This is a genomic window from Saccharomonospora piscinae, from assembly GCF_005862235.1.
GTDB lineage: Bacteria > Actinomycetota > Actinomycetes > Mycobacteriales > Pseudonocardiaceae > Saccharomonospora > Saccharomonospora piscinae.
Genome location: NZ_VCEK01000001.1, coordinates 1 through 113,761, shown reverse-complemented (window position 1 = coordinate 113,761; position 113,761 = coordinate 1). Strand labels below are relative to the sequence as shown.

Here is a 113,761-nt window from a genome sequence, read left to right as displayed (position 1 = left end):
GCCGGGTGTCCGCCTCGGCGGCCTGCGGGGTGCCCGCCTCGGCGTCGCCGTCCTGGCCGGACTTGCGCATGTCCTTGGTCTCGGCCTTGAAGATCTTCATCGACTTGCCGACCGACCTCGCCGCGTCGGGCAGGCGCTTGGCACCGAACAGCAGGACCACGACAAGAACCAGAATGATCAAATGCCACGGCTGCAACGCGTTCATCGCCTGGCCTCCTTACTCGTTCACGGTCGATCGTACTGTGCTGCGTGGCCGTCGCGTCGGTGACGGCGACGTCCGGCGATCGCGACCCGAAGCGCCGCGAACCGAGCCCGCAGCAACCCGACCCGGTCGCCGGTGCGAGCCGTCACCATGCTCGCTGTCGAGCGGTAGGTGCGCAAGAGCTTCAGCACGCGAAACAGGACGAGTCCGAAACCGGCGATCGCGAGCACGACCAGTGCGATGCTCACCACGGAGAACACTCGCCCACCCTAACCAGCCGAGGTTGCGGCGAGGTGACGAGATCGTGCCAGCGCCTCGGCCGCGCGCTGGCGGACCGTGTCGGCCACGTGCGGCGGGTACTCCACCTCGGCCTCGCCCCGCAAGCGCAACACCAGCCTGACCAGCCACGACTCGTCGCCGTAGCGCAGCCTGACCCGCAGCCTGCCGCCCGGCAGTTCGGCCAGTTCCTCACACGGGTAGTACTCGGCGACCCAGCGGGCGTCGGGGTCCAGCACCAGCACGGCCTCGGGAAACTCGGCCGCTCGGGGGAACACTCCCTGGGAGAGGTCCTTGGGCGTCGCGGCCTCCGGCGGCGCGGCGGGCTCGTCGAGCACGGTGAGCTCGTCGATCCGGTCCAGGCGGAACAGCCGCACGGATTCGGCCTTGCGGCACCACGCCTCCAGGTAGCCGATGCCCTGCACGATCGGCAGCCGCATCGGGTCCACGGTGCGCTCGGTCACGGTGTCCTTGGAGGCCGCGTAGTAGCGCAGCCGCAGCGCCCTGCGAGCCTGGATCGCCTCCCGCACCCGCTCCCGGGTCCTGGCGGTGCCCGCGGCCTCCCGCATCCCGTGGTGGACCACCACACCGGACGGCCGGGCGTCGCCGGACGCCGACTCGATCTTGCCGATCGCCCGGTGTACCGCGTCGGCGTCCACCACCCCGGGGGTCTCCGCCAGCGCCCGCAGCGCGATCACGAGAGCGCTGGCCTCCGCACCGGTGAGCCGCAGCGGTCTGCGCATCCCGGCGTCGAAGGTCACCGACACCGTGTCGCCGTCGAACGACAGATCGATGAGGTCACCGGGCCCGTATCCGGGCAGCCCGCACATCCACAGCAGTTCGAGGTCCTTGCGCAGCTGCCTCGGCGTGACGTCGAAGTCGCGCGCCGCCTCGTCGATCCGGATACCGGGGCGCGCCAGCAGGTACGGCACCAGCGCCAGCAGCCGGGGCAACCGGTCTCCCGACCCGCTCACAGCGACACCTCCTGCGCCACGCGTTCCCACCGGTCGGCGACCGCCTTGGCCAGCACGTCCGGTTCCAGCACCAGTGCGTCGGGGCCGTGCGCGGCGATCCAGTCCGCCGCACTCTCCGGAACCCACAGGTCCAGCTCGACCACGTCACCGTCGACGTCGGCGACCGTCCGGCGGCCCACCACGGTGGCCTGCCTGCGGATACCCGCCGCGCGCCCCTCCGCGAGCCACAGCCGGGCCCGCATCGCCGGTACGGGATCCCGGCCCGCGCCACCGGCTCCCGCCACGAACTCGATCAGGTTCACGTCGGGTGGCCGCGTCACCGCGCCCGAAGGGCCCACGGGCCGGACGGGACCGGTGATGCGGGACAGCCGGAAGCAGCGCGGGGCGCCGCGATCCCGGTCGTGGCCGACCAGGTACCACCGCGCCCGCCACGAGACCACACCCCACGGTTCCACCGTGCGGGCGCGCCGCTCCGGCGAGTGCGAGCGGCGGTAGTCGAAGCGCACCACCCGGCCCAGCTGCACCGCCGCGAGCAGCGGCGCGAACGACGGTTCCGCGTGCACTCGCGGCTCGACCGGGGTCGTCGCGCTCTCGTCCACGTCGACACCCGCGGCGCGCAACTTCACCAGCGCCTTCTGCGCCTGCCCCGTCAGCTCCGGCGAGTCCCACAGCCGCACCGCCAGCGCGACCGCCGCCGCCTCGTCCGGCGCCAGCTCGATCGCACCCAGCTCGTAGTCGCGGCGCGCGATGCGGTAGCCCTCGACCGGGTCGAACACCGAGTTGCGGCCGGTCTCCAGCGGGATACCGAGTTCACGCAACTCCGCCTTGTCCCGCTCGAACATGCGGGCGAACGCCTCGTCGCTGGTCGCGTCGACGTAGCCGGGCACGATGGTCCTGACCCGGTCGGCGGCCAGGTACTGCCGGGTCGACAGAAGAGCGAGCACCAGATTGACGAGGCGCTCGGCGCGAGCGGTGGACACCCTCGTAACCATATCGCCCACCACACCCGGCCCGCGCAGGCCAGGGGCCGTCCGGGCCCCGGCCGCGCCGGGCGGTCACAACGAACTGATCAACCGCTCCACCCGCTCGTCCACGGACCGGAACGGGTCCTTGCACAGCACCGTGCGCTGCGCCTGGTCGTTCAGCTTCAGATGCACCCAGTCGACGGTGAAGTCGCGCCCCGCCTGCTGCGCCGCCGCGATGAAGTCACCCCGCAGCTTCGCCCTCGTGGTCTGCGGCGGGGTGTCCTTGGCCAGCTCGACCTCGCCGTCGTCGGTGACCCGCTGTACGAGCCCCTTGCGCTGCAGCAGGTCGAACACTCCCCGCCCCCGGCGGATGTCGTGGTAGGCGAGGTCCAGCTGCGCCACCCTCGGGTCGGACAGCGTGAGGTCGTGCTTGCTGCGGTACCGCTCCACCAGCCGGTGCTTGATCGCCCAGTCGATCTCGGTGTCGATGTCCGAGAAGTCCTGCTGCTCCACCGCGTCCAGCGCCCGGCCCCACAGGTCGACAACGGCCTCCGCCGAGGGCGAGGCCGCCCCCGAGGCGACGTGCTGCACCGCCCGCGCGTAGTACTCCCGCTGGATCTCCAGCGCCGAGGCCTCCCTGCCCCCGGCGAGGCGAACCTGCCTGCGACCGGTCAGATCGTGGCTGATCTCCCGGATCGCCCTGATCGGGTTGTCGAGCGTGAAGTCGCGGAACTGCACGCCCTCCTCGATCATCTCCAGCACGAGGTTCACGGAACCGACCTTCAGCAGCGTCGTCGGCTCCGCCATGTTCGAGTCGCCGACGATCACGTGCAGCCTGCGGTAGCGCTCGGCGTCGGCGTGTGGCTCGTCGCGCGTGTTGATGATCGGCCGCGAGCGCGTCGTCGCGCTCGACACGCCCTCCCAGATGTGCTCCGCGCGCTGCGACAGGCAGTACACGGCTCCCCGGGGAGTCTGCAGCACCTTTCCCGCCCCGCAGATCAGCTGCCGCGTCACGAGGAACGGCAACAGCACGTCCGCGACCCGGGAGAACTCACCCGCCCGAGTGACCAGGTAGTTCTCGTGGCAGCCGTAGGAGTTGCCCGCCGAGTCGGTGTTGTTCTTGAACAGGAAGATGTCGCCGCCGATGCCCTCGTCGGCGAGCCTGCGCTCCGCGTCGACCAGCAGGTCCTCCAGGATGCGCTCGCCCGCCTTGTCGTGGGTCACCAGCTGCGTGAGGTCGTCACACTCGGCGGTCGCGTACTCCGGATGCGACCCGACGTCGAGGTACAGGCGGGAGCCGTTGGACAGGAAGACGTTCGACGACCGGCCCCACGACACCACCCGCCGGAACAGGTAGCGCGCCACTTCGTCGGGGGACAATCTGCGCTGACCGTGGAAGGTGCAGGTGACCCCGAACTCGGTTTCGATCCCAAAGATCCGCCGCTGCATCCTTCAAGGGTAGGCGCTTTTCGCCACGGTACGGTGAACGAAACGGATTCCGGACCGAGGTGGCCTAATCATCGACCCCGTGCTCGTCCACCTGGCCCGGCGCCTGCGCCACGTCAGCGCCGCCGACCGCGCCGCCATGCGGTACAGCGCCACCCTGCCCCACTCCCCCGCCGACACCGCGCTGGCCCGCCTCACCCGCGCCGCCGACAAGGGCCGCCTCTGGTGGGCCATCGCCGCCGCGCTCGCGACCCGCAAGGGCCCCACCCGGCGCGCCGCCCTGCGGGGGCTGACCGCGCTCGCGGGCTCGAGTGTCGCCGCCAACCTCATCGGCAAGCCACTGCTGCCGCGCCGCAGGCCCGCCGCGGAGGTCGTGCCCCCGGCCCGCCGGCTCGAAGCGCGGCCCACGTCCTCGTCGTTTCCCTCCGGGCACGCCGCCTCGGCCGCCGCCTTCGTCACCGGCGCCGCACTGGAGTCCCCCCGGCTCGGGGCCGCGCTCGCCCCGCTGGGCGCCGCCGTCGCCTACTCCCGTGTCCACACCGGTGTCCACTGGCCGAGCGACATCGGCGCGGGCACGGTCCTGGGAGTGTTCGCCGCGCTCGCGACCCGGCACTGGTGGCCGCTGCACCCGGACTCGCGCGCCCACACCACCCACCCCGCCGACGCCCCCACCCTGTGCGGCGGCGAGCACCTGATCACGGTCGTCAATCCCAGTTCGGGCAGCGCCGAGGACCCCACCGACGAGGTGAAGCGCCTCTGGCCGCACGCCGTGATCGTGTATCCGGCGGCCGGCACGGACCTGCGCAGCCAGCTCACCACGGCGTTGCACACGCACGGCGGGCACGTGCGGGCGCTCGGTGTCGCGGGCGGGGACGGCACCGCCGCCGCCGTGGCCTCCGTCGCCGCCGACACCGGCCTCCCGCTCGCGCTGGTCCCCACCGGCACGCTCAACCACTTCGCCCGCGACCTGGGTATCGGCTACCTCGCCGACACCGACCGGGCGCTGCGCGCCGGCAGTGCCGTCGGGATCGACCTGGGCGAGGTCGAGGTGGACGGTGCCTCCGGTGCGCAGGGCCCGGCACGCCGCTGGTTTCTCAACACCGCCAGCCTCGGCGGCTATCCCGAGATGGTGCGGTTGCGCGAGACCATCCAGCGGCGCCACCCCAAGTGGCCGTCGGCCGCCATCGCGGTCGTCCGCACCCTGCGCCACGCCCGGCCACTGCACGTCGTGCTCAACGGCAGGCACATGCGCGTCTGGATGCTGTTCGTCGGCAACGGCACCTACGCACCACGGGGACTCATCCCCTCACACCGGCCCGCGCTCGACACGGGCCTGCTGGACGTGCGGTACCTGCGCGCCGACAGGCCCTACTCCCGCACCCGGTTCCTGCTCGCGGCCCTGACCAACACCCTCGGCACCAGCCACGTCTACGCGCAACGGGACCTCGCCCAGGTGGAGGTCACGATCCTCGACGGCAACCGGCGCATCGCCACCGACGGCGAGGTGGGGCCGCTCGGCCGTCGCTTCCGGTTCCGATCGCGGCCCAGTGCGCTGGCCGTGTACCGGCCGCGGAACCCGGCACCCTGACCACCCGGGTCAGGCCGTGGCCCAGTCCCGCACCCGGAACTCGTCACCGACCGAGACCTTGCCCGCCCGCACGACCGAGAACTTCGCACCCAGCGCCACGCCACCCGGTCGCCGCCGGAAGCCCGCCAGCGTCCGCAGCGGTTCCGGACCGGACCGCCGGCCTGTCCGCTGGTCGACGGTGGTGACCGCGCACCGGATCGCGAGCTTGGTGAAGCCGAGTTCCGCCTGGCCGACCTCGATCCGCCGCGCCCGGTCCTCGGCGTACGGTTCGTCCCAGCCCGACACGACGACGTTCGGCCGGAACCTGTCCATCGGCACGGCGTCGCCGCCGCCGTCGGCGATCCGCGCGTTAAGATCCGCCACGCTGCCGGTCGCGACCACCAGCACGGCGCTGCTGTCGGCGTAGCCGGACGTGCCGGGCGTCTCGCCGTCGGTCACGCGGTCGTGCTCGGGCGGCACGCGAACCAGCCGGCACGCCCGGCCCAGCAGCGAGGAGAACCACTCGGCCGCGCCGTCGCCCTGGTCGGCGCCGCTGAAATCCTTGCCGTGCAACCGCACGGGCCGCCGCGGCCCGGCGGGGTCGACGGCGAGCGCCAGCGACTCCACTCCGGGCGCCGCCAGCGTCAACCGGTCGCCGCTGTCGTCGAGCGCGGGCCGCACCACGGCCAGCCCCGGGGTCCGGCGCTGGCTCAGGAATCCGCCCTCGGCATCGACCACCATGAACGCGCGGTCGGCGGCGAGCCCCGCGAGCCCCAGGTGTCCCTCATTCACCTCGACCGCGGCGCAGCCCTTGATCGGATAATGGAACAGCCCGGCGACGCGAGCCATCGCGCTCAGTCCCCGTCTTCGGAGGACCCGGACTCACCCGTCTGCGCCTGAGGGGATTCCTCGGCCGAGTCCGCCGATCCCGTGGCGGGCATCAGGGCGTCCAGCGCCGCACCCGTGATGCGGCGGAAGGTCCGTCCCGGGCGTTCGCGGTCCAGCACCGCGACCTCCAGCTTGCCCGGCTCCGCGTCACCGTTGCCCGGCGTGCCCTGCCCCGGCGTCGTCGCCCGCAGCGCCTCCACCGCCACCGCGAGCGCGGCACCCAGCTCCATGCCGTCGGCGAAGGTCTCCTTGAGCTTCGTGTTGATCGCGTCGGTCTGCCCGCCCATGACGACGAACTTGGGCTCGTCCATGACGATCGAGCCGTCGTAGGTCAGGCGGTACAGCTCGTCCTCGTCGGAGTTGCCGCCGACCTGCGCCACACAGATCTCCACCTCGAACGGTTTGAGCTGCTCGGTGAAGATCGTGCTCAGGGTCTGCGCGTACACGTTGGCCAGCGCGCGGGCGTTGACGTCGCGCCGGTCGTACATGAAGCCCTGCAGGTCCACGTGCCGGATGCCGCCGCGACGCAGGCTCTCGAACTCGCTGTACCGGCCCACGGCGGCGAAGCCGATACGGTCGTAGATCTCCGAGACCTTGTGCAGGGTCGGTGACGGGTTCTCCGCCACGAACAGCACTCCGCCCCGGTACTTGAGCACGACGACGCTCCGTCCCCGTGCAATGCCCTTGCGCGCGAGTTCGGAACGCTCGCGCATCAACTGCTCGGGTGAGGCGTACAGCGGCATCGTCACTGGCGTTGGCTCCGCTCTGCTCGATCGACTACAGGACTCAGGGTGAACAACGACGGCGGAAGCCTCAACCGAGGCGCCCTGGCCGTTCCGACCGCTCCCGCACCACGGCCTGTGCGATGGCGGCGGTCTCGGCACTCGGCAGCGACACCGCCCCGTGCTCGGCCGTCACCGTGACCACCGTCGGGTAGATGTGGCGCACCAGGTCGGGCCCGCCGGTGGCGGTGTCGTCGTCGGCGGCGTCGTAGAGCGCCTCCACGGCGGCACGCACCGCGGTTTCGGAGTCGGCGTCGGGGTCGTAGAGCTTCTTCAGCGACGACTTGGCGTACACCGAGCCCGAGCCGATGGCGTGGAACCCGGCGTTCTCCTCGTACCGGCCGCCCGTCACGTCGAACGAGACGATGCGCCCTGCGCGTTTGGGGTCGCTGGCGTCGATGTCGTAGCCCACGAACAGCGGCAGCACCGCGAGCCCGGCCATCGCCACCTCGAGATGGCCCTTGACCATGTTGGCGAGTTTGTTGGTCTTACCGTCGAGTGACAGCGAGACGCCCTCGATCTTCTCGTAGTGGGCCAGCTCGACCGTGTAGAGCCGCACCAGTTCGAGTGCGATCCCCGCGGTTCCGGCGATGCCCACCGCCGAGTAGGTGTCGGTGACGTACACCTTCTCCAGGTCCCGGCTCGCGATCGTGTTGCCCGCGGTCGCCCTGCGGTCACCGGCGATCAGCACCCCGCCGTTGAAGGTGGAGGCCACGATCGTGGTGCCGTGCGGCGGCGCGAAGCCCGACCCGCCGGGTGAGGTGGGCGAGACACCGGCTCCGGAGCCGCTGCCCGGCACGGCGCCGGCGCGGGGCAGCAGCTCCGGGGCCTGGGCCCTGAGGAAGTCGGTGAACGACGACGACGTCGACGACAGGTACGCGGCGGGCAGCGTGAAGCCCGGATTGCGCGGCGTGTGTTCCATGCGTGCTCGTGGTTCCCCTCGCCGAGATGAACAGGACACGGTGCTCATCGACCGATCACATGATCGACAAGCCTAGGAGATCGGCCGACGTTCGCCTACTGGCCGCCCTTCTGCACGTACGCCCGCACGAAGTCCTCCGCGTTCTCCTCCAGCACGTCGTCGATCTCGTCGAGGATCGTGTCCACGTCCTCGCCGACCTTCTCGCGCTGTTCCTGGCCTGCGGGGGCACCGGTCTCGACGTCGTCGTCGGAATCCCCGCCGCCGTGCTTCTCGATGCGTTCCTGAGCCATATTCGCCTCCCGGTGTGGCGCTTGCCTCCAGCCTACCCAGAGTCGCCGACTTTCGGGGCTGCGTGATGGCGTCCGTGATCACCTCACGGCGCGATCACGTCGCCGACGTCAGCGCCTCCACGAGTTCCTCCGCCGTGTTCGCCTCGTCCAGCAGCCGCCCGACGTGCGCCTTCGTGCCACGCAGGGGCTCCAGGGTGGGAATGCGCACCAGCGACTCGCGGCCGACGTCGAAGATGACCGAGTCCCAGGATGCCGCCGCGATCGAACTCGCGTACTTCTCCAGCGTCCTGCCCCGGAAGTACGCCCGCGTGTCGGACGGCGGCGTCGTCATCGCGGCGCGCGCCTCGTCCTCGGTGACCAGGCGCTTCATGGAGCCCCGCGTCACGAGCCGGTTGTACAGGCCCTTGTCGAGCCGGACGTCCGAGTACTGCAGGTCGACCAGGTGCAGGCGCGGCGCCGCCCACCCCAGCGAGTCCCGGTCCCGGTACGCCTCCAGCAGCCGCAGCTTGGCCGGCCAGTCGAGCCGGTCGGCGCACTCCTGCGGGTCGCGGGCCAGCGCGTCGAGCACCTCACCCCAGACGCGCAGGACCTCCTTGGACTGCTCGTCGGCACCCTGACGTTCCAGGTGCCCGCTCGCCATCTCGTGGTAGGCGAACTGGAGGTCGAGCCCCGTGTAGTGCCGCCCGTTCGCCAGCTCGACGGTGGCGCGCAGCGTGGGGTCGTGGCTGATCTGGTGGACCGCGCGCACCGGCTCGGCCAGCTTGAGGTCGTCGAAGCGGACCCCCTGCTCGATCATGTCGATGACCAGCGCGGCCGTGCCGAGTTTGAGGAACGTGGCGTACTCCGCCAGGTTCGCGTCGCCGATGATGACGTGCAGGCGGCGGTACTTGTCGGCGTCGGCGTGCGGCTCGTCGCGGGTGTTGATGATTCCCCGCTTGAGCGTGGTCTCCAGCCCGACCTCGACCTCGACGTAGTCCGCGCGCTGCGAGAGCTGGAACCCGGCCTGCTCGCCCTGCGGCCCGAGACCGACCCGGCCGGACCCTGTGATCACCTGCCGGGACACGAAGAACGGCGTCAGCCCCGCGATCACCGCCGTGAACGGCGTGGCGCGGGCCATGAGGTAGTTCTCGTGGGTGCCGTAGCTGGCGCCCTTGCCGTCGACGTTGTTCTTGTAGAGCTGGAGCGGGGGCTGGCCCGGAACGGTCGCCGCTCGCCGCGCGGCCTCCTCCATGACCCGCTCTCCCGCCTTGTCCCAGATCACCGCGTCCCTGGCGTTGGTCACCTCGGGCGCGGAGTACTCGGGGTGGGCGTGGTCGACGTAGAGGCGGGCACCGTTGGTCAGGATGACGTTCGCCGCCCCGAGGTCCTCCACGTCGGTGTCCTGACCCGGCTGCGACGGGCCCGCGAGATCGAAGCCCCGCGCGTCGCGCAGCGGCGACTCGACCTCGTAGTCCCAGCGGGCCCGGCGGGCCCGGGGTATGTCGGCGGCCGCCGCGTAGGCCAGCACCACCTGAGTGGACGTCAGCACCGGGTTCGCCGTCGCGTCACCCGGCACCGCGATCCCGTACTCGACCTCGGTTCCCATGATCCGGCGCATGACCCAAGCCTACGGGTCCCCGGCGCGAAACCCCCGGCGAAATCCCGGCCGGAGTGAGGAACTCGTTCGCCCCGCCCGGCCGCCTCACCCCCAGGCGAGCGCGGAGCGCCGCGCCCAGTAGTCCGCGGGGTCGGTCGCCAGAGCGGACAGTGCCGCGCGCTGCTGTCCGGTGAGCGGGCTGCCCACCGCCGCGAGATTGGATCGGAACTGCTCGGGGCTGGCGGGCCCGACCAGCACCACGTCCGCCCACGGCTGGGCATGGCAGGCGGCCACCGCCACCGCGTCGGGCTCCACCCCGAGTTCCCGCGCCACCCGCGCCAGCTCCGTGGGCGGGTCCACGGCGAGCCGTCCGTTGGCCAGGGTCTCCTTGAGCTGCACCAGCACACCGGCCTCGTGCGCCTCGCGCAGCGCGGGCCCCGCCGAACGCTCCAGCACGTTCCAGGTCGACTGCACCGCCGAGAACACCGGCCTGCCCGATATCCGCAGCGCCAGTGCCCTGCGGATGGTCTCGGCCTGCGCGGGCCCCGACGTCGTGAATCCGACCCGGACCCCGTCCTCGGTCAACGACGCCAGCGCCGCCAGCAGGTCCTCGTCGCCGAACAGCGGGCTGTCGGGCGTCAGCGAATGCACCTGGTAGAGCGACACGCGCCCGGCCAGCAGCGACCGCGTGTGCTCCCACTGGGCACGAAACCTCGGCAACGAGTGTTCCTTGACCTCGTGGACCTCCGCGTCGCGCCGCCACCGCCCCACGTACTCGTAGCCCCACTTGCTCGACACGACCACGTCGGAGTGGCCCCGCTCGGCGAGCCAGTCCGCGAGGAACTCCTCCGCGCGGCCGTAGGAGCGCGCGACGTCGACCCGCCGCACTCCCCCGGCGTAGGCCGCGTCGAGCACCGCGTAAGTCACCTCTCGCAACTCCGGCACCGCGCGGCCGGGCGGCAGGACCGCCGAGCGTCCGAGGTTGATGTAAGCGGGCCTGCCCACCGCCGCGAGCCCCACGGCGGTCCGCGCGAGTGGGTCCATGAACGTCACGGTAGGCCGTGTTCCACGCGGGCGCCGGACCGGTCGCGCCTCAGGCGTCCTCGGCTCGGCGGCGCATCAGCTCCAGGAACTGCTCTGCCGTCAGCACCTCGCGGTGGAGCTTCTCCAGCCGCGCGGCCGGCGCCCTGACGTAGCCCTTGCCGAACACGGGCGCGAGCTGCCGCAGGCTCGCCCCGGCCTCCCTGGCGGCGAGCAGGGTCCAGTCCGAGGCGTTGGCACACGCGGTCGACGCCTGCCGCAACTGCCCGAGCAGTTCGATCAGCTCCTCCGCGGTGAGTTCCCCCTCGCGCACGGCGGACGCCGTCCGTTCCAGCCACTCCAGCACCTCGGCCGCCGTCAGGGGTGCGCGGACCCGCGTGTCCCGCTCCGCCGCCGTGTCTTCCGTCATAGGACGAAGCGTATAGGACGTTATACGGATTTCGCCATACGCAGGGGCTCCCGCGAGCGTTGCCGCGAGAGCCCCTGCGACGGTGTCCTCAGAGGTACTGGCCGGTGTTGGTGGCCGTGTCGATCACCCGTCCCGACTCCTGGTTCTTGCCCGTGACCAGAGTGCGGATGTAGACGATGCGCTCGCCCTTCTTGCCCGAGATGCGCGCCCAGTCGTCCGGGTTGGTCGTGTTGGGCAGATCCTCGTTCTCGGCGAACTCGTCCACGATCGCGTCCAGCAGGTGCTGCACCCGCAGCCCCGGCTGGTTGGTCTCCAGCACCGACTTGATCGCCGACTTCTTCGCCCGGTCGACGATGTTCTGGATCATCGCGCCGGAGTTGAAGTCGCGGAAGTACAGGACCTCCTTGTCGCCGTTGGCGTAGGTGACCTCGAGGAACCGGTTCTCGTCGGTTTCCTCGTACATCCGCTCGACCGTGTGCTGGATCATCGCGTCGAGCGTGGCCTGCCGGTCGTCACCGAACTCCCGCAGGTCGTCGCCGTGGATCGGCAGCTCGGCGGTCAGGTACTTCGAGAAGATGTCCTTGGCGCCCTCGGCGTCCGGCCGCTCGATCTTGATCTTCACGTCGAGCCTGCCCGGCCGCAGGATCGCGGGGTCGATCATGTCCTCCCGGTTGGAGGCACCGATGACGATGACGTTCTCCAGCCCCTCAACACCATCGATCTCCGAGAGCAGCTGGGGCACGATCGTCGTCTCCACGTCCGACGACACCCCGCTGCCCCGGGTGCGGAAGATGGATTCCATCTCGTCGAAGAACACGATCACCGGAGTTCCGTCGGACGCCTTCTCCCTCGCCCGCTGGAAAATCATCCTGATGTGCCGCTCGGTCTCACCGACGAACTTGTTGAGCAGCTCGGGGCCCTTGATGTTGAGGAAGAACGACTTCGCGTCCGCAGCACCCCTCGCCTCGGCGACCTGCTTGGCCAGGGAGTTGGCCACCGCCTTGGCGATCAGCGTCTTTCCGCATCCCGGCGGGCCGTAGAGCAGCACGCCCTTGGGTGGACGGAGCTGGTACTGCGTGTAGAGGTCCGCGTGGAGGAACGGCAGCTCGACCGCGTCCCTGATCTGCTCGATCTGCCGGAACAGCCCGCCGATGTCCTCGTAGCGGACGTCCGGCACCTCCTCCAGCACCAGGTCCTCGACCTCGGCCTTGGGCACCCGCTCGTAGGCGTAGCCCGCCTTGGAGTCCACGAGGACCGAATCGCCTGACTTGATCGTCTGCTCGGCCAGCGGTTCGGCCAGCCACACGACACGTTCTTCGTCGGCGTGCCCGACGACCAGCGCGCGGGAACTGCCGCCCTCGACCTCGGGGGCGAGCATCTCCCGCAACGTGCAGACCTCACCCGTGCTCTCGAAGCCGCCGCCCTCGACCACGGTCAGGGCCTCGTTGAGCCGGACACTCTGTCCTCGGCGTAGTTCACCGATCTCCACCGAGGGCGACACGGCGACCCGCATCTTGCGGCCCGACGTGAAGACGTCCACGGTGCTGTCGTCGTAGGCGGCGACGAACACGCCGTAGCCGCTCGGAGGTTGCGCGAGTCGATCGACCTCCTCCCGGAGCGCCAACAGCTGGCTGCGCGCCTCACGCAGGGTTTCGACCAGCTTGTTGTTACGCTCGGTGAGCTGGCTCACGCGCTCGTTGGCCTCGGCGAGCCGCTGCTCCAGAACGCGGTTCTGCCGTGGCGAGTCGGTGAGCTTGCGGCGGAGCAGGGCTACCTCCTCCTCGAGGAAGCGGATCTGACGCTCCTGCTCGCTCGACGGGGTGTCGGTGGCTCCGGCTCCGCTCGTGTCTGAAGAGTCGGCCTCATCGTGCCGACCTCCGGGAAGGTCGTGTTGCATTTCGGCACCTCCTCGGAATGCATTTCTTCCCACGGTACCGGCGATCACCGACATGAAAAGCCCTATCTGCGTGACAGAATCGGCGCGTCGCCCGGTTGCGGCGGAGTACCCGCTGAGACTCCCCCCGACTCCGGGACGCCGCGTTCATCCGCATGCCACAGTGTTTGGTGACGGTGCGTGACGAGTCACCGGGTTCACTGTGCGGCACACGGGCCCGCCGCCACCCGAGAGGGTGCGATACACGCGCCCCGACTCCCTCTACGATCACTCCGTTCGACGGCGGGAACCGGACGACGTGCTCCGGAGTCGAACACCACAGGCGCGCCGAGGAAGGGGAGAACCATGACGTACCCACCACAACCGGGCCAACCGGGCCAGCCCGGGCAGCCGGGCCCGTACGGTCAGCAGCCGCAGGGCTGGGGCCAGCAGCCGCACCATCCCCAGCAGCCCCAGCAACCCCATCCCGGGTACGCGGGCTCGGGCCCGCTGCCCCAGCAGCCCTATCCGCAGCAACCCCAGCAGCCGGGCGCATACCCGGGTGGGCCAGGAGCGCCGGGTGCGGGACAGTACGGTCAGCCCGGCTTCGGGGGCCCGGGCGCGCCACCGCCCAAGAAGAAGACGGGACTGATCGTCGGCATCGCCATCGGGGCCGTGGTCCTCATCGGTGGTGCCGTGGCACTCGTCCTGTTCCTCACCAGCGGCGGTAGCGACAAGGATCAGGTGGAGCAGCTCGCGGACGATTTCGTCACCGCCGTCACCAACCGCGACCCCGATCTCGCGGCCGAGGTGACCTGCACAGACGGCCAGGGGCAACAGCTCGATCCCACGGACATTCCCGAGGGCTTCGAGGTCAGCAGGGATGGTGAGGTGACCGTCGACGGCGACTCCGGCACCATCCCGATCAAGGTCACGCAGGGGGCGCAGGGCAGCCAGTCCGCCACTCTTCCCGCCAGGAAGCAGGACGGGTCCTGGTGCGTCGGACCTCCCCAGACGTGATCCCGGCCACGACGCCGGACCGACCACCGCAGCCCACGACAGAAACCGAGGTCACCGATGACAACGGAACCACCCGCTGACCCGAACCGGCAGCAGGACCAGGCGGCCCAGCCACCCACGTCCGGCCACGAGACCACCACGGGACGGAAGCGGACCAAACTGTTTCTCGGTCTCGGCATCGCCGCCGCGGTGGTGGTCGGCGGCGTCGTCACCCTGACCCTGACACTCGGTGGCGGCGACGACGAGGATCAGGTCGCCGAACTCGCCGACACGGCCGTCACCGCCCTCAACGACCGGGACGCGACCGCGCTGGCCGATGTGTCCTGCGGCGACATCGACGGGGAGGTGGACCCCGGCGAGACCGGCGACATGACGATGGAGCGGGCGGGCGAGGTCACCATCGACGACGACACCGCGCGGATCCCGGTGACCATGAAGATGATGGGCCAGGAGGCGCCGTTCGACCTCGTCGCCGAGAACGCGGGCGGCGACTGGTGCATCAGGACACTGGAGCCCCAGCGGGGCTGAGGCTCCAACCGGCGTCAGCCCCGGCTCGGCCTGCGCTGCGGCCGGGGCGGCGTCACCCCGTCGGCGAGCCTGCGCGTGGTGACGAGAAACGCCGTGTGCCCGATCATCCGGTGCTCGGGCCGCACGGCCAGTCCCACCGCGTGCCACGGCCGCACGAGCGTCTCCCACGCCTCCGGCTCGGTCCAGCACTTCTGCGCACGCAGCGCCTCGACGAAGGTCGACAGCTGGGTCGCGGTCGCGACGTAGCCCACCAGGACCCCACCGGGGACCAGCGCCTCGGCCACGGTGGGCAGCACCTCCCAGGGCGTCAGCATGTCGAGCACCGCCCGGTCGACCTCGCCGGTGTGGGAGGCGAGGTCCGCGACGGTCAGCGTCCAGTTCGGAGGCGCCTCGCCGAAGAACTTCGTCACGTTGCGGACCGCGTGCTCGGCGTGGTCCTCGCGCACCTCGTAGGAGGTCACGCTGCCCTCGGGCCCGGCGGCGCGCAGCAGCGAGCAGGTCAGCGCGCCGGACCCCGCACCGGCCTCGAGAACCCTGGCTCCGGGGAAGATATCGCCCCACATGACGATCTGCGCGGCGTCCTTGGGATAGATGACCTGCGCGCCCCTCGGCATGGACAGCACGTAGTCGGGCAACAGCGGGCGGAGTGCGAGGTACGACGTGCCCTGGGTCGAGGTCACGACACTCCCTTCGGGACTGCCGATCAGAGCGTCGTGCTCAACCGCGCCCCGGTGGGTGTGGTACTCCTGCCCCTCGGCGAGCACGATCGTGTAGTGCCGCCCCTTCGGATCGGTCAACTGCACCCGGTCACCCGCGCGAAACGGCCCTGCTGACACCGCACCTCCAGTCCACGCTCGTCCGCCGTGCGCGAGACGAGACCGCACGGAATCGTCGCAGACCCGCTCGCGACACCACTCACCCGGTCCGGTCGCTCGCGCCGTGACCGCCGCGCGGCAGTGGCTCCGCGAGCGCGGCGCGCAGATCCTCCCTCAGCAGCACCCCAATGGGCCTGCCGTCGGTGTCCACGACGAGGAACTGCGCGGTGGGCACCTCGCCCACGTGCTCGGCGATCTCGTCGGCCGAGTCGGACGTGAGCAGCACGGTCTCGGCGCGGATCGGCTCGGCGGCCTGCTCGGCCGGTGCCTGCGGCGACGAGGCCGCGAGCCGGGTGGCGGAGGCCGGGTCCAGCAGTCCGGCGGCCACACCGTCGGCGCGCACCAGCACCACACCGCGCCCGGCCGAGGCCGTGAGAGCGGCCGAGACCGGGCTTTCGGCGGGCAACTGCAACACGGGCCGCACGAGGTCGGTCACCCGTAGCCCCTCCGGCCAGGGGCGGCGGCCGTCCGCCGCGAACTCCGTGGTGGCGCCCATGGCCACGAACCAGGCCGTGACGAGGCACACCCCGAGCCGCAACCACCGGTCGTCACTGCCCTGTGCCACTCCCCACAGCGCCCAGCCCAGCAGTGCGACGGCCACCAGGCCGCCCCCCGCCACCGCCACCCTGGTGCCCACGGAGCGCGTGCCGAGCAGGGCCCACACACCGGAGCGCAACAGCCGGCCACCGTCGAGCGGCAGCCCGGGAAGCAGATTGAACACTCCGACGGCCAGGTTGGCGACCGCGCACTGCGCCACCAGCAGCCACACGGGCCCCTCGGTGGGCACCGCCAGCAGGAGCAACCAGCACACGAACGCGAGCGCCAGCGACACCACCGGGCCCGCGACCGCGATCAGTGCCTCCTGCCCCGGGCGGCGCGGCGACCGGACGACCTCCGACAACCCGCCGAGCAGGAACAACCGCACCCGCCGCACCGGGACGCCGAGCCGGAGCGCGACGAGGCAGTGCCCGAGCTCGTGCGCCAGCACCGAGCCGCCGAGCAGGACGGCGAAGGCACCGGCCAGAACGGCCGAAAGGCCCAGGTCCGCACCGGGCAGCAACCCACTCACCAGCGGGGTGTAGAGCGCCACGACGAGCAGCGAGCCGATCCACCACGACGGGGCCAGCTGCACCGGCACCCCGCCGACGCGAAAGAGCAGCAACCCGCCGTCCGCGGAGCCGGAACTCCGGGACCAGTCGTGGTGGTACTCGCCGGCCGCGTGCACCCGTCGAGGGTAGAACGTGCCGTGTCAGAAGCCCGTGACCTCCCGCGTGCCCGTGTGTCGACCGCGGCCGGGCCCGCGACGGGGACGCGGGGACGACGTCGGCCGACACACCGCCCGCCACGGGCCGCACCGAGCTGTCGTGGGATGCCGTTACGCTGCCCGGCATGGCGAACGGCAGCACGACCACCGGCACCGCGCCCGCCCCCCGGCCGACCGGCGGGGCGACGCGCCGCCCGGCGCTGTCCCCGTCGCGGGCCAGCGACTTCAAGCAGTGCCCGCTGCTCTACCGGTTCCGCGCCGTGGACCGGCTGCCCGAGACGCCCACGCGAGCGCAGGTACGCGGCACGCTCGTCCACTCGGTGCTGGAGCGGGTGTTCGCGCTGGACCGGGCCGAGCGCACGCCCGACCGCGCCAGGGATCTGCTGCGGCCCACCTGGTCCCAGCTCTCCGAGGAGTGTCCGGAGTGGATGGAGCTGTTCGACGACGCGGGATCGGGCGACGAACTCGCGGAGTGGTTCCGCTCCGCCGAGACACTCCTCGACTCGTACTTCGCGCTGGAGGACCCGCGCAGGCTCGACCCGGAGGCGTGCGAACTGCATGTGGAGACCGAACTGGGCTCGGGCGTGCTGCTGCGCGGCTACATCGACCGCCTCGACGTCGCGCCCACCGGCGAGATCCGGGTCGTGGACTACAAGACCGGGGCGGCGCCGAGACAGATCGGCGAGGCCAAGGCCCTGTTCCAGATGAAGTTCTACGCCGTGGTGCTGTGGCGGCTTCGCGGCATCGTGCCCCGCCAGCTCAAGCTGCTTTACCTGAGGGACGGTCAGGAGCTGGCCTATACACCGGACGAGCCTGAGCTCGCTCGCTTCGAGCGCACGCTGGAGGCCATCTGGCAGGCCATTCTGAAGGCGGGCCGCACCGGTGACTTCCGGCCCAGCCCGAGCAAGTTGTGCGGCTGGTGCTCCCACCAGGCGCTGTGCCCGTCGTTCGGAGGAACCCCGCCCGAGTATCCGGGCTGGCCCGAGCCCGACCCGGGCGAGGAGTCGCTGTTGGACCGTGCCGACTGAGCGCGCGGTGGAAGGAGTGCAGGACACGGTGACTGAGTCGTTGGCGGCATCGTCGGCATCGTCGGCGTTTCCGGCGTTCTACCAGTCCCGCGGGCCAGGCCGGTACCTGCCCACGCACCACACCGCCGGTCCGTGGTCGCCCGACGCCCAGCACTTCGGGCCGCCGTCGGCCCTGCTGGTGCGGGAGCTGGAGCGGCTGGCCGACGGCGGCAAGCGACTCGCCAGGGTGACGGTGGAGATCCTCGGCCCCGCCCCGCTGACCGAACTGACCGTGTCGGCGCAGGTCTCGCGTCCCGGCCGGTCGGTGGAGCTGGTGTCGGCCCGGCTCGCGGCCGGTGACCGCACCGTGGCCGTCGCGTCGGCGTGGCGCCTGGCCGGCACGGACACCCGGGAGGCCGCCACGGCCGACGGACCGTCGGGGCCGACGGCCGACGAGTGCCCCCGGGCCTCTTGGCCCGAGGCGTGGCTCGGCGGCTACCTCGACGCCGTCGAGTGGCGCGTGGCGCGCGGCGACGTGGCGGGGCCCGGCCCCAGCGCCGTGTGGGCCAGGCAGCGGGTCGCGCTCGTCGACGACGAGGTGCCGAGCCCGTGGCAGCGGCTGTTCGCGATCGCGGACTCGGGCAGCGGCGTGTCGAACGTGCTCGATCCCACCCGGTGGCTGTTCATCAACTCGGAACTCACCGTGCATCTGCTGCGGGAGCCCGAGGGCGAGTGGATCGGCATGGCCGCCGAGACCTCCGTCGGTCCGCGCGGCGTGGGCACGGCACGGAGCACGCTGTCGGACGCCGGGGGCACGGTGGCCTTCGGCACGCAGGCGCTGCTCGTGCGACCCCGGTGAGCCGGTCCTTCCCGCGCTGGTCACGCCGATGCGCGTCCGACTCGCGACGAGACCGTGACTGACGCGGCGTCGTTGATCCACTACCCTGCTCGCAAACCACGAGACGGGAGCTGGGCACTGTGCAGATCACCTCGGTGGTCAACCAGAAGGGCGGGGTCGGCAAGACGGCGCTGAGCGTGGGTGCCGCCGCCGCCCTGGCCGAGCGGGGCCGGAGGGTGCTCCTCATCGACCTCGACCCGCAGGGACACGCCACGACCGAGATGCTGGGGCTGCCCGAACCGCCGCCCGAGGCGCCGAGCCTCGCGAAGGCGCTGACCAAGGCGTGGCGCGGTCCGGTGGAGGAACTGGTGGTCTCGCACCCGAGGTGCAACGTGGGACGGGGTGGTGCGTTCGACGTGCTGCCGACCTCGCCGGGGATGTTCGACCTGGTGCGGCGGTTGGACCAGTTCCGGGTGCCGGGATGGCAGCTCGCGCGGGTGATCCAGTTCGCGGGCTACGACCACGTGGTCATCGACTGCCCGCCCGCGCTGGACGTGCTGACCAACAACGCGCTGGTGGCGAGCCACGGAGTGCTGATCCCGGTGCAGCCGGACCGCACGAGCATCCGCGCGCTGCGGCTGATGCGCGAGCAGATCAGCTACCTGGAGTCGGCGGTGGGACGGCCACCGGTCACCTACTACGGGCTCGTGCCCGGGCTCTACCGGCGCCCACTCTCCGCCTACGCCGCGGCGGCGCTGCGGGAGCTACAGAACATGGGCATCCCCGTGCTCGCCCACGTCCCGCTCGGGGTGGTCGTCAACGAGGCGGGCTCCCGGGGCGTGCCCGTCACCACGTTCGCCCCCGAGACGGCACAGGCGGCGGCGTTCCACGAGATCGCGCGGGTGCTCGACACCGCGACGGCCGCCGAGGCGACTCCGCCGAACCCGCCCGAGCAGGACTTCGTGTTTGAGGACTTCATCGCTGACGTGTCGAGCGCCCGCTCGGCCAACGACAGCGGCTCCCGCCGCAGGCTCTACGACCTGCTGCCGAAACGCCACCGCCCGAACTGAGCCCGCGCCCACCTCAGAGCCGGCAGGAACGGATGTCGGAGGCCAGCACCGCTCGCGCTCCGACGGCGGCCAGCTCGTCCATGACCGCGTTGACCTGCTTGCGTGACACCATCGCGCGCACGGCCACCCAGTCGTCGTGGGCCAGCGGCGCGACCGTCGGCGACTCGAGACCGGGCGTGATGGCGATGGCCTTCTGCAACAGCTCTCGTGGGCAGTCGTAGTCGAGCATCATGTACTGCTGCGCGAACACGACACCCTGCAACCGCGCCGCGAGCTGGTCCCTCGGCCGCGAGGGCTGCGAGCCGGCCCGGTGGACGAGTACCGCCTCGGACACGCAGATGGGATCGCCGAACGCGACGAGGTCGTGCTGACGCAGCGTGCGCCCCGAGCCCACCACGTCGGCGATGGCGTCGGCCACCCCGAGCTGTACCGAGATCTCCACGGCACCGTCCAGCCGGATGACCTCGGCCTCGACGCCGTGCCGTGCCAGGTCGTCGCGCACGAGTCTCGGGTACGACGTCGCCAGCCGCCTGCCCCGCAGGTCGCCCACCGTCCAGTCCCGGCCCTTCGGTGCGGCGTAGCGGAACGTGGAGCCGCCGAACCCGAGGGACAGCGTCTCCTCCACCGGCGCCCCGGAGTCCAGCGCGAGATCGCGCCCGGTGATGCCGAGGTCCAGCTCCCCCGACCCCACGTAGATCGGGATGTCCTTGGGCCGCAGGAAGAAGAACTCGACCTCGTTGACCTGGTCGAGCACCGTGAGGTCGCGCTGTTCATGTCGCTGCCGGTAGCCCGCCTCACCGAGCATGTCCGACGACGGTCCCGCCAGCGCACCCTTGTTGGGCACCGCGACCCGCAGCATGGTGATGTCCTTCCTCACGTGGCAGTGTGGCAGTGTGGAATTGGTGCGTCCGGGACCCGCGTCCCGCGCACCGTTCACTTCACCGGTTTCCGGCGCGCGGCGCCACCCGGTTTCACGAGATGGCACTCACAGGTGCCGGTAGACGTCGTCGAGCGTGACGCCCCGGCCCAGCATCAGCACCTGAATCCGGTACAGCAGTTGGGAGATCTCCTCGGCCAGCCGCTCGTCCGACTCGTGCTCGGCGGCGATCCACACCTCGCCCGCCTCTTCCAGGACCTTCTTGCCCTGGGCATGAACTCCGGCCGCCAGCGCCTCGACGGTTCCCGACCCCTCGGGTCGGGTGCGGGCCCGCTCGGTCAGCTCGGCGTACAGCTCGTCGAAGGTCTTCACGACACCGATCCTCGCATCCGGTGGCCCTTTCCCGTCGGGCGGCCCGGCCCCGGCGCGGAACAACACCACACTCGTCGCGGTTGACTTCGGTGACGGAATCCACTGTGCTGAATTCCGATCCTTCGGCACGCGGCAACAGAAAGGTCGTGGTATGGAAAACGGTGGGTTACCGAACGGCGACGTGGCCTCCCGGCCCGTGCGGCTGCACCGTGACGTGCGGCTGCCGGACGACGTGGAGCACATCGACCAGGACGCCGAGTACTGTTCCGTGTTCGCCGACGGGGCATGGCAACGCATTCGGTTCCACGACTACCGGCGCATTTTCTCCATTCCGGGGTTGTACGAGCATCTTTTCCACGATCTTCTCGACTGCCGTTCTCCCGACGTGGTCGCCAAGTTGCTGAAAGAGGAACTCCAGCGCGACGGTGTCGCAGCGCACTCGCTGCGGGTGCTCGACCTCGGCGCGGGCAACGGCCTCGTCGGCGAGCAGCTCCGCACGGTCGGAGCCGGGGAGCTGGTCGGCGTGGACATCCTCCCCGAAGCCAGGGCCGCGGCCCTGCGGGACCGGCCCGAGGTCTACGACGCCTACCACGTCGTGGACATGACCGCCCTCGCCGAGCCGGAGCGGGCGGCGCTGGCCGCGCCACGGTTCACCGCGCTGGCCTGCGTGGCCGCACTCGGCTACGGCGACATCCCGCCCTCGGCCTTCCGCGCGGCCTTCAACCTCGTCGCCGAGGGCGGCTGGATCGCGTTCACCATCAAGGACCGGTTCCTCTCGGAGGCCGACACCTCGGGCTTCGCGCGGCTCGTCTCGCGCTGCACCGAGGCCGGGCTGTTGCGCGTTCGCACCTCACAGCGCTACCGGCACCGGCTCGACGTCCGCGGCGAGCCGCTGAACTACGTGGCGCTCGTGGGCACGAAGCGGGCGGACATCCCCGAGGACCTCCTCGGCTGAGCGCGCGTCACCCTGCCCGCGCCAGCTCCGCCAGCGCGGGCAGGTCGAAGCCCACCAGCGAATCGCGAAACGACCGGCGCGGCCCCCCGGGCACGGAGACGTCGTTGGGGACGACGAGCACGGTGCACCCCGCCGCGGTGGCGGAGTCCGCGCCCACCGGGGAGTCCTCCACGGCGACGCACTGCCGAGGGTCGACTCCCAGCAGCCGCGCGGCCCGGAGGTAGGGCTCGGGGTGTGGTTTGTTCAGACCGTCCACCTCGTCGCCACAGACGGTGATGTCGAACATCTCGTGCCCGATCGTGCGCAGCGCGAGGTCGGTCAGCTCCCGCTCGGTGGAGGTCACCAGCGCTGACGGCACACCGGCGGTACGTACGGCCACGAGCGCGTCGCGCGCGCCGTCGCGCCACGGGAGCGCGTCGGCGAACAGGGTGGCCGTGCGCGCGCGGATCCACCCGGCGACCTCGGCGATGTCGCCCTCCCCCGCGGTGCTTCCGGTCAGCTCCAGCAGGAAACGGCAGGTGACCGCCATGTTGGAGCCGACAAGCGTCGCGCGCTGAGCCGGGCTCAGGGTGCCACCCAGCCGCTCCACCGCCTCGTGCAGAGCGATGTCCCACAACTTCTCGGAATCGACGAGCGTGCCGTCCATGTCCCAGAGCACGGCGGCGACTCCGTCCACAGCGGACGGTCTTCCCACGACTTCTCCTCGCTACTCGACTCGACCGGACTCGCCCGGCCCCGGCACCGCCACACCGCACGCCGACGTCGTGGCGGCACGGGGCGGGCGCCCCGGACAGCCTACGGTGACACCGTCCCGGCGGGCCCGGGCCGGGCGTGGGGGCAGGACGGATTCCCTGAGCGACCGCATCGCGCCGTACGCTGGTGACCGTGAGCACGCCCTTCGACGAGACGACACGGGACACCTCGGAGCCGAAGCCGGTGATGATCCTGGCTTTCGAGGGCTGGAACGACGCAGGTGACGCGGCCACCACGGCCGTCGAGCACCTCCAGCTGAACTGGGACGCCACACCCCTGACCGAGATCGACCCGGACGACTACTACGACTTCCAGGTGAGCCGCCCCACGGTACGGCTGGTCGACGGCGTGACCAGACGGGTCGAATGGCCCACGACGAGACTGGTGGTGTGCCGGCCGGAAGGCTACGACCGCGACATCGTGCTCGTGCACGGACCGGAGCCGAACATGCGCTGGCGGGCGTTCTGCGACGAGCTGCTGACCCAGGTGGACCAGCTCGGTGTCGCCACGGTGGTCACGCTGGGTGCGCTCATGGCCGACACGGCGCACACCCGGCCGGTTCCGGTCACCGGTACCGCCTACGACGCCGACGCCGCCGCCCGGTTCGGCCTCGAACGCAGCCGGTACGAGGGCCCGACGGGGATCGTGGGGGTGTTCCAGGACGCCTGTGTCAGGGCCGGGGTGCCCGCCGTGTCGCTGTGGGCCGCCGTGCCGCACTACGTGTCGCACCCGCCCTCGCCCAAGGCCACGCTCGCGCTGCTGCGCAAGCTGGAGGACGTCCTCGACGTCCGCATCCCGCTGGGCGCGCTGCCCGAGCAGGCCGAGGAGTGGCAGCAGACGGTCACCGACATGGCCGACGAGGACGACGAGGTCAGCGAGTACGTGCGCAGCCTGGAGGAACGCGGTGACGCGGAGATCGTGCTCGACGAGGACAGCGGAGACAAGCTCGCGGCGGAGTTCGAGCGCTACCTGCGCAGGCACCGGCCGGACGGCGGCGCGGGCCCGGCACGCTGAGCGTTCGCCCGCGCGCCCCCGGCGTCACAGCAGCCGCCGCACCGGCACCGCTCCCCGCGCACGGCGGCTCCACTCACGGGGATAGCCGAGCGAGACCTCCTCGAAGCGCACGCCGTCCTGGTGGGTGGTGCGTGGGATGTGCAGGTGCCCGTACACGGCGACCTCGGCCCGGAAGCGCCGATGCCAGTCCGCGGTCTCCTCGGTGCCGCACCACATCGCGAACTCGGGGTAGTAGAGCGGCGCCGTGGGGTGACGGTGCAGCGGCCAGTGCGACACGAGCACCGTGCCGTGGTCGTCGGGGATGTCGGCGAGTCGCTTCTCGCTGATCTCCAGCCTGCGCGCGCACCAGTCCCGCCTGCTCGGGTGCGGGTCGGGGTGCAGCAGGTACTCGTCGGTACAGACCACCCCGGCCTCCCGGGCCTGCCGCATCGCCTCCGCCAGCGGCGCTCCCGTCGCGGCGGGTGTGCGCCAGCTGTAGTCGTAGAGCACGAACAAGGGCGCCACCGTGAGCGGCCGTTCGCCGTGTGGCCACACCGCGAACTCGTCCTCCGGGGTCAGCACGTCCACGGCCCGGCACCGGCGCACGAGTTCCTCGTAGCGATCCTGCCCGCGTCGCTGGTCGGGATCGTTCGCGGTCGTCCACAACTCGTGGTTGCCGGGAACCCACACGACGGTCGCGAACCGTTCCCGCAGCCTCGCGAGGGTGTCGGCGACGACGTCGACGCGCTCGGCCACGTCACCGGCGACAATCAGCCAGTCCTCGGGGCTCTCGGGGGAGATCGCGTCGACGAAGCCCTCGTTTCCCCGATGCGTCACGTGCAGGTCGCTGGTGGCGTAGAGGTTCGGCACGGGCTCCACGGTAATCGCGCGACCGGGGCGAGGTCGACACAATGCGGTGGCACGCGTCCGGCGCCCTCGCTAGACTGGTGTGCACCATGAAGAACTGACGCCAGTCCGCACCCGCGCCCGAGGTGGCTTCCGAGCCGATGCCCGGCGGGTGATCTCCCCGAACTCCGGGCCGGTGATCAGTTGTGTCTTCTTCCCTGTCACTGCACGTGCGTGACCTGGCTTTCTCCTACCGCGACAAGGTCGTGTTCGACGGCATCGATCTCACGCTCTCCGCCGGTCGCCGGGTCGGGCTCGTCGGCGAGAACGGCGCGGGCAAGTCCACGCTGCTGCGGCTGCTCGCGCGGGTGGAGGACCCTTCGGGCGGCCACGTGAGCGGCGGGGGTGATCTTGGTTACCTGCGCCAGGAACTGCCCTTCCCCGGCACCGCGACGCTGTCCGACGTCCTCGACGACGCGCTGGCCGAGACCCGCCGTGCCGCCGTCCGGCTCGACGAGCTCGGCGCGCTGCTCGCGGACCGGCCGGACGACGCCGCCCTGCTGGCGGAGTACGGGCATCTGCTGGAGTGGGCGCAGGCCCACGACCTGTGGGACGCCGACCGCCGCGCCAGCATCGTGTGCGCCGGGCTCGGGCTCGCCGGTATCGCACCCGGCCGCGCCCTCGACACGCTCTCCGGCGGACAGCGGTGCAGGCTGGCACTGGCGGCACTGCTGATCCGGGCGCCCGAGACGCTGCTGCTGGACGAGCCGACGAACCATCTCGACGATCCGGCACTGGACTTCGTGCAGGAGCGGCTGGCGCGGCACCCCGGGATCGTCGTGCTGTCCTCCCACGACCGCGAGTTCCTCGATGCCGTCTGCACCGACATCGTGGACCTCGATCCCGCGCTCGGTGGTCCCACCCGCTACGGCGGCGCGTACACCGAGTACCGGGCGGCCAAGCACGCCGAGCGCGCGCGGTGGGAGCAGCGCTGGTCGGAGGAACAGCAGGAGTTGCGCGAGCTGCGGCACTCGGTGACGGTGACGGCGCGGCAGGTGGCCCACGGCCGCCCGCCTCGCGACGGCGCCAAGCTGAACTACGACTTCAGCGGCGCCCGCGTGGAACGGCAGGTGTCGCGCAGGGTGCGGGCGGCCCGGCAGCGGCTGTCCGAACTCGAATCGGCCCAGGTACGCAAACCGCCGGAACCGTTGCGGTTCGCGGCCACGCTCACGGCGGCGGCCGACGCGCAGCGGCGGACGGCACTGTCGGCGCGTGACCTGGCGGTCGCGGGCAGGCTGGAGCCGGTGTCCGAGCTGGACGTCCACATCGGTGGTACCGGGCCGACGCGGCTGCTCGTGTCCGGCGGTAACGGGACGGGCAAGTCGACCCTGCTCGGGCTGCTCGCCGGCCACCTCGAACCGACCCACGGCACGCTCCGGCGGGCGCCGGAAGTGCGGGTCGGCCTGCTCGAGCAGGACGTCCGGTTCGCCGAGCCGAAGCGCACACCGCGGCAGCTCTACGACGCGGCCACCGCGGGGCGGGCGGTACCGTCGCTGCACACGCTGGGGCTGGTGGCGCCGGGCGACGAGCATCGTCCCGTGGCGGCGTTGTCGGTGGGGCAACGCCGGAGGCTGGCGCTCGCTCTGCTCGTCGCCGACCCGCCCGAGGTGCTCCTGCTCGACGAGCCGACCAACCACCTCTCCCCCGCGCTGGCCGACGAGCTGTCCGAGGCGCTCGACTCCGCACCGGGCGCGGTGGTGCTGGCCTCGCACGACCGGTGGTTACGGCGCCGCTGGGGGCACGCGGAGCTGCGGTTGTCCTCCGTGTGAGGCGGATCGACCGGTGTCCTTCGCAGATCGGCAAGATCCGGCGGAACCGTGGCCCTCGCCGTTGCGTCTGGCTGAGTAGTGGCGTAGTGGCGACCGCACGCGAAGACGAGTAAGGGGCATGGGGCAATGGCGGGATTCGATGCGGTTCCGGACGAGCTGCGGGAGACGGCGGGCAGGATCGGGGACGCCGTCGGCGGCGTCGCGGGCCTGATGTGGCAGGGACCGAGCGGCGACTACGGCCACTCCGGCGTCCAGGCCGCGTGGGGCGCCTTCATCGAACAGCTGCGGGCCCAGGTCGAGGCGCTGCGCGACAAGGCGGATGAGTTCGGCGGCGAACTCGGCCAGGCGGCGAACCGGTACCTGGACACCGAGGCCGAGACCAATTCGACACTGGCGGGGCTGGGTGGCCTGCTGGAGCAGCAGAGCGGCGCGCTCGGCGCCGCGGCGGGCGGCGTGGCCGGCGGGGCGCTGGGTGGCGGCATCGGCGCGGCTCTGGGCGGCGCCGCTGGCGGCGCGCTCGGCGGCTCGATCGGCAACGCGCTTGATACCGGCGCCCCGTCGTCCGCCCCTGGTGGCAGCGAGCACGGAGGAACCGAGAACTGATGGCTGAACTGGGGCAGACCAACGATCCGAGGGCTTTGGTACCGGGCGAACCGGAGGTGATCTCCGGCGATCTGCGGGTCCTCATCGACACGATCACCGCGACGGACGAGATCGGGGCCGGGCTCGGCAGGATCGACCCGGTGGGCTGGGCCGGTGCGGCGAGCAACGCGTTCCGCAGCGCGTTCGGCGAGGAACCGCCGAGGTGGGCGCGGGCGGTGGAGCTGGCGGGGCAGGGCGGGCAGCAGCTCAGCGACTTCGCCGACGTCCTGAACTGGGGGCAGGGCGAGGCACAACGCGCCATCGAGCTGTATCACCAGGCACAGGCCGCGAGCCGCGCCGCCGCCGCCGAGTACGACGCGGTCGCGATGCTCGCGCAGGCGGCGGGGCAGCTGCTCGCGCCGTTCACCGACCCCGGCCAGGGCGTCGCACAGGAGGCGCAGGCCGTCCTGGACGCCGCTCGGCAGGAGGTCGAGCGGGCCGGAGGCGCGGTGGCGATGGCGTTCGGCTTTCAGCCCGACGAGGAGGGCACGTTCAGCCGCCCCTTCGGGGAGTCGGAGTTCGGTGCCGACCAGCGGCAGACCCAGCGGCAGTGGGACCCGGCGACGGGCCAGTGGGTCGACGTGGACCCCGGCGGCTGGCAGGACACGCCGCTCGGCCGCAGCTACCAGCGCGAATGGGGCAGCCAGGCCGACGGGCTGATGCACGACAAGGTGCGGGACACGCTCGCGGACTTCGGCATCGAAATCCCGTTCGCCGAGACGCTCGGTCTGACGCCGGACAAGGGCGAGACCGGGACCGGCACGGAGTGGCTCGGCGGTTCGACCGACGGTGAGTTCTCGGCGGGCGACGTCTCCGGGCGGGGTGCCGCCGAAGGGTCGCTGCTCGGCGCCAACGCGGGCTCCCACTACGAGATCACGCCGGACGGCATCACCGCGGGCGCCAACGCGGAGGCGTACCTCGCGCGGGGCAGCGCCGAGGGCGAGCTCGACCTCGGGCACGGGGTCACCGCGAACGGCCGCGCCGAGGGCATGGTCGGCGCGTCAGCGGGCGCCGAAGGCAGTGTGGACGCGTTCGGTGCCCAGGGCAGCGCCGAGGCGTTCGTCGGGGCTCGGGGCGACATCTCCGGGGGGATGGAGTTCGGCGACCACGCCTCGGTGTCGGCGAACGGTGACGCGATGGCGGGGGCGGAAGCGGGCGTCGACGGCAGCATCGGCCCCACCGGGGGTCAGGTCAGCGGCGAGGCCTTCGCCGGTGGCCGGGCCGGGGGCGACGTCGGCGCGGAGGTCGCCGGGGTCGGCGCCGGTGTCAACGGCGAGGTCTGGGCCGGGGCCGGCATCGCGGGTGACGCCCAGTTCGGAATGGGCGACGACGGCAAGTTCCACGTCGGCGCCTCGGGTGGTGTCGCACTCGGCGTGGGTGGCAAGGTCGGCTTCGACGTGGCGGTCGACCCGGGCGGGGTCACCGACGCCGTGGGTGACGCCGCCTCGGCGGTCGGTGGCGCCGCGAGCGCGGTCGGTGGCGCGGCAAGCACCGTCGGCAACGTGCTCGGCTTCTGAACGCGGACCGACAGCGAGTGACGAGAGAGGCGAGACATGGCCACGACGATTCCCGTGCCGATCCAGTTCTCCCTGCCGGACGGGTGGAGATCCGTGGACCCGGACGAGCTCGGCACACCGGAGGCGGCGTTCGTCGCGCTGCGTCCCGGTTCGCGCGGTGAGGGCTTCACCCCGAACATCACCATCAGCGGCGATCTCCGGCCCAGCGACGTGCCACTGAGCACGATCGCGGAGGAGTCGGTCGAGCGGCTGCGGCGCGGGTCGACCGAGGTGAGCCTCGGCCGCACGACCGAGGGCGGCACAACCGAGAACCCCGTACGGACCCAGGCGGTGCGGGTGGAGGTCGAACTGGCCGGCCAGCGGCGCTACCTGGTGCAGTACCAGGTGTTCATGGCGTTCGCCAACGCGGCCGATCCGCGCACCCGTCCCGTACTGCGCGTCGTGCTCACCTCCACAATGGAGCAGTTCCCGGAGGTGGTCGACGACTTCCAGGCGTTCCTCGACACGATCACACCCGAGCAGGGCACACCGGAACCGGGAGAGCGGCGATGAGTGAGACGGCGAAGCGGCTGCTGCGCCGCGTCGAGCAGATCGACACCGCGGCCGGGGACAACCGCGCGCGGGCGGAGAGCTACCAGCGGATGACCGAGGAACTCGTCGCCGTCACGGGCACCGCGAGTTCGCCGGACGGTGTGGTGACCGTGGTCGCGGGACCGGACGGCGCCGTCAAGGAGATCACCTTCTCCGACCGGGTGCGCGAGGCCCAGCCCTCGGCGCTGTCGGCGACCGTGCTGCACACGATCGCGCAGGCCCGGGTCATCGCCGCCAGGGCACAGGCGGACGTGGTGCGACGGGGGCTCGGCGACACCGACCTGCTGGACAAGGTCCTGGCCGAGGAATCCCAGCTCTTCGGTGACCGGCCCCCAGCCGACCCCGGCCCCGCGCCGGTGTCCGCCCTGCCGTCGGGCGGTGAGCACGCCGCTCGCCCCGCCCGCCGCCCCGGACCCGCCGACGACGAGGGCTTCGGCGACTTCCGGATCATGCGCCGGTGACCGTGTTCCCGGACGGCGGAGGCGGACGATGAGTACCGCGATCGTGCTCACCATCGTGATCGGCGGCACCGTGCTGCTGCTGGGTGCGGTGCTGGCGTTCGTGCTGTGGATCAGACGCCGGGTGGCGCGCACGGCCCCCGCGACTCCGCTCGGCCTTGCCGGGGAGGCGGCCCGTCGTGGGTGGACGGTCGTGGAGCGGGACGATTCCCTGATCCCGCTCTACGACCGGCAGTACGACCGGCGCAGCCGGTGGGAGCCGCTGACCCACCCACCGCGGGCGACGGCGGCGCGTGACGTCATCACCGGAAGCCACCGGGGCCGCGAGTTCGTGGCCGCGACCTTCGACACCGTCCACCAGGGACGTCACCAGCCGGAGCGGGCGATCTGGGTCGCGGCCCCCGCCGCGCACCCGATGCTCGGTATCCGGCCGTCCGCCGCGGCGTCGAACGCGATCAACCGCGCGATCGGGCTCGGCGGGATACGGACCGGCAACCCGGAGTTCGACGCCCGGTTCGAGGTGCTCGCCGAGGACGAACGGTTCGCGGAAGCGGTGGTGACCCCGGCGCTGGTCGAGTTCCTGCTCCACGACAGCCGCCCGTGGCGCGCCGTGTCCCTGCGGGGCGAGTACCTGGACGTCGCCGACCCGGTGCGCGACCACCGCGACCCGGCCGAACTCGTGGCCGCACTGGACCTGCGCTGCGACATCCTGGACCGCATGCCCACCTGGGCGTGACCGACCCGAGCCCCGCCGAGCTCTACGGGCCCTACAGCACCACGCCCAGCAGCGAGTCGACGGCCGACCGCACGAGCGCGGGAGCGGACTCGCTGCCGGTGCCGCCGGTGCGGTGCCGCAACGCCTCGTCGACCCAGGCGTCCACGGCCATGAGGGCGCCGGGCGTGTCCAGATCGTCGGCCAGGTGCTCCCGCAGCCGGCCGACGGTGTCCTCGGCCTCGGGCCCGGTCGGCAGCGCCACGGCCTCGCGCCAGCGCTCCAGGCGCCGCTCGGCCCCGCTCAGCAGCTCGGTGGTCCACGCGCGGTCGGTCCGGTAGTGGCCCGAGAACAGGGCCAGCCGCACCGCCGAGGGGTCCACGCCGTCGGCGCGCAGCCGCGAGACGAACACCAGGTTCCCCTTGGACTTCGACATCTTCTCGCCGTCGAGCCCGATCATTCCCGCGTGGACGTAGTGCCGGGCGAACGGGTGCTCGCCCGCGAACGCCTCCGCGTGGGCGGCGCTGAACTCGTGGTGCGGGAAGGCGAGGTCCGAACCACCGCCCTGGACGTCGAAGCCCATGCCGAGCCGCTGACACGCGATGGCGCTGCACTCGATGTGCCAGCCGGGGCGTCCCGAACCCAGCGGTGACTCCCAGCATGGTTCCCCCGGGCGCGCCATGCGCCACAGCAGGGCGTCGAGCGGGTCGCGCTTGCCGGGCCGTTCCGGGTCGCCGCCGCGGTCGCCGAAGACCGCGTGCATGGCCGCTTCGTCGTAGTTCGACTCGTACCCGAAACGGCCCGTGTACGAGCGATCGAAGTACACGTCGGGGTACTCGGGGTCGTCGACGCGGTAGGCGGCGCCGCTCGCCAGCAGCTTCTCGATGACCTCGACGATCTCGGGCACCGATTCGACGGCGCCCACGAAGTCGCGGGGCGGCAGCACCCGCAACGCCTCCATGTCCTCGCGGAACAGGGCGGTCTCGCGCAGGCCCAGCACCACCCAGTCGTCGGAGTCGCGGGCCGCGCGCTCCAGCAGTGGTTCGTCGATGTCGGTGACGTTCTGGACGTAGTGCACCTCGTGCCCGGCATCGAGCCACAACCGGTACACCAGGTCGAAGGCGAGGTACGTGGCCGCGTGCCCGAGATGGGTCGCGTCGTACGGCGTGATCCCGCACACGTACATCCTGGCCACGCGACCCGGTGCCGTGGGCCGGAGCTGCGCGGTCGCCGTGTCGTACAGCCGCAGCGGAGGCGCGGTTCCGGGGACACGGGGCACGGCTACCGATGACCAAGTCTGCATGCCTCAACCCTATGCGCGATCGCGGTTCACCGTTCCGAGTGGTGGGACGGTCCCCACACGGCCGTGACCCCCGCACGGAGATCGTCTCCGGTGGGTGCGCCCTCAGGGTCGAGCACCCACTGCACCGCGAGCCCGTCACACACGGCGATGACGAAACTGGCGACCGCGCGGGCCTCGGGGTCACCGGGCTCCGTGCCGAGGGAGCGCGCGACGAGTTCGCTCACCCGTTCCCGGCAGCGGCGGTACTGGGCGGCGAACTGTTCCCGCAGCGCGGGCGTTCTCTCGGCCTGCGCGAGCGCTTCCAGGTACGAGACCACGAACTCGTGCTCGCCCGCGAGCCCGTCGAGCATCGCCGACCACGCCGAGTGACCACGCTCGGCCGGCGAGGCGGCCGGGTCGGCCATCGCGACCCGGACCAGCTGCTCGGTCCACTCGTCCACGGCCTCGCCGATGGCCTCGTTGAGCAGCCCGGCCTTCGATCCGAAGTGGTAGCCGATGGAGGCCAGATTCGTCCCCGACTCCGCCACGAGGTCCCGAGCCGTGATGTGCGCGTACCCCTTGGTCCGCAGCAGGTGCCGCGCGGCCGCGAGCAGATCTTCCCGATGGCCCACACCGGTGAGGGTACGGCACCACCCTGGACAGCCGATTTATACGCGCGTATAAAACGTGGTCATGGCGACCGAGATCACCGCACCGGCCGTACGGATCGACGACGTCACCGCGACCGGACTTCCGCCGGGGCCGCGCCTGCCGATGCTCGCGCAGACGGTGCTCTACGGGTTGTTCCGCCAGCACTGGCTGCCGCGGCTGCGCCGCCGCCACGGCGACGTCGTCCGGCTGCGCGTCTACCCCGAACGCGCGATCGTGGCGCTCGCCGACACCGACCACATCCGCGCGGTGTTCGCCGGTCCCGCCTCGGTGTTCCACGCGGGTGAGGGCAACGTCATCCTCAAACCCGCGATGGGCTCGCACTCGGTCCTGCTCACCGACGAGGACGTCCACCTGCGGGCCCGCAAACTGCTGATGCCCGCCTTCAACGGCGCCTCGCTGCGCGGCTACCGCGACATGATCACGGAACTGGCGGAGGCCGAGGTCGAGCGCTGGCCCGCCCGGCGGCCGTTCTCCGCCCACCGGCGGATGCAGACGCTGACACTGGAGGTCATCCTCCGCGTGGTGTTCGGCGTCGCCGAGGGACCACGGCTCGACGAACTGCGGCACCTGCTGCGCCGGGTGGTCGACGTCGGCCCGGTCGAGCTGATCGGCTGGTACAACCCCAAACTCCAGGGCGTCGGGCCGTGGCGGCGCTACACGCTCGCGCAGCGCCGCGTCGACCAGCTCCTGTACGCCGAGATCGCCGACCGCCGCCGTGCGAGCGACCTCGACCAGCGCCACGACGTGCTGTCGCGGCTGCTCACCACGACCGACCCGGACGGCGGCGACGCGGCGCTCACCGATGCCGAACTGCGCGACCAGCTCGTGACGCTGCTGCTCGCGGGCCACGAGACGACCGCCACCGGGCTCGCCTGGGCGCTGCACGACCTCGCCAGGGACCCCGCGCGGCTCGACCGCGCCACCCGCGCGGCCGACGAGAACGACGAGAAGTACCTCGAAGCGGTGACCAAGGAGGCCCTGCGCCTGCACCCCGTGATCTCGGAGGTGGCGCGCCGGCTGACCACGGACATCCAGATCGGCGAGTTCCGCATCCCGGCGGGACACACGCTGATGCCCTCGATCGCGATGGTCCACGGCGATCCCGCACACCACCCCGACCCCCGGAGCTTCGCGCCCGAACGCTTTCTGGACTCCGGCCCCGCGAGCTCGACGTGGTTCCCGTTCGGCGGCGGGGTGCGGCGCTGCCTCGGCGCGGGCTTCTCGCTGCTGGAGTCGGTCATCATGCTGCGTGCGATCCTGACCCGCCAGCACGTCGCCGCCGACCGGCCACGGCGGGAGCGGACGAAGCCACGCAACATCACGACCGTGCCCGCCAGGGGCGCACGGATCGTGACCACCCCGCGCACCCCGGCGCCGCAGCGCTGATCGCCGGGCTGAGCCGATGTCCAGACGCGGACACGGTGAATCCTGTGGAGGCGAGGATCGTCGTCAGGTATGCTGGCCGCAGGAGGAAACTCCTGTGAGCCTTAGACCCCGCCTCGTGCGGGGTCTTCGTGCGTCTAGGGTCGGTCGGATGGTGTCCAGACGTGGACGCGGTGAATCCTGTCGGCCAAACGTTCCCACAGTCGCGTGTTCGCACGGATAGCTCGTGGGTCGCCGTCAGTCTTGGTCGAGATACGGTGACACAAGAAGGCGACGAGATCGCTGGCCTGCACCAGGCGGCTGGAAGCCGACGGAGCGAAGTGCAGTGTATCGACGACCCGTGAGATGACCCGTGGGCGCCACCCACCGGTACCGTACTGTCGAAAGCCGGTGAGGTCGGCACGGTATTCACTCTGCTGGGAGTTCTGGCCGGGCTCGTCCGCGATGACCAATGCGTACTCGTCTCGATCGCCCGCGTACTCGTCGATCTCTTCCAAGATCCAGCGCATCAGTAGCGCGTGCGGATGCTGCGTGCGGAGTCTCTCGACTGGGTGAATCCCGCGCACCACGACCGCGACCTCGTGTTCGGCCAGCACCCGCAGCGCCTGGTCATAGACCTGGATGCGGGCGCGCGGCATCTTCCGCAGTGGCTCCCAGTCGTTTTTACCTTGGAAGATATCGTAGCCGTGCAGTTCAGCAGCCGTACTGATCGCCGGATACGTGACTGTGGCCCGCCGCACCACCCTGTCGAGCGCGACGCCCAGCGACAGCGCCTGCCTGTCGGGACACAACAGCGCCGCGATGTAGTAGTGGTCGCGACTGAAGCTTTCGTCCACATAGCACAGCAGCACGCTGAACCGCCCCCATCCTCCAGTTTCGTCACGCGGACTCATCACAACGGAGGATGCGCCCACGATATCTCGACGTCGCGACATTATTATGCCGTGTTACTGCACGTGCATCGGCACGTGCAGCGAGATAACGATGGATGCCCTGGGCCGGACCGACGACCCGCCACAATTCACGCAGATTACCCTCAGTCACCAGTCAACCATCACAGGGTAACGACAACGTGACCTTTCTCACCTAGGCTGGAGCAGTCCCGTCCGGCCGGGCGAGGCACCGAGCGAGCCGGGAGGTGCGTCATGACCAGGAGCGACGGCAGCCGCGAGGCAGGCGAGGAGACCGGCCGCTACCTGGTGCTCCTGCGGGAGGACGCCACCGCGTCGGCGATGCGGACGATGACCCGGGTGGCCGGGCTGAACGCGGCCAGCACGGCCGACGTCTCCATCGCGGACGCGCCCGACGCCTTCCGGGTCGCCGACGGGCTGCTCCTGCACGACCTCGGCGTCGCGGTGGTCACGGCCGCCCCGGACCAGGCCGACGCCCTCGTCGCGGCCAGCGCCGAACGCGGCCCGCTGGCCAGGATCGAACCCGAACGGGTCGTTCGCGCCTACACCGCTCCCACCGCGGACCGGAGGCCGGCCGACGCGGAGTCGCTCACGTGGGGACTGCGGGCGCTGGGGGTCGACGACAACACCGTGACGGGCGCCGGCATCAGGGTGGCCGTCCTCGACACCGGGTTCGCCACCGACCACCCCGACTTCACCGACCGCGACGTCGAGGCCCGTTCGTTCGTCTCGGGCGAGGACGCGGTCGACGGGCACGGCCACGGAACCCACTGCATCGGGACGGCGTGCGGTCCGCGTGAGCCCGGCCAGGGGCCCGGCTACGGTGTGGCGCCCGGGGCCGAGATCTACGCGGGCAAGGTGCTCGGCAACGCGGGTACCGGCACCGACGGCGACATCCTGTCGGGCATCCAGTGGGCGGTCAGCAACGGGTGCGCCGTCGTGTCACTGTCGCTGGGCGCCCCGACCCGGCCGGGCGATCCGCACTCCGAGACCTTCGAGACCATCGCCCGGCGGGCCCTGCGGCGGGGCACTCTCATCGTGGCGGCCGCGGGCAACGAGAGCGACCGCGCCGCCGGGGTGATCGCCCCGGTCAGCCACCCCGCCAACTGTCCGTCGATCCTCTCCGTCGGCGCCGTCGACGCCGAGGGAGCGATCGCCGACTTCTCCTGCGGCACGGTCGATCCGGAGCGCGCCGTGGACGTCGTCGGACCCGGTGTGGACGTGTACTCCGCCTGGCCCCTGCCCGATCGCTACCACACCATCAGCGGCACCAGCATGGCCACGCCGCATGTCGCGGGCGTGGCCGCGCTGGTCGCCGAACGGCACGGAGCACGGGCGTGGGAGCTGTGGGCCCGCCTCGGCCAGACCGCACGGCGCCTGCCGCTGCCCTCCACCGACGTGGGCTCAGGACTCGTGCAGGCGCCGTAGCCGACCCTCAGTCCTGTGGGGCCGCCGCCGCGACGGCGGCCGAGATCACGCGTTCGGCCTCGGCCCGGTCCAAACCGAGCGCAGCCAGCACGCCGTGGCCATCCTCGTGTTCGAACAGGGCCAGCAGGATGTGCTCGGTCCCCACATACTCGTGCCCCAACCGCAATGCCTGCCGGAAGGTCAGCTCCAGCACCTTGCGCGCCTGCTGGTCGTACGGGATGAGGTCGCCGACCTCACCCGAAGCCGCGGGCAGCGTCGCGGTGACGCGATCGCGCACGGCCTCCAGGCTCACGCCTTGCGCGGTGACGGCCCTGGCTGCCAGTGCCTCGGGTTCGCTGAGCAAACCGAGCGCCAGATGTTCAGGTGTGATCGTACGGTTTCCCGCCGCGCGGGCCTCCTCCTGCGCCGCCATCACCGTGTTCCTCGCCCGCCGCGTGAACCGGTGAAACCCCTGGGAGGCATCCAGCGGTACCGGTTCCTCCTTGGTGACGAACCGCTTCTGCGCGGCCTGCTTGCTGACGCCCATGCTCCGTCCGATGTCGGTCCAGGACGCGCCCGACCGCCGGGCCTGGTCCACGAAGTGGCCGATCAGGTGGTCGGCCACCTCCCCGAGGTGCTCCGCCGCCAGCACGGCGTCGGAGAGCTGTTCCAGAGCATTCTCGCGGGAGTTCCTGATCGCGTTGATGAGATCGTCGAGCCGGATGTTCGGTCCCGTGTTCGCCATGCGTCAACCATAAGTTGACGCCAGCTTCGCGTCAACCCAAGGTTGACACTTTCAGTCGTGTCCGCAGCTCCCGTAGCCGTGTCCGCAGCCTGCGTAGCCGTGTCCGCAGCTCGCGTAGCCGGCGTGGCCCCGGCTCAGCGACGGCGGCGGTGCCGGAGGTAGTCACCCACCACGGCGGCACCGAGCCCGTCGAGCTCGGGGGCCACGACCCGGCCTCCGCCCCGGCGCGCGAGCAGGTCCACGAACGACGCCAGGCTCGGGTCGTCGCCGAGCCGGAACACCGTGAGCGCGGCGCCGATCCTGGCGAGACGGTCCACTGCGGACAACGTCGTGCCGAGCGTGCGCGGGCTCGGCGGGTAGTCGAACTCGGCGACACCGTCGGACTCCAGATGAGCCGTCGGCTCACCGTCGGTGACCAGCAGCACCACCGGCTGCGCGTCCGGGTGCCGCCGCAGATGCCGCTCCGCGAGCAGCAGCGCGTGGTGGGCGTTGGTGCCCTGCTCCCAGGTGCCCTCCATGCCGATGAGCTCTCCCAGCTCGACGGGTCGGGCGTAGCGGCCGAAGGTCACCAGGTGCAGCGCGTCGCCCCGGAACCGGGTCGAGACCAGCTGGTGCAGCGCGAGCGCGGTGCGTTTCATGGGCAGCCATCGCCCTTCGGCGACCATCGACCACGACGTGTCCACGCACAGGGCGACCGCGGCCCGCGCGCGGTGCTCGGTCTCGGCGACCGCCACGTCGGTGACGTCGAGGCGCACCCCGCCACCGCCCCGGGCGGCCGTGCGGAGCACGGCGTTGCGCACGGTCTGCGAGACCGCCCACGGTTCGGTGTCACCGAAGTGCCAGGCACGGGTGGACCCGGTGGGCTCACCGGCGGCACCCGCCGACGTCGTGTCCCGACGTCCGGTGCGGCCGCGCAGCGACCGCAGCACGTCCGCGAGTGCCGTCTCCCCCAGCCTGCGCAACGCCGTGGGCGTGAGCCGCAGCGATCCGTCCGGGCCTCGTTCCACCAGGCCCCGTCCCCGCAACTCGCGCTCCAGTTCGGACAGTCGCCGCGCCGCGACGGCGGCGTCGGGCCCGAGCTGACGTTCCAGCGCGCCGAGGTCGATGTCCTCCAGGCGCGCACCGGGGTAGGACTGGGACAGCTGTTCGGCCAGTTCGTCGAGCTCCGACAACTGCGTCATCGCGCGCACCCCGTCGGCCAGGCCCAGGGGATCGTCGCCCCGGAACCGCGCCGAGGAGGTCCAGTCCTGTCCGGGCCGCAGGGCCCGCAACCGGTCGTCCAGCTCCCCGAGCCGCTGGGCGAGCCGGGGGTCCCCGAAGGCCTGACCCGACAACTCGGCGAGTTCCCGCCGCTGCTCCGGCGTCATCGAGTTCAGCATCCGCTGCGCGGCGGCGGCGCGGGCGGCCAAAACGTCGATCAGTTCGTCGATCGTCCTCGGCCGTTCGGGGAAGAACTCACCATGGCGGCGCAGGAACTCGGCGAGGCGCCGGTCGATGTCGCCGAATCCCTGGGCGTGGGCGGCGAGCAGCGCATTGAGATCGGCCAGCATGCGTTCGACCCGCTCGGCGTCCGCGCGCGAGGTGGACCGCAGCGCCTCCTTCATGCCCTCGAACCGCGACTGGAGCAGTTGCCGCCCCAGCAGTTCCCGGATGCGCTCGTAGTTCTCGCGACCCGTGTCGGTGGTCCAATCGTAGTCGGCGAGCTCGCTCACCGCCGAGGCCGTTCCCGACGGCAGGGCGTCCAGCACGGCCTCGCGGAACCGGGCGTCCTCCGACGGGTCGGCGAACGCGGCGCGCCGCTCGGCGGCGACCGCCTCGTCGAGCAGCCTGCGCACCTCCTGGAGTGTCCCGTCGAGCCGGTGCCTGCGCTGGATCTCCGCCCGCCGCTGCCACAGCCTGCGGGTCAGCTCGTCCAGCCCCGGTGCCGAACGGGTTCCGCGCCGCAGCAGCTCGTCGAGCGCCGAACGCGGTGATGCGCCGGACATGACGTCCCTGCCGAGCTCGTCGACGGCCTCGCGCAGGTCGGTCGGCGGAGCGAGCGGGTCGGGACCTCCGTGGTAGGGGCCGTAGGAGTAGGAACCGGGCAGGCTCATGGGCGCCCTCGCTTTCTCACGGGCCGTAGACGGTGGTGGTGCCGTCGGCGTCCTTGGCGAGGCGCCGCGCGAGATACAGGGACTCCAGGGCCAGTTCGACGACGGCCGCGATGCGCGGCGGCGGCTCGTCGGCCGCGACACCCGCGCGCTGAGCGAGCTCGTGCAGCACGGGCAGCTCCGGCAGTGCCGACAGCAACTCCGTGCCCGGCACCCGTTCGCCCGTCGCCACCAGTGCCCCGTCGGCCACCGTGTCGCCGAGGGGTCGCAGGTCGATCCCGGCGAACAGTTCGGTCGCGGCCTCGGCGACCGAACGGCGCAGCAGGTGGGTCAGGTGCTCGGTCTCACGCCCCTCCTCCCCCGGTTCGAACTCGACCTTGCCGCGCAACACCCCGGGCACGGCGTCGAGGTCCACCGGGCGTGCCACGGCAGGCCGTTCCCCGGTGAGGGCGGAACGCCGCAGAGCCGCGGCGGCGACGGTCTCGGCGGCGGCGACGGCGAACCGCGCCGACACCCCCGAGCGCTGGTCGACCACCGCCGACTCCCGCAGGTGCCGCACGAAACGGGCGAGCACGGACAGCAGCGGCTCGCCCACCTCGGCCACGAGCCGGGCCTCCTGCCGGACGACGTCGACCTCGGCGGCCACGTCGAGCGGATAGTGCGTGCGGACCTCGGCGCCGAACCGGTCCTTGAGCGGTGTGATGATGCGTCCCCGGTTCGTGTAGTCCTCGGGGTTGGCGGTGGCGACGAGCAGCACGTCCAGCGGCAGGCGCAGCGTGTAGCCGCGGATCTGGATGTCGCGCTCCTCCATGACGTTGAGCAGCGCCACCTGAATCCGCTCGGCGAGGTCGGGCAGCTCGTTGACGGCCACGATGCCGCGATGGGACCGGGGAACCAACCCGTAGTGGATCGTCTCCGGATCGCCGAGGCTGCGGCCCTCCGCGACCTTCACGGGATCGACGTCGCCGATCAGATCACCCACGGAGGTGTCCGGTGTGGCGAGCTTCTCGGCGTAGCGTGCGGAGCGATGCAGCCAGGCGACCGGCAACTCGGCACCGAGTTCGGCGGCCCGCCTGCGGGACTCCGGCGTGATCGGCGCCAGGGGATGCTCGGCCAGGTCGGCGCCCTCGATCACCGGCGTCCACTCGTCGAGCAACCCGGCCAGTGTCCGCAGCACGCGGGTCTTGCCCTGCCCGCGTTCGCCGAGCAGCACGACGTCGTGCCCGGCGAGCAGCGCGCGCTCCAGTTGCGGCAGCACGGTGCGCTCGAAGCCCACGATGCCGGGCCACGGATCCCGCCCGGCGCGCAACGCGGCGAGAAGGTTGTCGTGGATCTCGGCGCGCACACCACGCGGCCGGTGTCCCGCCGCGCGCAGTTCCCCCGCGGTGCGGGGCAGGTCAGCCGGAGGCGCGGGGGGAGGCGAGAACGGAGCCGTCGGAAGGGTCACAGCCACGACGCTACTGCGGGTTTCGCCGTGCGTCGAAGCGGACGTCGCAGGGTAGGCTCGACTCCCGTGTGCTGTCCCAGTGCGACTTTCGCCGTGTGGTCCTCGGCCTGGCTGTCCGGGGCCGCCGCCTCCGACGACGTGCTCGACGCCCTCGACGTGTGGGGCGAGGCCCACGAGGTGGTGGCCTCCGGCGACGCTACCGCCACGCTGTTCGACCTGCCGGTGACCGGTGCGGTCCCGGCCTCGCCCGCGCGCCTGCTGGCGGCCCTGCGGGCACTCGGAGCGGCCGGGGGCAGGCTCGCGCTGCCCGTCGCGGGCGACGTGCGGGGCCTCGGCGGCGGCGGGCCGCTGACCGAGGCGGCGTTGCGCGCCGGGGAGGCGTTGCTGCTTCCCGACCTCCGCGCCGGTGTGGTTCCGCAGCCGATCGCCGAGGGGCTGGTGCGCTGGACCGTGTTCGCCACCGCGGGTCCGGGCCCGGCACCCGAGTACGTTTCGCTCGGTGAGGCCGAGCACGGCCTCACCGACGCGGTGCGCGACAGCGCGGGCGCGTTGGCGGAACTCGACGTGGCCCGCGACCGCCCCGGCGTGCGCGGGGAGCTGTCGGCGGCCCTGCGCTCCAGCCCGGCACCCACGTGGCCACCGGGGATGCCGGGCCGCGCGTTGCGGGTGTTGCAGCGTGCCGAGGAGGTCGGCGCCATCCTGCACCTCGCCAGGGCGGACGAGCCGGGCGGCGCCATGTCGGCCTCGGCGGCCACTCGCCGCGCCGACGCGCTGCGCCCGCTCGACAACGCCGTCCGGCGCGCCCGGTGCGCGGCCGTCGACGAGGCCGTGCGCGTGTTCGCGCGGACCTCGGAACCGTCCTGATCCCGGCGAGGTCAGCTGCGTCGCTGCCGCGACGCCTATCGTGGTCGCTCGTCCAGGAGAGTCGCGCACGAGCTGGTCTTCTCGAGATAGCTGCTCAGGTCATCTGAGATCGGTCCGTCACACCAGCGCGGGCGGGTCGAGCTGGAGGCGCACGGGATCGGCGGCCTTGCGCGCGTCGCGGGTCGCCCTGACGGCGCGCACGGCGTCCGCCAGCGCTCTGCCGTCGGCGCGGGGCACCCGCAGCAGTGCGCGTTCACGCTCGGCGCGGCCCTGCTCGTCCATCGCACCGAGTGGTACCGGGCCCAGGATCTCCGCCGAGTCCGGCAGCACGATCTCGTCGAGCAGCGCGGCCACCGCGTCGGGAGTCCCTTCGGCACTCGCCATGCGCACGTGGGGCGGGAACCCGAGTTCGCCGCGCTCCGCGAGTTCCCGCGCCGCGTGCCACTCCGGGTCCCACCGCACGAGCGCCTGCACGGCGGGGATTCCCGCTTCCGCCCCGACGACGACCCTGCCGCCGTCGCGGGCGGGCCGGACGAGGGTCGCCGCCGCCATCCACCGGCGCAGGGTCTCCTCGGCGGCGCGCAGGTCCTGCCTGCCCAGCAGTGCCCAGCCGTCGAGCAGCAACGCCGCGCCGTAGCCGTCCTCGGCCACCGGTTCCGCACCGGGCGTGGCCACGACGAGCGCGGGCGCGGCGGGGACGCCGGAGAGCACGTCGCCGCCGCCCGAGGTGCGCACGGTCGTTCCGGGAAACGCCCGGCCCAGTTCCTCGGCCGTCCTGGCCGCTCCGACCACCACCGCCCGCAACCGGCTCGCGGCACAGGCGGGGCAGCGGTAGGCGGCGTCGGCCACGCCGCACCAGCGGCAGCGCGGCACCCCCGCCTCGCCGCCTCCGGGCAGCAGCAGCGGGCCCGCACAGCGGCGGCAGCGGGCGGGTGTGCGGCACCGCGCGCACGCCAGCCCCGGGACGTAGCCGCGCCGGGGCACCTGCACGAGCACCGGCGCCCCCGCCCGCAGACTCGCCCGCGCCGCCTCGAACGCGACGGCGGGCAGCCGGGCCGCCCTGGCGGCCTCGTCGCGGGCGACGTCGAAGTCCTCCCCGGTGGGTGTGACGCGCGGGGCCCGCGCGCGCAGGTCGTCCCGGCCCGCCGTCACCGGATGCGCCCAGCCGGTGTCCACCAGCAACTGGGCCTCCGCGGTGCGCGAGTGACCCGCGACGAGCAGCGACGCGGAATCCAGGTGCGCCCGCAGCATCAGCACATCCCGCACCTGCGGATACGGCGCGTGGGGATCGATGTGCAGGTCGTCGCCGTCGTCCCACACCACGTACAGGGCGGGGTCGGCGACCGGGGCGAACATCGCCGCGCGGGTTCCCACCACGATCCGCACCGCGCCGCGCGACACCGCGAGCCAGCGCCGGTACCGCTCGGCGGGCCCGAGGTCGGCCGACAACGCGACGACGGCGTCACCGCCCGCCAGCTCCGCGCACGCCTCGTGCAGGCGCGTCACGTCGCGGTGGTCCGGCACCACCAGCACGGCGCCGCGACCCCGCGCCGCCACCGTGGTCGCGAGTTCGGCGAGCCTGCGCGGCCAGTCCTCCCCTGGCAACGCCTGCCACACCGCGTGCGCGGCCCGGCCGGCCCGCACCGCGTCGGCGAAGGCCGGGCCCCTCGGATAACGGGACCAGCCGGCCCCGGACGGTTCGGCGGGCGCCGCGGCGGGGGTTCGCGGTGGCTGCGCCTCGGCCCGCGCGTGGCGCGGCGGGATCGCGAGGCGCAGCACATCGACGAGAGTCCCGCCATAGCGCCGGGCGACGGCCCGGCACAGGCGCAGCGACCCGGGCGGAAGCACCCGCTCCGGGGAGACGACGCGTTCCAGGTACGCGAGCCTGCCGGTGTGGTCCGTGGTGGCGCCCCGCTCCAGCAGGTAGCCGTCCACGAGCTGGCCCGCGAACCGCACCCGCACCCGGCAGCCCGGCACCGCGTCGGCGTCCTGCTCGCGGGCCACGCGGTAGTCGAAGGTGCGGTCGAGGTGTGCCAGTGCAACGTCCACGGCCACCCGCGCGATCGGATCGGACTCGGCGGGCTGCCGCCGTCCCTTCGCGGTGCGGCGCCGGGACGCCGGAGCACGCCGGGCCGGTTCCTCCGGCGAGGGAGACGGCAGCTCCCACAGGGGATCGGTGTCCGAGCGGCTCACGATCCCTCTCTACCAGACCGCTCTCACACGGACGGCCGGGCGGGACGTACGGGCGGGACCGGCTTGTCCTTCGGAGTCAGCAGCCGGTTGATCACGTTGAACACGGGCCGTTCCACCAGCTTGGTCAACGCCCAGCCCAGCAGGATCGCCGAGGCGAACCACGCCGGAATCCAGCCCCACCACGGCACACCCGCATCGGCGAGGTGCCGCGCGACGATGGTGCCCATCACGAAGTGCATGAGGTAGACGCCGTAGGAGATCCCGGCGAGCCAGCGGATCGGGCGTTCCAGGACGACGAACACCTTGCCGTCCCACGCGGGCTGGTAGGCGGCCACACAGATCAGCACCAGGGACACGGCATAGGGCAGCACGGCGTCGTTGTCCGGCGGGTGCATGTCGTGGGCGAGCAGCACCGCGAGGAGCATCAGGTAGAGCTGGGTGAACGACTGCCGGTTCTTCGACCAGCGGTAGATCGCCACCCCGGCCAGCAGCAGGTGAGCACGGTTGAGGCCGGTGCCGTCCATGATGGTGCTGACCCAGAACGGAGTGACGTCGCCGGGGCCCATGAAGAAGTACCGCAGCGCCAGCGGCACGAGCAGCGCCGCCCACATCACCGCGGTCGCGACATTCCCGCGCACCCGCTTGTTCGCCGCCAGCAGCGCGATCGCCGTGAAACCGGCGACCTGCACGGGCACCGTCCAGTGCGCGAGATCGATGTAGGAGATCTCGGGAACGGCGAGGTGGATCAGCGCCAGGTTGCCCAGCAGGTCGGTGTAGGTGTGCCGGGGCAGCCCCTCGGGGGCGAACAGCTGGGTCGACACGAAGATCACGATCACCGCGACCCAGAAGGCGGGCAGCAGGCGGGCGAGCCTGCGCAGCCACCAGCGCAGCGACGAGTGCTTCCCGATCGTCATCGCGGCGAAGTAGCCCGAGACCGTGATGAGCACCGACGCACCGAACGGGAAGTCCATGCGCAGCGGTTCCGGAGGCAGCTCCAACCCCGGCAGGTTCAGCGGTGCCAGCAGGGAGGCGTGGAAGAGCAGCACGGCGAGGATGCCGACGACCCGCACCGCGTCCCAGCTGATGTAGCGCGGCTTGCGTGGTGCCTGTGTCTGCCCGGTGGTGGCCGGGGTCACCGCCGGGTCCGCCACGGCTTCCTGCGCCTGCGCCATGAGTCCGGAAGTCTAAGCCACCACGGCGTCCTCACCGCCGTCGGGTGTCACGCACCGGTGGCGCTGCGCAGGGCCTCGACGCGGTCGGTGCGTTCCCAGGGCAGGTCCAGGTCCGTGCGGCCGAAGTGGCCGTAAGCCGCCGTGGGCGCGTAGATCGGGCGCAGCAGGTCGAGATCGCGGATGAGCGCGGCGGGGCGCAGGTCGAACACCTCGCTGATCGCGGCCTGGATCCTGGCGGGGTCCACCTTCTCGGTGCCGAACGTCTCGACGAACAGCCCCACCGGCGCGGCCTTGCCGATCGCGTACGCGACCTGGATCTCCACCCGGCGCGCGAGCCCGGCCGCGACGACGTTCTTGGCGACCCAGCGCATCGCGTAGGTCGCCGAGCGGTCGACCTTCGACGGGTCCTTGCCCGAGAACGCGCCACCACCGTGCCGCGCCATCCCGCCGTAGGTGTCGACGATGATCTTGCGACCGGTCAGGCCCGCGTCACCCATCGGGCCACCGACCACGAACCGGCCCGTCGGGTTCACGAGCAGCCGCGCGTCCTCCTGCTCCCAGTCCAGCTCGCGCAGCACCGGGGCGAGCACGTGCTCGGCGACGTCCGCTGCCAGCAGCGCGCGCAGGTCGATGCCCTCGGCGTGCTGACTGGAGATCACGACAGTGTCCAGCCGGACCGGCTCGTCGCCGTCGTACTCGATGGTGACCTGCGTCTTGCCGTCCGGGCGCAGGTAGGGCACCGTGCCGTTCCGGCGCACCTCGGCGAGCCTGCGCGCGAGCCGGTGGGCCAGCGCGATCGGCAGCGGCATCAGCTCGGGCGTGTCCGAGCACGCGTAGCCGAACATCAGACCCTGGTCACCCGCGCCCTGCTTGTCCAGCTCGTCGACCGCAGCCACGCTGTCCGACCGCAGCCGCGCCTCGTAGGCCGCCTCGACGCCCTGGGCGATGTCGGGCGACTGGGAGCCGATCGCCACGTTCACCCCACACGACGCGCCGTCGAAGCCCTTCGCCGACGAGTCGTAACCGATCTCCAGAATCCGGCGGCGCACCAGCGTCGGAATGTCCGCGTACGCCTCGGTGGTCACCTCGCCGGCGACGTGGACCTGCCCCGTGGTGATCAGAGCCTCGACAGCCACCCGGCTGCCCGGGTCCTTACTGAGCAGCGCGTCCAGGATCGTGTCACTGATCGAGTCGCAGACCTTGTCCGGATGCCCCTCGGTCACCGACTCCGACGTGAACAACCTGCGTCTCGACGCGTTCACCGCATCCCTCGTCGTGCCGTGCCGTGAGTGCTGACGTGACCAGCCTAGTGGCGCGCTCCGGTGTCCCGCACCAGCTCCGCCACGGCGTCCCACACGGTGGCGGCGAGCTCCGACTTGGCACCCAGCGGAATCCGGCGCTCCACACCGTCGGAGGACAGCAACCAGCCGGTGTTGTCGTCCACCTCGAACGCCCTGCCCTCGCCGACGGCGTTGAGCACGAGCAGGTCGACGCCCTTGCGCTTCAGCTTGGCCCTGCCGTGGTCCAGCACCCCGCCGTGCTCGTCCCCGGTCTCGGCCGCGAAACCCACGAGCAGCTGCCCCGGCCTCCGGGTTCGCGCCAGACCGGCCAGCACGTCGGGATTGCGCGTCAGCTCCACCGTGGGCACCGACGTGTCGTCGGTCTTCTTGATCTTGTGCTCGGCGCGCTCGGCGGGACGGAAGTCGGCCACGGCGGCGGCCATGACGACCACGTCCGCGTCGTCGGCCTCGGCCTCCACCGCCACCCGCAACTCTTCCGCCGTCGAGACCCGCACGACCGTCGCCCCGGCCGGGTCGGGCAGCGCCACCGTGTGCGCGGCGACGAGCGTCACCTCCGCACCACGCTGCGCGGCGACCCTGGCCAGCGCGTAGCCCTGCTTGCCCGAGGATCGGTTGCCGAGGAAGCGGACGGGGTCCAGCGGCTCTCGCGTGCCGCCCGCTGAGATGACGACCCGCACGCCCTCCAGATCGCGCGGCAGCGCGGCCGGGCGGGCGAGCAGCAGGCGTGCCACGTCGACGATCTCGCGCGGGTCAGCCAGCCTGCCCTTGCCCGTGTCGGTACCCGTCAGCCGTCCGGCGTCCGGTTCGGTGACCACCGCGCCCCGCGACCGCAGCGACGCCACGTTGTCGCGGGTGGCGGGGTGCTCCCACATCTCGGTGTGCATGGCGGGGAAGAAGGCCACCGGGCAGCGCGCCGTCAACAGCGTGGTGGTGAGCAGGTCGTCCGCGATCCCGTGCGCCGCCCTGGCCAGCAGGTCGGCAGTGGCCGGGACCACCAGCACGAGATCGGCCTCCTGGCCGACCCGCACGTGCTGCACCTCGGGCACGTCGGTGAACACGCCCGTGCGTACGGGGTGACCGGACAGGGCCTCGAAGGTCGCGGCGCCCACGAATCGCAGGGCCGCGTCGGTGGGGACGACCCGGACGTCGTGCCCGGACTCGGTCAGCCCGCGCAGAACCTCGCAGGCCTTGTAGGCGGCGATGCCGCCCCCGACACCGAGGACGACCCGTGGCCGTGTTCCCACCGGCGCGCTACTCGCCTTCGGTGTGTTCGAGCAGTCCCGCGTGGATCTCGCGCAGCGCGATCGACAGCGGCTTCTCCCTCGGGCCCGGCTCCACGAGCGGGCCGACGTACTCGAGCAGTCCCTCGCCGAGCTGCGCGTAGTAGTCGTTGATCTGGCGGGCACGCTTCGCGGAGTAGATCACGAGCGCGTACTTGGAGCTGACCTTCTCGAGGAGGTCGTCGATGGGCGGGTTGGTGATGCCTTCGAGCTGCTCACCCTGCGGGCCCAGCGTAATCGCGGTCACTGACTGTGCTCCGTCTCGTCGCAAACGGTGTTTCGGCCGACCACCAAGCTTAGCAACTCCCGTGCGGCGGCTCGCACGTCGGCGTTCACGACGCGCGCGTCGAACTCCTCCGCCGCGGCCAGCTCGCTCTCGGCCTCCCGCAGCCGCGCCCGCACGGCGTCGTCGTGCTCGGTGCCGCGACCGGTGAGCCTGCCGACCAGGTCCTCCCACGACGGCGGCAGCAGCATCACCAGCTGTGCCTCCGGCATGGCCCTGCGCACCTGCCGCGCGCCCTTGAGCTCGATCTCCAGCACCGCGGGGCGACCCCCGTCCAGCACGCGCTCCACGGGAGCGCGGGGAGTGCCGTAGCGATTGCCCGCGAACTCGGCGTGTTCGAGCAACTCGCCGCCGGTCGCCATGGTTTCGAACGTCTCGGGGTCGACGAAGTGGTAATGCTCGCCGTCGACCTCCCCCGCGCGGGGGGCCCTGGTGGTCACCGAGACGCTGAAGTAGATGTCCGGGCAGAGCCTGCGCAGTTCGGCGACCACGCTTGACTTGCCGACGCCGGACGGGCCCGACACGACGGTGAGCCGGTGCCTGGCGCTCCCGCCCTGCACCGGCTCACCGTTGTCACCGCGACCGGCCGCACCGGCCGCGTTCGAGCCGTGAAGCCGCTCGCTCACTCGCCGCTGAACTCGGCCAGCAGCGCCTTGCGCTGCCTGTCGCCGAGGCCGCGCAGCCGACGACTGGACGCGATCTCCAGGCGCTCCATCGTCTGCTGCGCACGCACCTTGCCCACACCCGGCAGAGCCTCCAGCAGAGCGGAGACCTTCATCTTGCCGAGAACCTCGTCCTCGTCCGCCTGCTTCAACACGTCGGCGAGGGTCGTACCGCCACGCTTGAGCCGCTCCTTGAGCTCCGCGCGAGCGCGACGGGCGGCGGCGGCCTTCTCCAGCGCCGCAGCACGCTGTTCCTCGGTGAGCTGGGGAAGTGCCACGTTTTCCTCCGGTGTTACTCAAAATTCTGGGTGGGTGTGGCGACCGTACCCACCCTCGACCTGGACACTCAATGCGGGGGTGGCGCCGACCGCAGGCGTCACAGACCGGGGCCTGCGACGCGGTGGAACCGCACCACGACTGGACGCCGTGCCACGGCCAGAGACGACCCTACTCACATCAGGTTGCCCGATGTAGGAGTAGTGCGGTTCGACTCTGCCGCTCTGCTGCCGCGCCAAAACCCCTGTGACGCCACGGGTCGTAGCCTAGTGCAAGATCAAAATGCGTTCGGACCTGGGCATGTGTTCACAGTGACCGAGCCGTTTCGACAACGGCGGCCAGCTCGTCGCGGGTACGCCGCACCGCCGTTCGCAGCGCCAGCGGCGAGGGCCCGTGCCGCAGCACGTCGCGGGACGAGGCAGGCAGCACAGCGCCCAGCTCAGGCCCGAACACCCGGCGCAGGTCGCGCGCGGTGGCGCCCTGTGCGCCGAAACCGGGGGCCAGCACGGGCCCGTTCAGCCCGTCCAGCCGCACCTCGCCGGGCTTCACCGTGGCGCCCACCACGACACCGACGTCACCGAGCGGCTCCGCCCCGGCGTTGCGCTCGGCGGCGGCGTCCACAACGGACTGCGCGACGGTGCCGTCCCCGGCCGCCGTGGCGCCCTGAACGGCGTGTCCCTCCGGATTGGACGTCCTCGCGAGGACGAAGACCCCTCGGCCCGTGCGGCGCGCCTGGCTCAGCGCGGGCTCAAGAGAGCCGAAACCGAGGTACGGCGACACCGTGATGGCATCGGCCGCCAGCGGGGCTCCGTCGGCGAGGTAGGCCGCCGCGTAGGCCGCCATGGTGGACCCGATGTCGCCGCGCTTGACGTCGAGCAGGACCAGCGCACCGGCCTGCCGCGCCGTGTCCAGTACGCGCTCCAGCACGGCGATGCCCCGCGCACCGTGGGACTCGAAGAACGCCGACTGCGGTTTGAGCACGGCGACGTGCTCCGCGAGCGCTTCCGTGGCCGTGAGCGCGAACCGTTCGAGCCCGGTCACGTCGGCAGGCAGGTCCCAGGCCGACAGCAGGGACGGGTGCGGATCGACGCCCACGCACAGCGGCCCGCGCGCGGCCATCGCCTCCTCCAGCCGCGCGCCGAAGGCATCGGGGCGCCCGGCCGCCCCGGACGCCACCGGGCCGCTCACGCGCCCGTCACCTCCCGCAGCGCCGCCTGGAGCTCCTGAAGCGAGCGCGCGGAGACGTCACCGCGGATGAGCGCCTCGATGCCGTGGACGGCGGCCGCGGCGCCCTGCACCGTCGTGATGCACGGGATACCCCGCGACACCGCCGCCGTGCGGATCTCGTAGCCGTCGACGCGCGGCCCGCTGTTGCCGTACGGCGTGTTGATGACCATGTCCACGCCGCCGTCGAGGATGACCTCGACGATGTTGGGCTCGTCCGGCTCGCTGCCCTGGTAGTGCTTGCGCACCACCGCGCACTCGATGCCGTTGCGGCGCAGCACCTCGGCGGTTCCCGCCGTGGCGAGCACCGTGAACCCGAGGTCGGCGAGCCGTTTGACGGGGAACACCAGCGAGCGCTTGTCCCGGTTGGCGACGGACACGAACACCGTGCCGTGCGTGGGCAGCGAGCCGTAGGCACCGGCCTGCGACTTCGCGAACGCCTCCCCGAACGACAGGTCGACGCCCATCACCTCGCCCGTGGACTTCATCTCGGGACCGAGCAGCGAGTCCACCCCGTGTCCCTCCCGCGTGCGGAAGCGGTGGAAGGGCAGCACGGCCTCCTTCACCGCCACCGGGGAGCCCACGGGCAGCAGCCCGCCGTCGCCCTCGGCCGGGAGGACACCCCGCTCGCGCAGCCGCGCGATGGACGTGCCGGTCATCAGCAGTGCCGCCGCCTTCGCCAGCGGCACGGCGGTGGCCTTGGACACGAACGGCACGGTGCGCGACGCCCTGGGGTTGGCCTCCAGGACGTAGAGCATGTCGTCCTTGAGCGCGTACTGGACGTTGAGCAGCCCGCGCACCCCGATGCCCCTGGCGATGGCCTCGGTGGAGCGGCGCACCGTCTCCAGGTCGGTCCGGCCCAGCGTGATGGGCGGCAGCGCGCACGCCGAGTCGCCCGAGTGCACCCCGGCCTCCTCGATGTGCTCCATCACGCCACCCAGATACAGCTGCTCGCCGTCGTAGAGCGCGTCGACGTCGATCTCGATGGCGTCGTCGAGGAACCGGTCCACCAGCACCGGGTGCTCGGGCGTGACCTCCGTGGCGCGCTCGATGTAGCCGCGCAGCGACTCCTCGTCGTACACGATCTCCATCCCGCGCCCGCCGAGGACGTAGGACGGCCGCACCAGCACCGGGTAGCCGATCTCGTCGGCGATGCGCCGGGCTCCGTCGAACGACGTCGCCATGCCGTACTTCGGCGCGGGCAGCCCCGCGGCCTGGAGCACGTCGCCGAACGCGCCGCGCTCCTCGGCGAGGTGGATCGCCTCGGGCGCCGTGCCCACGACGGGCACCCCGGCGTCGGCGAGCCGCTGCGCCAGGCCCAGCGGGGTCTGGCCGCCGAGCTGGACGATCACACCGGCGACCTCGCCCGAGGTCTGCTCGGCGTGGACGACCTCCAGCACGTCCTCGAACGTGAGCGGCTCGAAGTACAGCCGGTCGGAGGTGTCGTAGTCGGTGGACACCGTCTCCGGGTTGCAGTTGACCATCACGGCCTCGAACCCGGCATCGCGCAACGCCAGCGCGGCGTGGACGCAGGAGTAGTCGAACTCGATTCCCTGCCCGATGCGGTTCGGGCCGGAGCCCAGGATCAGCACCTTGGGCTTCTCGCGCTGCGGCGCCACCTCCGTCTCGGCGGCGGGGTCGGACTCGTAGGCCGAGTAGTGGTACGGCGTGGTGGCCTCGAACTCGGCGGCGCAGGTGTCCACGGTCTTGAACACGGGCCGGACACCGAGGCGGTGGCGCAGCGACCGCACGCCGTCCTCCCCCGCCAGCTCGGGCCGCAGCGCGGCGAGCTGCCGGTCGGACAGGCCGATCCGCTTCGCGCGCCGCAGCAGGTCCTCGTCCAGCACGGGGGCGTCGCGCACCTGCGCGCCGATCTCGCCGATGTGGCACAGCTGGTCGAGGAACCACGGGTCGATACCGCTGGCCTCGTGGACCTGCTCCACGGTCGCGCCGAGCCGCAGTGCGCGCTCGACGGCGTAGAGGCGGCCCTCGTGCGCGGTGCGCAGTTCCTCCAGCGTGGACTCCCGCGTCGCGCCCTCCGGGTCGGGCCGGGTCCAGAAGCCGACGGCCTTGGTCTCCAGCGACCGCATGGCCTTGCCGAGCGCCTCGGCGAAGCTGCGGCCCATCGACATGGCCTCGCCGACGCTCTTCATCGTCGTGGTCAGCGTCGGGTCGGCGCCGGGGAACTTCTCGAACGCGAACCGGGGCATCTTCACGACGACGTAGTCGAGGGTCGGCTCGAACGAGGCCGGGGTCTTGCCCGTGATGTCGTTGCTGATCTCGTCGAGCGTGTAGCCGATGGCCAGCCGCGCGGCGATCTTGGCGATCGGGAAGCCGGTGGCCTTCGACGCCAGCGCCGACGACCGCGACACCCTCGGGTTCATCTCGATGACGACCATGCGGCCGTCGCGCGGATTGATCGCGAACTGGATGTTGCAGCCGCCCGTGTCCACGCCGACCTCGCGCAGCACCGCGATGCCCACGTCCCGCATGTGCTGGTACTCGCGGTCGGTCAGCGTCATCGCGGGCGCGACCGTGACCGAGTCGCCCGTGTGGACGCCCATCGGGTCGACGTTCTCGATGGAGCACACGACCACCACGTTGTCGTGGCGGTCGCGCATCAGCTCCAGCTCGTACTCCTTCCAGCCGAGCACGCTCTCCTCGATGAGCACCTCGGTGACCGGGCTCTCCTCCAGCCCGAACGAGGCCATACGCTCGAGGTCGTCCTCGGTGTGCGCCATGCCGGAGCCGAGCCCGCCCATCGTGAAGGACGGGCGGATGACGACGGGCAGGCCCAGGTCGGCCACCGTCTCGCGGACCTCGGCCATCGAGTGACACACCGCGCTGCGCGGCACGCCGCCGCCGATGGCGCGGACGATGTCCTTGAACTTCTGCCGGTCCTCCCCGCGCTGGATGGCGTCGATGTCGGCGCCGATCAGCTCGATGCCGTACTTCTCCAGCACGCCACGCTCGTGCAGCGCCACCGCGCAGTTCAGCGCCGTCTGGCCGCCCAGGGTGGCCAGCAGCGAGTCGATCGGCCTGCCCTTCTCCTGCTCGGCGACGATGACCTTCTCGACGAACTCCGGGGTCACGGGCTCGACGTAGGTCGAGTCGGCGAACTCCGGGTCGGTCATGATCGTGGCGGGGTTGGAGTTCACCAGGCTCACGCGCAGGCCCTCCGCGCGCAGCACGCGGCACGCCTGGGTGCCGGAGTAGTCGAACTCCGCGGCCTGGCCGATGACGATCGGTCCCGACCCGATCACGAGCACGTGCTCGATGTCACTGCGCTTGGGCATGGCGGGCCTCCAGGAGGGTCACGAACTCGTCGAACAGGGGCGCCGCGTCGTGCGGGCCGGCGGCGGCCTCGGGGTGGTACTGCACCGAGAACGCGGGCACGTCGGCACAGCGCAGCCCCTCCACCGTGCCGTCGTTGGCGCAGTAGTGGCTGACCCGCGCCTTGCCGAACGGCGAGTCGAAGTGCTGTCCCGGCTCGCCCTCCAGGGCGAACCCGTGGTTCTGCGCGGTGATCGCCACCCTGCCGGTCGCGGCGTCGAGCACGGGGATGTTGATACCCCGGTGCCCGAACCGCATCTTGTAGGTGGACAGTCCCAGCGCCCTGCCGAGGATCTGGTTGCCGAAGCAGATGCCGAACAACGGCAGCTCGCGGCCCAGCACGCCGCGGGTCAGCTCGATGGCCTCACGCTGGGTCTCGGGGTCGCCGGGCCCGTTGGACAGGAACACGCCGTGCGGGTCGACGGCGAGGACGTCGTCCAGCGTGCTTGTCGCGGGCAGGACGTGCAGCTCGACGCCGCGTGCCGCCAGCTGGCGCGGCGTGTTGGACTTGATGCCCAGATCCAGGGCGGCCACCCGGAACCGCGCGGGCCCCTGCGCGGGCACGACGTACGGCGCGGCGGTCGTCACCTCGCCCGCGAGGTCGGCCCCCGCCATCGCGGGGCCCTCCCGGACCTGCCGCACCAGCTCGTCGTCGGCGGCCAGCGCGTCACCGGAGAAGACCCCGGCGCGCATGGCGCCGTGCTCCCGGATGTGCCGGGTGAGGGTGCGCGTGTCGACCTCGGCGATGCCCACGACACCCTGGTCGGCCAGCGCGTCGTCCAGCGAGCGCGTCGACCGCCAGTTCGACGGCACCCGCGCCGGGTCGCGCACGACGTAGCCCGCGACCCAGATCCGGTCGGACTCGTCGTCCTCGTCGTTCCAGCCGGTGTTGCCGATCTGCGGCGCCGTCTGCACCACGATCTGCCGGTGGTACGACGGGTCGGTCAGCGTCTCCTGGTAACCGGTCATGCCGGTGCAGAACACCGCCTCGCCGAGGGTGCGCCCCTGCGCGCCGTACGCCGTTCCCCGGAAGATCCGGCCGTCCTCCAGCACCAGCGCGGCGGCCGTGTGCGTGCCGGTCATACCTGCGCACCTCCCTTGACCTGCTCGATCCACTTCGGGTAGACGGAGAGGTCGTCGCCGCGCAGCCCGGTGTCGAGTTCCACGTCGCCGATCCGCCACGTGAACACCAACAGGCTGTCGGTACCCATCACCTTGCCCGCCATTCCTTTCGCCGTGCCGACCGAGATCACGGACTCCCTGGGGATCCAGAACCCGGGGGCGCCGCTGCGTTCGATCTCGACACCGTCGTCGTAGAGCCGCACCACGGCCGGTCCGCGCATCCCCGCGCCGCGGGTCACGATGCGGTCCTGCCAGTGGCCCGCCGTCGTCGTGCTGACGTAGATGCCGCGGGTCACCAGCGCCGGTGTACCGGGATCGGCCGGCACCTCCGGGAAGGGCGGCACGCGCACGCTCTGCGCGCGGGCCCTGCGCCGCCAGCCCCGCCACATGCCGTAGAGGCACAGGGCGAAGAACGCGACGCACAGCAGTGTCAGCAGCAGCCTGTCCATTACACAATCTTCCCTTCGCGCGCGGTGACGCGCCCGCGTAGCAGCGTGGCGCTCACCACGGCAGGCAGCCGGAGCCCCTCGTAGGGGGTGTTCGAGGCACGGCTCGCCAGCGCGTCTCCGCGCACGGTCCACTCCGCGTCCTCGTCGATCAGCACGAGGTTCGCGGGCTCCCCGACCGCGACGGGCCTGCCCTGGTCCGGCAGCCCCGCGATCTCGGCGGGCCGCTCACTCAGCACGCGCGCCACACCGCGCCAGTCGAGCAGGCCCGGCCGGACCATCGTCTCCACGACCACCGACAGCGCGGTCTGCAGGCCGAGCATGCCCGGCCGCGCCGCCGCCCACTCGCAGTCCTTGTCCTGCGGCGCGTGGGGCGCGTGGTCGGTCGCCACGCAGTCGATCACCCCGTCGGCCAGCGCCCGGCGCATCCGCTGGGCGTCCGCCTCGGTGCGCAGCGGCGGGTTGACCTTGTTGACGGGATCGAAGCCGGTCAACCGCTCGTCGGTGAGCAGCAGGTGGTGGGGCGTGACCTCGGCCGACACCTGGGTGCCCTGGTCCTTGGCCCAGCGCAGCACGTCCACCGTGCCGTCGGCCGAGACGTGGCAGACGTGCAGCCGCGCCCGGGCGTGCCGGGCGAGCACGCAGTCGCGCGCGACGATCGATTCCTCGGCCGAGGCGGGCCAGCCCGGATAGCCCAGCCGCGCGGCACGCTCGCCCTCGTGAGCCTGCGCGCCCACCGTGAGCCGGGGGTCCTCGGCGTGCTGGGCCACCACGACGCCGAGCGAGGTGGAGTACTCCAGCGCCCTGCGCATCAGCAGCGGGTCGGCGACGCAGTGGCCGTCGTCGGAGAACATCCGCACCCGCGCGGCCGAGGCCGCCATGGTGCCCATCTCCGCCAGCCGCTGCCCCGCGAGACCCACGGTGACGGCACCCACCGGATGCACGTCCACCAGGCCCGTCTCCCGACCCCTGCGCCAGACGTGGTCGGTGATCACGGCGTTGTCGGCGACCGGGTCGGTGTTGGCCATCGCGAACACCGCCGTGTAGCCGCCGAGCGCGGCGGCGGCCGAGCCGGTCTCGATCGTCTCGGTGTCCTCCCGGCCCGGTTCCCGCAGGTGGGTGTGCAGATCGACGAAGCCGGGCAGCAGCACCCGCCCCTGGCCCTCGATCACCTCGGTGTCCCGGGCGGCCTCCAGGCCGGGCCCCAGTTCCACGATCACACCGTCGGCGATCAGCACGTCGACGGGCTCACCCGTGCCGTACGGCCTGACCCGCCGCAGCAGGACGTCGTTGGTCGTCACGCGTCGTCGCCTCCGTCTCCCGCGAGCAGGTGGTACAGCACCGCCATCCGCACATGAACCCCGTTGCGGACCTGTTCGGTGATCGCCGCGTTCGGGGCGTCGGCCACGGCCGACGCGATCTCCATGCCCCGCAGCATCGGGCCGGGGTGGAGCACGACGGCGTGCTCCGGCAGCGCCGAGGCCCTGGTCTCGTTCAGCCCATAGGCGATCGAGTACTCCCGGGCGGACGGGAAGAACCCGCCGTGCATGCGCTCGGCCTGCACGCGCAGCATCATCACCGCGTCGGCCGAGGGCAGAGCCGCGTCGAGATCGTGGGTCACGCTCACCGGCCACGCCGCCACCCCCACCGGCAGCAGCGTCGGCGGCGCGACCAGGGTCACCTCCGCCCCGAGCAGCGCCAGCAGGTGCACGTTGGAACGTGCGACGCGGCTGTGCAGCACGTCGCCGACGATCACGATGCGCCGTCCCGCCAGATCCCCGAGCCGCTCCCGCAGGGTGGCGGCGTCGAGCAGTGCCTGCGTCGGATGCTCGTGCGTGCCGTCGCCCGCGTTGACCACCGACGTCCCCGCATCGGAGAGCCAGTTGGCCAGCCGGTGCGGCGCACCCGAGGCGGGATGCCGCGCCACCACGCAGTCGGCACCGGCGGCGGCCAGTGTCAGCGCGGTGTCGCGCAGCGACTCCCCCTTGCCGACCGACGATCCGCCCGCCGAGACGTTGACCACGTCGGCACTCATCCACTTGCCCGCGATCTCGAAGGACACCCGGGTGCGCGTGGAGTTCTCGTAGAAGAGGGTCACCACCGTGCGCCCGCGCAGCGTGGGCAGCTTACGCACCTCCCTGCCCAGCAGCGTGCGCTTGAGCTCGTCGGCGGTGTCGAGCACCGCCGTCGCCGTGTCGGCGTCGAGGCCGTCGGTGGACAGCAGGTGCCTCATCGGCGCTCCCCCAGCAGCACGGCGTCCCGGCCGTCGATCTCGTCGAGCAGCACGGAGACGTCCTCGGATCGGGAGGTGGGCACGTTCTTGCCCACGTAGTCGGCCCGGATGGGCAGTTCGCGGTGGCCGCGGTCCACCAGGACCGCGAGCTGCACCGCGCGGGGCCGCCCGTGATCACGCAGCGCGTCGAGCGCGGCCCGGATCGTGCGGCCGGAGAAGAGCACGTCGTCGACCAGGATCACCACGCGGTCGTCGACACCGCTGTCGGGCAGCTGGGTCTGGGCGAGCGGGCGCGTCGGCCGTCGCCGGAGGTCGTCGCGGTAGAGCGTGATGTCGAGGGTGCCCAGCGGCACCGTCACGTCGGCGAAGTCGCTGATCCGCGCGCCGAGCCTCGTCGCGAGCGGCGCCCCGCGGGTGGGGATGCCCAGCAACACGGGTGGCGGCATGTCCTCGGCACCGAGCGCGGTTTTCTCGATGACCTGATGGGCCATTCGGGCGATGGTGCGCGCGACGTCTCCGGCCGAAAGCAGCTCGCGCCGCCCCGCCGGTCCGGTCGCGCCACGTGGTCGTGACGCCACGGTCCGTCTCCTTCCCCGCCTCACGGGACGGGTCCTTAAAGGATGTCTTTTTCGCCGTCTTCGCAGGCGAACCGTGTTGACGGTAGCAGGGCGACGACCTCGCCCTTACGGGTGGTCTGTCTCGGTGAGTAACCCCAGGCGGCGATGATCTGCTTGACCTGGTGACGACAAGGCGTAACCATTACTCTGAGTATTCGGCTCAAGTGTTCCCTGTCGGTCATCGGAGGCCGCATCGGGGCGAGGAAACGGAGAACCACCACATGGGCGATTACGCCAAGGCGCTCGGGGCCAAGCTCCGCGGTATCCGCCAGCAACAGGGCCTGTCCCTGCACGGGGTCGAGCAGAAGTCCGGCGGCCGTTGGAAGGCCGTCGTCGTCGGCTCGTACGAGCGGGGCGACCGCGCGGTCACCGTTCAGAAGCTGGCCGAGCTCGCCGACTTCTACGGTGTGCCGGTGGTCGAGTTGCTGCCCGAGGGCAGGGTGCCGTCCGGCGCCGAACCCGCCACCAAGATAGTGATCAACCTCGAACGGCTCCAGCAGCTCCCCGCCGAGAAGGTGGGTCCGCTGGCCCGTTACGCGGCGACCATCCAGAGCCAGCGTGGCGACTACAACGGCAAGGTGCTCTCGATCCGCACCGAGGACCTGCGCTCGCTGGCGATCATCTACGACATGACACCCGGTGAGCTGACCGAGCAGCTCATCGAGTGGGGAGTGCTACCGCCCGAGGCCCGCCCTTCCGCGGAGGAATGAGCGGGCGCTCACCGCGACGGACCGCGCGCCCCGCGGCCCCCGGTCCGCGCGGTCCTCGGCGTTCGTGACCGGCACCCGTCCCGCGGGTGCGGGCTCTCGTCAGAGGACCGCGCGCAGACGGTCGGCGACCGTGCCGATCCGGCCGAGGACGCCGTTGACGAAGCGCGGCGAGTCGTCGGTCGACAACTCCCTGGCCAGGCCCACGGCCTCGTCGATGGCGACGGGGTCGGGCACGTCGGCGGCCCACAGCAGCTCGTAGAGCCCGACGCGCAGCACGGCCAGGTCGACCGGCGGCATGCGCCGCAACGACCACCCCTGCGCGTGCTCCGCGAGCACCTCGTCGATGCGCTCGCGATGGTGGCCGACGCCCTCCACCAGCGTGATGGTGTAGTCGCTGACCGGGTCGACCTCCACCGAGCCGACCCGGCCCGACAGCAACGTCACGGGGTCGTCGCCCCGCAACGCCGCCTCGTACAGGAACTCCACCGCGCGGCGCCGGGACGCGCGACGGCCCGCGCCGCCACGCCGGGCGGGCCGGGAGGAGCGCGCGTCGTCGTTCACCGTCCCGCCCTCAAGCACGGCCGAGGTAGCGGCCGTCGCGGGTGTCCACCTTGATCTTGGCGCCGGTGCTCAGGAACAGCGGGACCTGGATCTCGGCGCCGGTCTCCAGGATCGCCGGCTTGGTGCCGCCGGTCGAACGGTCGCCCTGCAGGCCCGGGTCGGTGTGCTGCACGACCAGCTCCACGGTCGTCGGCAGCTCGACGTAGAGCGCGGTGCCCTCGTGCATGCCGATCTGCACCTCGGTGTTCTCCAGCAGGAACCCTGCCGCGTCGCCCACGAGGGCGCCCGACAGCTCGAGCTGCTCGAAGGTCTCGCCGTCCATGAACACGTAGTCGGTGCCGTCGTTGTAGAGATACGTCATCTGCCTGCGGTCCACCGTGGCGGTGTCGACCTTGGTGCCCGCGTTGAAGGTGCGGTCCACCACCTTGCCGCTGATGACGTGCTTGAGCGTCGTACGGACGAACGCGCCGCCCTTACCGGGCTTGACGTGCTGGAAGTTCACGACGGACCACAGCTGGCCGTCCAGATTGAGGACCATGCCGTTCTTGAGGTCGTTGGTGCTGGCCACGAGTGTGCGTTCTCCTGTGTCGGGTGGGGCCGCGGCTACGCGACCACGAGTTCCTTGGTGCTCAGGGTGAGGAGCTCGGGAGTGCCCTCCCGCACGACGAGCGTGTCCTCGATCCGGACTCCACCGCGCCCCGCCAGGTAGACCCCCGGCTCCACGGTGACCGCCATGCAGGCCGACAGTGTACCGACGGCGGTCGCGGCCAGACTCGGTGCCTCATGCACGTCCAGCCCCACACCGTGACCGAGCCCGTGCGGGAACCGCTCACCGTACCCCGCCGCCGCGATCACGTCCCGGGCCGCGCGGTCGACCTCGGCGAGTTCCCTGCCGGGCCGCACCGCCGCCGCACCGGCGGCCTGGGCACGCGACACCAGTTCGTAGACCTCCCGCTGCCACTGGGCGGGCTCACCCAGGACCACCGTGCGCGTCATGTCGGAGTGATAACCGTCCACCACGGCACCGAAGTCGAGCTTCACGAAGTCGCCCTTCGCGAGCACCGCCGCCGTGGGCCGGTGGTGCGGGACCGCCGAGTTCGCCCCCGCCGCGACGATCGACGGGAACGCCGTGGCCTGCGCACCGTGCTCGGCCATGCGGTTCTCCAGCTCGCGGGCCACCTCCCGTTCGGTGCGGCCCGGGCGCAGACCTCCGTGTTCCAGCAGATCCGCCAGTGCTCGGTCGGCGGCGGCGCAGGCCTGGCGCAGCGCCGCGACCTCGGTCTCGTCCTTGCGCTCGCGCAGCGCCTCGGTGAGTCCGGGCGCGCGCCGCAACGTGATCTCGCCAGCGGCGTCGGCCAGGGTCGCGTGCTGTTCCACACTCACGTGGTCGCTCTCGAAGCCGACGACGTCACCGACACCGCCGGCACCGCCCCGGGCGAGCACGCGCCGCGCGTGGCCCACCAGCGCCGTGGCGCTGGGCCGCTCGATCATCCGGCGCAGCTCCGGCACCTCGGCCTCGGCCTGTGCGGTGTAGCGGCCGTCGGTGCAGAAGACCGTGCCGCCCTCGGAGCCCGTCACGAGCAGTGCCGCGTTCGAGCCGGTGAATCCGGTCAGATAACGGATGTTGCGCAGGTCCGTGACCAGCAACGCGGCCAGCTCGGCCTCGGCCAGCCGTTGTCGCAGCGCGTCGCGGCGCGTGGTGTGGATCTCGGGCACCGGCCCAGTCTAGGGCCGTGGGTTCGCCCGCCCGCGCACCGCCGTGGCGGTTCACCACGACGCTACGCGCCAGTAGAGTGACGCGGATGCCGTCCTGGATTCCGCGCGCACTCGGCATGGCGGTCCTGCATGCCGCCGCCACCGTGGCCGCCGCGAAGTTCGCCGTGTTCCAGCCCACCGAGGTCACGCTCGTCACCGTGATCGCGCTCGCCGTCCTCGTGGGAACAGCCGCCCTGTGGAGCGCCATCGACTCCTGGACCGGTCTTGCGGAAGCGGGCCGCGCCTGGTTCGTCGCCGCGCTCGTGGGAGGTGTGGGCTCAGGGGTGCTCACCGTGGTCGGCAAGGCGGTGTTCGTGGACCGGACCGGCGTCAGCGCGCTGGCCTCCGCACTCACCGGGGGCGCGGCGTTCACCGCGCTGCTCGTGCTCGTTCCCGCAGGGCTCGGCCTGCTGGTCGGGCGCAGGCTCCGTGCCACGCAGGGCCCCGGCGACGACTCCGGCGAGCCGGACGAGCCACGGGACGAGCCGAGGGACGAAACCGCGCCGTGGCGGCCCTCGCCACGGCCGCGCCGCCGGGATCGTCAGGACGCCGAGCCTGCGCGGTAGCCCAGAGCCGGGCCGCCCGGATACTGTCGCCACTGCTCGTCGCTCACCGGCGAGACGGGCGAGTCGTTGGGCTCCAGCGCCGCCGGGGACCGCAGCGGCCACAGCGTGCCGTCCAGCACCAGGCCGAGGCCGTGCCCCTCCGAGCGCACCGCACGCGCCCCCGGACGCAGGTGCCCCGCCACCGGGACCTCGTCGAGCACGGGCGGCCGTTCGTCGAGCACCCGCCGGGCCAGCTCGGTGGCCACCGAACGCCGCTCCACGCGCAGCAGCCTGCCGTCCACCACCAGATCCATCGTGCGCAGTGGCGACGGCACGGCGATGCCGTCAAGCACCGCGAGCGCCCGGCCGGGATCGTCGCAGCCCGCCACACCGTGGGCGTCGAGGCCGTAGTGCCGCAGGCCGGTGGGCGCGTTCGCCGCTCCGATCACGGTGGCCTGCACGACGTCGAACGGAACCCGCCCGCATACGTCCCGGGGCGAGGTCGGCGCGTGCCCGTCCGGCTGGCGCACCAGGCCGGGCCCCTCCTCCCACTCGCTCGGGATCGTCACCGGGCGGTACGGCGAAGCGGTGAAGGTACGGTTCCAGAACGTCAGTCCGGTGCCCTCGGCTGTCTGGTGCGCGATCGCGAAGGCGTCTATCGCGTCCACCCACATCAGATCCGCGCTGAACGCGTCCACCAGCGAGCGGGTGCGCGGTGCCGCGGTGCCGGCCACTGCCTCGAACCCGCCCTCGCCGAGCGCTTCCACGTCGCGGGCGAACGTCGGGTCCGTCGAGCGCAGCAGGAACTGTCCCGCGCCGTTCCAGCCCGCCGCACCACCGGTCGTGTCCGTGAACATCAGGTAGAACCAGCCGTCGAGATGGACGGCCGCGGGCTGGCCCGTGCCATAGGTGTTGTCCCGGTGGTTGTCGTGCGCCGCGGTCACCACGGGCCCTTCGGCCGCCCGCGTCCAGTTCACCCCGTCGGTGCTGGTGGCCACGCCGATCGCGTTGCCGTGCGCGTGATCGCCCGCCGCGCCCGTGTAGTACAGGTAGTAGGTCCCGTCCACCCGGATCACCGACGGATCGCAGGTGTGGACGGCGTCGAATCCGCCCGGATCACCCGACAGCACCGCGCGGGGAATGCCGCCACCGGGGCCCGTGAACGGTCCCGAGACCGAGCGGGCCTCCGCGAAGAGGATGTCGTCGCCGGCCGGGGCGGCACTGCCGTACTGGCTGCACCACCACATGCGCACCGTGCCGTCCTCCACGAGCAGCGTCGGGCCGTAGTTGTACGGGGCGTCGGCCCCGCCGCGTGCCACCACTCGCTCGCCGCCGCGCGGGTCGTCGACGGCGAGCGCGGCGGGCGGTTGCGGTGGCGGATCGGCGGCACGGGACTGCCCGCCGAGATCGCCTCCTCCCGCGGCGTCCCCCGTCCTCGGCGCCGCCTCCCCTGCGGTACACGCGGTGACCAGTGCCGCCACCACCCCCAGCGCGCATGCCGACCTCGCGGACGATCGTCGACGTCTACCCATGCTCTGCCGCGCCCCTCCCCCTCGCGCGGGTCAGCGGGCGTGTTCCGCCACCCATCGCAACGCCAGACGATAGCCGTCCACGCCGAGCCCGGCGATCACTCCGGTCGCGATGTCGGACAGCACACTGTGGTGCCGGAACGGCTCCCTGGCGTGCACGTTGCTGATGTGCAGCTCCAGCCACGGCGCGCGCAGCTGCGCCGCCGCGTCCCGGACCGCGATCGAGTAGTGCGTCCACGCCCCGGCGTTGAGCACCACCGGAGCCGCCGCGTCGGCGGCCTCGTGCAGCCAGCCGACCAGCTCGCCCTCGTGGTCGGTCTGGCGCACCACCACGTCGAGCCCCAGCTCCGCGCCGGTCTCGACGCACCCACGCGCGAGGTCGTCGTAGGTGGTGGAGCCGTACACCTCGGGCTGGCGCAGGCCCAGCCTGCCCAGGTTGGGTCCGTTGAGCACGTAGGCGGTGACACTCACAGCAGCACGCCCCCGTCGGCGGCGCGCCCGCCCGCGACGGCCGAGTACGCCCCCGCCAGCAGCGCGGGATCGGGGCCCTCCAGCCTGCCCGGCTTCGCCAGGCCGTCGAGCACGACGAAACGCAACGTCCCCGAGCGCGTCTTCTTGTCCGAGCGCATGGACTCGATCAGCTGGGGCAGCGCGTCGGGGTCGTAGGTCGTGGGCAGGCCCAACGCGGTCAGCACCGCCGCGTGCCGGTCGGCCGTGGCGTCGTCCAACCGGCCCGCCAGGCGCCCGAGCTCGGCGGCGAACACGAGGCCCACGCTCACCGCCGCACCGTGCCGCCAGCGGTACCGTTCCCTGCGCTCGATGGCGTGGGCCAGGGTGTGCCCGTAGTTCAGGACCTCGCGCAGGCCGGACTCCCGGAAGTCCGCCGCGACCACGTCGGCCTTCACCTTGATCGAGCGCGCCGCCAGCTCGGCGAGGACGTCGCCCTCCGGGTCGACGGCCGCGGCCGGGTCGGCCTCGATCAGCTCGAGGATGCGGGGGTCGGCGATGAAACCGTTCTTGACGACCTCAGCCATCCCGGCGACCAGCTCGTGCGGCGGCAGTGTCTCCAGCGTGGCGAGGTCGGCGAACACGGCCGACGGCTCGTGGAAGACACCGACGAGGTTCTTGCCCGCGTCGGTGTTGATGCCGGTCTTGCCACCCACCGCCGCGTCCACCATGCCCAGCAACGTGGTGGGCACGTTGACGAACCGCACCCCCCGCATCCAGGTTCCCGCGACGAACCCGGCCAGATCGGTGACCGCGCCACCACCGAGGCCGATCACCACGCCACGGCGGTCGAGCCCGATGCGGCCCAGCACCTCCCAGCAGAAGTCGGCCACCGACAGCGCCTTGCCGTCCTCGGCGTCGGGGATCTCCACCCGGTGTGCGTCCAGCCCCGCTTCGGCCAGCTCCGAGCGCACCGCCTCGGCGGTCGTGGTGAGCGTGGGCGGGTGCAGGATCGCGATCGCCGAGGCGTCGCGGACCGACTCGGTGAGTTCGCCGAGCAGGCCGCGGCCCACCACGACGTCGTGGGGTCGCGCGGTGCGCACCGGGATGCGCACGGGTTCCGACATGTCTTTCCTCATCGCTCGCGTCCTCGTCGTCGTCGCTGCGTTCGTCGTCGCCGCTCAGTGCGGGCGGGCCGCCTCGCCGGGCAGTCGTGCCATCAGGGTGTCGGTGACCTCGTCCGGGGTGAGCCCGTCGGTGTCGACCTCCACGGTGGCGATGGCCCGGTAGAGGGGTAGCCGGGCGTCGAGCAGGGCCTTGTAGGTGGCGCGCGGGTTGACCCCCGCGAGCAGGGGCCGCGCCGTGGACAGCCCGGCGCGGCGGACGCCCTCCGCCATGCCGACACCCAGAAACACCACGGTGTGCCCGGCCAGCCGCTCCCGGGTGGTCGCGGACAGCACCGCGCCTCCGCCGAGGGCGAAGACTCCGGTGCACTCCCGCAGTCCCCGCTCCACGGCCGCTTCCTCGATCGCACGGAACACCTCCTCGCCGTCGGAGGCGAAGATGTCCGAGATGGGGCGGCCCTGCTCCCGCTGGATCTCGGTGTCGGCATCGTGGAACTCGACGCCGAGTCGCTGCGCCAGCAGCCGACCCACCGTGCTCTTGCCCGATCCCGGCGGGCCGATCACCACGATCGGCTCCGCCCTGCTCGTGTCCGTCACGACCGCGACCGCTCCCAGAACTCCGTCAGCTCGCCGAGATAGGACTCCGCGTTGCGCCGGGTCTCGGCCAGGGAGTCACCACCGAACTTCTCCAGCGCCGCGTCGGCGAGCACGAGCGCCACCATCGACTCCAGCACGACACCGGCCCTCGGCACGGCACAGACGTCCGAACGCTGGTGGATCGCCACCGCGGCGTCGCCCGTCGCCACGTCCACGGTGGCCAGCGCCCTGGGCACCGTCGAGATCGGCTTCATCGCGACCCGCACACGCAGCGGCTCGCCGTTGGTCATACCGCCTTCCAGGCCACCGGCCCGGTTGCTGCGTCGCGACACCCCACGACCAGCACGGCCGTCGGCGGCCGCGTCGATCTCGTCGTGCGCCTCGCTACCCCACCGCGCCGCGGTGGTGAAGCCGTCGCCGATCTCCACGCCCTTCATGGCCTGCACGCTCATCAGCGCGGCCGCGAGCCGGGAGTCGAGCCTGCGCTCCCAGTGGACGTGCGAGCCGAGACCCGGAGGAAGCCCGTACGCGATCACCTCGACCACACCACCGACGGTGTCGCCCGCCTTCCGGACCTGATCCACCTCGGCGACCATCGCGTCGGTGGCCTGCTGACCGAACGCTCGCACAGGGCTCTCGTCCACGGCCGCGAGGTCACCCGGCGCCGGCAGCGGCCCCTCGGGGGCGCTCGCCCTGCCGATCGACACCACATGGCTCACGATCTCGATTCCGAGCAGCTGCCGGAGAAACGCCCGCGCGACGGTCCCGAGCGCTGTCCGCGAGGCGGTCTCGCGCGCGCTGGCCCGTTCCAGGACCGGCCTGGCCTCGTCGAAGCCGTACTTGAGCATGCCCGGCAGATCGGCGTGCCCCGGCCGGGGCCGGGTCAGCGGCTCGTTGCGTGCCAGGCCCTCCAGCTCGGCCGGGTCCACGGGATCGGTGGCCATCACCTTCTCCCACTTCGGCCACTCGGTGTTGTCGATCTTCACCGCGACCGGCCCGCCCTGGGTGCGTCCGTGCCGGACGCCGCCGAGGAACTCGACCTGGTCCGTCTCGAACCCCATCCGGGGACTGCGGCCGAAGCCGAGCCGCCTGCGCGCGAGTTGCTCACCCAGATCGGCGGACGTGACCTCGACGCCCGCCACCATGCCCTCCAGGATGGCGGCGAGGGCGGGACCATGCGATTCACCAGCGGTTATCCAACGCAGCACAACGCCAATGTTGTCACGCGCCCCGAGCGCCCCGTCAGCTGCCCACACGCACCACCTCTCCCGGAAGTGACACCCCGAGCACCGTGGCCGCCAGCAGGCCGGGTCCGTGTGGCACGCCGTCGCGCCATCGCCGCGTTCCCGCGAGTGCCGCGGCGGCACCCAGCACCGCGGTGAACAGGGAGGCCAGCACCAGCGAGACCACCAGTGTCGGCCACCCCGCCGCCGTGCTGAGCACCCCGAGACTGCCCGAGAGCTTCACGTCGCCGGGGCCGAGCGAGCCCGGCGCGAGGGCGTGGACTGCGCAGTGACAGGCCAGTGTGACCGCACCACCCACGAGCGCGGCCAGCGCGAGCGGCGGGCCCGGCCCGCTGGCGGCGGCGGAACCGACGGCCGCGAGCGCGACCGCGTACGCGGGCAGGGTGAGGACGTCGGGAAGCCGCCGGTACCGGAGGTCCGCCACCGCCAGCGGGACCGCGAACGCGGCGGCGGCCAGGGGTACGGGCAGCCACCAGCCCGGCAGCACGCCCTGCGCCGCCAGCAGTCCGGTGGCGCCCCACAAGGCACCCGTGGCCGGGCCGCACCACACGGGCACGGGCGCGGGCCTGCGGGCACGGGACAACGCGCGGCTCGCGGCCCATCCGACCACAAGCCCGATCACAGCGAGCGGTAATGTCACGATCACCCAGTGCATGACTCCGAGGGTGCGGCGACCACTGCGGCCCCGGCAAGCTCACCGGCGCGCGAACGGCACCGCCCGGTTCGCGCAGCCCCACATCACCCCTGACCGGGTGACGCGGAAACGGCCCGTCAGCGCACCGCACCCGAAGGCGCCCGGCGCGCGCCGCGCACCCCGGGCAGCAGCAGCGCCGCCCCGAAGACCACGCACGCCACCTCGGTGATCACACCCCAGAGCTCCTCCTGAGTGGCGAACTGCTCCTGCACACCGAAGAAGCCGACCGTCAGCGACAACACGTAGGCGCCGAGAGTCGCGAGGCCGAAGGCGATGGCCGCGAGCGCGGGCAACGGATGACGCCACACGAGCACGGCCACCGCGATCACCACGCCGGCGACGACGTTGACCAGGAACAGGGGCCCGACCACGGCCATGTCGCCGGCCCAGTCGTCCCACACCACCCAGTGGACCCACGCGGAGCCGAGCAGCCCTGCCGCGACGAGCACCCGCAAGATCCAGCCGATCATCGCGCCACCCCGTATCGTCGATGTACACCGGCGTGTTCACGCTCCGCACAGCCACGGTACGCCAGATGATCGAATCTTCACACAACTCGCCCGGAGCGTGAACCACCTCGGGGACGACGACGTTGGGATGGACATGACCGGACGAACGCACAGCCGCCGCACCGTGCTGACCACCGGCGCCGCCGTGGCCGGAACCGCATTCGGCGCCGCCGCACTCACCGCCTGTTCGGGCGAGGACTCCTCGCCCGGCGGCAACGACCAGCCCGACGGTTCGGTGTCACCGGGCACCGAACTGGCCTCGCTCGACGACGTCCCCGTCGGCTCCGCCACCTCCGTGACCACTCCCGACGGCCAGGAGGCGATCCTCTCCCGTCGCGCCGAGAACGAGGTCACGGCGTTCAGCGCCGTGTGTACCCACCAGGGCTGCACCGTGGTCGCCGAGCAGTCCGAACTCCGCTGCCCCTGCCACAACTCGACCTTCGACCCGTTCACCGGCGCGGTGCGGGGCGGTCCGGCGGAGGCGCCGCTGCCCGGTATCGAGGTCGCGATCGAGGGCGACCGGATCGTCACCCGGTGAACCCCGGCAGGACCGTCAGTCGCCCCAGGTGAACAACGGCTGTCCCGCGGCGATCGGCTCCCCGGTCGCCGCGGTGGACAGCGCATCGGCTGCCGCGTCGAGCGCGACCACCGGTACCAGCGGCGAGAACCCCGCCTCGGCCACCGCGCCGGGATCCCAGCTGACCACGGGCTGTCCCGCGCGCACCGCTTCACCGCGCACCACGTGCGGCGTGAATCCCTCACCCTGCTGCTTGACCGTGTCGATACCCAGGTGAACCAGCACCGCCCTGCCGTGCTCGCCCGCCACGACGAACGCGTGCGGGTGCAGCGTGGCGATCGTGCCGTCGATCGGAGACACCGCGTCGGCACGTCCCCCGGCGGGCCGCACCGCGATCCCGGGGCCCACCATCGCCTCGGCGAACACGGCGTCGGGCAACTCTCCCAGCTCCAGCGTCGTACCCGCCACCGGGCTGCCCACCGCCAGGCTCACAACAGATCCTGGATGTCCTCGGCGATCGCGTCGGCCTCGGGGCCCACGACGACCTGCACCACGGTGCCCACCGTCGTGACCCCGTGTACGCCGAGCTGCTTGAGAGCGGCCTCGTCGACGACGGCGGCGTCCTCCAGTTCGCAGCGCAGTCGCGTGATGCAGCCCTCGATCTCGGCGACGTTTCCGGCGCCACCGAGGGCCGCCAGAATCTTCTCCGGCCTGTCGTCCGCCATCGCGGTCTCCCTGTGAGTAGTCGTGCCGAACGGCCGGGGCGTCGCCACCGTGGGCACGAACGCGTCACGGCGGTTGACACCCGGGCGGGTCGCGGAGCATTCTGCCCCATCACATCAGTGGTCTAGACCGGAACGTACCAATTGTGGTCCTTCGTAGCGAGTATGCCGCCGCTTCGCCGCCTCCCGGCTCTACACCGCAGCGCCGCGGGCCGCCGCGTACCTGATCGCGCGCGACAGGGCGACCGCTGTCAGCACCGCGTTCCGGGCGCCCGGATTCCGCGCGAAGACCACGACCAGCAATCCGGATCCGGGAGTCTGAGGGAGGACACGGATGATTACCGCATCCGACACGGGCAAGCCCAAGAAGAACAGACTCGCGGGGCTGCAACGGTTCGGCCGCAGCCTCATGCTGCCCATCGCCGCGCTGCCCGCGGCCGGGCTGCTGCTGCGGCTGGGCCAGGACGACATGCTCGGCCGGTGGGAGGCCACCGAGGACATCGCGAGTGTCCTCGCCGCCGCGGGCGGCGGGCTGTTCGACTGGCTGCCGCTGCTGTTCGCCGTCGGCATCGCGGTCGGGTTCGCCCGTAAGGGTGACGGTTCCACCGGGGTGGCCGCGGTGGTCGGCTTCGTGGTGTTCAACAAGGTGGTCCAGGTCTTCGCCCCCATCGAGGAGATGGAAGGCTTCGACGAAGCCTGGCTGCTCGCTCCGATCAAGTGGCCCTACAGCGTGCTGTCGGGGGTGGTGGTCGGGCTGGTGACCGCCGTGCTCTGGCAACGCTTCCACCGCATCAAGCTGCCGCCCTACCTGGCGTTCTTCGGTGGCCGCCGGTTCGTTCCCATCATCAACTCGGTCGCCCTGCTGCTGCTGGGGGTCGTGTTCGGGCTGGTCTTCCCGGTGATCAACGCCGGAATCCAGAACCTGGGCGAGCTCGCCACCAGCGACGCCGTCCTCGGCGGTGGGATCTACGGTGTGCTGAACCGGCTGCTCATCCCGATCGGGCTGCACCAGCTGCTCAACGTGCCCGTGTGGTTCGTCCTCGACGGTGGCGACATCAACAACTTCTTCGACGGTGACCCCGAGGCCGGCGCCTTCATGACCGGGTTCTTCCCGATCTTCATGTTCGCTCTGCCCGCCGCGGCACTGGCGATCTGGCAGACGGCGCGCCCCAGCCAGAAGAAGGTCGTCGGCGGCATCATGATCTCGGCGGCCCTGACGGCGTTCCTCACCGGCATCACCGAGCCGATCGAGTTCACGTTCATGTACGTCGCGTTCCCGCTGTACCTCATCCACGCCCTGCTCACCGGTGTCTCACACGCCCTGGTCAACGCGTTGGACATCCACCTCGGCTTCACGTTCTCCGCGGGCGGCATCGACTTCGCACTCAACTCCGGCGCCGCCGCGGCGAGTCAGGCGTGGCTGCTCATCCCGATCGGGCTGGTCTACGCGGTGATTTACTACCTGCTGTTCCGGTGGGCCATCACCAAGTGGAATCTGCGTACCCCCGGCCGCGAGGAGGACGAGGTCGCGGACAGACCCGCCGATTCCTCGCAGGCCGCCGACCCGCCAGCGTCGCCGTCCGGCGGCACTGTCCCCGACGACACGACGAAGGGATGACGACGTGCCCGAGCGCACAGTGACCGTGGCGAGCGAGGTCGGCCTGCACGCCCGGCCCGCCGCCCTGGTCGCCAAGACGGCGGCGGCCCAGGCCGTGCCGGTGACCATCGCCAAGGACGGTGGTGACCCGGTGCAGGCGGCCAGCGTGCTCAACCTGATGACTCTGGCAGCGGGCCAGGGGGACACGGTGGTCATCGCGGCCGAGGGCGACGGAGCACAGGAAGCCGTGGACGCGGTGGCCGACGTCGTCGCCCAGGACCTCGACGGTTAGCCGGTCCGCACACGCGGCCCCGCTCCCGCGCCGGGCCGCGTGTGTGGCCGCCCCGACCGGGGTACTCGATCTCCATGCAGGCACGAGCACACCATTCACGGCCTCGCTCCCGCGAGGACTACGCGCGGGGCCTGCCCGACTACCACGACCCGACGGCGGGCTTCGGCGGTGCCGCGCCCGCCTACAGCGCGCTGACGCTGCGGATCGTGCTCGCCACACTGGCCGTCGTGCTGGCGATCGGCGGCGCGGTCCTGTTCGCCTACGCCGACGCCTGGTGGGGCACGGTGCTACTGGGCCTCGTCGCCGTCGGCAGCGCCGTGGACCTCGCCTGGGTCGTCCACCGCAAGCGGCGGGGGGAACCCGGATGAGCCGCAGAGCCGCCGCCACGGGCAGGATCTACGCCGATCGCGGCGAGGCAGGCCGCGTACTCGCCGAGGCGTTGCGCGACGCCGACTGGGTCGAACCCGTGGTGCTCGGGCTCGCGCGGGGCGGGGTTCCGGTGGCCGCCGAGGTCGCCGCCGCGCTGGGCGCACCACTCGGCGTCGCGGTCGCCCGCAAGATCGGAGCCCCGGGTCGTCCGGAGTTCGGCGTCGGTGCCGTCACCGCGCACGGTCCGGTCGTCGTGGACGAGTACAGCGTCCGCATGGTCGGCATGACCCACGACGAACTCGACCAGGCCGGTGACGCACAACGCGAGGAGGCGCTGCGCAGGCTGGGCGTCTACCAGCGCGGGCGCGACCCCGAACGGCTGGAGGGCCGTGACGTCATCGTCGTCGACGACGGGCTGGCCACCGGGGTCACCGCCACCGCCGCGCTGCGTGCCCTCCGCCGGGAAGGCCCCCGCAGGCTCGTGTTCGCCGCCCCCGTCTGCGCTCCCCCGGCCGCCGCGGCGCTGCGGGCCGAGGCCGACGCGGTGGTCTGCGTGTCCGAGCCGCCGCAGTTCCAGGCCGTCGGCCAGTGGTACCGCAACTTCTCGCAGACCGGCGACGACGAGGTGGTCACCCTGCTGGACCGCTACGCCGGGGGCGACCCGTGACGGTCCCGTTCGGCGTGGCGACCGGCACGACCGCACTGTCGGGCGAGTTGACCGTTCCGGCCGACGCGCGAGGAGTGGTGGCGTTCGCCCACGGCTCCGGCAGCTCGCGGCGCAGTCCCCGCAACGTCGCGGTCGCCCGGAGCCTGCAGGACCAGCGCCTCGCGACCCTGCTGTTCGACCTGCTCACCGCCGAGGAGGGCAGCCGCGACGCCGCGACCGGCGAGCTGCGTTTCGACATCGGCCTGCTCGCGGGCCGCCTCGTGACCGCCGTGGACCAGCTGAACGGTGCCGCCACCACCCGGACACTGCCCCTCGGCCTGTTCGGGGCGAGTACCGGTGCGGCGGCGGCGCTGGTGGCGGCGGCACGCAGGCCGGAGCTCGTGAAGGCCGTCGTCTCCCGGGGTGGACGCCCCGACCTCGCGGGCGCCGCGCTGACCGACGTGGAGTGCCCGACGTTGCTCATCGTCGGCGGGCAGGACAGCCAGGTGCTGCGCCTGAACGAACAGGCCGCCCGGCGGCTGGCCGGCCCGTGTGAGCTGGAGGTGGTCCCGGGCGCCACCCACCTGTTCGAGGAGCCGGGCGCGCTCGAACAGGTCAGCGACCTCGCCGCGGGGTGGTTCACCCGCCACCTCTGACACCGTGTCCGCAGCCCGCGTAGCCGTGTCCGCAGCCTGCGTAGCAGTGTCTGCAGCCCGCGTCGCCGTGTCCGCAGGCCGCGTCGCGGGCGGCGTTAGAGTGAGGGCATGGACAGCGTGCGCCTGATCGACCAGTGGCCCGTCGACAACGCCGCCGTGGCGGTGGTCCGGGCCGACGGCACCCTGCTCGGCGCTCACGGCGACCGGGCGCGGGCGTTCCCGCTCGCCTCGGTCACCAAGCTGCTCACCGCCTACACCACGCTCATCGCCGTCGAGGAGGGCGCGGTCGAACTCGACCAGCCCGCCGGCCCCGAGGGCGCCACCGTTCGCCACCTGCTGGCTCACACCGCCGGGCTCGGCTTCAACGAACACCGCGTGCTCGCCCCACCCGGACAGCGCAGGCTCTACTCCACCGCCGGTTTCGAGCAGCTTGCCGACGCGGTCAGCGAGCACACCGGGATCGCGTTCGAGCGCTACCAGCGGGAGGCGCTGCTGCAACCGCTCGGGCTGCGTGACACCGTGCTCAATGGCTCCGTCGGCGCGGGTGCGGAGTCCACTGTGAACGATCTGGTCCGGTTCGCCGCCGAGTTGCAGCGCCCGACGTTGCTTCACCAGACGACGCTCGACGAGGCCACGACCGTGGCGTTTCCCGGTATGAGCGGCGTGCTGCCCGGGTTCGGCCACCAGAAGCCGAACGACTGGGGGCTCGGCTTCGAGCTGCGCGACCACAAGGATCCGCACTGGACGGGTAAGCGCAGCTCGCCCCGCACGTTCGGCCACTTCGGACAGTCTGGAACCTTCCTCTGGGTCGATCCCGAGGCAGGCGTGAGCTGCGTGGCGCTGACCGACCGCGACTTCGGCCCGTGGGCCGCGCAGGCATGGCCGGAGTTCACCGACGCCGTCCTGGCCGAACTCGGCTGAGCGGCTCAGGACGTCAGCACCCGCACCGGCGCTCCCGCCTGGAAAGCGGCGATGTCGGCCACGGCGTCCCGGTAGAACACCTCGTACACATCACGGGTGACGAACCCGATGTGCGGGGTCAGGACCGCGTTCGGCAGGGTCCTCAGCGGGTGGTCGGCCGGCAGCGGCTCCTCGTCGTAGACGTCCAGGGCCGCCGCCCCGATGATCCCGCCGCGCAGCGCGTCGATCAGCGCCGCCGTGTCCACGATGGGTCCCCGTGAGGTGTTGACCAGCAGCGCCGTGTCCTTCATCGCCGCCAGCTCGGCGGCCCCGAGCAGGCCACGGGTGCGATCGCTGAGCACGAGGTGCACCGTCAGCACGTCGGAGGTGGCGAGCAGCTCGTCCTTCGACACCGCCGTGACGTCGTGTTCCGCGGCCCGCTGCGCCGTGAGGTTCCGGCTCCACGCCACGGTTCGCATCCCGAACGCCTGGCCCACGCGGGCGACCTGCGACCCGAGCCGTCCCAGGCCGAGCACACCGAGAGTCGCGCCCCGCAGGCTGGTCCCGAGCGTCGTCTGCCACCCGCCGTCCCGCATCGCCGCCAGTTCCACGGGCAGCCGCCGGTGTGCGGCGAGGATCAGCGCCCACGTCAGCTCCACGGTCGGATGCGGCAGGTAGCCCGTCCCGCACACCACCACGTCGTGCTCGCGCGCCGCGTCGAGGTCGATGGCGGCGTTGCGCTGCCCGGTCGTGACGAGCAGCCGGAGGTCCGGCAGGCGCGCGAGCAGTGACGCGGGAAACGGCGTGCGCTCGCGCATGGCGACGACGACGTCGAACCCGGCGAGGCGCGGGACCAGTTCGTCGTGGTCGGCGATGTGTTCGGTGAACACCTGGATGTCGGCGTTCAGGGAGGCCCAGTCGGCCAGTTCGAGGGCGACGTTCTGGTAGTCGTCGAGGATCGCGATCCGCATGGGCCCACGCTAGCGTGCGCGCGCTGCGGACACGGCTACACAACCCGCGGACACGGCTACGCGAACTGCGGACACGGCTACACAACCTGCGGACACGGCGGCGCTCAGTTCAGGGGCAGCGGCAGGGTGTGGCCCGTGGCCTCGCGCAGCGCGTCGCGCATGGCCTCACGCGGTGCGGACAGGCCGGTGAACTGCTCGACCTGCCCGAAAGACTGGTGCAGCAGCATGTCCAGGCCCGTCGCCACCCGGCCGTGACGTTCCAGCGCCGTCTCGGCCAGCGGCGTCGGCCACGGGTGGTAGATCACGTCGAGTACGCACGGCACCTGGGCCAGCGCGGCGGCGTCCCGTGCCACGGCCTCCGGTGGTGCGGTGCTCACCAGCACCCGCGCCGCGGTGGCCAGCTCGCCGAGCTCGGTGTCCGCCCACCGGTGTACGCGCACGGCGAGCCCGGCGCGGCGCGCGGCCGACTCGGCCTCCCCCGCCCTCGCCGGGTCCCGCACGACGAGCCGCACCTCGGTCAGCCCGAGTTCGGCGAGCGCGGCCACGGCGGCCGCCGCCGTTCCGCCCGCGCCGAGCACGAGTGCCGTGCCGCCGCCCTCCCCCGCGCGCAGACCGCCCGCGGCCCGCAGTGCGTCCGCGACACCGTCGACGTCGGTGCAGTCCGCGTGCCAGCGCCCGGACGCGGCGCGGGTCAGCGTGTTGGCCGCGCCGACCACCCTCGCCCTCGGGGTGGCCACGTCCGCGATGTCCAGCGCGACCCGTTTGCCCGGCATCGTGACCGACAGGCCCGTCCATTCCGGGCCGAGTCCCGCCACGAAACCCGGCAGGGAATCGGCATCGACCTCGTGCGTGTCGTAGCGCCACCCGCTGAGGCCGAGAGCCGCGTACGCCGCGTTGTGCAGGACCGGGGACAGCGAGTGCCGCACCGGCGACCCCGCCAGCCCCGCCCTGCGTGCGGTCCCGCGACCGGCCTCAGTAGACATCGCGAGCCCGCGCGTCGTCCCGGTCGGCGAGATGGTCCTCGTACTCCACGTTGAAGCACGACAGGCCGTTCTTCTCGCACTTGACGAAGTAGACGTAGTCGGTGTCCTCGGGCTTCAGTGCCGCCGCGATCGCCTCGGCGCTCGGCGACGCGATGGGCGTCGGCGGCAGACCTATCGTCTCGTAGGTGTTGTAGGGCCCCTGGTTCGCCCTGGCCTCGTCGTCGGTGGTGAGTTCGGGCCGTTCGAGCAGATAGTTCACCGTGGAGTCCATGCCCAGGGGCATCTCGATCTCCATGCGATTGTCGATCACGCTGGAGACCTTCCCGAAGTCGGCCTTCACCGCTTCCTTCTCGATGATCGAGGCGATCACGAGAACCTCGTACGGGCTGTAGTCCAGATCGTCCGCCGCGCCCGGCAGTCCCGCCGCCTCCAGCCGCGTCACGGAGGAGTCCAGCACCTGCGACAGCAGCTCGCGGGCGTCCGAGCCCGGCCGCACGTCGTAGACGCCGGGCGCGATGAGCCCTTCGAGCGTCCGGCCCTCCTCGGCCTCGGCCGCGTCCCGTGCCGCCCAGTCGGGCAGCCCGAGTTCGGCGGGGTCGACCGTGTCGGCGGTCTCGCGCAGCTCCTCCGGCGAGACGCAGGTGCTCTCGCCGTTCACCGTGGCGCAGGATGCCTTCGACAGGAGGCTGAACACCCCGGGGGTCACCGAGTCGTCGGGCTGGATGACGTCGGAGAGCTGGGTGCCCGCCCTGATCTGCAGATGTCCCACCCGCGCCTCTTCGGCGACCAGCGCCGACACCGCGGACTCACCCGACATCTTGCTCTTGACCTGGTAGTAGCCGGGCTGCACGCTGAGCAGGCGCTGGTCCGACTCCCCGGCCGCGAGGAACGCCTCCGCACTGGCCACCGCGTCGAGCTCGGCGAGCTTGCGCGCGATCACGCTGGTGACGTCGCCGTCCTCGACATGCAGGATGACATCGCCCTCACCGGGGCCGTCGTAGTCCTCGTAGCCGAACCCGAGCAGTTCCCGGGCCCCGAAGTACGAGCCTCCCGCGAGCACGGCGAGCAGGAGCAGGGCGGCGATCCACTTGAGCAGCCTTCGGCCCCGGCCGCCCCGGGGCGGTTCCTCGTCGTCGAGGTCCCGGTCGTCGCCGAAGTACTCGGGCTCCGCCCGGTCGCCGTCCTCCGCCGACGACGCCGACACCACACGCCTGCCGTCGCGCTGGTCGTCCGCGTCGTCGAGCAGGTCGTCGTCATCGTCGTAGTAGTAGTCGTCGTCATAGTCGTCGTAGTCGTCGCGACCGTCGTAGCCCAGTTCCTCGTCGTAGAGGTCGTCGTAGGCGTCGTCGTCGAGCCGCAGCACCTCGGTGGGGTTCTCGTCCGGTGGTACCCCGTCGTTGGGTGAGGGCCTGCGACGGCGTCGCGGGGGGCGTCCCGGTGGTGGCCCGGGCCGCACGGGCGGCGCGGGAGGCTGTGCGGCCGGTGGAGCCGGTGGGGTGGGGTCACCGCCGAAGTCGTCGAGCAGATCGCCCTGATCGCCCGCCGGGGGCGGCAGATTCGGTTCGGGCGCCGCGTGCCGCGCGGTGCGGGGAGCACGGCGTGGCGGGAGCGGGTTCTCCCCGGTCGCCGAACGCCGGGATGGCCGGGGCGACGCCTGCGGCGGGGGCGGGGCCTGCGGCCTCGGCCCCTGCGGGGGCTGCCCCGGCGCCGGATGAGGGGGGTGCTGGCCGCGCTGGGAACGTGGCCCGGGCGGTCCGGGGCGCCGCCTGCGGGGGTCCTGTGCGTCGGCGCCGTCGAAGGGTGTGCTCACTGCTGTCCTGCCTCCCGTCCGACAGCGGCGGCACGCGCGTCCAGCCAGCCCTGCAGAATCTCCACGGCGGCGGCCTGGTCGACGACCGCCCGCTGCTTACGTCCCTTCACACCGCGCTGAGACAGCATCCGGCTCGCGCTCACGGTGCTCAGCCGCTCGTCGGCCAGCCGTACCGCGACGGGTGCGATCCGCTCAGCCAGCCGCCCCGCGTAGTCGGTGGCGACGGTGGCGGCGCTGCCGTGACGGTCGGCCAGTGTCCTCGGCAGTCCCACGATCACCTCGACCACATCGTGTTCGGCGACGAGCCGGGCGAGCTCGCCGAGATCGCTGTCGGTGTCGACATCACGCGACAGGGTAACGAGCGGGGTCGCCAGGATCGGCGCGGGATCGCTCAGCGCGACCCCGACCCGGACCGACCCGACGTCGACGGCGAGCCGCCGACCGGCCCCGGGGTCGTGCTCCCCGGGCCGGTCGGGCCGAACGTCGCTCACCGGGCCGCCGCGACGGCCGAGCGGAGGGCCTCCACGGCCTGCCCGATGCCGTCGGGCCTGCTGCCGCCGCCCTGCGCCATGTCGGGCTTGCCGCCACCTCGCCCACCGATCGACTCGGCGAACGCGGGCACGAGCTTGCCCGCCGCCAGCCCGGCGTCACGGGCGGCGGCGGTGGTGGCGACCACGAAGCTCACCTTCCCGTCGCCGGACGGGGAGAACAACGCCACGACGCCGGGGCGGGTGCCCAGCCGGTTGCGCACCTCGCCGGTGAGCGCACGCAGCGAGCCCGCGTCGATGCTCTGGTCGAGCCGCTCCGCCACGACCGCGACCCCGCCGACGTCGGTGGCGCGGTCGGCCAGCGTGCCCGCCGACCCCAGCACCTCGCGCATCCGCAGCTGCTCGATCTCCTTCTCGGCGTTGCGCAGCCGGGTCAGCACGTCCTCGACGCGCGACGGCAACTCGTCGGTGGGCACCTTCAGCGTTCCGGCCAGTTGTGACACCAGCAGCTGCTCCTTACGCACGTGGCGCAGGGCATCGCCGCCGACGAGGGCCTCGACGCGATGCACGCCGGAGCCCACGGAGGCGTCGCCGACCAGCTTGACCAGCCCGAGCTGGCCGATGCGCTCGACGTGGGTGCCGCCGCAGAGCTCCCGCGAGTAGTCGCCCATGTCGACCACCCGCACGTCGTTGCCGTACTTCTCGCCGAACAGCGCGACCGCGCCGAGTTCGAGCGCCCGGTCCTTGGTCGTCGTGTACGACCGCACCTCGACATCGGTCTGGAGGTAGTCGTTGACCTCCTCCTCGACCTCGGTGAGAACGTCGGCCGACACGGACTTCGGCGTGGTGAAGTCGAAGCGCATCCGGCCGGGCGTGTTGAGCGACCCCGCCTGGGCCGCGCGGTTGCCATAGGCGCCCCGCACCGCCGCGTGTACCAGGTGAGTGGCCGAGTGCGACCGCGCGACGGCCGCGCGCCGCGTGCCGTCCACCGAGGCCGTGAGGCGGGTGTCCACGCCCACCTCGCCCGCCACGACCTCCACCCGGTGGACGAACAGGCCAGGCACCAGCTTCTGCACGTCGAGCACCGTGAGTTCGACACCCTCGCCCACGAGCACGCCCGTGTCGGCGATCTGCCCACCACCCTCCGCGTAGAAGGGGGTGCGGTCGAGTACGAGCTCGGCGGTGGTGCCCTCCGCCGCGGCGGGAACGGGTTTGCCGTCGACGAGCAGGCCCAGCACCCTGGCGTCGGCCTGCAGGTCCGTGTAGCCGAGGAACTGGGTCTCCCCGTGGTCCTCCAGCAGGTTGCGGTACACCGAGAGGTCGCCGCGGCCGGTCTTGCGGGAGGCGGCGTCGGCCTTCGCGCGCTGCCGCTGCTGCTCCATGAGCGTGCGGAAGCCGTCCTCGTCCACCGCGAGGCCCTGCTCCGCGGCCATCTCCAGCGTCAGGTCGATGGGGAAGCCGTAGGTGTCGTGCAGCTGGAAGGCCTTGTCGCCCGCGAGGATCGTGCCACCGGAGTCCCGGGTCTGACTCGCCGCGAGGTCGAAGATGCGCGAGCCACTGGTCAGGGTGGCCAGGAACGTCTCCTCCTCCAGCCGCATCACATCGCTGATGCGGTCGAAGTCGCGGGCGACCTCCGGGTACGACGGCGCCATCGCGTCGCGCACCACGGCGGCGAATTCCGGCAACACCGGCTCGTGGACACCGAGCAGCCGCACCGAGCGCACGATGCGGCGCAACAGGCGGCGCAGCACGTAGCCCCGTGCCTCGTTGCCGGGCGTGACGCCGTCGGCGATGAGCATGACTCCCGACCGCGCGTGGTCGGCGATGACGCGAAAGCGGACGTCGTCGGTGTGGTCGGCGCCGTAGCGACGGCCGGAGAACTCCTCGGCGCGGTTGATCACCGGGCGCACGAGGTCGGTCTCGTAGACGTTCTCGACACCCTGCAACAGGTACGCGACACGCTCGATACCCATGCCGGTGTCGATGTTCTTCTGCGGCAGCTCCCCGATGGGCGCGTGGCCCTTCTTCGGGCTCAGCTCGCCCCGCAGTTCCTGCATGAAGACCAGATTCCAGATCTCCAGATAGCGGTCCTCGTCCACGGCGGGACCGCCCTCGCGGCCGTACTCGGGCCCACGGTCGTAGTAGATCTCGGAGCACGGCCCGCACGGGCCGGGTACGCCCATGTCCCAGTAGTTGTCCTCGGCGTCGCGGTACTGGATGCGGTCCGAGGGCAGGCCCGCGATCTCCCGCCACAGGGCGGCCGTCTCCGCGTCGTGCTCGTACACGGTGGCCCACAACCTGCTGGGGTCGAAGCCGAAGCCACCGTCGTCCTGCGACGTGGTGAGCAGTTCCCACGCCTGCTTGATGGCGCCGTGCTTGAAGTAATCGCCGAACGAGAAGTTGCCCGCCATCTGGAAGAACGTGTTGTGGCGGGTGGTCTTGCCGACCTCGTCGATGTCGCCGGTGCGCACGCACTTCTGCACGCTGGTGGCGCGTGGGTAGGGAGCGGGTACCTCACCGACGAAGTAGGGCTTGAACTGGACCATGCCCGCGTTCACGAACAGCAACGTCGGGTCGTCCAGGAGCAGTGACGCACTCGGCACCCTCGTGTGGTCGTGCCGGGCGAAGAAGTCGAGAAATCGCTTGTTGATCTCGTGTGTTTCCACTGGTCTTCCTTGGCGTGAGGCGGCCGGGCTCGCGGGATCGCGCGGACCGGTCCTGATGGATGCGAACGGGGGCGGCGAAGAGGCCGTGGCCGCGGCGACCCGCAGGGGCCGGCGTGTCGACCGCGTCCGTCAGCTCTCCGCCCTGCGCGCTCGCCGGGACTCGGGCGCGGCATGCCGCCCGCGCACCCGCTCGTCCCGGACCGCGGGCTGCCGGGGCAGTCCGGAACGGTGCTCCACGATGTCGTTCAGCTCGTGCTCCCGCTCGCTCATGCCGACACGGACGTCGGCGCCGAACGCGCCGACGGCGCCCGCCAGCTCCCGGATGGCGTCACCCACGTTCGAGGCTAACCCGGCGGGCGAGGCCTGACGAGCCGTCTCGGTCGCCTTGCGGGACAGCGTCACCCCTGCGGCGACACCGACACCGAGCCAGAAGAGTCGCTTCATCACCGACCGCCCTTCTTCCTCCTGCGGCGGGAGTGCTTGCCCTCGTCGGCCTTGCGCCTGCGAGCCCGCATCGCCTTGCTGATGCCGTAGGAGAGCGCGGCCGTCTTCACGAGCGGCCCTCCGAGCGTGGCGGTGAACACCGACGAGAGGGCGGACACGTTGCCCGACACCGCCTGCGCGTTGGCCGTGATGCCGTCCACCCGCTCCAACTGCGTGTTGACGTGGGTGATCGTTTCATTCGCCCCGTGCAGGAGCGGATCGGTGTTCTCGTGCGCCTTGCGAATCGCGGTCGTGGCCTCGTCGAGCGTGCGGCCGAGCTTGACCAGCGCGATCACCAGGAACAACACCAGCAGCACGAAGGCGCCCGCGGCGATCAACGCGGCGATCTGCCCTGCCGACACATACCCTCCTCGGAACTTCATCACCGACCACCAGGATTGGCCGTCAGGCTACCGCGCGTCGTCAGCCACTACCGACCGCCTCCCCGGATAGTGCGGCGCAGCTTCGGCACCCGCTCGGCCAGGGTGCGTTCCGCGCCGTGCCACCCGGGGTGGTAGTAGTCCCGGCCGACGAGTTCGTCCGGCGGGTACTGCTGGGCGAGCACGCCCTCCGCTGTGTCGTGGGGATAGCGGTAGCCCTGGGCGTTACCGAGGGTCGCCGCACCCGTGTAGTGCCCGTCGCGCAGGTGCGGCGGCACCGAGCCGACACCGCCGGAGCGCACGTCGGCCAGCGCCGCGTCGATGGCCGTGATGACGGCGTTGGACTTCGGCGCGGTGGCGAGATGGACGGTCGCCTGCGCGAGCGCCAGCCTGCCCTCGGGCATACCGATGAGCTGCACGGTGTGGGCGGCGGCGACCGCGGCCTGCAACGCGCCCGGATCGGCCAGTCCGATGTCCTCACTGGCATGCACCACCAGCCTGCGGGCGATGAAACGCGGGTCCTCGCCCGCCTCGATCATGCGAGCGAGATAGTGCAGCGCGGCGTCGACGTCGGAGCCGCGAATCGACTTGATGAACGCACTGATGACGTCGTAGTGCTGGTCGCCGTCACGGTCGTAACGCACGGCCGCCTTGTCCACCGTGGACTCCACGGTGGCGAGGTCGATCCGGCCCGTGCCCGTGGCCGTGGCCGCCTCGGCGGCCGCCTCCAACGCGGTCAGCGCCCGGCGCGCGTCCCCCGCCGCGAGCCGCACCAGGTGCTCGACCGCCTCGTCGGCGACGTCGACACCGCCCGCGAGACCGCGCTCGTCGGACACGGCCCGGCGAACGAGCCCGGCCACGTCGTCGTCGGTCAGCGGCCGGAGTTGCAGCACCAGCGACCGCGACAACAGCGGGGCCACGACCGAGAACGACGGGTTCTCGGTCGTGGCCGCCACCAGCAGCACGGTGCGGTCCTCGACCGCGCCCAGCAGCGCGTCCTGCTGTGTCTTGGAGAAGCGGTGGACCTCGTCGATGAACAGCACGGTGTCCTCGGTGGTGTACTGGCGGCGACGACGTGCCTCCTCGATGACGCCGCGGACCTCCTTGACACCAGCCGACAGCGCCGAGAGCGCGACAAAGCGCCGCCCGGTGGCCGTCGAGACGAGACCGGCCAAAGTGGTCTTGCCGGTGCCCGGAGGCCCGTACAGCAGCACCGACGCGGGTGTGGCGCCCTCCACCAGCCTGCGCAGTGGCGCGCCGTCGGACAGCAGGTGCTGCTGCCCCGCCACCTCGTCCAGCGACCGAGGCCGCATCCGCACCGCGAGCGGGGCGTGGGCCGGGGCCGGGGTCGAGACCGGGGCCGTCGAGGTCGCCGACTCGGCGCGCCCGGACTCGGCGACGTCCGGGTTCACCCTGAAGAGTTCGTCCTGGTGCACACCCCGACCGTAACCGGCCCCGCCGACAGTGTTGTTGCCGCTGTCACCGCGGTGCCGCCGCTACCGGAACGCCGGGTACAGCGCCAGCTCAAGCCCCGGGCCGAGGCGCGCGTCGAGCGCGGCGGACACCGCCGCCGCGTGGTCGGCGACGGCCTGCTCGCCCGCGAGTTCCGCCCGCCCGGCGAGATCGCGCCACCAGCTCACGAGCGCCGCCGCACGGCTGGCCGGTCCGGCGCCACGGGCGTCGCCCAGGTTGGGCAGGTCGCGCCACGTGCTCACCCACACCAGCACCAGCTGGGCGTTCAGCGTGAACGACGAGAGCCGCTCGTCGTCGGCCAGGCCCGGCCACAGTTCCACGACCTCGGCCCGCCAGGCCGCGGTCATCGCCTCGCTCAGCCCGCCGGGCAGCGCCAGCGGTTGCGGGCTCGACGCGAACGGTGCCCACAGGTGGGCGACGTCGGCCAGTGCGTTGCGGATGCGCCCGTGCTCGAAGTCGAGGAATCGCACTCCGGCATCGGTGATCAGGTTGTTGTCCGGCCACAGATCCACCGGGCTGAACGCCCGGTAGGTCGCCGAACGGGACCCCTCTGCCGCGCGTTCCACCGTGTCCAGCACGGTGTCGGGCGTCGAGACACCGAACGAGCCGTGCAGCAGGGCGGGCAGTTCCGCGACCGCCGCGAGCGGCACCATGTCGTCACCGTCGTGGTCGGGTCCCGCCTCGTCGCCGCGCGCGCGGCTGAGCCTGCGCAGTAGCGCGTCGAAGTCCGGCTCGCGACCGGCGGTGCTCGCGTGCATCCGGCCGAGCGCGCGCGCCCACGACAGCAGCGCGGTCTCGGCAGCCCGGGCGTCCGACCCGCGCAGCTTGTCCTCCAGCGTCGGAGCCCGGCCGAGGTCGTCGAGCACCAGGATGCGCTTGTCACCGTCGTGAGCCAGCAGCTCGGGACACACCCGGTCCTCGGGTGGCAACGCGGTGAACAACTGGTAGGTCGCAGCTTCCCTGGCGAAGGAGTCGGGCCATCCGCCGTCGGGCTCCTCCGGGTAGTGCTTGATCACCAGGGTGCGCGGCAGCGCGAACGCCGAGGAGGCCACCCTGGCCCTGACCACGGTGGCGGGGCCGCTGCCCGCGAGGTCCTCGGGCTCCGCCAGCGGGATGGAACTGCCGAAGCGGTGTGCGAGGACGGATTCGGCGGTCGCCACCGCTGCGGCGACCGGAGACGGTTCGACTCCTCCGCCGACGGGGGAATCGTCGGTGGAAGAGGCATCCAGAATCATCGTGTCCGACCCTACTAGTCGACGAGAGGGCCCCACCACAGGCAAACGGCTGACGCGCGCCGGACGGGGCCGCTGGTTTCTCCGTGCTGGTGCGTCAGCGCTGCTGCGGCTTGGCGTCGACCCCGGCCTCCTTGCGCTGCTGGGCTGTGATGGGCGCGGGCGCTCCGGTGAGCGGGTCGAAGCCGTTACCGGTCTTCGGGAACGCGATCACCTCGCGCAGCGACTCGGCGCGGGCCAGCAGCATCACGATGCGGTCCCAGCCGAACGCGATGCCGCCGTGCGGGGGCGGGCCGTACTGGAAGGCGTCGAGCAGGAAGCCGAACTTCTCCTGCGCCTCGTCCGCCGAGAGACCCATCACCTCGAACACGCGCTTCTGCACGTCGGCGCGGTGGATACGGATGGAGCCGCCGCCGATCTCGTTGCCGTTGCAGACGATGTCGTAGGCGTAGGCGAGCGCGTTGCCGGGGTCCGACTCGAACTTGTCGATCCACTCCGGGGTCGGTGAGGTGAAGGCGTGGTGTACGGCGGTCCACTTGCCGCTGCCCACGGCCACGTCGTCGGTCTCGTCGGCCGACTCGAACAGCGGGGCGTCCACGACCCACACGAACGACCACGCGTTCTCGTCCACCATGCCGAGGCGGTGGGCGATCTCGACCCTGGCCGCGCCCAGCAGTGCCCTGGAGTCCTTCGGCCTGCCCGCAGCGAAGAACACGCAGTCGCCCGGCTTGGCGCCGACGGCGTCGGCGAGGGAGTCCCGCTCCTGCTCGGACAGGTTCTTGGCCACCGGACCGCCCAGCGTCCCGTCCTCGCCGACGAGCACGTAGGCGAGACCCTTGGCACCCCGCTGCTTGGCCCACTCCTGCCAGGCGTCCAGCGTTCGGCGGGGCTGGTCGGCACCACCGGGCATCACCACGGCGCCCACGTACGGTGCCTGGAACACCCGGAACGGCGTGTCGGCGAAGAACTCGGTCAGCTCGACGAGTTCCAGTCCGAACCGCAGGTCGGGCTTGTCGGTGCCGTAGCGGCTCATGGCCTCGGCGTAGGTCATCCGCCGGAACGGGGCGGTGACCTCGGCACCGGCGAGCGACCACAGCGCCGAGATCACTTCCTCGGCCAGCGCGATGACGTCGTCCTGCTCGACGAAGCTCATCTCGATGTCGAGCTGGGTGAACTCGGGCTGCCGGTCGGCCCGGAAGTCCTCGTCGCGGTAGCAGCGGGCGATCTGGTAATAGCGTTCGAGGCCGCCGACCATGAGCAACTGCTTGAACAGCTGCGGCGACTGCGGCAGCGCGTACCACGCTCCGGGGCGCAGCCGCGCGGGCACCAGGAAGTCCCGCGCGCCCTCGGGCGTCGAGCGGGTCATGGTCGGAGTCTCCACCTCGACGAAGTCGTGCCGGTGCAGGACGTCCCGGGCCACCCGGTTGACCTCGCTGCGCAGCCGCATGGCCGAGGCGGGCCCGCCGCGCCGCAGGTCCAGATACCGGTACCGCAGCCGGGTCTCCTCCCCCACCTCAAGGCGTTCGTCGATGGGGAAGGGCAGCACCGCCGACTCGGACAGCACCTCGAGGTCGGTGACGTAGACCTCGATGTCGCCGGTGGAGATCTCGGGGTTCTCGTTGCCCTCGGGCCGCCGGGAGACCTCGCCGGTGATCCGCAGGCAGTACTCGGAGCGCAGCCCGTGGGCGCGCTCGGCCATCTCGCCCTCGCGGAACACGATCTGGGCGATGCCACTGGCGTCGCGGAGATCGATGAAGATCACCCCGCCGTGATCGCGCCGCCGTGCCACCCAGCCGGTGAGGGTGACTGTCTGGCCAACGTGCCCGGCACGCAGCGCGCCGGCGTTGTGGGTGCGAAGCACTTCGCGGGATCCTCTCGACAAACGTTCGTCCGACGGGTGGTCGCTGCCCGGTGGTCCGGCACGGCACCGCGCGGCACGGGCAGCCGACAGCACAGGTTAGCCAATGCAACCGGCGCCGACGCCACCAGGTTTGCCGTGCGCGGGTCTGTTCGCGCCCCGATCACCCGGACCGGTGATCCGCTGCGCTCACACGCCATCACCGAGCGCGGTCGACATCGCGGTCGCGGCGACCCGCACGGCCTGCCCGAACCGGTCCAGATCGAGGGTCTGCGCCCGGCCGGTCACGGACAGGGCGGCCACCACCCGCCCGGCCCTGCCGTGGACGGGAGCGGCCACGGCAGCCACCCCGGCCTCGGCCTCCTCGTAGCTGATTCCCACACCCCGCTCGACCGTGCGCGTGAGATCCTGGTGCAGCAGCCCCGGCAACACGATGGTTCTCGGGGTGAGCCGGGGCAGCCCCGCGGTGACCAGGCGATGGAACCGGTCGCGACCGCCCCAGGCGAGGAACACCTTGCCCGTGGCCGTGCAGTGCGACAACAGCCGCGAGCCCACCCGCGAGCGCAGGGGCATGGCGTCGCGCCCGGTGACCTTCTCGACGAACAGCGTGTAGACGCTGTCGGCCACGGCGAGGTGCACGTTCTCCCTGCTGACCTCGTGCAGCCGCTCCAGGTGCGGCAGCGCGGCCTCCCGCAGGACGCGGTGGACGGGCACCAGCTGCCCCAGCCGGAACAGCTTGGTCGCCAGCCGGTAGTGCCCCGGCCCCGACCGTTCGATCGCACCCCACTCCACGAGATCGCCGAGCAGCCGGTGTGCCGTGGGCTTGGGCAACCCGGTCCGGGCGGCGATCTCGGCGAGCGTCAGTTCGGGTTCACCGGAGGTGAACGCGTCCAGCAGCGACAGCCCGCGCGCGAGCACCGACCGCGACCGCGTGCGGGCAGGCTGCCTCGTCTCCCCATCCACGGTGCGAAATAGTACGAGTTCGCCCGCCCGGGTGAGGACGCTTCCCTGCCGATGACCGCGTCAGAGGCCGGGGACCTGCACAGCCAGGACCGCGGCGCGGCCCGACCGCACGACGGAGTACGCCTCCGCGAGCGCGCCGGGCAGCTCGCCCGCCGCCTTGACCGTCCTGCCCCACGCGCCACCCGCGGCGGCCGCGATGCCGGCCAGGTCGGCCTGCGGGGTGAAGTCGACCCCGAAGTCGTCGTGTCGCGCGGCCGTGCCGTCCGGATGCACGCCCAGCGCCGACGCCTTGGGCGCGTTCCAGCCGTTGTTGTCGAAGACGATCGTCAACGACGGCGCGTCGTAGCGGCGCGCCAGCCAGAACGCCGAGGACGGGACACCGAAGAGGTACGAGCCGTCGCCGACCAGGGACACCACGGTCCGGTCCGGTGCGGCGAGCTTGGCGCCCACCGCCGCGCCGAGTGCCCACCCGAGCGAGCCACCGCCGGAGCCGAGCAGCGACCCGGGCGTGTTCCGGCGCAGGTGCCAGCTCACCGCGGGGTAGTTGGTGATCGACTCGGTCAGTACCAGAGTGTCGTCGTCGACGAGGTCGCGGACGAGCGCGACCAGGTACTCCGGCGTGATCGTCTCGCCGTCGGGGACCTCGCACCGTGATCGTTGCTCGAACAGCCGCTCGTGCTCGGCCTCCGCCGTGGCCCGGCGGGCCGCCACGGCGGAGGGCTCCGCCAGCTCCGTGACACGCTCCCGCAGCTGCCGCACCGCCGTGGCGAGGTCGGCACGGGCGAAGAGTTCGGCGGGCACGTGCCACAGCGGCATCTGCTCCTTGAGCGGGTCCTCGTCGACGACGAACACCCGCGCGTCGGCCGACGGCCGGTTCCGCGTCGGGATCCACGGCACGTCGCTGCCGAGTACCAGAACCACGTCGGCTGATTCCAGCAGCGGGTTGTGGTGCTGGTCGTTCCACTGGTAGCCCCAGTGCAGCGGGTGGTCGGCGGGGAAGTTGACGTGCATGGGCACCGACTCCAGCACCCCGGCACCCGCCGCCTCGCACAGCCGGACCAGCTCCGGCACGGCCGCGCGGTCGCGCCCGAGGTACGAGGTGACGACCACCGGCTGCCGCGCGCCCGCCAGCGCGGAGGCCACCCGCTCCACCGTGTCCGGCGCGAGCGCGGCCGGGGCGACGGGCGGGAACTGCGCCGGGTCGGCCCGCTGCGGCGGCGCCTCGGCCTCCATGACCTCCCGGGGACCGACGAGGTAGACCGGCCCCGCGGGGCTGCTGCTCGCGATCTGCACCGCACGGCGGACGAGCTGCTTGACGTTGGCGCCCGTGCGGATCTCGTTGTCGTACTTCGTGTACCCGCGCACGATGCCGCGCTGGTCGTGGACGTCCTGGATCCACTGGATGAACTCGTTGCGGCTGCCGAACAGCTCGCCGTCCTGGGTGAAGGGCGACGCTCCCGCGTACATCAGTACCCCGGTGCGGCCCTTGGCGGCGTTGTGCAGCATGCCGCCGATGTTCTGGGTGCCGCACTCCACGTGCGCCAGCACCACCTGCGCCACACCGCTGACCTGGGCATGGCCGAGTGCCGCCGCCATCGCGACGCTCTCGTGCGGGCAGATCACGAGGCGGGGCAGGGTGTGCTCGCGCCCCTCGGCGCGGGCCAGCGCGTACGCCTCGAGGATGCCCGGGTGGTCACTGCCGAGGTTGCCGAAGACGTACTCCACGCCGCCCTCGGCCAGCGCCTCCAGGAAGGCGGTACTGGTCGTGTAGCCGCCGTCGCCGCTCCGGCGAGTCGTCGCGTCCGAGCCCACAGTCGGGTCCTTTCCCTGTTGTTCCCCCGGGGGGCAGCTTCCCCCCGGGCCCGTCGGCGCGCAACGACAGCGTTTCGACGGCCGGAACAACGGTCGCGGGACACACCGCGGGAGGCGAGAACGGGGCGGCGTGTCGGCGTCCGTCTCCCACGTCCGACCCCCAGCCGGACGTGCGGAACGGGCGTCGGTGCTCGACACGCCGCCGCTGACACGTTCTCGCACCCTGTGACGTGAGGGGAAGGCCGTCGGTTCCCCCGGATGCGCCCACCGTTCGCGACGATCCCGACCTGTGCTGTGTCGCGGTAACGGTGCGGGGAAGATGTCCGGGTGGCATCCGACTATCCCGACGACCCGACCGCGCCGCTGCCCCGGATCCGGCGTGCGCGGCCCGATCCCGCGGGACCACCCGCGCCCAGGCGGGAACCACCGCGCCGCCGTACCGCGCCGCCGCCCGCGGCGGGGACGGCGCGCGAACGCACGGGTGACATGTCACGCCCGCGCACCCGCGACGACGCGGACGCCGACACCCCGCCCGTGGCCGTGCCCGAACCCGGCCACGGCCACGGGCACGGGCACGGGCCGGTCCCCCCGTCGTCGCGGCGGGTGCGGCGGATGCTGCTCCTGCTCCTGGCACCGGTCGCGGCGGCGGCGCTGGTGGCGGTGGGCGTGCTCTATCCGTGGGGCGGCGAGGACGAGCGGGCTCAGCGGTCGGTCGGCACGCCCGTCGACGGCGTGGTGACGGCCGCGACCGCCGGTCCCTGCCTGGCGCCAGGGCAGGTGCAGGTCGGCACGCCCGCGCCCGGTGCCGATGAGTGCCTGGCCGTGGAGGTGATGCTCGACGAGGGCCCCGCCGCCGGTACCGCGATCACCAAGACCGTGCCGCTGGAACCGAGCACACCGCGCTTCGCGGTCGGCGACGAGGTGGTGTTGTCCTTCAGCGGCGCCGACGCCTCGAACCCGGCGTCCTACCAGCTCCGGGACTTCCAGCGAGGAGTGCCACTACTCGCGCTCGGTGCGTTGTTCGTCTTCGCGGTGTTGCTGCTGGGCCGGTGGCAGGGTCTCGCATCGCTGGTCTCGCTGGGCGTGAGCTTCGCGATCATCGTGTTGTTCCTGCTTCCCGCCATCCTCGCGGGGCGCGATCCACTGCTGGTCGCCATCGCCGGCGCGGGTCTGATCATGTTCGTCACGCTGTACACGACGCACGGCTTCTCGGCGCGGACCTCGGTCGCGGTACTGGGCACGATGACGAGTCTCGCGCTGATCGGGGTGCTGTCGGCGGTGTTCTCGGCCGCCGCGAACCTCACCGGGCTCGGCGGCGACACCAGCGACCTCATCGGGACGCTGGGCGAGGGCGTCGACGCGCGCGGCCTGCTCCTGGCCGGGGTGGTGATCGGTGCGCTCGGAGTGCTCGACGACGTCACCGTCACCCAGGCCAGCGCCGTGTGGGAGCTCCGGCGCGCCAACCCGTCACTGGGCTGGCGGGGCCTGTACACGGCGGCGCTGCGGATCGGTCGCGACCACGTGGGCTCGGCGGTCAACACACTCGTCCTGGCCTACGTGGGCGCGGCGCTGCCCCTGCTGCTGCTGTCGTCGCTGGCGGACGTGGGGCTCTCGCCGATCCTGCAGTCCCAGGACATCGCGTCGGAGATCGTGCGCACGCTGACCGGCAGCATCGGCATCGTGGCGGCGGTCCCGCTCACGACGGTGCTGGCCGCCCTCATCGCCATCCGCGACGACGTGCCAGGCGATGCGGCGCTCAGCCGTCCAGAGTCGCCACGAACCGGCTGACGGCCTCCATGCTGAAACGCTGGGCGAGCTTGGCCGACGGCGCCGCCGACGCCAGCCGGTAGAGCGGGCGGGCGGCGGCGGCATCGCCCCGCGCCTCGGCACGCAACTGCGCCACGAGCAGCTCGGAGAAGACCACGCCCCCGGAGTTCAGGTTGTTCACCACCGCGTCGGCCAGCCGCCGCAGCGCCAGAATGCCCAGCTCGCGGCCACCGGTTCCGGCGTAGACCGCCAGGTCGATCTTCACGGCCGGACCCCGCTCCGCGCCGACGAGCAGGCTCACGGTCCTGGCGCCACGCACGTCGGTGAGCAGCAGGTCGACCCGGGAGGCCGTCACCAGGTCCACCCTGCGCGTCCCCCAGGTGCGCACGACGACCTCGGTGCCCTCCAACCACAGGCGGCGGCGCGCGGTGGACAGCACCAGCACCAGCAGCGGCACCGCGACGACCGCGGCCACGACCAGCCCCGCCACCTGCCCGCCCAGCAGGCCCGCGAGCCCGCCGAACGCCGCCGCGAGCAGCACCACCGCGATCAGCCCGGAGATCGTCCGCTTCCGGCGCGCGGCGGGATCGTCGCCGGACAGCGCGATGCGGTCGGGTTCGCGGGCCGGAGTGACGCCCTCGGGCTCGGGTTCGGTCATGACACGTCCTCGCTGTCGGTCTCGGCGGTGAGAAAGGGGTTGGCCGCTCGCTCGCGGCCGAGCGTGGTCGCCCCGCCGTGCCCGGGCAGCACGACCGTGTGGTCCGGGAGGCGCAGCAGCCCCCGCAGGGACCGCGCGAGCGCGGCCGGATCGCCGCCCGGCAGGTCGGTCCGGCCGACGGACCCGGCGAAGAGGGTGTCGCCGGTCAGCGCGAGAACACCGCCCTCGTCGCTGCGCAGCCGGAAGACGACGGAGCCCGGCGTGTGGCCCGGGGTGTGCTCGACCTCGATTCGCAACCCGGCGAGGTCGAGCACGGGCGCGGTCAGCGGCACCACGGCGGCGGGTTCGATCGGCGCGAGCGGCCCCGCGACGTCCGCCAGCTCGGGGCCGAGGCCCGCGAGCGGATCGGCCAGCAGGTGGCGATCCTCCGGCCGGATGTAGCACGGCACGCCGTGGGCGTCGGCGACGGCCGCCGCCGAGGCCACGTGGTCGACATGCCCGTGTGTGGCCAGGACCGCCACGGGGGTCAGCGAACGCTCCCGCAGGGCGGCGGCGACGGCGGACTCGGCGTCCTGACCTGGATCGACGACGACACACTCCCGGCCCTCACCGGTGGCGATCAGGTAGCAGTTCGCCTGGAACACGCCGGCCGGGAACCCGACGACGAGCACGGCGGACACCTCCGGTTCTGGGATCGCTGACACCTTAGCCGTCCCGCGCCGACCGCTGTGACCGCCCAACACCGCCCCTACACAGCCTCCTCACAGACAGTGCCCATAGACTGCCGCCACCCGCAGCGGGTGCGCCGAGAGGACCCAAGGAGGGCAGGTGGCGACCAACCAGCAGCGCCGCGAGGCCGCGAAACGCAAGCTCGAACGACAGCTCGCCCGTCGCAGCGAACAGGCCAAGCGACGCCGGATCGTCGGGGTGGGCGTCACGGTAGGTGCCGTGGTCGTCGTCGCCGGGCTCGTGGTGATCCTGGCCACACGCGGCGACGACAGCACCGCGGACGGCAGCGATTCCGCGGCCGATTCGTCGGCGTCGGCCTCTGGGCCGCCGTCGGCCCCGCAGGAGGACGTGCAGATTCCCACGGAGCGGGTGGAGCCCGCGTCCCGGCCGGAACCGTTGCCCAACCCGACCACGTGCGAATACCCCGAGTCCGGGGAGGCGGCCAAGGAGGTGCCCGCGCCGGACGGCGAGAACGTGTCCTCGGAGGGCACGGCCAAGGTGACGCTGCACAGCGAAGCCGGTGACATCGGCCTCGACCTCGACCGGGCACTGGCACCGTGCACGGTGAACAGCTTCGTCCACCTCGCGCAGGAGGGCTACTACACCGACACCGGCTGCCACCGCATCGGCACCCAGGGGCTGCAGATGCTGCAGTGCGGCGACCCGACGGGCAGCGGAACCGGGGGCCCCGGCTACAGCTTCGCCGACGAGACGTTCGACTCGCTGACCTACGGCCGGGGTGTTCTCGCGATGGCCAACAGCGGTCCCGACACCAACGGCAGCCAGTTCTTCATGGTGTTCGGTGAGGCGCCGCTGCCCCCGGACTACACGGTGTTCGGCACGATCGACGACGCCGGACTCGAGGTGATCGACGAGATCGCCCGCGCGGGCCACGACGGCAGCTTCGACCCGAGCCCCGGCGGCGGCAAGCCCAACACCGAGGTGACGTTCACCGACGTGACCGTGGACGCCTGAGTCCCGCGTCGGTGGCCCAGCTCAACGGGCGGACGGCGACGGCGGAGCAGCTCGCCGCCGTCGCCGTCGCCAACTACGGCCACTTCACGACCCTGCGGGTGACCGAAGGGCGGACGCGGGGTCTCGACGCCCACCTGGAGCGCCTGGCCGACGGCAACCGGAGGGTGTTCGGCACCGGCCTCGACGGCGAGTTCGTGCGCGAGTGCCTTCGCCGCGCCGTGCCGGGACGCGGCACGGTGGTCGCGAGAGTGTCGCTCGTCGGCGCCCCCACCGTCCGGGAGCCCGACGTGCTCGTCACCCTGCGCGCGGCACCCGAGCCGGGCCGTCCGATGCGGCTGCGGACCGTCCACACCGAACGCGCGTTGCCGGACCTCAAGCACGTCGGCACGTTCGCGCAGCACTACCACGCTCGCACCGCGCGTGAGGCGGGGTTCGACGACGCGCTGTTCGTCACCTCCGGCGGCCACGTGGCCGAGACGTCGGTGGGCACCGTCGGGCTGCTCGACGCCGGGGGCGGCGTGGTGTGGCCGCAGGGGCCGGCACTGACCGGGACGACCGGTCGGCTGCTGACCCGCGCGCTGCGGCGGCGGGCGGTGCCCGTGACCCACCGCCCCGTCCCGCTCGCCGAGGTCGGCGGGTTCACGGCGGCGTTCGTGTGCAACGCGGTGACGTTGCTCCGGCCGGTCACGGGCATCGACGACCTGCTTCTGCCCGGCCACTCCGACGCTCTCGCGCCGCTGCGGGAGGCCTACGAGGCGATACCGGAGCACCCGCTGTGAGCCGCCGGGTGCTACCGGACGGTGCGTACCGAGCATCGCAGCCCCGGCACTCGCTCGACCTTGGCGTCGATGGTGACCAGCTCGACGGTGAGCAGCTCGGCCAGCGCGACGTACGCCGCGTCGTAGGGCCACATGTTGTGGCGTAGTTCCCAGATCCGGGGCAGAAGGGGCACATGGTCAAACCGGCGGATCAGGAGAGCGCTGAGCAGTTCAATAGCGTCTTCCGCTTCATTTGCCGAGATCTTTTTCCCTCGCACAAGGCCCCGGAGAGTCGACACGCACTCCAGATCGACTGCGTGCGGTGCCGCCCAGGAACTTCGCGCTAGGTCGGTGCGCAGTGTGTCCCCGACGGTGTCCCTGCCCACCAGGAACTCCACCAACGCGGACGCATCAATTACGATCACTCGCGGCTCTCGCGGGCCTCTGCCGCAGCGGCGACCACGTCGTCTGCAGTGACTCTCCCGCGCGCAGCCAATTGCCGGGCTCGACCCGCGGCTTCCTCGGGGGTCAGCATCCTGGCCTCTGACTCCAGCAGCCCTCGCACGAAGGCTTGCAGCGACTGGCCCTGGCGAGCGGCCCGGACCTTCAGTGTGGTGAGGGTGTCGTCGGAGACGTCTCGGACGTGAATGGTCGACATGCAAGCATTGTATAACCAATGCTTGCTGACCGGTCCCGAACTGCGGACACGGCGACACGAACTGCGGACACGGCTACCCAGCTTGCGGACACGGCGTCAGGTGAAGTTCGGCGGGCGGCGGTCCAGGAAGGCCGCCACGCCCTCCGCGTAGTCGGCGCTGCGCACCGCCTCGGTGCGGATACGCTCCACCTCCGCGTCCGACTCGCGCTGGCCCGCCAGGATCCGGCCGATGATCTCGTTCATCCCGCGCACTGACGTCTGCGATCGCGAGCAGAGTGTGCGGGCGAACCCGGCCGTCGTCTCGTCCAGCGCATCGGGGTCGACGACCTCGTTGACCAGTCCCATCTCGCGGGCGCGGGCCGCGTCCACCCACTGCGCGGACAGCAGCAGGTACCGCGCGTGGGCGGGACCGACCAGCGCCACGAGCTGCCGGGTCGACGTGAAGTCGTAGACGATCCCGAGCTTGGCCGGAGTGATGCCGAACCGCGCTCCCTCGGCCGCGAATCGCAGGTCGCAGGCCACCGCCAACTGGCAGCCGCCGCCGATGCAGTTTCCCCGGATCATCGCGATGCTCGGCTTGCTCAGGTCCGTCAGCGCCCGCACGGCCGCCGTGACCGCCCGGTCGTAGGTCGCCGCGCCCTCGGCCGTCGACCGCAGGTCGCGGAACTCCCCGATGTCGGCACCGGCGGAGAAATGCCCGCCCTGCCCCGTCAGGAGCAGGACCTTCACCGCCGGGTCGGCGTCCACGGCCGCGACCAGTTCCGGGACCGCCGACCACATGGCGTGGCTGATGGCGTTCATCTTGCCGGGGCGGTCCAGCGTCACCGTCGCGATCTCGCCGTCGACCCGGAGATCGATCCCGTCGTACATGATCGACACAGTACGGTGCGCGGTCTGGCGTCAGGACGCCGACGTGACGCGATAGACGTCGTAGACGCCCTCCACGTTGCGGACGACCTTGAGCACGTGACCGAGGTGCTTCGGGTCACCCATCTCGAAGGTGAACCGGCTGACGGCGACCCGGTCCCGCGAGGTCGTCACCGACGCCGACAGGATGTTGACCCGCTCGTCGGCGAGCACCTTGGTGATGTCGGACAGCAGGCGGTGCCGGTCGAGCGCCTCGACCTGGATGGCGACGAGGAAGACCGACGACTCCGTGGGGGCCCACTCGACCTCCAGCAGCCGCTCCGGTTGCCTGCGCAGCTCGTCGGCGTTGGTGCAGTCGGTGCGGTGCACGCTCACGCCACCACCGCGCGTGACGAAGCCCAGGATCTCGTCACCGGGTACGGGAGTGCAGCACCGCGCGAGTTTCGTCCAGATGTCGGTGTCGCCGCCCCTGACCACGACGCCGACGTCACCCGTGCTCCGGCGCTGGGTGACGGTGGACGGGGTGGCTCGCTCGGCGAGTTCCTCCTCGGCCTCCTCGACCCCGCCGATGAGCGCGACGAGACGCTGCACCACGTGCTTGGCCCCGACCTGGTGCTCACCCACCGCCGCGTACAGCGAGCTGATGTCCGCGTGGCGCAGCTCCTTGGCGACCGAACCCATCGTGTCGGCCGAGACCAGCCGCTGCAGTGGCAGCCCGATCTTACGGACCTCCTTGGCGATGGCCTCCTTGCCCGACTCGATGGCCTCGTCGCGGCGCTCCTTGGCGAACCACTGCCGGATCTTCGCCTTCGCCTTCGGCGAGCCGGTGAACGACAACCAGTCGTGCGTGGGGCCCGCGCCCTCGGCCTTCGAGGTGAAGATCTCGACGACCTCGCCGTTGTCCAGCTTGCGTTCCAGCGCGACGAGCCTGCCGTTGACCCTGGCCCCGATACACCGGTGCCCCACCTCGGTGTGCACGGCGTAGGCGAAGTCCACCGGCGTCGAGCCCACCGGCAGCGTGATCACGTCGCCCTTGGGGGTGAAGACGAAGATCTCCCGGGTCGCCAGGTCGTAGCGCAGGGACTCCAGGAACTCCCCCGGATCGGCGGCCTCCCGCTGCCAGTCGAGCAGCTGGCGCATCCACGCCATCTCGTCGACGTCCACGGCGTTGCCGCGGTGGGTGCCCTTGGTCTCCTTGTAACGCCAGTGCGCCGCGATGCCGTACTCGGCGGTGCGGTGCATCTCGTGGGTGCGGATCTGCACCTCGAGCGGCTTGCCGTCCGGCCCGATCACCGTGGTGTGCAACGACTGGTACACGCCGTAGCGCGGCTGGGCGACGTAGTCCTTGAACCGGCCCGGCATCGGTTGCCACAGAGCGTGTACCACGCCCATGGCCGCGTAGCAGTCCCGCACGTCCTCCACCAGGATGCGCACGCCCACCAGGTCGTGGATGTCGTCGAGGTCGCGACCTCGCACGATCATCTTCTGGTGGATGGAGTAGTAGTGCTTGGGCCTGCCCTCCACTTTCGCGCCGATGCGGGACTCGTCGAGCTGCCGGGTCAGCTCCCCGATCACCCAGCGCAGGTAGGTGTCCCGCGACGGCGCGCGATCGGCGACCAGCCGCACGATCTCGTCGTACTTCTTCGGCTGCAGGATCGCGAAGGCCAGATCCTCCAGCTCCCACTTCACCGTCGCCATGCCGAGCCGGTGCGCCAGCGGGGCGAGGACCTCCAGGGTCTCCTTGGCCTTGCGCGCCTGCTTCTCCGGCGGCAGGAAGCGCATGGTGCGCATGTTGTGCAGCCGGTCGGCGAGCTTGATGACCAGCACCCTCGGATCACGCGCCATGGCGATGACCATCTTGCGAATGGTCTCAGCCTCGGCCGCCGTGCCGAGCTTGACCTTGTCGAGCTTGGTGACGCCGTCGACGAGTTGGGCCACCTTCTCACCGAACTCGTCGGTGAGCTGCTCCACCGAGTACCCGGTGTCCTCGACCGTGTCGTGCAGCAGCGCGGCCACCAGCGTCGTGGTGTCCATTCCCAGCTCCGCCAGGATGGTGGCGACGGCCAGCGGGTGGGTGATATAGGGATCGCCGGACTTGCGGCGCTGCTCGCGGTGCAACTCCTCGGCGACGTCGTACGAACGCTGCAACAACGCCAGGTCCGCGCTCGGATGCAGTTCGCGGTGGATGACGGCGAGCGGTTCCAGCACCTGTTTCACCGACGCGGGACGCTGCGCCGTGATACGCCGCGCCAGCCGCGCCCTGACCCGCCGGGTCGCCGACGGTGCGCGCACGGCAGCGCCGGGAGGGTTCGTGGCCTCCTCGGCTGCCGGGGTCGGCGTGCCGGCGTTCGAACTGGCAGCGACCACGGAATCAAGCTCCTGGCTCACCCGCACCTCCAGCTCGTCACGCGACTGATGACGTCAAGCGTAACGCGGGAGCAGGCTCCGCTGTGCCCGCGGGCGTGCGGACCCCGCCCCACCGGAGCGAACGCGCCGCAGATGGGGAGGTCAGACCGACCGCAGCGCGTGTACCGGTACCGCACCGAGCCGGGCGCGCCCCGCGAGCCCGGTGAGCTCCAGCACCACCGCCACGCCGGTCACCTCGGCCCCGGCCGTGCGCAGCAGCTCCGTCGTGGCGGCCACGGTCCCGCCGGTGGCGAGCACGTCGTCGACGACCGCGACCCGCTCACCCGGCCGCACCGATCCGATCGGCAACTCCAGCGTGGCCGTCCCGTACTCCAGGTCGTAGTCGACCCGGCCCGCGACGTTCGGCAGCTTGCCCGGCTTGCGCACCAGCGCCACACCGAGCCCACGCGCGTAGCCGAGTGCCGCCGCGAGCACGAACCCGCGCGCCTCCACGGCGGCCAGCCGGTCCACTCCGTCGCCGACGGCCTCACCGAGCGCGTCGATCACCTGCGCGAACCCGGACGGGTCACCGAACAACGGCGTCAGGTCACGAAACAGCACGCCCGGCTCGGGGAAGTCGGGAATCTCGGTGATGAGGTCCAGCGCTCGGTCCAGTGCGTTGCCGCCCGTCACCGCTTCCGCTTCCCCGTCGGACGGCCCGAGCGCCGCTGGTCCGAATCCTTCCCCGCTTTCACAGCCTTCTCGTGGCGGGCGGGCACGCTCGCGGCGGCGGCGTACGCCTTCTCCCGGCGGAGTTCGGCCTCGAGTTGCTCGTCGTCGCCGGGGTCGAAGTGGTCGTCCTCGTCCGCCTGTGCCGCAGCGGTCCCGTTCTCCTCACGCCTGCGCGCCTGGTGTTCGCGCCGGGCGCGCACCTTCTCCGCCTGCTTGCGGAACTTGGGCTCCCGCATCTTGAACCCGACCAGCACGGGAGTCGCCAGGCACACCGACGACAGCGTTCCGGCGAGAATCCCGGTGAGCAGCACCAACGCCAGGTCCTGCAGCGTGCCGGAGCCCAGCAGCAGGTTGCCGACCACCAGCAGCCCCAGCACGGGCAGGACGGCGATGAGCGAGGTGTTGATCGAGCGCATCAACGTCTGGTTCAGCGCCAGGTTGGCCGCCTCGGCGTAGGTCCGCCGCGTCAGGTTGAGGATGCCGCGGGTGTTCTCCTTGACCTTGTCGAACACCACCACGGTGTCGTACAGCGAGTAGCCGAGAATCGTCAGCAACCCGATCGCGGTGGCGGGCGTCACCTCGAAGCCCACGAGCGAGTAGAGGCCCGCCGTCACCACCACGTCGTGAATCAGCGCCACCAGTGCGGCGACCGCCATCCACTTCTCGAAGTAGAGCACGAGAAAGACGGTGACCAGCACGAGGAACACCGCCAGCGCGATCAGCGCCTGCTGGGAGATCTCACCGCCCCAGGACGCGCTGACCCGGCTGTCGCTGATCGCCTGCCTGCTCGGCTCCCCGTCGGCGCCGATCGGCTGCAGCTCGGCGAACATGGCCTGCTTGACCTGCGCGACCTCGGCCGGTTCTAGGGTCGAGGACCGGAGCTGGATCGCGGCGGAGCCCCCGGTTCCGACCTGCTGGGTTTCGACCGGGTTGCGGCCCAGCGCGTCGGCGAACGCGTCGCCCGCGTCCTCGGTGCTGATCGGGCCGTTCGCTCCCTGCGCGGGCAGCTGGATCTGCGTACCGCCCTCGAACTCGATGCCGAAGTTGAAGCCCTTGAGCCCCATCGAGCCGACGCTGATCAGCATCAGCAGGCCGAAGAAGACGAACCAGCGGCGACGGCTCCCGACGATGTCGAAGGCCCCGGTGCCGGTGTAGAGACGCTGGAAGACGGACTGCTTCACGGGCACCTCGCCCGTGGCGTTCATGGTGTTCGGGGTCTCGCCCACGTCACGCCTCCTTCATGCTGGTGCGGACCGTGGTCCTGCGGCTGGTGCCGATCTGCTGCACCGCGCCGAGACCGGAGAGCTTGGGGCTCGACAGCCGCTTCGACCGGGACACCATCGCCACCAGCGGGTGCGTCACGAGGAACACGACGATCAGGTCGAGGACCGTGGACATGCCCAGCGTGAACGCGAAGCCCTTCACCTCACCGACCGCGAGCACGTAGAGCACACCGGCCGCGAGGAACATGACCGCGTCGGAGGCGAGAATCGTGCGCCGGGCCTTCGCCCAGCCCCTCGGGACCGCGGAGCGGAAGGTTCTGCCCTCCCGCATTTCGTCCTTCAGCCGCTCGAAGTACACGACGAACGAGTCGGCCGTGACACCGATGGCGACGATGAAGCCGACCACTCCCGCGATGTCGAGCGTGTACCCGATCCAGCGCCCCAGCAGCACCAGCATGGCATAGACGATGGTCGCCGACAGTGCCAGCGACAACACCGTCAGCACACCGAGAATGCGGTAGTAGAACAGGCAGTACACGAACACGAGCGCCAGCCCGACCGCGCCCGCGATGAGCCCCGCCTGCAGCGTGGCCAACCCGAGCGTGGCCGAGACCGTGGTGGCGTCGGACGACTCGAACGACAGCGGCAGCGAGCCGTACTTCAGCACGTCGGCGAGATCCTGCGCCTCACTCTGTCCGAACTGGCCGCTGATCTGGGTGTCGCCACCCGCGATGGCCTCGTTGATCGACGGTGCGGAGACCACCTCGGTGTCCAGCACGAAGGCGGCCTGCGAGCCGATGTTCTGGGCCGTGAAGTCGGCCCAGATGTCGGCACCGCGCGAGTCGAACGACAGGTTGACCACCCAGCCGCCCTGCTGCTGGTTGTAGGTCGCCGTCGCATCCTGGATGTTGGTGCCCTCGAGGAACACCGGCGAGAGCACGTACTTCTCGGTGCCGTCCTGGTTACAGGCGACCAGCGGACGGTCCGGCGCGTCGTTACCCGCCAGCGGGTCCAGCGTGCCGGGGTCACAGTTCAGGCGGGCGAGTGCCTGCTGCTGCACCTGCTGCGCCTGCTGCATCGCGGCCTGGTCGGTGGGATCGGCGGGCACGAGATCCGGTGCCTGCCGCCACTGCCGGGCCTCCTGGATCTGCTGGGCCGTCTCGTCCTGGAGCGACTGCCCCTGCCCGTCCTGACCGTTGTCGCCGCCCTGACCGTCACCGTCAGGGTCGTCGGGCTGCTGCGCGGGCACGACGCCCGGCGGGCTGCCACCGCCACCCTGACCCTGCTCGCCGTCGTTGGCGCTGTCACCGGTGTCGGCGCCGTCGGCCTCGTCAGCGGAGCCCTGGTCACCCGAGCCCTGCTCGCCGTCGCCGCTTCCCGAACCCGGCGGCGCACCCTCGTCACCGGCATCACCCTCGTCACCGGAGCCCGCCCCGGGATCGGGCTGCTGGTTGCCTGCCGCACCGGCCGGCACCGCCGCGATCACCTGCCGGAACGCGAGCTGGGCGGTCTGGCCGAGTGTCTTGGCCTGCTCGCCCTCCTCGCCCGGCACCGTGATGACGACGTTGCTGCCGTCGAGCAGCACCTCGGCGCCGCTGACACCGATGCCGTTGACCCGGTTCTCGATGATCTGCCGCGCCTGCTGGAGCTGCTCGCGCGAGGGGTCCGACCCGTCGGGGGTCCGCGCCGTCAGCGTGACCCGCGTGCCACCCTTCAGATCGATTCCGAGTTTCGGCGTCGGGCTGCCGTCACCGGTGAAGAACACCAGCGAGTACAGCGCGGCGACGATCACGACGAAAAACGCGAAGTAGCGTCCCGGGCGAATCTGCCCGGCCGGTGGTGCCACGGTCGGTCGCTCTCCTCGATTCGACGGCTTGTCAGTTCGGCGGGCGGTTCACGGACCGCGAGGTCACGAACGCGCCCAGCACCGAGACCCTACTCGGCGCTGGGCGAACGCAAAAGGTGACCCGCACCGGCGTCCGCGACGCCGGTGCTCTCCCGCTTTGGGACTACTTCTTGCCGTGTTCCAGCGGGGCCGCGACCTGGGCACCCGTGGCGTCGTCGGCGGAGGCGGTGGCCTTGGCGGTGGTGTCGTCCTGCGCGGTCTCGACCGGCTCGGCGATGTCCCCGGCCTCGTCGGCGTCGGCCTCGTCGGCCTCGTCGGCCTCCGTCGTCGGGACGATCCGCTCACGCACGCCCTGCCGCAGCCAGGTCGTCACCACACCCTCGGCGATCTCGAGGTCGATGGTGGTGTCGTCGCTCGCGTCCGCGACCGTGGCGTAGAGACCAGACGTGGTCATCACGCGGTCGCCCTCGCTCAGCGCGTTCTGCATCTCCTGCTGCTCGGCCATGAGCCGCTTCTGCTTGCGCGTGCTCAGAATGAGCGGCAGCGCGACGACAAGCATCAACAGCAGCGGCAGGATAAGGCCGTCCATGGTTCTCCATTCGCGCCACACCCCCCCGAGGGCCGTGTGACGTCCGAGTTGTGTCCGGATGTGCTGTTCTCGAGTGTGCCAGGTGCTGTCGAGAAATCGAGCACCGGTGGCGCACACCTCGGCGTTCTCTCAGTCGAACAGGGACGCCGACGTGACGTCAACCCCTCCCGGTTCGGCCGGAGGCCCCAATCCGAGGTGCTCCCACGCCAACCCGGTGGCGACCCGGCCGCGTGGCGTCCGAGCGAGCATACCCGCCCGGACGAGATAGGGCTCACACACCTCCTCGACCGTGCCGGGCTCCTCACCCACCGCGACCGCGAGTGTCGACACGCCCACGGGCCCGCCGCCGAAGGAACGCACGAGCGCGCCGAGCACCGCCCGGTCAAGCCGGTCGAGGCCGAGTTCGTCGACGTCGTAGACCTCCAGCGCCGCACGCACCACGGGCAGCGTCGCCCGGCCGTCGGCGCGCACCTCGGCGTAGTCGCGCACGCGCCGCAGCAGGCGGTTGGCGATGCGGGGGGTGCCCCGGGAGCGCCGCGCGACCTCGGCGCGGCCCTCGGCGTCGAGTGCGATGTCGAGGATGGCGGCCGAGCGGGCCAGGACCTGCTCCAGCTCCCCGGAGCTGTAGAACTCCATCTGGCCGGTGAAACCGAACCGGTCGCGCAGCGGCCCCGTCAGCGCCCCCGACCTCGTCGTGGCACCGACCAGGGTGAACGGCGGAATCTCGAGCGGAATACTCGTCGCGCCGGGGCCCTTGCCGACCACGACGTCGACCCGGAAGTCCTCCATGGCCAGGTACAGCATCTCCTCGGCAGGCCGGGCGATGCGGTGGATCTCGTCGATGAACAGGACGTCGCCCTCGGCGAGGTTCGACAGCATCGCCGCGAGATCGCCCGCCTTCTCCAACGCGGGCCCCGACGTGATGCGGATGGCCCGGTCCAGCTCCGAGGCGACGATCATGGCGAGGCTGGTCTTGCCGAGCCCGGGCGGGCCCGACAACAGGACGTGATCCGGCGGCACGCCGCGCCTGCGTGCGCTTTCCAGCACGAGCTGGAGCTGCTCGCGCACCCGGGGCTGCCCGACGAAGTCCGCGAGGGTGCGGGGCCGCAGCGCCGTCTCGACCTCCCGCTCGCCGTGCTGGGCCACGGCCGACAACGGCGCCTCGTCGGCCGCCGCGGTGGCGGGCGCGTCATCCAGGTCATCGTCGTGCACGGAGCCGCCTCACTTCTTCCTGCCGAGCGTGGCCAGCGCGGCCCGCAGTACCCCGGCGGTGTCCCCCGCGCCGTCGGGTGCGACCCGGTCGACCGCCTGCTCGGCCTGTCTGGCCGCGAAACCGAGCCCCACCAGCGCCTCGACGACGTCGGCGCGCACGGCACCGGCCGCGCCCGCCGGTGCCGACGGCTCGGGCTCACCGCCCAGCGCGGCGACCTTGTCCCTCAGCTCGATGATCAGACGTTCGGCGCCTTTCCGACCGATGCCGGGAACCTGGGTGAGTACCGTGACGTTGCCGTCCGACAGCGCGGCGCACAGCTTCTCCGGTTCCAGCACCGCGAGCGCGGCCAGCGCGAGCCGGGGCCCGATGCCCGAGACCGTCTGGAGCAGTCCGAACAGCTCCCGCGCCTCGGCGCCCGCGAAGCCGAACAGGGTCAGCGCGTCCTCGCGCACCACCAGCGCGGTGTGCAGCTGGGCCTCGGTGCCCCTGCGCAGCGTCGCCAGTGTCGCCGGCGTCGCCTGCACGGCGAAGCCCATGCCGCCGACCTCGATCACCGCATGATCGAGCCCGACGGACAGCACCTCGCCCCGGATCGAGGAAATCACGATGTCGCTCCCGTCTCCCGTTTTCTGCGGGCCGCCGCGGCCAGGCGCGCCCGATGGGTGCGGGCCAGCTCGGCAGCCCTGGCCTCGGCCTCCGCGAGGCGCGCCCGCATCGGTTCCCGCCACAGGTGACAGATCCCCAGTGCGAGCGCGTCGGCGGCGTCGGCCGGACTCGGCTTCCGCGCCAACCGCAGCACCCGCGTCACCATGGTGGTCACCTGGGCCTTGTCCGCGCGGCCCGACCCCGTGATCGCCGCCTTCACCTCGCTGGGGGTGTGGAACGCGACCGGGAGGTCCCGCCGGGCCGCGCACAACGCGACCACTCCACCGGCCTGTGCCGTGCCCATCACCGTCCTGACGTTGTGCTGGCTGAAGACCCGCTCCACCGCGACGACGTCGGGGCGGTGGAAGTCGAGCCACTCTTCCACGGCGTCGGCGATCCGCAGCAGCCGCTGCGAGAGTTCCGCCTCCGCGGGCGTGCGCACCACGTCCACGGCCACGCACGTGACCGACCTCCCGAGGCCCCCGTCGACGACCCCCAGGCCGCACCGGGTCAGCCCGGGGTCCACACCCAGCACGCGCACCGAGGCCGTCCTTTCCCGCGAACACCAGTTCGATGTCGAAGGCTACCGTTCCGCCCCCACCCCGCCGCCCCGGAACACGCCGGAGCGACGGGAAACGCGGACACGACGACGTGAGCTGCGGACACAGCTACGGGAACTGCGGACACGGCTACGCGGGCTGCGGACACGGCCGGCGTCCCGTGTGGACACCGGGCTCAGGGACCGTCGGTGCCCGGCGTCCAGCTCTCCGGCGCGCCGCTGACCGTCAGCACCGGTTGCCATGCCCGGAACCCCTCGGGTGCGTCCGGGGACCAGGGCCAGTGACCGTCGGGCGTCGGCACGATGATCTGGACCGCGGGGAACTCGCCCTCCGGGTAGACGAGGAACGCGCTGCCGAAGAACTCCGGGTAGTGCCCCGTCGCGACCTTCTCGAACGTCACCGGAACACCGTCGAAGAAGTCGTCGTAGCGGCCCCCGTACTCGAACCGCTCCCCCGTGGCCGCACGGTCGACGTAGGCGTCGAGCAACACCGTCGCCCACTCGACCGGGAGCCCGACGACCACCGCCTCCGGGACGCCGTGCATGGCCCAGGCGCACACCGTGAAGGCGTATCCGGCACCGTGGTCGTCGGTGGGCACGGTGATCACCGCGTTGCCGCGTTGCTCGGCCTGCGCGACGATCCACTCCCTGAGTTCCTCGTCCGAGGCGAGTTCGTGGTCGCTGTCGAGGCCGGTCTCCGCAGTCACGGCCGACATTGTGCCGTATCCCCCCGTGCTTCGCCCACCACCTCAGCCGACTTCGGCCAGCACCTCGTCGCTGACGTCGAAATTGGAGTAGACGTTCTGCACGTCGTCGCAGTCCTCGAGCGCGTCGATGAGCCGGAACACCTTGCGGGCGTGGTCGGCGTCGAGCGGCACGGTGACCGACGGCAGGAAGTTGGCGTCCGCCGACTCGTACTCGTAGCCCGCCTCCTGCAACGCGGTGCGCACGGCGACCATGTCACCCGCCTCCGACACGATCTCGAAACTCTCGCCGAGGTCGTTGACCTCCTCGGCGCCCGCGTCGAGCACGGCCAGCAGGACGTCGTCCTCGGACAGGGAGTTCTTCGGCATGAGCACGACGCCCTTGCGGGTGAACAGATAGGACACCGACCCGGCGTCGGCCAGCGACCCGCCGTTGCGTGTCAGAGCCGTGCGCACCTCGGAGGCCGCGCGGTTCTTGTTGTCGGTCAGGCACTCGATCAGCACCGCGACACCACCGGGCGCGTAGCCCTCGTACATGGTGTTCTGCCACTCGGCGCCACCGGCCTCCTCGCCGGCGCCACGCTTGCGTGCCCGCTCGATGTTGTCCTGCGGAACGGAGTTGCGCTTGGCCTTCTGGATGGCGTCGTACAGCGTCGGATTGGCGTCGGGGTCACCCCCGCCCGTCCGCGCGGCGACCTCGATGTTCTTGATGAGCTTCGCGAACAGCTTGCCACGCTTGGCATCGAGGGCGGCCTTCTTGTGCTTGGTGGTGGCCCACTTGGAGTGGCCGCTCATCTCTCCTCCAACTCTCCTGCGCGTTCACGCGACGTCGGACACGGTACGAACGAAAAGCCGATGAATCCGGTCGTCCCCGGTCAGCTCGGGATGGAACGAGGTGGCGAGCACCGTCCCCTGCCGAACGGCCACGATCCTATCGGCAGCCCCACCGGCTGCGGTGTCGTCGCCCACCCTCGCCAGGATCTCGACGCCCTCTCCCACCTTCTCCACCCACGGAGCCCGGATGAACACGGCGTGGACCGCTCCCCCCTCGACGCCCGTGACGTCGAGGTCCGCCTCGAACGAGTCGACCTGCCTGCCGAAGGCGTTGCGCCGGACGACGACGTCGAGCGCGTCGAGCTGGTGCTGGTCGGGCCTGCCGTCGAGCACCTGTCTGGCCAGCAGCACCATCCCGGCGCACGACCCGAAGACCGGGAGCCCGGCCCTGAGGCGGTCGCGCAGCGGGTCGAGCAGGTCGAACGACGCGAGCAGCCGGGACATCGCGGTCGACTCGCCGCCGGGCAGCACCAGTCCGTCGACCTCGGCGAGTTCGGCGGGCCTGCGGACAGGCCGCACCGCGGCGCCCGCGCGGTGCAGCATGGCGGTGTGCTCGCGCACGTCACCCTGGAGTGCGAGCACCCCGATCCGGGGCTGCTGGGACACCGGCGCCACCTCTTCCGACGATCACTGCTGGTCAAGCCTAGTGGTCGCGGGAGGGAGACCACCCGTCAGGGCACACCCAGCAGGCGCAGCCCGGCCGCGGTCGCCGCCGCGGCCAGCACGACCACCACGAAGGGCGCCTTGCGCCACGCGAGGACGCCGCCGACGGCGACGCCGGCGGGCCGGGCCCAGCCCGCGAACTCGGCACCCTCCAGCAGCGCCGACGTCGCCACGAGCGAAGCCAGCAGCACGACGGCCGACACGGCGAAGAGGCGTTCCAGCCTCGGCGAGAGCCGGACGCGGGCACGGAGCAACGGTCCCGCGGCGCGGAACGCGAACGTCCCCGCGCCGAGCACGGCGGTGGCCGCGAGCAGGGAGGCAGGGCTCAGCATGACGTCGAGTCCTCTCGCACGGGGCGCTCCGACGCCGGACTCGCCGGGGCTGGCCGGTCGGCGTCGCGGCGCAGCACGGCCACGATGCCGATCAGCCCGAACAGGACCGGCAGCCCCGCCGGGACGAACGGCGCGGTGGCCAGGGCCACGGCCACGCCCACGAGCACCGCGCGGCGCGTGCCCGCGTCTCGCAACGACGGCAGGACCAGGGCGAGCAGGACGGCGGGGAACGCCGCGTCGAGGCCGAGTGCGGCGGTGTCGGAGACCGCCGCACCGAGGAAGGCGCCCGCGAGTACGCCCAGATTCCACGTGACGAACAGCCCGATGCCGCAGGCCCAGTAGGCGGCTCTGCGACGGGCGGGCTCGCGCTGGGCGAGCGCGAACGCCACGGTCTCGTCGATCATGAGGTGGGTCCCGGCGAGGCGGGTGAGTGTCCTGGTGCCGAGCAGGTCGCTCACGGCGAATCCGAACGGCACGTGCCGGGCGTTGACGAGCAGGCCCGCGACCACGGCCGCCACGGGGTTGCCACCCGAGGCCACGAGACCGACGAACAGGAACTGCGCGGCTCCGGCGAAGACCACCAGAGAGAGCAGCATCGGCAGCCACACCGGCAGGTCGGCACCGACCGTGATCGCCCCGAACGAGAGGCCGACGATCGCGTCGGCGAGACACACCAGCGCGATGTCGCGCGCGAGGTCCCGGTCCAGGGTTCGCCATATCGAACGCACGGCTTCTATACTGAACACACGGGCAGGTGTTCGTCAAGCCGAACGATATGACTTGTGGAGCGAACGACGTGGCGGAAGACACGCAGCACGCGACCGGCGGTGGTGGCGCGCCGCTCGCGGCCATCGCGGCCTCACTGCAGAAGGAACGCGCCAGGGCGGGACTCTCGCTGACCGAGCTGGCCCGCAGAGCCGGCATCGCCAAGTCGACGCTGTCCCAGCTCGAATCGGGGACGGGAAACCCCAGCGTCGAGACCATCTGGGCACTGAGCACCGCGCTGAGCGTTCCGTTCACCCAGCTCGTGCAGCCGCCGAGGCCGTCGGTGCGGCTGGTGCGGGCGGGTGAGGGCCCGCGATTCGCCGCCGAGCGCGCCGACTACGTCGCCACGCTGCTGTCCCCTACCCCGCCCCACGCCCGCAGGGATCTGTACCTCATCCAGGCCGAGCCCGGCCGCCCGAGGGAGTCCGACCCACATCCCCCGGGCACCGTGGAGCACGTCGTGCTGTCGGCGGGCCGCGCCCTGGTGGGGCTGCTCGACGACCCCGTCGAGCTGGGCCCCGGCGACTACATCGCCTATCCCGGCGATGTCGGCCATGTCTTCAAGGCACTGGAGCCCGGCACACTCGCCGTGATGGTGTCCGAACACGGCTGAGCACCCCGAGCCCGCCCCGCATCACTCGGCACGGGCGTCGGCGGTGTCGGCGGTGTCGGTCGTGTCGGGCGTGGCACCGACCGGAGCCACGGTGCGCAGCGCTCGCGGCACGACGGCCGCGAGGACGACACACAGCACCGCGATGCCCACGGCCACCGTGGCGAGAGCCCCGGTGAACGCCTCCCGCGCCGCGGGCAGCAGGGCCGCCGCCGCCGGGCTCGCTCCCGCATCGGCCACCACGTCGGCCAACGTCCCCGCGCCCTCCGACGGGGCGAGCGCGGACCGGTAGAGCACGGCGGAGACGGTGCCGAGTGCGGCCATGCCGAGCGCGATGCCCAGCTCCCCCGCCGTCTCCACCACCGACGACGCACCCCCGGCTCGCGAGGGCGGCGCGGACCCGAGCACCAGGTCGGCACCGAGCGCGCCGACCGGCGCCATCCCGCCGAAGGCCACGGCGAGCGCGACGACCGTCATGGTCAGCGACCCGGTGACGTCGACCGTGGCCAGTCCGGCGAACCCGGCCGCCGCCACGGCCAGCCCGCAGGCCAGCACCGTGCCGGGACGCCACCGCCGCGCCAGCACGGGAGAGAGCAGGGAACCCGCCACCAGTGCCAGCGCGGGAGCGACCAGGACCAGACCCGATTCCCAGGGCGTCAGGCCCCGGACGAGCTGGAGAAACTGGCCCATCAGCAGGTAGGCACCGCCCTGCACGAGCATGACGGCCACCGAGAGCCCGACGACGGCGCGCACGGCGGGCCGTTCGAGCAGGCGAAGGTCCAGCAGCGGTTCGGCCAGCCGCCGCTGCCTGCGCACGAACACCGCGCCCGTGACCAGTCCCGCGAGCAGGGCCACCACGGCGAGCACGCCCGGCTCGGTGGCCAGCTCCTTGAGGCCGTAGACGACCGGGAGGACCGTGGCGAGCGACAGCAGCACGCTGAGGGGGTCGAGCGAGCCGGTCCCGCTGCCCCGCCCCTCCGGCAGCAGGGCGGGCCCGACGAGCAGCAGCAACAGCATCACCGGCACGTTGACGAGAAAGACCGCGCCCCACCAGAAGGACTCCAGCAGCGCGCCCCCGACCAGCGGACCGAGCGCCGCACCCGCCATGAAGCCGCCGATGAACACCCCGACGGCGAGGCCACGCTGCTTCGCGTCGACGAACACGGTGGTGAGCAGGGCCAGTGACGACGGCATCAGCGTGGCCGCCGCGATCCCGAGCGCCATGCGCGCCGCGATGAGCATTTCCGCGCTTCCCGAGTAGGCCGCCACCACGGACGCCACCCCGAACGCCGCGGCACCGGTGAGCAGGACCCGCCGCCTGCCGACCCGATCGCCCAGCGCACCCATCGTGACCAGGAATCCGGCGATGAGGAAGCCGTAGCTGTCCATGATCCACAGCTGCTGGGTCGGACTCGGGCGCAGGTCGGCGCTGAGCTCGGGCAGCGCGAGGACGAGCACGGTGTTGTCGATGGACAGCAGGAGGGCCGGCAGCGTGAGCACGGCCAGCGCCGTCCACTCGCGTGCTCCGGCGGCCGTGGGATTCGGTCGCATGGGCGTTCGCCTTTCAGTTACGATACGACTCGTAACCTAAAGCTAGGATGAGTTTCCATGCAAGCCCCTCAGCGCCACGGCGGCTCGGGCAGACCGCGCGACACCCACCTCGACACGGCACTGCTCAACGCCACCCTCGCCGTCCTTGGCGAGGTCGGCTACAGCCGCCTCACGCTCGAACAGGTGGCCCGGCGCGCCGGAACGACCAAGCCGTCGATCTACCGGCGATGGCCCACCCGGCAGCACCTCGTGCTCGCCGCCCTGGCCCGCCAGCTCGGCGACGTCACGGTGCCGGACACCGGCTGCACCCTGTGCGATCTCGGAGAGGGGCTCAGCGTGTTCGTGGCGGCCTTCGGCCGGATGCCACCCGACGTCCTCGGCTCGCTGCTGGCCGACTGCGCCGGACGTCCCGAACTGCGGGCGGAGCTGCTGAACACCCTGTTCGAGCCGCCCCGCTGCGCCGTCGGGCACATGCTGCGCTCCGCCAGGGACCGCGGCGACCTGCGCGACGACGTCGACCTCGACCTCGCGGTGGACCTGCTCGGCTCACTCGTCCACTACCGGATCCTGTTCGGGCACGCGCCCGTCACGGAACGGGACATCGAGACGGCGGTGGAGACGCTGCTCCAGGGCATCGCCACCGACTACCCCGCCCTGCTCGCCCACGCCCGCGAAGCCGGGGGCGACTCACCGACCCATCCGCTGCACACGTGACGGCCGCCGCCGGGAGGCCGGGGCACCAGCGATTCCGGTGGCCGATGTGGACTTCCGAACGTGTTCGGAACACTACAGATCCATGTCCATCGCAGCAGACCTCCCCGCCTGGACCCGACGCTCCTCGGATCTGAGCAAGCACTCCGCCGAGGTCTTCGCCGAGGCCGAGGAGCACCCTGTGACGGTGACCCGGCGCGACGACGAGTCACTGGTGCTGATGTCGCAGCGCGAGGCCGAGGGCCGGTCTCAGCTGCTAAACTTCGCCGCACAGCTCATCACCGTCACCCTCGACGACAACGGGCCGTTCGCCGAGCGCATGTCCAGGGTCTTCCCCTGGATGCGTGCGCTGTCGCCGGCGGACCGAGAAGCCTGCGCGCAGGACCTGGTGAACGCTGCCCGCGCCTCGTTCTCCACCGACCAGCCCCACCTCGCGATCGCGGAGCTGACGTCCTGGAAGGAGACGGCGACCGCCATCGCTGCCGGGCTCCGCAGCGCCGAGGCAGAGTGGCTCGACGACGAGACCGTGGAGCGTCCGTAGTCGTGGCGGCCGCGAAGAAGGGTGAACTGGTACCCCGACCGGCGAGGAAGAGCGAGTACGAGATCCGCTTCGCCACCGCGCGCATCTGGTTCTACGTCCATGGCCGCACGGTCTTCCTGGAGCAGGTGCACACCAGCAACCCGAACGAGACGAAGTAGACCGCGGTGAGGGCAGCTTTCCTCACTGTGCGACGAGCGGCGTCTCGCAGCCTGGCCACCCCTGTTGTAACCAGGCTGCGAGATCATGCCGCGCGTCACATACGGCGGGATGGGCGACTCGCCTCGTTCACCAGCCGCGTTCGGCCAGGCGGTGCGGCTCCGGCACGTCGTCCACGTTGATGCCCACCATCGCCTCACCCAGCCCGCGCGAGACCTTGGCGATGACGTCGGGGTCGTCGTGGAACGTCGTCGCCTTCACGATGGCCTCGGCGCGCCGGGCGGGGTCACCCGACTTGAAGATGCCCGACCCGACGAACACGCCCTCGGCGCCGAGCTGCATCATCATCGCCGCATCGGCCGGGGTGGCGATCCCACCCGCGGTGAACAGGACCACGGGCAGTGAACCCGTCGCGGCGACCTCCCTGACCAGCTCGTACGGCGCCTGCAACTCCTTGGCCGCGACGTAGAGCTCGTCCTCCGGCAGGGCCGCGAGCCCGCGCAACTGGGCACGGATCTGCCGCATGTGCGTGGTCGCGTTGGACACGTCACCGGTCCCGGCCTCACCCTTCGAGCGGATCATGGCAGCGCCCTCGGTGATGCGGCGCAACGCCTCGCCGAGGTTCGTGGCACCACAGACGAACGGCACCGTGAAGGCCCACTTGTCGATGTGGTTGGCGTAGTCGGCCGGGGTGAGTACCTCGGACTCGTCGACGTAGTCCACACCGAGGGACTGCAGGACCCGCGCCTCCATGAAGTGGCCGATCCGCGCCTTCGCCATGACCGGGATCGACACGGCGGACACGATGCCGTCGATCAGGTCGGGGTCGCTCATCCGCGCCACCCCGCCCTGGGCGCGGATGTCGGCGGGCACCCGCTCCAGCGCCATCACGGCGACCGCCCCGGCGTCCTCGGCGATCTTCGCCTGGTCGGGGGTGACGACATCCATGATCACGCCGCCCTTGAGCATCTCCGCCATCCCGCGCTTGACCCGCGCGGTACCGGTCCGGGGTTCGACAACGTCGCTGGGCTGGGCGTTCGACACGGCAGGGCCTTTCCACGGCACGGTTCTCTCCAACGGGACACCTCCAGCGTAGGCCCGACGTGGACCGCTACCGGTGTCCATTGACCGCGTATTCCGGAAGGCCACTTTCGCCGCCCCTCGGGGCGGACCACGACGCCCGCCTTGCCCCGGGAACCGTTCGGGCGTGTGATGGAGGACACGACGTGTGCGAGAGTCGGAGGTGGCCACGATGGCCGACAGGAACCCGAGAAACTCGGCCGGGGTCGCCGTCGACGATCCCGGCAACGTACGCAACGTCGCACTCGTGGGACCGTCGGGCTCGGGCAAGACCACGCTCACCGAGGCTCTGCTCGTGACCGCCGGTGCCGTGAACCGGCCCGGCTCGGTCGCCGACGGCACCACCGTGTGCGACCACGACCCCGCAGCCGTCCGGCAACAACGCTCGGTCGGCGTGGCCGTGGCTCCCGTGGTCCACGGCGACGTCAAGATCAACCTCGTCGACACTCCCGGCTATGCCGACTTCGTCGGCGAGGTCCGGGCCGGGCTCCGTGCGGCCGACGCCGCGCTGTTCGTCGTCAGCGCAGGGCACGGCATCGACCCCGCCACCGTCTCGCTGTGGGAGGAGTGCGCGGCCGTGAACCTGCCCCGCGCGGTCGTCGTGTCCCGGCTCGACCACGCACGTGCCGACGTCGGTGCGACCGTGGCAGCGTGCCAGGAGGCGTTCGGCAGCGGCGTCCTGCCGCTCTATCTGCCCTCGGCCGGTGATCCGACGGCGCTGCTCGGACTCATCACGCGCACGCGCTACGACTACTCGGCCGGGGCTCCGCCGGCGCGCGGACCGCTGGCGGAGGCGGAGGCCGACCGGGCCGACGACGCCCGCGACACCCTGATCGAGGGGATCATCGCCGAGAGCGAGGACGAGACGCTGCTCGATCGCTACCTCGCGGGCGAGGTGATCACCGAGGACACCCTGATCGCCGATCTGGAGCGGGCCGTGGCCAAAGGCACGTTCCACCCGGTGATCCCGGCGTGCGCGGAGACGGGCCTCGGCACCGCCGAGATCCTCGACGGGATCGCCCGCGCCTTCCCCTCGCCGCTGGAACATCCGCCGCCCGAGGCGACGTCGCCGACGGGAGTCCCCCGTCCCCGCCTGGCCACCGACCCCGACGGCCCGCTCGCGGCGGAGGTCGTCCACACCGCCGTCGACTCCTACGTCGGCCGGGTGTCGCTGGTGCGGGTTTTCTCCGGAACGCTGCGGGCCGAGCGCGCCGTGCATGTCAGCGGGCACGGATTCGCCGAGCGGGGCCACGACGACCACGATGCCGACGAGCGCGTCGCCCACCTGTACTCGCCACTCGGCGCGGCACTGCGGGAGGTGTCGCACTGCGTGGCCGGCGACGTGTGCGCCCTGACCAAACTGACCTCGGCCGAGACGGGCGACACCGTGTCCGCACCGGACGAACCACTGCTCATCCGGCCGTGGGAGATGCCGGAACCCCTCCTGCCGGTGGCGGTCGCCGCGCAGACCCGCAGCGACGAGGACGCCCTCGCCCGCAACCTCGCCCGGCTCGTCGCGGGCGACCCGACCCTGCGGCTCGAACGCAACGCCGACACCCACCAGCTCGTGCTGTGGTGCATGGGTGAGGCGCACGCCGACGTCGTGCTGTCGGCGCTGCGCTCGGGCGGCGCCGACGTGACCACCGAGCCCGTGCGCGTCAGCAGGCGGACGACCTTCGCGGGCCCGGCCACCGGGCACGGGCGGCACGTCAAGCAGTCCGGCGGGCACGGGCAGTACGCCGTGTGCGACGTGTCGGTGGAGCCGCTGGAACGCGGCGCCGGCGTGGAGTTCGCCGACCGGATCGTCGGCGGGGTCGTGCCCCACCAGTTCATCCCCAGTGTCGAGAAGGGGGTCCGGGCACAGCTCGATCACGGCATCGGCTCGGCCGACCCCGTGGTGGACGTCCGGGTCACCCTGATCGACGGCAAGGCACACAGCGTGGACTCTTCCGACGCCGCGTTCGCCACCGCGGGTGCGCTGGCCGTGAAGGACGCCGCCGCCGCGGCGGGGCTGGTGACGCTGGAGCCGCTCGACGAGGTGACCGTCCTGCTGCCCGACTCTTTCCTCGGCGCGGTGCTCGGCGACCTGTCCTCCCGCCGGGGCCGGGTGCTCGGGACCGAATCACGCGAGGGCGGCACCGGCCCCAGCAGCGTCGTGCGCGCGGAGGTGCCCGCGAGCGAGCTGGTGCGCTACGCCGTCGACCTGCGATCGCTCACGTCGGGCACGGCGAGCTTCACGCGACGGCACGCCCGCTACGAACCCGCCCCGCAGAAGACCCGAGCCTGACGTCGAAGCCGTGTCCGCAAGTCAGGGAGCCGTGTCCGCAAGTCAGGGAGTCGTGTCCGCAAGTCAGGGAGTCGTGTCCGCAAGTCAGGGAGTCGTGTCCGCAAGTCAGGGAGTCGTGTCCGCAAGTC

At 71.9% G+C, this 113,761-nt stretch carries 117 protein-coding genes (1 of these 117 cut by a window edge); 34 read left to right on the top strand and 83 right to left on the bottom strand.

Annotated elements, in window-relative coordinates:
- From tatA to pafA, 5 genes are all read right to left on the bottom strand, one after another.
- Positions 1-205, bottom strand: the 5' portion of a protein-coding gene (gene tatA, locus FFT09_RS00585; RefSeq protein WP_138381476.1) for a Sec-independent protein translocase subunit TatA. It extends 188 nt beyond the left edge of the window; 205 of the gene's 393 nt are visible here — the first part of the coding sequence; its start codon is at positions 203-205; its stop codon lies beyond the left edge, outside the window.
- Between the two features lie 20 nt (positions 206-225).
- Positions 226-462, bottom strand: coding sequence for a bacteriophage holin (locus FFT09_RS00580; RefSeq protein WP_138381475.1), 237 nt, complete (start codon positions 460-462; stop codon positions 226-228).
- A gap of 9 nt (positions 463-471) precedes the next feature.
- Positions 472-1,452, bottom strand: coding sequence for a helix-turn-helix transcriptional regulator (locus tag FFT09_RS00575; protein ID WP_024873746.1), 981 nt, complete (start codon positions 1,450-1,452; stop codon positions 472-474).
- Positions 1,449-2,432: a helix-turn-helix transcriptional regulator gene (locus FFT09_RS00570; RefSeq protein ID WP_081190275.1), complete on the bottom strand. Its 984-nt coding sequence runs from the start codon at positions 2,430-2,432 to the stop codon at positions 1,449-1,451. The genes FFT09_RS00575 and FFT09_RS00570 overlap by 4 nt, the downstream gene beginning before the upstream one ends.
- Positions 2,433-2,507: 75 nt before the next feature.
- Positions 2,508-3,866 (bottom strand): Pup--protein ligase, encoded by a 1,359-nt coding sequence (pafA, locus tag FFT09_RS00565; RefSeq protein WP_024873744.1) that lies wholly within the window; start codon positions 3,864-3,866, stop codon positions 2,508-2,510.
- Between the two features lie 136 nt (positions 3,867-4,002).
- On the opposite strand from pafA, the gene FFT09_RS00560 reads away from it, so the two are divergent.
- The gene (locus FFT09_RS00560; RefSeq protein ID WP_138381986.1) at positions 4,003-5,451 is read left to right on the top strand and encodes a bifunctional phosphatase PAP2/diacylglycerol kinase family protein; all 1,449 of its coding nucleotides are present in this window, start codon (positions 4,003-4,005) and stop codon (positions 5,449-5,451) included.
- 9 nt (positions 5,452-5,460) lie between these two features.
- Here the strand turns inward: FFT09_RS00560 and FFT09_RS00555 are convergent, their stop codons facing one another.
- The 8 genes from FFT09_RS00555 to arc all read right to left on the bottom strand — a co-directional run bounded on the left by FFT09_RS00555 (position 5,461) and on the right by arc (position 13,235).
- A complete protein-coding gene (locus FFT09_RS00555; RefSeq protein ID WP_024873742.1) occupies positions 5,461-6,279 on the bottom strand; it encodes an MOSC domain-containing protein in 819 nt (272 codons plus the stop codon).
- A 5-nt stretch (positions 6,280-6,284) separates the two neighbouring features.
- Complete coding sequence (gene prcA, locus FFT09_RS00550) at positions 6,285-7,067, bottom strand: proteasome subunit alpha (RefSeq protein WP_138381474.1); 783 nt, start codon at positions 7,065-7,067, stop codon at positions 6,285-6,287.
- 64 nt (positions 7,068-7,131) lie between these two features.
- Entirely contained in the window at positions 7,132-8,022 is an 891-nt protein-coding gene (prcB, locus tag FFT09_RS00545; RefSeq protein ID WP_138381473.1) for a proteasome subunit beta, read from the bottom strand.
- A gap of 95 nt (positions 8,023-8,117) precedes the next feature.
- Positions 8,118-8,312 carry a ubiquitin-like protein Pup gene (locus FFT09_RS00540; RefSeq protein ID WP_024873739.1) on the bottom strand — a complete coding sequence of 65 codons (195 nt, stop codon included), beginning with the start codon at positions 8,310-8,312 and terminating at the stop codon, positions 8,118-8,120.
- A gap of 94 nt (positions 8,313-8,406) precedes the next feature.
- Entirely contained in the window at positions 8,407-9,909 is a 1,503-nt protein-coding gene (gene dop, locus FFT09_RS00535) for a depupylase/deamidase Dop (protein ID WP_138381472.1), read from the bottom strand.
- Between the two features lie 84 nt (positions 9,910-9,993).
- A complete protein-coding gene (locus tag FFT09_RS00530; protein WP_138381471.1) occupies positions 9,994-10,932 on the bottom strand; it encodes an aldo/keto reductase in 939 nt (312 codons plus the stop codon).
- A 49-nt stretch (positions 10,933-10,981) separates the two neighbouring features.
- Positions 10,982-11,338, bottom strand: coding sequence for a hypothetical protein (locus FFT09_RS00525; RefSeq protein ID WP_138381470.1), 357 nt, complete (start codon positions 11,336-11,338; stop codon positions 10,982-10,984).
- Between the two features lie 88 nt (positions 11,339-11,426).
- The gene (gene arc / locus FFT09_RS00520) at positions 11,427-13,235 is read right to left on the bottom strand and encodes a proteasome ATPase (protein ID WP_138381469.1); all 1,809 of its coding nucleotides are present in this window, start codon (positions 13,233-13,235) and stop codon (positions 11,427-11,429) included.
- Positions 13,236-13,577: 342 nt separating this feature from the next.
- Here arc and FFT09_RS00510 point away from each other — a divergent pair, with 342 nt between their 5' ends.
- Both FFT09_RS00510 and FFT09_RS00505 read left to right on the top strand, forming a co-directional pair.
- Positions 13,578-14,231 (top strand): Rv0361 family membrane protein, encoded by a 654-nt coding sequence (locus tag FFT09_RS00510; protein WP_244231112.1) that lies wholly within the window; start codon positions 13,578-13,580, stop codon positions 14,229-14,231.
- A gap of 57 nt (positions 14,232-14,288) precedes the next feature.
- Positions 14,289-14,759, top strand: a complete 471-nt coding sequence (locus tag FFT09_RS00505; RefSeq protein WP_081190282.1) for an Rv0361 family membrane protein — start codon at positions 14,289-14,291, stop codon at positions 14,757-14,759.
- A gap of 14 nt (positions 14,760-14,773) precedes the next feature.
- Here FFT09_RS00505 and FFT09_RS00500 read toward each other — a convergent pair whose 3' ends face one another.
- Both FFT09_RS00500 and FFT09_RS00495 read right to left on the bottom strand, forming a co-directional pair.
- Positions 14,774-15,595: a tRNA (adenine-N1)-methyltransferase gene (locus tag FFT09_RS00500; protein WP_024873732.1), complete on the bottom strand. Its 822-nt coding sequence runs from the start codon at positions 15,593-15,595 to the stop codon at positions 14,774-14,776.
- A 79-nt stretch (positions 15,596-15,674) separates the two neighbouring features.
- Positions 15,675-16,796 carry a site-2 protease family protein gene (locus tag FFT09_RS00495; protein ID WP_138381985.1) on the bottom strand — a complete coding sequence of 374 codons (1,122 nt, stop codon included), beginning with the start codon at positions 16,794-16,796 and terminating at the stop codon, positions 15,675-15,677.
- Between the two features lie 227 nt (positions 16,797-17,023).
- Here FFT09_RS00495 and FFT09_RS00490 point away from each other — a divergent pair, with 227 nt between their 5' ends.
- The 3 genes from FFT09_RS00490 to FFT09_RS00480 all read left to right on the top strand — a co-directional run bounded on the left by FFT09_RS00490 (position 17,024) and on the right by FFT09_RS00480 (position 19,813).
- Positions 17,024-17,926: a RecB family exonuclease gene (locus FFT09_RS00490; protein WP_081190542.1), complete on the top strand. Its 903-nt coding sequence runs from the start codon at positions 17,024-17,026 to the stop codon at positions 17,924-17,926.
- Between the two features lie 28 nt (positions 17,927-17,954).
- Positions 17,955-18,764: a thioesterase family protein gene (locus FFT09_RS00485; protein WP_425273032.1), complete on the top strand. Its 810-nt coding sequence runs from the start codon at positions 17,955-17,957 to the stop codon at positions 18,762-18,764.
- Positions 18,765-18,883: 119 nt separating this feature from the next.
- The gene (locus FFT09_RS00480) at positions 18,884-19,813 is read left to right on the top strand and encodes a ParA family protein (RefSeq protein WP_024873728.1); all 930 of its coding nucleotides are present in this window, start codon (positions 18,884-18,886) and stop codon (positions 19,811-19,813) included.
- Positions 19,814-19,826: 13 nt separating this feature from the next.
- Here FFT09_RS00480 and hisG read toward each other — a convergent pair whose 3' ends face one another.
- On the bottom strand, positions 19,827-20,672 hold the full coding sequence (gene hisG, locus FFT09_RS00475; RefSeq protein WP_081190283.1) for an ATP phosphoribosyltransferase: 846 nt from the start codon (positions 20,670-20,672) through the stop codon (positions 19,827-19,829).
- Positions 20,673-20,798: 126 nt separating this feature from the next.
- Complete coding sequence (locus FFT09_RS00470) at positions 20,799-21,062, bottom strand: phosphoribosyl-ATP diphosphatase (RefSeq protein WP_081190284.1); 264 nt, start codon at positions 21,060-21,062, stop codon at positions 20,799-20,801.
- Positions 21,063-21,213: 151 nt separating this feature from the next.
- Between FFT09_RS00470 and FFT09_RS00465 the strand changes: the two genes are divergently transcribed.
- On the top strand, positions 21,214-22,017 hold the full coding sequence (locus FFT09_RS00465; RefSeq protein ID WP_138381468.1) for a class I SAM-dependent DNA methyltransferase: 804 nt from the start codon (positions 21,214-21,216) through the stop codon (positions 22,015-22,017).
- Positions 22,018-22,024: 7 nt separating this feature from the next.
- On the opposite strand, the gene FFT09_RS00460 is transcribed toward FFT09_RS00465, so the two are convergent.
- The gene (locus FFT09_RS00460) at positions 22,025-22,711 is read right to left on the bottom strand and encodes an HAD family hydrolase (RefSeq protein ID WP_081190286.1); all 687 of its coding nucleotides are present in this window, start codon (positions 22,709-22,711) and stop codon (positions 22,025-22,027) included.
- Between the two features lie 191 nt (positions 22,712-22,902).
- Between FFT09_RS00460 and FFT09_RS00455 the strand changes: the two genes are divergently transcribed.
- Positions 22,903-23,784 (top strand): PAC2 family protein, encoded by an 882-nt coding sequence (locus FFT09_RS00455; protein WP_208544319.1) that lies wholly within the window; start codon positions 22,903-22,905, stop codon positions 23,782-23,784.
- A gap of 24 nt (positions 23,785-23,808) precedes the next feature.
- Here the strand turns inward: FFT09_RS00455 and FFT09_RS00450 are convergent, their stop codons facing one another.
- Positions 23,809-24,633, bottom strand: coding sequence for a metallophosphoesterase family protein (locus FFT09_RS00450; protein ID WP_167305307.1), 825 nt, complete (start codon positions 24,631-24,633; stop codon positions 23,809-23,811).
- Positions 24,634-24,815: 182 nt separating this feature from the next.
- Here FFT09_RS00450 and FFT09_RS00445 point away from each other — a divergent pair, with 182 nt between their 5' ends.
- The 6 genes from FFT09_RS00445 to FFT09_RS00420 all read left to right on the top strand — a co-directional run bounded on the left by FFT09_RS00445 (position 24,816) and on the right by FFT09_RS00420 (position 30,382).
- Entirely contained in the window at positions 24,816-26,438 is a 1,623-nt protein-coding gene (locus FFT09_RS00445; protein ID WP_081190287.1) for an ABC-F family ATP-binding cassette domain-containing protein, read from the top strand.
- Positions 26,439-26,564: 126 nt separating this feature from the next.
- Positions 26,565-27,041 (top strand): hypothetical protein, encoded by a 477-nt coding sequence (locus FFT09_RS00440; RefSeq protein ID WP_081190288.1) that lies wholly within the window; start codon positions 26,565-26,567, stop codon positions 27,039-27,041.
- On the top strand, positions 27,041-28,597 hold the full coding sequence (locus tag FFT09_RS00435) for a putative T7SS-secreted protein (RefSeq protein WP_138381466.1): 1,557 nt from the start codon (positions 27,041-27,043) through the stop codon (positions 28,595-28,597). Before FFT09_RS00440 ends, FFT09_RS00435 begins: the two co-directional genes overlap by 1 nt.
- A 36-nt stretch (positions 28,598-28,633) precedes the next feature.
- Entirely contained in the window at positions 28,634-29,149 is a 516-nt protein-coding gene (locus FFT09_RS00430) for a hypothetical protein (RefSeq protein ID WP_081190290.1), read from the top strand.
- Positions 29,146-29,649 carry a YbaB/EbfC family nucleoid-associated protein gene (locus tag FFT09_RS00425; RefSeq protein WP_024873717.1) on the top strand — a complete coding sequence of 168 codons (504 nt, stop codon included), beginning with the start codon at positions 29,146-29,148 and terminating at the stop codon, positions 29,647-29,649. Before FFT09_RS00430 ends, FFT09_RS00425 begins: the two co-directional genes overlap by 4 nt.
- A 28-nt stretch (positions 29,650-29,677) precedes the next feature.
- The gene (locus tag FFT09_RS00420) at positions 29,678-30,382 is read left to right on the top strand and encodes a hypothetical protein (protein ID WP_081190291.1); all 705 of its coding nucleotides are present in this window, start codon (positions 29,678-29,680) and stop codon (positions 30,380-30,382) included.
- A gap of 31 nt (positions 30,383-30,413) precedes the next feature.
- On the opposite strand, the gene mshC is transcribed toward FFT09_RS00420, so the two are convergent.
- Entirely contained in the window at positions 30,414-31,661 is a 1,248-nt protein-coding gene (mshC, locus tag FFT09_RS00415; protein ID WP_138381465.1) for a cysteine--1-D-myo-inosityl 2-amino-2-deoxy-alpha-D-glucopyranoside ligase, read from the bottom strand.
- A 26-nt stretch (positions 31,662-31,687) separates the two neighbouring features.
- On the bottom strand, positions 31,688-32,272 hold the full coding sequence (locus FFT09_RS00410; RefSeq protein ID WP_024873714.1) for a TetR/AcrR family transcriptional regulator: 585 nt from the start codon (positions 32,270-32,272) through the stop codon (positions 31,688-31,690).
- 61 nt (positions 32,273-32,333) lie between these two features.
- Between FFT09_RS00410 and FFT09_RS00405 the strand changes: the two genes are divergently transcribed.
- Positions 32,334-33,698: a cytochrome P450 gene (locus tag FFT09_RS00405; RefSeq protein ID WP_138381464.1), complete on the top strand. Its 1,365-nt coding sequence runs from the start codon at positions 32,334-32,336 to the stop codon at positions 33,696-33,698.
- A gap of 134 nt (positions 33,699-33,832) precedes the next feature.
- Here the strand turns inward: FFT09_RS00405 and FFT09_RS00400 are convergent, their stop codons facing one another.
- Entirely contained in the window at positions 33,833-34,588 is a 756-nt protein-coding gene (locus FFT09_RS00400) for a DUF3800 domain-containing protein (RefSeq protein ID WP_208544318.1), read from the bottom strand.
- Positions 34,589-34,840: 252 nt separating this feature from the next.
- Here FFT09_RS00400 and FFT09_RS00395 point away from each other — a divergent pair, with 252 nt between their 5' ends.
- Positions 34,841-36,034, top strand: coding sequence for a S8 family serine peptidase (locus FFT09_RS00395; protein WP_138381463.1), 1,194 nt, complete (start codon positions 34,841-34,843; stop codon positions 36,032-36,034).
- A gap of 7 nt (positions 36,035-36,041) precedes the next feature.
- Here FFT09_RS00395 and FFT09_RS00390 read toward each other — a convergent pair whose 3' ends face one another.
- The 3 genes from FFT09_RS00390 to FFT09_RS00380 form a co-directional block, all read right to left on the bottom strand.
- On the bottom strand, positions 36,042-36,758 hold the full coding sequence (locus tag FFT09_RS00390; protein WP_138381462.1) for a Clp protease N-terminal domain-containing protein: 717 nt from the start codon (positions 36,756-36,758) through the stop codon (positions 36,042-36,044).
- A gap of 134 nt (positions 36,759-36,892) precedes the next feature.
- On the bottom strand, positions 36,893-38,851 hold the full coding sequence (locus FFT09_RS00385; protein WP_138381461.1) for a VWA domain-containing protein: 1,959 nt from the start codon (positions 38,849-38,851) through the stop codon (positions 36,893-36,895).
- 16 nt (positions 38,852-38,867) lie between these two features.
- Complete coding sequence (locus FFT09_RS00380; protein WP_138381460.1) at positions 38,868-40,295, bottom strand: sigma 54-interacting transcriptional regulator; 1,428 nt, start codon at positions 40,293-40,295, stop codon at positions 38,868-38,870.
- A 66-nt stretch (positions 40,296-40,361) separates the two neighbouring features.
- On the opposite strand from FFT09_RS00380, the gene FFT09_RS00375 reads away from it, so the two are divergent.
- Entirely contained in the window at positions 40,362-41,159 is a 798-nt protein-coding gene (locus FFT09_RS00375) for a hypothetical protein (protein WP_138381459.1), read from the top strand.
- Positions 41,160-41,276: 117 nt separating this feature from the next.
- Here FFT09_RS00375 and FFT09_RS00370 read toward each other — a convergent pair whose 3' ends face one another.
- The 14 genes from FFT09_RS00370 to pyrR form a co-directional block, all read right to left on the bottom strand.
- A complete protein-coding gene (locus FFT09_RS00370; RefSeq protein ID WP_138381458.1) occupies positions 41,277-43,352 on the bottom strand; it encodes a primosomal protein N' in 2,076 nt (691 codons plus the stop codon).
- A 23-nt stretch (positions 43,353-43,375) separates the two neighbouring features.
- Positions 43,376-44,524: an acyltransferase family protein gene (locus tag FFT09_RS00365; protein WP_081190301.1), complete on the bottom strand. Its 1,149-nt coding sequence runs from the start codon at positions 44,522-44,524 to the stop codon at positions 43,376-43,378.
- 47 nt (positions 44,525-44,571) lie between these two features.
- Positions 44,572-45,786, bottom strand: a complete 1,215-nt coding sequence (metK, locus tag FFT09_RS00360) for a methionine adenosyltransferase (RefSeq protein ID WP_138381457.1) — start codon at positions 45,784-45,786, stop codon at positions 44,572-44,574.
- Positions 45,787-45,830: 44 nt separating this feature from the next.
- Positions 45,831-47,069, bottom strand: a complete 1,239-nt coding sequence (gene coaBC / locus FFT09_RS00355) for a bifunctional phosphopantothenoylcysteine decarboxylase/phosphopantothenate--cysteine ligase CoaBC (protein WP_138381456.1) — start codon at positions 47,067-47,069, stop codon at positions 45,831-45,833.
- Positions 47,070-47,076: 7 nt separating this feature from the next.
- Positions 47,077-47,352 (bottom strand): DNA-directed RNA polymerase subunit omega, encoded by a 276-nt coding sequence (rpoZ, locus tag FFT09_RS00350; protein WP_024873703.1) that lies wholly within the window; start codon positions 47,350-47,352, stop codon positions 47,077-47,079.
- Complete coding sequence (gene gmk / locus FFT09_RS00345; RefSeq protein ID WP_081190304.1) at positions 47,349-48,014, bottom strand: guanylate kinase; 666 nt, start codon at positions 48,012-48,014, stop codon at positions 47,349-47,351. Before gmk ends, rpoZ begins: the two co-directional genes overlap by 4 nt.
- A complete protein-coding gene (mihF, locus tag FFT09_RS00340) occupies positions 48,011-48,328 on the bottom strand; it encodes an integration host factor, actinobacterial type (RefSeq protein WP_005455668.1) in 318 nt (105 codons plus the stop codon). Before mihF ends, gmk begins: the two co-directional genes overlap by 4 nt.
- A 304-nt stretch (positions 48,329-48,632) precedes the next feature.
- Entirely contained in the window at positions 48,633-49,514 is an 882-nt protein-coding gene (pyrF, locus tag FFT09_RS00335; protein WP_138381455.1) for an orotidine-5'-phosphate decarboxylase, read from the bottom strand.
- Positions 49,511-52,846, bottom strand: coding sequence for a carbamoyl-phosphate synthase large subunit (gene carB, locus FFT09_RS00330; RefSeq protein WP_081190306.1), 3,336 nt, complete (start codon positions 52,844-52,846; stop codon positions 49,511-49,513). The genes pyrF and carB overlap by 4 nt, the downstream gene beginning before the upstream one ends.
- Positions 52,830-53,966, bottom strand: a complete 1,137-nt coding sequence (gene carA, locus FFT09_RS00325; protein ID WP_138381454.1) for a glutamine-hydrolyzing carbamoyl-phosphate synthase small subunit — start codon at positions 53,964-53,966, stop codon at positions 52,830-52,832. Before carA ends, carB begins: the two co-directional genes overlap by 17 nt.
- The gene (locus tag FFT09_RS00320) at positions 53,963-54,454 is read right to left on the bottom strand and encodes a PH-like domain-containing protein (protein WP_138381453.1); all 492 of its coding nucleotides are present in this window, start codon (positions 54,452-54,454) and stop codon (positions 53,963-53,965) included. The genes carA and FFT09_RS00320 overlap by 4 nt, the downstream gene beginning before the upstream one ends.
- Positions 54,454-55,752: a dihydroorotase gene (locus FFT09_RS00315; protein WP_138381452.1), complete on the bottom strand. Its 1,299-nt coding sequence runs from the start codon at positions 55,750-55,752 to the stop codon at positions 54,454-54,456. The genes FFT09_RS00320 and FFT09_RS00315 overlap by 1 nt, the downstream gene beginning before the upstream one ends.
- Positions 55,749-56,684: an aspartate carbamoyltransferase catalytic subunit gene (locus FFT09_RS00310; protein ID WP_024873696.1), complete on the bottom strand. Its 936-nt coding sequence runs from the start codon at positions 56,682-56,684 to the stop codon at positions 55,749-55,751. The genes FFT09_RS00315 and FFT09_RS00310 overlap by 4 nt, the downstream gene beginning before the upstream one ends.
- Positions 56,681-57,262 (bottom strand): bifunctional pyr operon transcriptional regulator/uracil phosphoribosyltransferase PyrR, encoded by a 582-nt coding sequence (gene pyrR / locus FFT09_RS00305; protein ID WP_024873695.1) that lies wholly within the window; start codon positions 57,260-57,262, stop codon positions 56,681-56,683. The genes FFT09_RS00310 and pyrR overlap by 4 nt, the downstream gene beginning before the upstream one ends.
- A 260-nt stretch (positions 57,263-57,522) precedes the next feature.
- Between pyrR and bldD the strand changes: the two genes are divergently transcribed.
- A complete protein-coding gene (gene bldD, locus FFT09_RS00300) occupies positions 57,523-58,011 on the top strand; it encodes a transcriptional regulator BldD (RefSeq protein WP_024873694.1) in 489 nt (162 codons plus the stop codon).
- Positions 58,012-58,110: 99 nt separating this feature from the next.
- Here bldD and nusB read toward each other — a convergent pair whose 3' ends face one another.
- The 3 genes from nusB to FFT09_RS00285 are packed head-to-tail and all read right to left on the bottom strand — an operon-like array spanning position 58,111 to position 60,288.
- Complete coding sequence (gene nusB / locus FFT09_RS00295) at positions 58,111-58,572, bottom strand: transcription antitermination factor NusB (protein WP_138381451.1); 462 nt, start codon at positions 58,570-58,572, stop codon at positions 58,111-58,113.
- Between the two features lie 10 nt (positions 58,573-58,582).
- Positions 58,583-59,140 carry an elongation factor P gene (efp, locus tag FFT09_RS00290; protein ID WP_081190309.1) on the bottom strand — a complete coding sequence of 186 codons (558 nt, stop codon included), beginning with the start codon at positions 59,138-59,140 and terminating at the stop codon, positions 58,583-58,585.
- Between the two features lie 35 nt (positions 59,141-59,175).
- Positions 59,176-60,288 (bottom strand): aminopeptidase P family protein, encoded by a 1,113-nt coding sequence (locus FFT09_RS00285; protein WP_081190310.1) that lies wholly within the window; start codon positions 60,286-60,288, stop codon positions 59,176-59,178.
- A 116-nt stretch (positions 60,289-60,404) separates the two neighbouring features.
- On the opposite strand from FFT09_RS00285, the gene FFT09_RS00280 reads away from it, so the two are divergent.
- Positions 60,405-60,893 carry a hypothetical protein gene (locus FFT09_RS00280; RefSeq protein WP_138381983.1) on the top strand — a complete coding sequence of 163 codons (489 nt, stop codon included), beginning with the start codon at positions 60,405-60,407 and terminating at the stop codon, positions 60,891-60,893.
- Here the strand turns inward: FFT09_RS00280 and FFT09_RS00275 are convergent.
- The 7 genes from FFT09_RS00275 to FFT09_RS00245 form a co-directional block, all read right to left on the bottom strand.
- Positions 60,869-62,404, bottom strand: a complete 1,536-nt coding sequence (locus FFT09_RS00275) for a glycoside hydrolase family protein (RefSeq protein WP_138381450.1) — start codon at positions 62,402-62,404, stop codon at positions 60,869-60,871. The genes FFT09_RS00280 and FFT09_RS00275 overlap by 25 nt on opposite strands.
- Positions 62,405-62,434: 30 nt before the next feature.
- Positions 62,435-62,872 carry a type II 3-dehydroquinate dehydratase gene (gene aroQ / locus FFT09_RS00270; RefSeq protein WP_081190312.1) on the bottom strand — a complete coding sequence of 146 codons (438 nt, stop codon included), beginning with the start codon at positions 62,870-62,872 and terminating at the stop codon, positions 62,435-62,437.
- Positions 62,869-63,975: a 3-dehydroquinate synthase gene (gene aroB / locus FFT09_RS00265; RefSeq protein WP_081190313.1), complete on the bottom strand. Its 1,107-nt coding sequence runs from the start codon at positions 63,973-63,975 to the stop codon at positions 62,869-62,871. Before aroB ends, aroQ begins: the two co-directional genes overlap by 4 nt.
- Before the next feature lie 54 nt (positions 63,976-64,029).
- On the bottom strand, positions 64,030-64,569 hold the full coding sequence (locus FFT09_RS00260) for a shikimate kinase (protein ID WP_138381449.1): 540 nt from the start codon (positions 64,567-64,569) through the stop codon (positions 64,030-64,032).
- Complete coding sequence (aroC, locus tag FFT09_RS00255) at positions 64,566-65,777, bottom strand: chorismate synthase (RefSeq protein WP_081190315.1); 1,212 nt, start codon at positions 65,775-65,777, stop codon at positions 64,566-64,568. Before aroC ends, FFT09_RS00260 begins: the two co-directional genes overlap by 4 nt.
- Before the next feature lie 34 nt (positions 65,778-65,811).
- On the bottom strand, positions 65,812-66,468 hold the full coding sequence (locus FFT09_RS00250; protein WP_138381448.1) for a prepilin peptidase: 657 nt from the start codon (positions 66,466-66,468) through the stop codon (positions 65,812-65,814).
- A gap of 116 nt (positions 66,469-66,584) precedes the next feature.
- A complete protein-coding gene (locus FFT09_RS00245) occupies positions 66,585-66,977 on the bottom strand; it encodes a hypothetical protein (RefSeq protein ID WP_138381447.1) in 393 nt (130 codons plus the stop codon).
- Between the two features lie 133 nt (positions 66,978-67,110).
- Between FFT09_RS00245 and FFT09_RS00240 the strand changes: the two genes are divergently transcribed.
- Positions 67,111-67,554 (top strand): Rieske (2Fe-2S) protein, encoded by a 444-nt coding sequence (locus FFT09_RS00240; protein WP_024873682.1) that lies wholly within the window; start codon positions 67,111-67,113, stop codon positions 67,552-67,554.
- Between the two features lie 15 nt (positions 67,555-67,569).
- On the opposite strand, the gene FFT09_RS00235 is transcribed toward FFT09_RS00240, so the two are convergent.
- Positions 67,570-68,025, bottom strand: a complete 456-nt coding sequence (locus FFT09_RS00235; RefSeq protein WP_138381446.1) for a PTS sugar transporter subunit IIA — start codon at positions 68,023-68,025, stop codon at positions 67,570-67,572.
- A complete protein-coding gene (locus FFT09_RS00230) occupies positions 68,022-68,258 on the bottom strand; it encodes a PTS sugar transporter subunit IIB (RefSeq protein WP_081190319.1) in 237 nt (78 codons plus the stop codon). Before FFT09_RS00230 ends, FFT09_RS00235 begins: the two co-directional genes overlap by 4 nt.
- A gap of 331 nt (positions 68,259-68,589) precedes the next feature.
- Between FFT09_RS00230 and FFT09_RS00225 the strand changes: the two genes are divergently transcribed.
- The 6 genes from FFT09_RS00225 (at position 68,590) to FFT09_RS00200 (ending at position 72,736) form a co-directional block, all read left to right on the top strand.
- On the top strand, positions 68,590-69,873 hold the full coding sequence (locus FFT09_RS00225) for a PTS transporter subunit EIIC (protein ID WP_138381445.1): 1,284 nt from the start codon (positions 68,590-68,592) through the stop codon (positions 69,871-69,873).
- Positions 69,874-69,877: 4 nt separating this feature from the next.
- Positions 69,878-70,144: an HPr family phosphocarrier protein gene (locus FFT09_RS00220; RefSeq protein WP_024873677.1), complete on the top strand. Its 267-nt coding sequence runs from the start codon at positions 69,878-69,880 to the stop codon at positions 70,142-70,144.
- 74 nt (positions 70,145-70,218) lie between these two features.
- Positions 70,219-70,512: a DUF6343 family protein gene (locus FFT09_RS00215; RefSeq protein WP_138381444.1), complete on the top strand. Its 294-nt coding sequence runs from the start codon at positions 70,219-70,221 to the stop codon at positions 70,510-70,512.
- The gene (locus FFT09_RS00210; RefSeq protein WP_024873675.1) at positions 70,509-71,180 is read left to right on the top strand and encodes a phosphoribosyltransferase; all 672 of its coding nucleotides are present in this window, start codon (positions 70,509-70,511) and stop codon (positions 71,178-71,180) included. Before FFT09_RS00215 ends, FFT09_RS00210 begins: the two co-directional genes overlap by 4 nt.
- Positions 71,177-71,815 (top strand): dienelactone hydrolase family protein, encoded by a 639-nt coding sequence (locus FFT09_RS00205; protein WP_081190322.1) that lies wholly within the window; start codon positions 71,177-71,179, stop codon positions 71,813-71,815. The genes FFT09_RS00210 and FFT09_RS00205 overlap by 4 nt, the downstream gene beginning before the upstream one ends.
- Before the next feature lie 108 nt (positions 71,816-71,923).
- A complete protein-coding gene (locus FFT09_RS00200) occupies positions 71,924-72,736 on the top strand; it encodes a serine hydrolase domain-containing protein (protein WP_138381443.1) in 813 nt (270 codons plus the stop codon).
- 5 nt (positions 72,737-72,741) lie between these two features.
- On the opposite strand, the gene FFT09_RS00195 is transcribed toward FFT09_RS00200, so the two are convergent.
- From FFT09_RS00195 to FFT09_RS00140, 12 genes are all read right to left on the bottom strand, one after another.
- On the bottom strand, positions 72,742-73,686 hold the full coding sequence (locus FFT09_RS00195; RefSeq protein ID WP_138381442.1) for a D-2-hydroxyacid dehydrogenase family protein: 945 nt from the start codon (positions 73,684-73,686) through the stop codon (positions 72,742-72,744).
- A 104-nt stretch (positions 73,687-73,790) separates the two neighbouring features.
- The gene (locus FFT09_RS00190; RefSeq protein ID WP_138381441.1) at positions 73,791-74,669 is read right to left on the bottom strand and encodes a shikimate dehydrogenase; all 879 of its coding nucleotides are present in this window, start codon (positions 74,667-74,669) and stop codon (positions 73,791-73,793) included.
- Positions 74,659-76,125 (bottom strand): endolytic transglycosylase MltG, encoded by a 1,467-nt coding sequence (gene mltG / locus FFT09_RS00185; RefSeq protein WP_244231221.1) that lies wholly within the window; start codon positions 76,123-76,125, stop codon positions 74,659-74,661. The genes FFT09_RS00190 and mltG overlap by 11 nt, the downstream gene beginning before the upstream one ends.
- Positions 76,126-76,475: 350 nt before the next feature.
- On the bottom strand, positions 76,476-76,970 hold the full coding sequence (gene ruvX / locus FFT09_RS00180) for a Holliday junction resolvase RuvX (RefSeq protein ID WP_024873669.1): 495 nt from the start codon (positions 76,968-76,970) through the stop codon (positions 76,476-76,478).
- Positions 76,967-79,633, bottom strand: coding sequence for an alanine--tRNA ligase (gene alaS, locus FFT09_RS00175; protein ID WP_081190326.1), 2,667 nt, complete (start codon positions 79,631-79,633; stop codon positions 76,967-76,969). The genes ruvX and alaS overlap by 4 nt, the downstream gene beginning before the upstream one ends.
- Positions 79,634-79,762: 129 nt before the next feature.
- Positions 79,763-80,077: a hypothetical protein gene (locus FFT09_RS00170; protein ID WP_081190327.1), complete on the bottom strand. Its 315-nt coding sequence runs from the start codon at positions 80,075-80,077 to the stop codon at positions 79,763-79,765.
- Positions 80,077-80,478, bottom strand: coding sequence for a DUF948 domain-containing protein (locus tag FFT09_RS00165; RefSeq protein WP_024873666.1), 402 nt, complete (start codon positions 80,476-80,478; stop codon positions 80,077-80,079). Before FFT09_RS00165 ends, FFT09_RS00170 begins: the two co-directional genes overlap by 1 nt.
- Before the next feature lie 68 nt (positions 80,479-80,546).
- A complete protein-coding gene (locus FFT09_RS00160; RefSeq protein ID WP_138381440.1) occupies positions 80,547-81,932 on the bottom strand; it encodes a replication-associated recombination protein A in 1,386 nt (461 codons plus the stop codon).
- Positions 81,933-81,992: 60 nt separating this feature from the next.
- Entirely contained in the window at positions 81,993-83,204 is a 1,212-nt protein-coding gene (locus FFT09_RS00155) for an aminoglycoside phosphotransferase family protein (RefSeq protein WP_024873664.1), read from the bottom strand.
- A 94-nt stretch (positions 83,205-83,298) separates the two neighbouring features.
- Positions 83,299-85,062, bottom strand: coding sequence for an aspartate--tRNA ligase (aspS, locus tag FFT09_RS00150; protein ID WP_138381439.1), 1,764 nt, complete (start codon positions 85,060-85,062; stop codon positions 83,299-83,301).
- Positions 85,063-85,248: 186 nt separating this feature from the next.
- Positions 85,249-86,022 carry an IclR family transcriptional regulator gene (locus tag FFT09_RS00145; RefSeq protein ID WP_081190330.1) on the bottom strand — a complete coding sequence of 258 codons (774 nt, stop codon included), beginning with the start codon at positions 86,020-86,022 and terminating at the stop codon, positions 85,249-85,251.
- Positions 86,023-86,082: 60 nt separating this feature from the next.
- The gene (locus FFT09_RS00140) at positions 86,083-87,834 is read right to left on the bottom strand and encodes a thiamine pyrophosphate-requiring protein (protein WP_138381438.1); all 1,752 of its coding nucleotides are present in this window, start codon (positions 87,832-87,834) and stop codon (positions 86,083-86,085) included.
- A gap of 603 nt (positions 87,835-88,437) precedes the next feature.
- On the opposite strand from FFT09_RS00140, the gene FFT09_RS00135 reads away from it, so the two are divergent.
- Positions 88,438-89,622: a YibE/F family protein gene (locus tag FFT09_RS00135; RefSeq protein ID WP_208544352.1), complete on the top strand. Its 1,185-nt coding sequence runs from the start codon at positions 88,438-88,440 to the stop codon at positions 89,620-89,622.
- Here the strand turns inward: FFT09_RS00135 and FFT09_RS00130 are convergent.
- The gene (locus FFT09_RS00130) at positions 89,591-90,259 is read right to left on the bottom strand and encodes a hypothetical protein (protein ID WP_024873659.1); all 669 of its coding nucleotides are present in this window, start codon (positions 90,257-90,259) and stop codon (positions 89,591-89,593) included. The genes FFT09_RS00135 and FFT09_RS00130 overlap by 32 nt on opposite strands.
- Entirely contained in the window at positions 90,256-90,930 is a 675-nt protein-coding gene (locus FFT09_RS00125; protein ID WP_138381980.1) for an MBL fold metallo-hydrolase, read from the bottom strand. The genes FFT09_RS00130 and FFT09_RS00125 overlap by 4 nt, the downstream gene beginning before the upstream one ends.
- 157 nt (positions 90,931-91,087) lie before the next feature.
- Between FFT09_RS00125 and FFT09_RS00120 the strand changes: the two genes are divergently transcribed.
- Together FFT09_RS00120 and FFT09_RS00115 are read left to right on the top strand one after the other, a co-directional pair.
- Entirely contained in the window at positions 91,088-91,963 is an 876-nt protein-coding gene (locus FFT09_RS00120) for a peptidylprolyl isomerase (RefSeq protein WP_081190333.1), read from the top strand.
- Positions 91,964-91,974: 11 nt separating this feature from the next.
- On the top strand, positions 91,975-92,742 hold the full coding sequence (locus tag FFT09_RS00115) for an aminotransferase class IV (protein ID WP_244231110.1): 768 nt from the start codon (positions 91,975-91,977) through the stop codon (positions 92,740-92,742).
- An 11-nt stretch (positions 92,743-92,753) separates the two neighbouring features.
- Here FFT09_RS00115 and FFT09_RS00110 read toward each other — a convergent pair whose 3' ends face one another.
- The 16 genes from FFT09_RS00110 to FFT09_RS00035 all read right to left on the bottom strand — a co-directional run bounded on the left by FFT09_RS00110 (position 92,754) and on the right by FFT09_RS00035 (position 106,660).
- Positions 92,754-93,146, bottom strand: coding sequence for a type II toxin-antitoxin system VapC family toxin (locus FFT09_RS00110; RefSeq protein ID WP_024873655.1), 393 nt, complete (start codon positions 93,144-93,146; stop codon positions 92,754-92,756).
- Entirely contained in the window at positions 93,143-93,379 is a 237-nt protein-coding gene (locus FFT09_RS00105) for a FitA-like ribbon-helix-helix domain-containing protein (RefSeq protein ID WP_081190335.1), read from the bottom strand. The genes FFT09_RS00110 and FFT09_RS00105 overlap by 4 nt, the downstream gene beginning before the upstream one ends.
- A gap of 96 nt (positions 93,380-93,475) precedes the next feature.
- On the bottom strand, positions 93,476-94,249 hold the full coding sequence (locus FFT09_RS00100; protein WP_024873653.1) for an enoyl-CoA hydratase/isomerase family protein: 774 nt from the start codon (positions 94,247-94,249) through the stop codon (positions 93,476-93,478).
- Between the two features lie 30 nt (positions 94,250-94,279).
- On the bottom strand, positions 94,280-96,634 hold the full coding sequence (locus FFT09_RS00095; protein ID WP_081190550.1) for a RelA/SpoT family protein: 2,355 nt from the start codon (positions 96,632-96,634) through the stop codon (positions 94,280-94,282).
- A 120-nt stretch (positions 96,635-96,754) separates the two neighbouring features.
- Entirely contained in the window at positions 96,755-97,285 is a 531-nt protein-coding gene (locus FFT09_RS00090; RefSeq protein ID WP_037333236.1) for an adenine phosphoribosyltransferase, read from the bottom strand.
- Positions 97,282-98,529, bottom strand: coding sequence for a protein translocase subunit SecF (secF, locus tag FFT09_RS00085; RefSeq protein ID WP_138381978.1), 1,248 nt, complete (start codon positions 98,527-98,529; stop codon positions 97,282-97,284). Before secF ends, FFT09_RS00090 begins: the two co-directional genes overlap by 4 nt.
- A gap of 22 nt (positions 98,530-98,551) precedes the next feature.
- Positions 98,552-100,393, bottom strand: coding sequence for a protein translocase subunit SecD (gene secD / locus FFT09_RS00080; RefSeq protein WP_138381436.1), 1,842 nt, complete (start codon positions 100,391-100,393; stop codon positions 98,552-98,554).
- A 163-nt stretch (positions 100,394-100,556) separates the two neighbouring features.
- Positions 100,557-100,982 (bottom strand): preprotein translocase subunit YajC, encoded by a 426-nt coding sequence (gene yajC / locus FFT09_RS00075; protein WP_138381435.1) that lies wholly within the window; start codon positions 100,980-100,982, stop codon positions 100,557-100,559.
- A 129-nt stretch (positions 100,983-101,111) separates the two neighbouring features.
- Positions 101,112-102,194, bottom strand: coding sequence for a Holliday junction branch migration DNA helicase RuvB (gene ruvB, locus FFT09_RS00070; protein WP_081190339.1), 1,083 nt, complete (start codon positions 102,192-102,194; stop codon positions 101,112-101,114).
- Between the two features lie 9 nt (positions 102,195-102,203).
- A complete protein-coding gene (ruvA, locus tag FFT09_RS00065; protein ID WP_081190340.1) occupies positions 102,204-102,800 on the bottom strand; it encodes a Holliday junction branch migration protein RuvA in 597 nt (198 codons plus the stop codon).
- Positions 102,797-103,381 carry a crossover junction endodeoxyribonuclease RuvC gene (ruvC, locus tag FFT09_RS00060; protein ID WP_024873645.1) on the bottom strand — a complete coding sequence of 195 codons (585 nt, stop codon included), beginning with the start codon at positions 103,379-103,381 and terminating at the stop codon, positions 102,797-102,799. Before ruvC ends, ruvA begins: the two co-directional genes overlap by 4 nt.
- A 194-nt stretch (positions 103,382-103,575) precedes the next feature.
- On the bottom strand, positions 103,576-104,115 hold the full coding sequence (locus tag FFT09_RS00055) for a DUF4262 domain-containing protein (RefSeq protein WP_024873644.1): 540 nt from the start codon (positions 104,113-104,115) through the stop codon (positions 103,576-103,578).
- A 33-nt stretch (positions 104,116-104,148) separates the two neighbouring features.
- Positions 104,149-104,898 carry a YebC/PmpR family DNA-binding transcriptional regulator gene (locus tag FFT09_RS00050; RefSeq protein ID WP_024873643.1) on the bottom strand — a complete coding sequence of 250 codons (750 nt, stop codon included), beginning with the start codon at positions 104,896-104,898 and terminating at the stop codon, positions 104,149-104,151.
- A 24-nt stretch (positions 104,899-104,922) separates the two neighbouring features.
- A complete protein-coding gene (pdxT, locus tag FFT09_RS00045; RefSeq protein ID WP_024873642.1) occupies positions 104,923-105,543 on the bottom strand; it encodes a pyridoxal 5'-phosphate synthase glutaminase subunit PdxT in 621 nt (206 codons plus the stop codon).
- A 65-nt stretch (positions 105,544-105,608) separates the two neighbouring features.
- Positions 105,609-105,932, bottom strand: coding sequence for an AzlD domain-containing protein (locus tag FFT09_RS00040; RefSeq protein ID WP_024873641.1), 324 nt, complete (start codon positions 105,930-105,932; stop codon positions 105,609-105,611).
- Complete coding sequence (locus FFT09_RS00035; RefSeq protein WP_081190342.1) at positions 105,926-106,660, bottom strand: AzlC family ABC transporter permease; 735 nt, start codon at positions 106,658-106,660, stop codon at positions 105,926-105,928. The genes FFT09_RS00040 and FFT09_RS00035 overlap by 7 nt, the downstream gene beginning before the upstream one ends.
- 47 nt (positions 106,661-106,707) lie before the next feature.
- Here FFT09_RS00035 and FFT09_RS00030 point away from each other — a divergent pair, with 47 nt between their 5' ends.
- Positions 106,708-107,310: a helix-turn-helix domain-containing protein gene (locus FFT09_RS00030; protein ID WP_138381434.1), complete on the top strand. Its 603-nt coding sequence runs from the start codon at positions 106,708-106,710 to the stop codon at positions 107,308-107,310.
- Positions 107,311-107,331: 21 nt separating this feature from the next.
- On the opposite strand, the gene FFT09_RS00025 is transcribed toward FFT09_RS00030, so the two are convergent.
- Complete coding sequence (locus tag FFT09_RS00025; protein WP_138381433.1) at positions 107,332-108,858, bottom strand: MFS transporter; 1,527 nt, start codon at positions 108,856-108,858, stop codon at positions 107,332-107,334.
- A 57-nt stretch (positions 108,859-108,915) separates the two neighbouring features.
- Between FFT09_RS00025 and FFT09_RS00020 the strand changes: the two genes are divergently transcribed.
- From FFT09_RS00020 to FFT09_RS22810, 3 genes are all read left to right on the top strand, one after another.
- Positions 108,916-109,572, top strand: coding sequence for a TetR/AcrR family transcriptional regulator (locus tag FFT09_RS00020; RefSeq protein WP_138381432.1), 657 nt, complete (start codon positions 108,916-108,918; stop codon positions 109,570-109,572).
- An 82-nt stretch (positions 109,573-109,654) separates the two neighbouring features.
- Positions 109,655-110,110 carry a prevent-host-death protein gene (locus FFT09_RS00015; protein ID WP_138381431.1) on the top strand — a complete coding sequence of 152 codons (456 nt, stop codon included), beginning with the start codon at positions 109,655-109,657 and terminating at the stop codon, positions 110,108-110,110.
- 2 nt (positions 110,111-110,112) lie between these two features.
- Positions 110,113-110,268, top strand: coding sequence for a hypothetical protein (locus tag FFT09_RS22810; RefSeq protein ID WP_167305305.1), 156 nt, complete (start codon positions 110,113-110,115; stop codon positions 110,266-110,268).
- 127 nt (positions 110,269-110,395) lie between these two features.
- Here FFT09_RS22810 and pdxS read toward each other — a convergent pair whose 3' ends face one another.
- Positions 110,396-111,310 carry a pyridoxal 5'-phosphate synthase lyase subunit PdxS gene (gene pdxS, locus FFT09_RS00010; protein ID WP_024873635.1) on the bottom strand — a complete coding sequence of 305 codons (915 nt, stop codon included), beginning with the start codon at positions 111,308-111,310 and terminating at the stop codon, positions 110,396-110,398.
- A 208-nt stretch (positions 111,311-111,518) separates the two neighbouring features.
- Here pdxS and FFT09_RS00005 point away from each other — a divergent pair, with 208 nt between their 5' ends.
- Complete coding sequence (locus tag FFT09_RS00005; protein WP_138381430.1) at positions 111,519-113,633, top strand: elongation factor G-like protein EF-G2; 2,115 nt, start codon at positions 111,519-111,521, stop codon at positions 113,631-113,633.
- Positions 113,634-113,761: the final 128 nt, after the last annotated feature.

Coding starts and splice junctions, on each gene's coding strand:
- FFT09_RS00365 (WP_081190301.1), bottom strand. CDS start 44,524: ATGGCGCAGGCGCAGGAAGCCGTGGCGGACCCGGCGGTGACCCCGGCC.
- hisG (WP_081190283.1), bottom strand. CDS start 20,672: ATGCTGCGGGTCGCGGTGCCCAACAAGGGTGCGCTGGCGGGACCGTCG.
- FFT09_RS00130 (WP_024873659.1), bottom strand. CDS start 90,259: ATGACCGAACCCGAGCCCGAGGGCGTCACTCCGGCCCGCGAACCCGAC.
- FFT09_RS00100 (WP_024873653.1), bottom strand. CDS start 94,249: ATGTACGACGGGATCGATCTCCGGGTCGACGGCGAGATCGCGACGGTG.
- FFT09_RS00420 (WP_081190291.1), top strand. CDS start 29,678: ATGAGTACCGCGATCGTGCTCACCATCGTGATCGGCGGCACCGTGCTG.
- FFT09_RS00490 (WP_081190542.1), top strand. CDS start 17,024: ATGGCGAACGGCAGCACGACCACCGGCACCGCGCCCGCCCCCCGGCCG.
- pafA (WP_024873744.1), bottom strand. CDS start 3,866: ATGCAGCGGCGGATCTTTGGGATCGAAACCGAGTTCGGGGTCACCTGC.
- FFT09_RS00025 (WP_138381433.1), bottom strand. CDS start 108,858: ATGCGACCGAATCCCACGGCCGCCGGAGCACGCGAGTGGACGGCGCTG.
- FFT09_RS00040 (WP_024873641.1), bottom strand. CDS start 105,932: ATGCTGAGCCCTGCCTCCCTGCTCGCGGCCACCGCCGTGCTCGGCGCG.
- FFT09_RS00540 (WP_024873739.1), bottom strand. CDS start 8,312: ATGGCTCAGGAACGCATCGAGAAGCACGGCGGCGGGGATTCCGACGAC.
- FFT09_RS00200 (WP_138381443.1), top strand. CDS start 71,924: ATGGACAGCGTGCGCCTGATCGACCAGTGGCCCGTCGACAACGCCGCC.
- FFT09_RS00250 (WP_138381448.1), bottom strand. CDS start 66,468: ATGCACTGGGTGATCGTGACATTACCGCTCGCTGTGATCGGGCTTGTG.
- carB (WP_081190306.1), bottom strand. CDS start 52,846: ATGCCCAAGCGCAGTGACATCGAGCACGTGCTCGTGATCGGGTCGGGA.
- FFT09_RS00435 (WP_138381466.1), top strand. CDS start 27,041: ATGGCTGAACTGGGGCAGACCAACGATCCGAGGGCTTTGGTACCGGGC.
- FFT09_RS00275 (WP_138381450.1), bottom strand. CDS start 62,404: ATGGGTAGACGTCGACGATCGTCCGCGAGGTCGGCATGCGCGCTGGGG.
- dop (WP_138381472.1), bottom strand. CDS start 9,909: ATGCGCCGGATCATGGGAACCGAGGTCGAGTACGGGATCGCGGTGCCG.
- FFT09_RS00005 (WP_138381430.1), top strand. CDS start 111,519: ATGGCCGACAGGAACCCGAGAAACTCGGCCGGGGTCGCCGTCGACGAT.
- FFT09_RS00320 (WP_138381453.1), bottom strand. CDS start 54,454: ATGGACAGGCTGCTGCTGACACTGCTGTGCGTCGCGTTCTTCGCCCTG.
- FFT09_RS00210 (WP_024873675.1), top strand. CDS start 70,509: ATGAGCCGCAGAGCCGCCGCCACGGGCAGGATCTACGCCGATCGCGGC.
- FFT09_RS00530 (WP_138381471.1), bottom strand. CDS start 10,932: ATGGACCCACTCGCGCGGACCGCCGTGGGGCTCGCGGCGGTGGGCAGG.
- FFT09_RS00400 (WP_208544318.1), bottom strand. CDS start 34,588: ATGAGTCCGCGTGACGAAACTGGAGGATGGGGGCGGTTCAGCGTGCTG.
- arc (WP_138381469.1), bottom strand. CDS start 13,235: ATGCAACACGACCTTCCCGGAGGTCGGCACGATGAGGCCGACTCTTCA.
- FFT09_RS00430 (WP_081190290.1), top strand. CDS start 28,634: ATGGCCACGACGATTCCCGTGCCGATCCAGTTCTCCCTGCCGGACGGG.
- FFT09_RS00245 (WP_138381447.1), bottom strand. CDS start 66,977: ATGATCGGCTGGATCTTGCGGGTGCTCGTCGCGGCAGGGCTGCTCGGC.
- FFT09_RS00195 (WP_138381442.1), bottom strand. CDS start 73,686: ATGCGGATCGCGATCCTCGACGACTACCAGAACGTCGCCCTCGAACTG.
- aroB (WP_081190313.1), bottom strand. CDS start 63,975: ATGTCGGAACCCGTGCGCATCCCGGTGCGCACCGCGCGACCCCACGAC.
- FFT09_RS00440 (WP_081190288.1), top strand. CDS start 26,565: ATGGCGGGATTCGATGCGGTTCCGGACGAGCTGCGGGAGACGGCGGGC.
- FFT09_RS00050 (WP_024873643.1), bottom strand. CDS start 104,898: ATGAGCGGCCACTCCAAGTGGGCCACCACCAAGCACAAGAAGGCCGCC.
- FFT09_RS00155 (WP_024873664.1), bottom strand. CDS start 83,204: ATGATTCTGGATGCCTCTTCCACCGACGATTCCCCCGTCGGCGGAGGA.
- FFT09_RS00215 (WP_138381444.1), top strand. CDS start 70,219: ATGCAGGCACGAGCACACCATTCACGGCCTCGCTCCCGCGAGGACTAC.
- FFT09_RS00560 (WP_138381986.1), top strand. CDS start 4,003: ATGCGGTACAGCGCCACCCTGCCCCACTCCCCCGCCGACACCGCGCTG.
- FFT09_RS00240 (WP_024873682.1), top strand. CDS start 67,111: ATGACCGGACGAACGCACAGCCGCCGCACCGTGCTGACCACCGGCGCC.
- bldD (WP_024873694.1), top strand. CDS start 57,523: ATGGGCGATTACGCCAAGGCGCTCGGGGCCAAGCTCCGCGGTATCCGC.
- FFT09_RS00055 (WP_024873644.1), bottom strand. CDS start 104,115: ATGTCGGCCGTGACTGCGGAGACCGGCCTCGACAGCGACCACGAACTC.
- FFT09_RS00310 (WP_024873696.1), bottom strand. CDS start 56,684: ATGAGGCACCTGCTGTCCACCGACGGCCTCGACGCCGACACGGCGACG.
- FFT09_RS00510 (WP_244231112.1), top strand. CDS start 13,578: ATGACGTACCCACCACAACCGGGCCAACCGGGCCAGCCCGGGCAGCCG.
- carA (WP_138381454.1), bottom strand. CDS start 53,966: ATGACCGGCACGCACACGGCCGCCGCGCTGGTGCTGGAGGACGGCCGG.
- FFT09_RS00015 (WP_138381431.1), top strand. CDS start 109,655: ATGTCCATCGCAGCAGACCTCCCCGCCTGGACCCGACGCTCCTCGGAT.
- FFT09_RS00230 (WP_081190319.1), bottom strand. CDS start 68,258: ATGGCGGACGACAGGCCGGAGAAGATTCTGGCGGCCCTCGGTGGCGCC.
- FFT09_RS00020 (WP_138381432.1), top strand. CDS start 108,916: ATGCAAGCCCCTCAGCGCCACGGCGGCTCGGGCAGACCGCGCGACACC.
- FFT09_RS00170 (WP_081190327.1), bottom strand. CDS start 80,077: ATGAAGCGACTCTTCTGGCTCGGTGTCGGTGTCGCCGCAGGGGTGACG.
- yajC (WP_138381435.1), bottom strand. CDS start 100,982: ATGGACGGCCTTATCCTGCCGCTGCTGTTGATGCTTGTCGTCGCGCTG.
- FFT09_RS00425 (WP_024873717.1), top strand. CDS start 29,146: ATGAGTGAGACGGCGAAGCGGCTGCTGCGCCGCGTCGAGCAGATCGAC.
- FFT09_RS00280 (WP_138381983.1), top strand. CDS start 60,405: ATGGCGGTCCTGCATGCCGCCGCCACCGTGGCCGCCGCGAAGTTCGCC.
- FFT09_RS00225 (WP_138381445.1), top strand. CDS start 68,590: ATGATTACCGCATCCGACACGGGCAAGCCCAAGAAGAACAGACTCGCG.
- FFT09_RS00105 (WP_081190335.1), bottom strand. CDS start 93,379: ATGTCGACCATTCACGTCCGAGACGTCTCCGACGACACCCTCACCACA.
- FFT09_RS00405 (WP_138381464.1), top strand. CDS start 32,334: ATGGCGACCGAGATCACCGCACCGGCCGTACGGATCGACGACGTCACC.
- FFT09_RS00505 (WP_081190282.1), top strand. CDS start 14,289: ATGACAACGGAACCACCCGCTGACCCGAACCGGCAGCAGGACCAGGCG.
- FFT09_RS00390 (WP_138381462.1), bottom strand. CDS start 36,758: ATGGCGAACACGGGACCGAACATCCGGCTCGACGATCTCATCAACGCG.
- FFT09_RS00030 (WP_138381434.1), top strand. CDS start 106,708: ATGACTTGTGGAGCGAACGACGTGGCGGAAGACACGCAGCACGCGACC.
- secF (WP_138381978.1), bottom strand. CDS start 98,529: ATGAACGCCACGGGCGAGGTGCCCGTGAAGCAGTCCGTCTTCCAGCGT.
- FFT09_RS00525 (WP_138381470.1), bottom strand. CDS start 11,338: ATGACGGAAGACACGGCGGCGGAGCGGGACACGCGGGTCCGCGCACCC.
- FFT09_RS00385 (WP_138381461.1), bottom strand. CDS start 38,851: ATGAGCCTGCCCGGTTCCTACTCCTACGGCCCCTACCACGGAGGTCCC.
- FFT09_RS00395 (WP_138381463.1), top strand. CDS start 34,841: ATGACCAGGAGCGACGGCAGCCGCGAGGCAGGCGAGGAGACCGGCCGC.
- mshC (WP_138381465.1), bottom strand. CDS start 31,661: ATGCAGACTTGGTCATCGGTAGCCGTGCCCCGTGTCCCCGGAACCGCG.
- FFT09_RS00555 (WP_024873742.1), bottom strand. CDS start 6,279: ATGGCTCGCGTCGCCGGGCTGTTCCATTATCCGATCAAGGGCTGCGCC.
- FFT09_RS00190 (WP_138381441.1), bottom strand. CDS start 74,669: ATGTCTACTGAGGCCGGTCGCGGGACCGCACGCAGGGCGGGGCTGGCG.
- FFT09_RS00465 (WP_138381468.1), top strand. CDS start 21,214: ATGGAAAACGGTGGGTTACCGAACGGCGACGTGGCCTCCCGGCCCGTG.
- prcB (WP_138381473.1), bottom strand. CDS start 8,022: ATGGAACACACGCCGCGCAATCCGGGCTTCACGCTGCCCGCCGCGTAC.